The sequence below is a fragment of the Anaeromassilibacillus sp. 1001302B_160321_C8 genome (assembly GCF_015554745.1).
Taxonomy (GTDB): Bacteria; Bacillota; Clostridia; order Oscillospirales; family Acutalibacteraceae; genus Anaeromassilibacillus; species Anaeromassilibacillus stercoravium.
This window is the reverse complement of record NZ_JADNJD010000005.1, coordinates 38,305-153,647: the sequence shown is the minus strand read 5'-3', so window position 1 is coordinate 153,647 and position 115,343 is coordinate 38,305. Positions and strand designations below refer to the sequence as shown.

The 115,343-nt window shown below is 55.5% G+C and carries 92 protein-coding genes, 1 tRNA gene, 1 pseudogene and 1 CRISPR repeat array (1 of these 95 running past the window's edge); of the genes and pseudogenes, 27 read left to right on the top strand and 67 right to left on the bottom strand.

The genetic code is table 11. The features are described from left to right. The 3 genes from cysS to I2E77_RS05415 all read right to left on the bottom strand — a co-directional run. A protein-coding gene (cysS, locus tag I2E77_RS05425) for a cysteine--tRNA ligase (protein ID WP_087234247.1) crosses the window boundary here: on the bottom strand, nt 1-729 show its 5' portion. 681 nt of this gene lie to the left of the window's left edge; only the first 729 of its 1,410 coding nucleotides appear in the window; the start codon lies at nt 727-729; its stop codon lies off the left edge, out of view. A 128-nt stretch (nt 730-857) separates the two neighbouring features. Then, nucleotides 858-1,538, bottom strand: a complete 681-nt coding sequence (epsC, locus tag I2E77_RS05420) for a serine O-acetyltransferase EpsC (RefSeq protein ID WP_087234249.1) — start codon at nt 1,536-1,538, stop codon at nt 858-860. A gap of 476 nt (nt 1,539-2,014) precedes the next feature. Continuing rightward, nucleotides 2,015-3,097: a TasA family protein gene (locus I2E77_RS05415; protein WP_195450762.1), complete on the bottom strand. Its 1,083-nt coding sequence runs from the start codon at nt 3,095-3,097 to the stop codon at nt 2,015-2,017. Nucleotides 3,098-3,297: 200 nt separating this feature from the next. Here I2E77_RS05415 and I2E77_RS05410 point away from each other — a divergent pair, with 200 nt between their 5' ends. Further along, a complete protein-coding gene (locus I2E77_RS05410) occupies nt 3,298-3,642 on the top strand; it encodes a helix-turn-helix domain-containing protein (protein WP_195450761.1) in 345 nt (114 codons plus the stop codon). 45 nt (nt 3,643-3,687) lie between these two features. Here the strand turns inward: I2E77_RS05410 and pgsA are convergent, their stop codons facing one another. The 10 genes from pgsA to I2E77_RS05360 all read right to left on the bottom strand — a co-directional run bounded on the left by pgsA (nt 3,688) and on the right by I2E77_RS05360 (nt 19,305). Next, a complete protein-coding gene (pgsA, locus tag I2E77_RS05405) occupies nt 3,688-4,287 on the bottom strand; it encodes a CDP-diacylglycerol--glycerol-3-phosphate 3-phosphatidyltransferase (protein ID WP_087234255.1) in 600 nt (199 codons plus the stop codon). A 22-nt stretch (nt 4,288-4,309) separates the two neighbouring features. Further along, nucleotides 4,310-5,632: a 30S ribosomal protein S12 methylthiotransferase RimO gene (rimO, locus tag I2E77_RS05400; protein ID WP_191448829.1), complete on the bottom strand. Its 1,323-nt coding sequence runs from the start codon at nt 5,630-5,632 to the stop codon at nt 4,310-4,312. Between the two features lie 3 nt (nt 5,633-5,635). Further along, nucleotides 5,636-6,253: a regulatory protein RecX gene (locus tag I2E77_RS05395; protein ID WP_087234259.1), complete on the bottom strand. Its 618-nt coding sequence runs from the start codon at nt 6,251-6,253 to the stop codon at nt 5,636-5,638. 28 nt (nt 6,254-6,281) lie between these two features. Continuing rightward, nucleotides 6,282-7,445: a recombinase RecA gene (recA, locus tag I2E77_RS05390; RefSeq protein WP_195450760.1), complete on the bottom strand. Its 1,164-nt coding sequence runs from the start codon at nt 7,443-7,445 to the stop codon at nt 6,282-6,284. A 264-nt stretch (nt 7,446-7,709) separates the two neighbouring features. Beyond that, the gene (gene prmC, locus I2E77_RS05385; RefSeq protein WP_195450759.1) at nt 7,710-8,570 is read right to left on the bottom strand and encodes a peptide chain release factor N(5)-glutamine methyltransferase; all 861 of its coding nucleotides are present in this window, start codon (nt 8,568-8,570) and stop codon (nt 7,710-7,712) included. Then, the gene (locus I2E77_RS05380; protein WP_087234273.1) at nt 8,567-9,556 is read right to left on the bottom strand and encodes a DUF1385 domain-containing protein; all 990 of its coding nucleotides are present in this window, start codon (nt 9,554-9,556) and stop codon (nt 8,567-8,569) included. Before I2E77_RS05380 ends, prmC begins: the two co-directional genes overlap by 4 nt. A gap of 1 nt (nt 9,557) precedes the next feature. Further along, nucleotides 9,558-11,006 (bottom strand): sensor histidine kinase, encoded by a 1,449-nt coding sequence (locus I2E77_RS05375; protein WP_191448826.1) that lies wholly within the window; start codon nt 11,004-11,006, stop codon nt 9,558-9,560. A gap of 38 nt (nt 11,007-11,044) precedes the next feature. Then, nucleotides 11,045-11,749, bottom strand: a complete 705-nt coding sequence (locus I2E77_RS05370) for a response regulator transcription factor (RefSeq protein ID WP_087234277.1) — start codon at nt 11,747-11,749, stop codon at nt 11,045-11,047. Between the two features lie 102 nt (nt 11,750-11,851). Continuing rightward, nucleotides 11,852-13,222 (bottom strand): VCBS repeat-containing protein, encoded by a 1,371-nt coding sequence (locus I2E77_RS05365; protein WP_243252533.1) that lies wholly within the window; start codon nt 13,220-13,222, stop codon nt 11,852-11,854. Nucleotides 13,223-13,998: 776 nt separating this feature from the next. Further along, nucleotides 13,999-19,305 carry a glycoside hydrolase family 97 catalytic domain-containing protein gene (locus I2E77_RS05360; protein WP_195450758.1) on the bottom strand — a complete coding sequence of 1,769 codons (5,307 nt, stop codon included), beginning with the start codon at nt 19,303-19,305 and terminating at the stop codon, nt 13,999-14,001. 490 nt (nt 19,306-19,795) lie between these two features. Between I2E77_RS05360 and I2E77_RS05355 the strand changes: the two genes are divergently transcribed. Together I2E77_RS05355 and I2E77_RS05350 are read left to right on the top strand one after the other, a co-directional pair. After that, on the top strand, nt 19,796-20,815 hold the full coding sequence (locus tag I2E77_RS05355) for a reverse transcriptase family protein (protein ID WP_191363112.1): 1,020 nt from the start codon (nt 19,796-19,798) through the stop codon (nt 20,813-20,815). A gap of 415 nt (nt 20,816-21,230) precedes the next feature. After that, nucleotides 21,231-23,516, top strand: a complete 2,286-nt coding sequence (locus I2E77_RS05350) for a GH25 family lysozyme (protein WP_195450757.1) — start codon at nt 21,231-21,233, stop codon at nt 23,514-23,516. A 418-nt stretch (nt 23,517-23,934) separates the two neighbouring features. On the opposite strand, the gene I2E77_RS05345 is transcribed toward I2E77_RS05350, so the two are convergent. Both I2E77_RS05345 and I2E77_RS05340 read right to left on the bottom strand, forming a co-directional pair. Continuing rightward, nucleotides 23,935-29,445: a glycoside hydrolase family 3 C-terminal domain-containing protein gene (locus I2E77_RS05345; RefSeq protein ID WP_195450756.1), complete on the bottom strand. Its 5,511-nt coding sequence runs from the start codon at nt 29,443-29,445 to the stop codon at nt 23,935-23,937. Nucleotides 29,446-29,791: 346 nt separating this feature from the next. Beyond that, a complete protein-coding gene (locus I2E77_RS05340; RefSeq protein WP_195450755.1) occupies nt 29,792-31,531 on the bottom strand; it encodes a hypothetical protein in 1,740 nt (579 codons plus the stop codon). 286 nt (nt 31,532-31,817) lie between these two features. On the opposite strand from I2E77_RS05340, the gene I2E77_RS05335 reads away from it, so the two are divergent. The 5 genes from I2E77_RS05335 to I2E77_RS05315 all read left to right on the top strand — a co-directional run bounded on the left by I2E77_RS05335 (nt 31,818) and on the right by I2E77_RS05315 (nt 39,447). Then, entirely contained in the window at nt 31,818-33,605 is a 1,788-nt protein-coding gene (locus I2E77_RS05335; RefSeq protein WP_195450754.1) for a hypothetical protein, read from the top strand. Nucleotides 33,606-33,711: 106 nt separating this feature from the next. After that, nucleotides 33,712-34,413, top strand: a complete 702-nt coding sequence (locus tag I2E77_RS05330) for a substrate-binding domain-containing protein (protein ID WP_195450769.1) — start codon at nt 33,712-33,714, stop codon at nt 34,411-34,413. A gap of 113 nt (nt 34,414-34,526) precedes the next feature. Beyond that, nucleotides 34,527-35,507 (top strand): ROK family protein, encoded by a 981-nt coding sequence (locus I2E77_RS05325; RefSeq protein WP_195450753.1) that lies wholly within the window; start codon nt 34,527-34,529, stop codon nt 35,505-35,507. Next, entirely contained in the window at nt 35,504-36,151 is a 648-nt protein-coding gene (locus I2E77_RS05320; RefSeq protein ID WP_195450752.1) for a D-sedoheptulose-7-phosphate isomerase, read from the top strand. The genes I2E77_RS05325 and I2E77_RS05320 overlap by 4 nt, the downstream gene beginning before the upstream one ends. Before the next feature lie 212 nt (nt 36,152-36,363). Beyond that, nucleotides 36,364-37,684: direct repeats of the CRISPR family, unit length 33 nt; unit sequence GTCGCCACCCGCGAGGGTGGTGTGGATTGAAAT. A 113-nt stretch (nt 37,685-37,797) separates the two neighbouring features. Beyond that, a complete protein-coding gene (locus I2E77_RS05315) occupies nt 37,798-39,447 on the top strand; it encodes an FAD-dependent oxidoreductase (protein WP_087234293.1) in 1,650 nt (549 codons plus the stop codon). A 204-nt stretch (nt 39,448-39,651) separates the two neighbouring features. Here I2E77_RS05315 and I2E77_RS05310 read toward each other — a convergent pair whose 3' ends face one another. The 5 genes from I2E77_RS05310 to I2E77_RS05290 all read right to left on the bottom strand — a co-directional run bounded on the left by I2E77_RS05310 (nt 39,652) and on the right by I2E77_RS05290 (nt 42,737). After that, nucleotides 39,652-40,449 (bottom strand): CPBP family glutamic-type intramembrane protease, encoded by a 798-nt coding sequence (locus I2E77_RS05310; protein WP_195450751.1) that lies wholly within the window; start codon nt 40,447-40,449, stop codon nt 39,652-39,654. A 65-nt stretch (nt 40,450-40,514) separates the two neighbouring features. Continuing rightward, nucleotides 40,515-40,844, bottom strand: a complete 330-nt coding sequence (locus tag I2E77_RS05305; protein WP_087234297.1) for a hypothetical protein — start codon at nt 40,842-40,844, stop codon at nt 40,515-40,517. A 330-nt stretch (nt 40,845-41,174) separates the two neighbouring features. Beyond that, the gene (locus I2E77_RS05300) at nt 41,175-41,741 is read right to left on the bottom strand and encodes a VanZ family protein (protein WP_191395912.1); all 567 of its coding nucleotides are present in this window, start codon (nt 41,739-41,741) and stop codon (nt 41,175-41,177) included. A gap of 133 nt (nt 41,742-41,874) precedes the next feature. After that, a complete protein-coding gene (locus I2E77_RS05295; protein WP_191395913.1) occupies nt 41,875-42,390 on the bottom strand; it encodes an HAAS signaling domain-containing protein in 516 nt (171 codons plus the stop codon). Beyond that, nucleotides 42,387-42,737, bottom strand: a complete 351-nt coding sequence (locus I2E77_RS05290) for a PadR family transcriptional regulator (RefSeq protein WP_087234303.1) — start codon at nt 42,735-42,737, stop codon at nt 42,387-42,389. The genes I2E77_RS05295 and I2E77_RS05290 overlap by 4 nt, the downstream gene beginning before the upstream one ends. A 294-nt stretch (nt 42,738-43,031) precedes the next feature. On the opposite strand from I2E77_RS05290, the gene I2E77_RS05285 reads away from it, so the two are divergent. The 3 genes from I2E77_RS05285 to I2E77_RS05275 all read left to right on the top strand — a co-directional run bounded on the left by I2E77_RS05285 (nt 43,032) and on the right by I2E77_RS05275 (nt 45,861). Further along, entirely contained in the window at nt 43,032-43,754 is a 723-nt protein-coding gene (locus I2E77_RS05285; RefSeq protein WP_087234305.1) for a 16S rRNA (uracil(1498)-N(3))-methyltransferase, read from the top strand. Between the two features lie 17 nt (nt 43,755-43,771). Then, nucleotides 43,772-44,494 carry an elongation factor P 5-aminopentanone reductase gene (ymfI, locus tag I2E77_RS05280; RefSeq protein ID WP_195450750.1) on the top strand — a complete coding sequence of 241 codons (723 nt, stop codon included), beginning with the start codon at nt 43,772-43,774 and terminating at the stop codon, nt 44,492-44,494. 254 nt (nt 44,495-44,748) lie between these two features. Next, nucleotides 44,749-45,861, top strand: a complete 1,113-nt coding sequence (locus I2E77_RS05275) for a DUF3298 and DUF4163 domain-containing protein (RefSeq protein WP_191362957.1) — start codon at nt 44,749-44,751, stop codon at nt 45,859-45,861. 54 nt (nt 45,862-45,915) lie between these two features. Here I2E77_RS05275 and I2E77_RS05270 read toward each other — a convergent pair whose 3' ends face one another. From I2E77_RS05270 to I2E77_RS05190, 17 genes are all read right to left on the bottom strand, one after another. Continuing rightward, the gene (locus tag I2E77_RS05270; protein ID WP_087234311.1) at nt 45,916-47,298 is read right to left on the bottom strand and encodes a glycine--tRNA ligase; all 1,383 of its coding nucleotides are present in this window, start codon (nt 47,296-47,298) and stop codon (nt 45,916-45,918) included. Between the two features lie 63 nt (nt 47,299-47,361). Further along, the gene (locus tag I2E77_RS05265; RefSeq protein ID WP_087234313.1) at nt 47,362-47,784 is read right to left on the bottom strand and encodes a GtrA family protein; all 423 of its coding nucleotides are present in this window, start codon (nt 47,782-47,784) and stop codon (nt 47,362-47,364) included. A 245-nt stretch (nt 47,785-48,029) separates the two neighbouring features. After that, nucleotides 48,030-49,463, bottom strand: coding sequence for a S41 family peptidase (locus I2E77_RS05260; protein WP_191362956.1), 1,434 nt, complete (start codon nt 49,461-49,463; stop codon nt 48,030-48,032). A gap of 254 nt (nt 49,464-49,717) precedes the next feature. Beyond that, nucleotides 49,718-51,085, bottom strand: coding sequence for a murein hydrolase activator EnvC family protein (locus I2E77_RS05255; protein ID WP_191405403.1), 1,368 nt, complete (start codon nt 51,083-51,085; stop codon nt 49,718-49,720). 167 nt (nt 51,086-51,252) lie between these two features. Beyond that, nucleotides 51,253-52,509, bottom strand: coding sequence for a murein hydrolase activator EnvC family protein (locus I2E77_RS05250; protein ID WP_172749721.1), 1,257 nt, complete (start codon nt 52,507-52,509; stop codon nt 51,253-51,255). Continuing rightward, a complete protein-coding gene (gene ftsX, locus I2E77_RS05245; protein ID WP_191362954.1) occupies nt 52,499-53,455 on the bottom strand; it encodes a permease-like cell division protein FtsX in 957 nt (318 codons plus the stop codon). The genes I2E77_RS05250 and ftsX overlap by 11 nt, the downstream gene beginning before the upstream one ends. Continuing rightward, nucleotides 53,442-54,134, bottom strand: coding sequence for a cell division ATP-binding protein FtsE (gene ftsE / locus I2E77_RS05240; RefSeq protein WP_087234321.1), 693 nt, complete (start codon nt 54,132-54,134; stop codon nt 53,442-53,444). The genes ftsX and ftsE overlap by 14 nt, the downstream gene beginning before the upstream one ends. A 342-nt stretch (nt 54,135-54,476) precedes the next feature. Continuing rightward, nucleotides 54,477-55,562: a PucR family transcriptional regulator gene (locus I2E77_RS05235; RefSeq protein ID WP_087234323.1), complete on the bottom strand. Its 1,086-nt coding sequence runs from the start codon at nt 55,560-55,562 to the stop codon at nt 54,477-54,479. Between the two features lie 210 nt (nt 55,563-55,772). Next, nucleotides 55,773-56,885: an ABC transporter ATP-binding protein gene (locus I2E77_RS05230; RefSeq protein ID WP_191362953.1), complete on the bottom strand. Its 1,113-nt coding sequence runs from the start codon at nt 56,883-56,885 to the stop codon at nt 55,773-55,775. Between the two features lie 211 nt (nt 56,886-57,096). Further along, the gene (locus I2E77_RS05225) at nt 57,097-57,822 is read right to left on the bottom strand and encodes a pseudouridine synthase (RefSeq protein WP_191405402.1); all 726 of its coding nucleotides are present in this window, start codon (nt 57,820-57,822) and stop codon (nt 57,097-57,099) included. A 158-nt stretch (nt 57,823-57,980) separates the two neighbouring features. Next, a complete protein-coding gene (locus I2E77_RS05220) occupies nt 57,981-58,610 on the bottom strand; it encodes a DUF4830 domain-containing protein (RefSeq protein ID WP_195450749.1) in 630 nt (209 codons plus the stop codon). A gap of 227 nt (nt 58,611-58,837) precedes the next feature. Continuing rightward, nucleotides 58,838-59,377, bottom strand: a complete 540-nt coding sequence (locus I2E77_RS05215; RefSeq protein WP_195450748.1) for a hypothetical protein — start codon at nt 59,375-59,377, stop codon at nt 58,838-58,840. A gap of 66 nt (nt 59,378-59,443) precedes the next feature. Beyond that, entirely contained in the window at nt 59,444-59,977 is a 534-nt protein-coding gene (locus tag I2E77_RS05210) for a hypothetical protein (protein WP_087234333.1), read from the bottom strand. A 239-nt stretch (nt 59,978-60,216) separates the two neighbouring features. Continuing rightward, on the bottom strand, nt 60,217-62,283 hold the full coding sequence (locus tag I2E77_RS05205) for an elongation factor G (protein ID WP_195450747.1): 2,067 nt from the start codon (nt 62,281-62,283) through the stop codon (nt 60,217-60,219). A gap of 355 nt (nt 62,284-62,638) precedes the next feature. Continuing rightward, on the bottom strand, nt 62,639-63,577 hold the full coding sequence (gene fba, locus I2E77_RS05200; protein WP_087234337.1) for a class II fructose-1,6-bisphosphate aldolase: 939 nt from the start codon (nt 63,575-63,577) through the stop codon (nt 62,639-62,641). Between the two features lie 242 nt (nt 63,578-63,819). Further along, nucleotides 63,820-64,614, bottom strand: coding sequence for a DNA-3-methyladenine glycosylase family protein (locus tag I2E77_RS05195; protein WP_195450746.1), 795 nt, complete (start codon nt 64,612-64,614; stop codon nt 63,820-63,822). Then, nucleotides 64,615-65,391: an enhanced serine sensitivity protein SseB C-terminal domain-containing protein gene (locus I2E77_RS05190; protein WP_195450745.1), complete on the bottom strand. Its 777-nt coding sequence runs from the start codon at nt 65,389-65,391 to the stop codon at nt 64,615-64,617. Nucleotides 65,392-65,664: 273 nt separating this feature from the next. On the opposite strand from I2E77_RS05190, the gene I2E77_RS05185 reads away from it, so the two are divergent. Together I2E77_RS05185 and I2E77_RS05180 are read left to right on the top strand one after the other, a co-directional pair. Next, nucleotides 65,665-65,808 (top strand): hypothetical protein, encoded by a 144-nt coding sequence (locus I2E77_RS05185; RefSeq protein WP_191405863.1) that lies wholly within the window; start codon nt 65,665-65,667, stop codon nt 65,806-65,808. Between the two features lie 67 nt (nt 65,809-65,875). After that, nucleotides 65,876-67,291, top strand: coding sequence for a TrpB-like pyridoxal phosphate-dependent enzyme (locus tag I2E77_RS05180; RefSeq protein WP_191448751.1), 1,416 nt, complete (start codon nt 65,876-65,878; stop codon nt 67,289-67,291). A gap of 179 nt (nt 67,292-67,470) precedes the next feature. Here I2E77_RS05180 and brnQ read toward each other — a convergent pair whose 3' ends face one another. The 15 genes and pseudogenes from brnQ to I2E77_RS05105 all read right to left on the bottom strand — a co-directional run bounded on the left by brnQ (nt 67,471) and on the right by I2E77_RS05105 (nt 84,450). After that, nucleotides 67,471-68,859 carry a branched-chain amino acid transport system II carrier protein gene (brnQ, locus tag I2E77_RS05175; RefSeq protein WP_195450744.1) on the bottom strand — a complete coding sequence of 463 codons (1,389 nt, stop codon included), beginning with the start codon at nt 68,857-68,859 and terminating at the stop codon, nt 67,471-67,473. 196 nt (nt 68,860-69,055) lie between these two features. Next, complete coding sequence (locus I2E77_RS05170; RefSeq protein WP_195450743.1) at nt 69,056-69,661, bottom strand: hypothetical protein; 606 nt, start codon at nt 69,659-69,661, stop codon at nt 69,056-69,058. A gap of 188 nt (nt 69,662-69,849) precedes the next feature. Continuing rightward, the gene (locus I2E77_RS05165; RefSeq protein ID WP_087234001.1) at nt 69,850-70,275 is read right to left on the bottom strand and encodes a hypothetical protein; all 426 of its coding nucleotides are present in this window, start codon (nt 70,273-70,275) and stop codon (nt 69,850-69,852) included. Between the two features lie 238 nt (nt 70,276-70,513). Further along, entirely contained in the window at nt 70,514-71,023 is a 510-nt protein-coding gene (gene nrdG / locus I2E77_RS05160; protein ID WP_195450742.1) for an anaerobic ribonucleoside-triphosphate reductase activating protein, read from the bottom strand. Then, a pseudogene (nrdD, locus tag I2E77_RS05155) lies at nt 71,004-71,117 on the bottom strand (anaerobic ribonucleoside-triphosphate reductase); the annotation flags it as partial. The pseudogene nrdD and the gene nrdG, both read right to left, overlap by 20 nt. Nucleotides 71,118-71,226: 109 nt before the next feature. After that, nucleotides 71,227-73,527: an anaerobic ribonucleoside triphosphate reductase gene (locus I2E77_RS05150; RefSeq protein ID WP_442858919.1), complete on the bottom strand. Its 2,301-nt coding sequence runs from the start codon at nt 73,525-73,527 to the stop codon at nt 71,227-71,229. A gap of 448 nt (nt 73,528-73,975) precedes the next feature. Further along, complete coding sequence (locus I2E77_RS05145) at nt 73,976-74,587, bottom strand: pentapeptide repeat-containing protein (RefSeq protein WP_172749689.1); 612 nt, start codon at nt 74,585-74,587, stop codon at nt 73,976-73,978. Nucleotides 74,588-74,601: 14 nt separating this feature from the next. Continuing rightward, nucleotides 74,602-78,213: a hypothetical protein gene (locus I2E77_RS05140; RefSeq protein ID WP_195450740.1), complete on the bottom strand. Its 3,612-nt coding sequence runs from the start codon at nt 78,211-78,213 to the stop codon at nt 74,602-74,604. 16 nt (nt 78,214-78,229) lie between these two features. Further along, on the bottom strand, nt 78,230-79,000 hold the full coding sequence (rlmB, locus tag I2E77_RS05135) for a 23S rRNA (guanosine(2251)-2'-O)-methyltransferase RlmB (protein ID WP_195450768.1): 771 nt from the start codon (nt 78,998-79,000) through the stop codon (nt 78,230-78,232). 1,186 nt (nt 79,001-80,186) lie between these two features. Next, on the bottom strand, nt 80,187-80,417 hold the full coding sequence (locus I2E77_RS05130; protein ID WP_140400360.1) for a hypothetical protein: 231 nt from the start codon (nt 80,415-80,417) through the stop codon (nt 80,187-80,189). Nucleotides 80,418-80,502: 85 nt separating this feature from the next. Continuing rightward, complete coding sequence (locus I2E77_RS05125; protein WP_195450739.1) at nt 80,503-81,375, bottom strand: anti-sigma-V factor rsiV; 873 nt, start codon at nt 81,373-81,375, stop codon at nt 80,503-80,505. Nucleotides 81,376-81,473: 98 nt separating this feature from the next. After that, a complete protein-coding gene (locus I2E77_RS05120) occupies nt 81,474-81,965 on the bottom strand; it encodes a sigma-70 family RNA polymerase sigma factor (RefSeq protein WP_087233991.1) in 492 nt (163 codons plus the stop codon). Between the two features lie 256 nt (nt 81,966-82,221). Next, nucleotides 82,222-83,229: a GGGtGRT protein gene (locus I2E77_RS05115; protein ID WP_195450738.1), complete on the bottom strand. Its 1,008-nt coding sequence runs from the start codon at nt 83,227-83,229 to the stop codon at nt 82,222-82,224. Nucleotides 83,230-83,318: 89 nt separating this feature from the next. Continuing rightward, nucleotides 83,319-84,011: an iron-sulfur cluster assembly scaffold protein gene (locus I2E77_RS05110; RefSeq protein ID WP_087233987.1), complete on the bottom strand. Its 693-nt coding sequence runs from the start codon at nt 84,009-84,011 to the stop codon at nt 83,319-83,321. A gap of 235 nt (nt 84,012-84,246) precedes the next feature. Continuing rightward, complete coding sequence (locus I2E77_RS05105; RefSeq protein ID WP_087233985.1) at nt 84,247-84,450, bottom strand: helix-turn-helix domain-containing protein; 204 nt, start codon at nt 84,448-84,450, stop codon at nt 84,247-84,249. A gap of 115 nt (nt 84,451-84,565) precedes the next feature. On the opposite strand from I2E77_RS05105, the gene I2E77_RS05100 reads away from it, so the two are divergent. After that, a complete protein-coding gene (locus I2E77_RS05100) occupies nt 84,566-84,802 on the top strand; it encodes a helix-turn-helix transcriptional regulator (RefSeq protein ID WP_087233983.1) in 237 nt (78 codons plus the stop codon). Between the two features lie 131 nt (nt 84,803-84,933). Here I2E77_RS05100 and dnaJ read toward each other — a convergent pair whose 3' ends face one another. From dnaJ to I2E77_RS05065, 7 genes are all read right to left on the bottom strand, one after another. Next, nucleotides 84,934-86,091 carry a molecular chaperone DnaJ gene (gene dnaJ / locus I2E77_RS05095; RefSeq protein WP_191405867.1) on the bottom strand — a complete coding sequence of 386 codons (1,158 nt, stop codon included), beginning with the start codon at nt 86,089-86,091 and terminating at the stop codon, nt 84,934-84,936. 253 nt (nt 86,092-86,344) lie between these two features. Then, nucleotides 86,345-88,192 carry a molecular chaperone DnaK gene (dnaK, locus tag I2E77_RS05090; protein ID WP_195450737.1) on the bottom strand — a complete coding sequence of 616 codons (1,848 nt, stop codon included), beginning with the start codon at nt 88,190-88,192 and terminating at the stop codon, nt 86,345-86,347. Nucleotides 88,193-88,277: 85 nt separating this feature from the next. After that, entirely contained in the window at nt 88,278-88,874 is a 597-nt protein-coding gene (gene grpE / locus I2E77_RS05085) for a nucleotide exchange factor GrpE (protein ID WP_191448744.1), read from the bottom strand. Between the two features lie 51 nt (nt 88,875-88,925). Beyond that, nucleotides 88,926-89,957: a heat-inducible transcriptional repressor HrcA gene (gene hrcA, locus I2E77_RS05080; RefSeq protein WP_195450736.1), complete on the bottom strand. Its 1,032-nt coding sequence runs from the start codon at nt 89,955-89,957 to the stop codon at nt 88,926-88,928. A gap of 295 nt (nt 89,958-90,252) precedes the next feature. Beyond that, the gene (hemW, locus tag I2E77_RS05075) at nt 90,253-91,371 is read right to left on the bottom strand and encodes a radical SAM family heme chaperone HemW (RefSeq protein WP_195450735.1); all 1,119 of its coding nucleotides are present in this window, start codon (nt 91,369-91,371) and stop codon (nt 90,253-90,255) included. Then, complete coding sequence (gene lepA, locus I2E77_RS05070; protein ID WP_195450734.1) at nt 91,364-93,172, bottom strand: translation elongation factor 4; 1,809 nt, start codon at nt 93,170-93,172, stop codon at nt 91,364-91,366. The genes hemW and lepA overlap by 8 nt, the downstream gene beginning before the upstream one ends. 205 nt (nt 93,173-93,377) lie before the next feature. After that, nucleotides 93,378-93,878, bottom strand: coding sequence for an immunoglobulin-like domain-containing protein (locus tag I2E77_RS05065; RefSeq protein ID WP_195450733.1), 501 nt, complete (start codon nt 93,876-93,878; stop codon nt 93,378-93,380). Between the two features lie 231 nt (nt 93,879-94,109). On the opposite strand from I2E77_RS05065, the gene spoVAE reads away from it, so the two are divergent. Beyond that, nucleotides 94,110-94,466: a stage V sporulation protein AE gene (gene spoVAE, locus I2E77_RS05060; protein ID WP_087233967.1), complete on the top strand. Its 357-nt coding sequence runs from the start codon at nt 94,110-94,112 to the stop codon at nt 94,464-94,466. A 224-nt stretch (nt 94,467-94,690) separates the two neighbouring features. Here spoVAE and I2E77_RS05055 read toward each other — a convergent pair whose 3' ends face one another. Beyond that, on the bottom strand, nt 94,691-94,843 hold the full coding sequence (locus I2E77_RS05055; RefSeq protein WP_162838196.1) for a hypothetical protein: 153 nt from the start codon (nt 94,841-94,843) through the stop codon (nt 94,691-94,693). 209 nt (nt 94,844-95,052) lie between these two features. Next, a complete protein-coding gene (gene rpsT, locus I2E77_RS05050; protein ID WP_087233965.1) occupies nt 95,053-95,316 on the bottom strand; it encodes a 30S ribosomal protein S20 in 264 nt (87 codons plus the stop codon). A 119-nt stretch (nt 95,317-95,435) separates the two neighbouring features. Between rpsT and gpr the strand changes: the two genes are divergently transcribed. The 6 genes from gpr (at nt 95,436) to I2E77_RS05020 (ending at nt 99,953) form a co-directional block, all read left to right on the top strand. Then, nucleotides 95,436-96,251, top strand: coding sequence for a GPR endopeptidase (gpr, locus tag I2E77_RS05045; RefSeq protein ID WP_087233963.1), 816 nt, complete (start codon nt 95,436-95,438; stop codon nt 96,249-96,251). Nucleotides 96,252-96,436: 185 nt separating this feature from the next. Then, nucleotides 96,437-97,495: a stage II sporulation protein P gene (gene spoIIP, locus I2E77_RS05040; protein WP_237966664.1), complete on the top strand. Its 1,059-nt coding sequence runs from the start codon at nt 96,437-96,439 to the stop codon at nt 97,493-97,495. 24 nt (nt 97,496-97,519) lie between these two features. Continuing rightward, a complete protein-coding gene (locus tag I2E77_RS05035; RefSeq protein WP_172749687.1) occupies nt 97,520-97,690 on the top strand; it encodes a hypothetical protein in 171 nt (56 codons plus the stop codon). A gap of 216 nt (nt 97,691-97,906) precedes the next feature. Further along, on the top strand, nt 97,907-98,719 hold the full coding sequence (locus tag I2E77_RS14075; RefSeq protein ID WP_195450732.1) for a hypothetical protein: 813 nt from the start codon (nt 97,907-97,909) through the stop codon (nt 98,717-98,719). A 231-nt stretch (nt 98,720-98,950) separates the two neighbouring features. Further along, nucleotides 98,951-99,169: a helix-turn-helix domain-containing protein gene (locus I2E77_RS05025; protein WP_087233957.1), complete on the top strand. Its 219-nt coding sequence runs from the start codon at nt 98,951-98,953 to the stop codon at nt 99,167-99,169. Continuing rightward, a complete protein-coding gene (locus I2E77_RS05020; protein WP_191441760.1) occupies nt 99,162-99,953 on the top strand; it encodes an HAD family hydrolase in 792 nt (263 codons plus the stop codon). Before I2E77_RS05025 ends, I2E77_RS05020 begins: the two co-directional genes overlap by 8 nt. 167 nt (nt 99,954-100,120) lie before the next feature. On the opposite strand, the gene tadA is transcribed toward I2E77_RS05020, so the two are convergent. Both tadA and I2E77_RS05010 read right to left on the bottom strand, forming a co-directional pair. Then, nucleotides 100,121-100,582, bottom strand: coding sequence for a tRNA adenosine(34) deaminase TadA (gene tadA / locus I2E77_RS05015; RefSeq protein ID WP_195450731.1), 462 nt, complete (start codon nt 100,580-100,582; stop codon nt 100,121-100,123). A gap of 43 nt (nt 100,583-100,625) precedes the next feature. Further along, complete coding sequence (locus I2E77_RS05010; protein ID WP_195450730.1) at nt 100,626-101,672, bottom strand: CPBP family intramembrane glutamic endopeptidase; 1,047 nt, start codon at nt 101,670-101,672, stop codon at nt 100,626-100,628. A gap of 238 nt (nt 101,673-101,910) precedes the next feature. On the opposite strand from I2E77_RS05010, the gene I2E77_RS05005 reads away from it, so the two are divergent. After that, nucleotides 101,911-102,699: an HAD family hydrolase gene (locus I2E77_RS05005; protein WP_237966672.1), complete on the top strand. Its 789-nt coding sequence runs from the start codon at nt 101,911-101,913 to the stop codon at nt 102,697-102,699. A gap of 83 nt (nt 102,700-102,782) precedes the next feature. Here the strand turns inward: I2E77_RS05005 and I2E77_RS05000 are convergent, their stop codons facing one another. Then, the gene (locus I2E77_RS05000; protein ID WP_087233947.1) at nt 102,783-103,295 is read right to left on the bottom strand and encodes a ferritin; all 513 of its coding nucleotides are present in this window, start codon (nt 103,293-103,295) and stop codon (nt 102,783-102,785) included. A 264-nt stretch (nt 103,296-103,559) separates the two neighbouring features. On the opposite strand from I2E77_RS05000, the gene ytaF reads away from it, so the two are divergent. Next, the gene (ytaF, locus tag I2E77_RS04995; RefSeq protein WP_243252532.1) at nt 103,560-104,204 is read left to right on the top strand and encodes a sporulation membrane protein YtaF; all 645 of its coding nucleotides are present in this window, start codon (nt 103,560-103,562) and stop codon (nt 104,202-104,204) included. A 221-nt stretch (nt 104,205-104,425) separates the two neighbouring features. On the opposite strand, the gene I2E77_RS04990 is transcribed toward ytaF, so the two are convergent. From I2E77_RS04990 to ppdK, 3 genes are all read right to left on the bottom strand, one after another. Beyond that, nucleotides 104,426-104,500: transfer RNA gene (locus I2E77_RS04990), tRNA-Arg, on the bottom strand. A gap of 416 nt (nt 104,501-104,916) precedes the next feature. Continuing rightward, on the bottom strand, nt 104,917-105,150 hold the full coding sequence (locus I2E77_RS04985; protein WP_191441771.1) for a helix-turn-helix domain-containing protein: 234 nt from the start codon (nt 105,148-105,150) through the stop codon (nt 104,917-104,919). A gap of 325 nt (nt 105,151-105,475) precedes the next feature. Further along, nucleotides 105,476-108,103, bottom strand: a complete 2,628-nt coding sequence (gene ppdK, locus I2E77_RS04980) for a pyruvate, phosphate dikinase (RefSeq protein WP_191396064.1) — start codon at nt 108,101-108,103, stop codon at nt 105,476-105,478. A gap of 338 nt (nt 108,104-108,441) precedes the next feature. Here ppdK and I2E77_RS04975 point away from each other — a divergent pair, with 338 nt between their 5' ends. From I2E77_RS04975 to mfd, 4 genes are all read left to right on the top strand, one after another. Further along, on the top strand, nt 108,442-109,479 hold the full coding sequence (locus I2E77_RS04975; RefSeq protein WP_087233930.1) for a sugar phosphate nucleotidyltransferase: 1,038 nt from the start codon (nt 108,442-108,444) through the stop codon (nt 109,477-109,479). Nucleotides 109,480-109,533: 54 nt separating this feature from the next. Then, nucleotides 109,534-110,490 carry a ribose-phosphate diphosphokinase gene (locus tag I2E77_RS04970; RefSeq protein ID WP_087233928.1) on the top strand — a complete coding sequence of 319 codons (957 nt, stop codon included), beginning with the start codon at nt 109,534-109,536 and terminating at the stop codon, nt 110,488-110,490. A 309-nt stretch (nt 110,491-110,799) separates the two neighbouring features. Further along, nucleotides 110,800-111,414 carry an aminoacyl-tRNA hydrolase gene (gene pth, locus I2E77_RS04965; RefSeq protein ID WP_191405810.1) on the top strand — a complete coding sequence of 205 codons (615 nt, stop codon included), beginning with the start codon at nt 110,800-110,802 and terminating at the stop codon, nt 111,412-111,414. A 252-nt stretch (nt 111,415-111,666) separates the two neighbouring features. Then, complete coding sequence (gene mfd, locus I2E77_RS04960; RefSeq protein WP_195450728.1) at nt 111,667-115,158, top strand: transcription-repair coupling factor; 3,492 nt, start codon at nt 111,667-111,669, stop codon at nt 115,156-115,158. Nucleotides 115,159-115,343: the final 185 nt, after the last annotated feature.

Here is a 115,343-nt window from a genome sequence, read left to right as displayed (position 1 = left end):
GCATTCGCTCTGTGCGATCTCGTTTTCGTGGTGCGGGAAAATCAGGTCCTGCCCGCCGCAATGGATGTCAATGGTCTCTCCCAAATAGTGCTTTGCCATGGCGGAGCACTCAATGTGCCAACCCGGGCGGCCGTTACCCCACGGGGATACCCAGCTCGGCTCCCCCTCTTTGGCGGCCTTCCAAAGGGCGAAATCCATCGCGTCCTCTTTCTCTTCGCCCACGGCAATACGCGCGCCCGCCTCTAAGTCCTCCAGCGGCTGATGGGAAAGCTTTCCATAGCCTTCGTCCTTATGGGTGCGGAAGTAGACATCCCCATTGTCCGCCGCATACGCATAGCCCTTGTCGATCAGGGTCGCGACCATGCTGATGATTTCCTCGATGTTCTCCGTCGCCAGCGGATGGATCGTCGCCGGGCGGACATTCAAGCCCTCGGCGTCCGTCTTATACTCTTCAATATAACGCTGGGAGACGGTGAGGTAGTCGCTGTTCTCCTCATTCGCTTTGCGGATGATCTTATCGTCCACATCCGTAAAATTCTGCACATAGGTGACCTTCATCCCCCGGTACTCCATATAGCGGCGCAACACATCGAACACACAGATCGGCCGCGCATTGCCAATATGGATGTAATTGTACACCGTGGGGCCGCAGGCGTAAATTTTCACCTCTCCGGCTGTGATCGGCACAAACTCTTCCTTTTGGCGCGTCAGGGTATTATAGATTTTCATTGTCCTTGTTCCTCCCAGCTTTATTGTTCTGTGCGCTCCAGTACCCGTTATTATATGGGATTTTTCGGAAAAATACAAGACGCATCGTGTCTTTTCCGCGCATTGGACAGGGGCATTTTATCGAATGGCTATTGCGCACTCTTTTCGCGCTCCGGATGTTCCGAAGAACGGGCGCGCTCCTTTTCCAAAGCCTCCAAACGTGTCTGCAAATTCAGGCACTTGGCCTGCATCCGGCACAGCTCCTGCGAAACCGGGTCCGCCACATGCACCTGGTCGAGGCTGTTGGGCTTGACGCCGTTGATCCGCACCACGCGCGCGGGCACGCCGACCGCCGTGGCGTTGGCCGGGACCTCGTCCAGGACTACCGCGCCCGCGGCCACGCGGGCGTTGTCGCCCACTTTAAACGGCCCCAGCACCTTGGCGCCGGAACCCACCATCACATTGTTGCCTAAGGTTGGGTGGCGTTTTCCTTGTTCCTTACCGGTGCCGCCCAGCGTGACGTTCTGATACAGGGTGCAGTTATCCCCGATCTCGGTTGTCTCGCCGATCACGACGCCCATCCCGTGGTCGATAAACAGGCCCTTGCCGATGGTTGCGCCGGGGTGGATTTCGATCCCTGTCTTATGCCGGGCGCGCTGGCTGATCCAACGCGCGATAAATTTATGCCCATGCTGATAAAACCAGTGCGCTTTGCGGTAAGAGCGCACGGCTTTGAAGCCCGAATAGAGGAAATAGACCTCCCATCGGCTCCGCGCAGCCGGGTCCCGTTCCATAATGGAGTCCAACTCTGCTTTTAACTGGTCAAACATTGCTTCCCTTGTCACCTGCTTTCCAAAACAATAAAAAACCGCCCCCGTCCCCAAAGGGACGGAGGCGATTTTTAACCGCGGTTCCACTCCGTTTTCTATCTCGTTGCTGCCGGTAACGGCGGCTGCCGTGCGAGGATACTATCCTTTCCCCCCGCCTGCACTGCCGGTCTCTTTTCCGGCATCACGGACGCATTTCCCTCCGGCACCCGCCAAAAGCGCTCTCAGCCCATGGCGCTTTTTCTCTGTTGCAGGAAAATCCAAAGGTACTTCTTCCGCTCGCTGCATTTCAACCATACATATTCTGTACGTTTTATTATATGCCGCTGGGCGGAAAATGTAAAGAGAATGGGAAAGGAAACTTGAAAACGGTTTTCTTTGCAAAGAAAAGAGGTTTGAAACTTATAAGGTAACAGTTGACCCCACAATCCTAGGATTTACCTATTCATGCTACAGATTCAGAGAAATTTTGTTTCCCTTTATCCTCTGGGACTCACATCTATACGCAAACTCTTATAATCTGTTCCCTCAAAGCTAGCCGAATATGTGCCATCTCCATTATCGATAATCCCAAATGTCGGCGGTGCATAAGAACCAGCATACTTATATTTTACTCCATCATGGCTATAAGTTTCAAGGAATTGTTCAATCTGCTCCATAACCTCAGAACCGGTAGCCTGTGTTGTTCCTGCTGCAAAGGTCATCGGAATTGTCAAGCCGCTTTCCACGACTTCACCCGTTTCACCGATAGACACATCTACCAACGTCGCCGGAACATTCACGACGAATTCAGCCGGATCTTCACCGGTTTCATTATGAGGGTACGGGCCCAGGTCTGCCTGCTGCGCCGTAACTTCCAGAGCGCCGTGATAATGCTGGCCCTGGTATTTGTTGTCCGCCGTAGACGGCAGATACCCGCCGATGATGTATGTAACCTCTTCGTTAGCGCCGATGATATCGGTGGGATCGTAGCAGATCTTCTCGTTAGAGGTGGCCGTTTCCTTGTTGAGGTTGATGTTCTCCAAACGCGTCCAAGTATCTCCATCCTTCTTATAGACAAAAATCTTGAGCGCGTCTTCGAGCGTATTTTCACACGGCTTATCCTTGTACAGATCCTGGTCGATCTCATACTTGTTGTCACCATAGAGCACCGGCTCTGTGTCGTTGCCAGCCGTCGCATTCATGCCGAGATGAATATAGATCGGCAGGGTGCCCCGGTTCTCCACGCGGACCGGGCGGAAATAGATCGGCAGGTTATCCCCATAATTTTTCGGGTCCTGGTTGTTGTTTTCCAGATTGTTGACGTCGCCGGACTCCACCAGTTCCTTATCAAAATTATCAAGGAGCATCGGGCGGAGATTCTTAAACTTCATCGGCTTCGTGGTCGTAAAGTTTCCGTTCTCCGGGTCTGGATTTACTTCAATATCCAGAATACCAGCGGAAAAATTACCAGCCACTTTTTCCGTGTCGGTAAACCAGGCCATGGTTCCGCCTGCCAGCAGGCAGAAGACCAAAACCAAGGAGAGCGCCGACAGGACGATCCTCTTTTTATTGGCTTTCATGTTTTTTCCTCCTTTTTCTCGGATTATGGGGGCGCGGTAACCCATAAGTTTCTTCCGGATTATTTAAATGATACCGCAGGATTTTATGAGTGTCAAGAAAAATTCATAAGATTTCTTTCATTTAATTGTATAAAACCATAAAAATTTTATAATATTTATGAGCATGAACAAACAAAATTGCATATACAAAGGGGGAAACCATGTTAGGAGAAAGGCTCCAGGAACTTCGCAAGGATCACGGCCTTTCCCAGCAGGATTTAGCAGATAAACTCAACGTATCCATCCATACGATCTCTTCATATGAGCGAAACCGCAGCGCTCCGGATGACACAATGAAAATGGAAATCGCAAAACTATTCGATATATCGCTTGACTACCTGCTTGGTTTGGTGGATGAACCTTATTCGTTCCATAGGGCAGAAAACTGTATGCTTCTGCCCGCCGAATTTGAGGATGCAGAGAAAAAAGAGCTCCGCGAATACATCGCTTTCCTGCGATTTAAACGGGCTCGAAAGAAACAGAGGAAACAATCCCGAAAAACATAAAAGGCCACGGCATGCAACAAGTGCATCCGCGGCCTTTTGTTTTCCTTATTTCGAATTGCCGATTACCTTCCAATTCTGTTTTAAATAGATTCCTCCGGAGAGCACCGTAAAAAACACGGTAACCGCCATGAGCGCTTCCCCGATCCACAGGAAAACCATCCCGCCCGGTACGCCTCCCACCGAGAAAGCGGAAAGGGTTCCCGCAGCGATCAGCTCCTGTGCATACTGCATCGCCAAGATCAATGCGATGGCAATGATCTGGCTGACCGTCTTGACCTTTCCCCATTTGTTCGCCGCGATCACCACACCCTCGTCCGCGGCAACCAGCCGCAGGGAAGTCACCAGGAATTCACGCGCAATGATAATCAGCACCCACCAGGGGTTGATCAGCCCCAAGCTCACAAAACAAACCAGGGCGGAAATCACCAAGATCTTATCCGCCAATGGGTCCATGAATTTCCCGAAGTTGGTAATCAGGTTCCGGCTTCTGGCGATCTTTCCATCTAAGTGATCCGTATAGGACGCTGCAAGAAATAGGAGCAATGCGATCAAGCAGTTGTGCGGCAGCTCCTGCCACAGCAGGGCTCCAACGAAAAACGGCACCATCGCCATGCGCAATACCGTCAGTTTATTGGGCAAGTTCATATCGATACCTCCACGGGGCGCGCTATTCCGCTTCGCCCATCAGGTCGCAGTCCATACATGCGGTGATACGCACCCGCACAAACTGTCCCGGGGCAGGCACATCTGCGGCCGTGAAATAGACCCTGCCGTCAATCTCCGGTGCATCCGCATAGCTGCGGCCAAACCAGCACTGCGTCTCCTCATCGAAGCCTTCGGTGAGCACGTCAAACACCCTGCCAACCTGTGCCTCGCCCCAATCCTGCATAATCCCCATCTGGGTCTCCATCACACGGCCGGCGCGGCGGCGCTTCTCGTCCTCTTCGATCTGGTTCTCCATCTCGGCGGCGGGGGTATCCTCCTCCTGCGAATAGGCAAAGCAGCCCAGCCGCTCAAAGCGGATTTCTTTGATAAAATCACACAATTCCGCAAAGTCCTCCTCCGTCTCGCCGGGGAAGCCTGCGATCACGGTGGTGCGCAGGACCAGGCCGGGGATTCGCTCGCGCATCTTCCCGATCAGCGCCGTGAGCTTTTCGCGGTCCCCAAAGCGGCGCATGGCCCGGAGCACCGGCCCGCTGCAATGCTGAAGCGGGAGGTCGACGTATTTGACAATTTTTGGCTCCTGCGCGATCGTATCCATCAGTTCTTCCGTCATGAAGTCCGGATAGCAATACAGCAGTCGGATCCACTCCACGCCGTCCACGGAGCACAACTTATGTAATAACTCCGGCAGCATCCATTTCTTATATAGGTCGCGCCCGTAACGGGTGGTATCCTGCGCGATGACGATCAGTTCCTTTGTCCCGCTTTCCGCCAATGCCTTCGCTTCCTCCAGAATGCTCTCTATGGGACGGGAGCGGTACGGCCCGCGGATCAATGGGATCGCACAATAAGAACAGCGGTTGTCGCAGCCCTCCGCGATCTTGATATAGGAGGAGTAGAGCGGGGTCGAATGGACGCGCTCCCCGCACAGGGGCAGGAGCGTCTTTTCGGGGAACAGCTCCGGATGCTCGCCGCGCAGGGTGCGGTCCACCACTTCCACAATGTCGGCGTCCGCTCCAATCCCACAGACCGCATCGGCCTCGGGCAGCTCCTTGCGGATCTCCTGCTGATAGCGCTCCGCCATGCAGCCGGTGACCACGATCGCTTTGATTTGCCCGGCCGCCTTCTGCTTGCCGAGCTCTAAAATCTCCCCGATGGACTCCTTCTTGGCCGCCTCGATAAAGCCGCAGGTGTTCACAATCGCCACATCCGCACAGGAGGCGTCGTCCACCAATTCATATCCTGCCTTTTGCAGACGCGCCATCATCATCTCCGCGTCCACCCGGTTCTTTTCACAGCCGAGGCTGATCATTCCAACAGATGCCATTCTTCAATCCTCATTTTCGTAGTCGATATAGTCCCGCAGCGCTGTGCGGATGTCCTCGCCGCTGTAACCAAGCCGCTGCAGCGCAGCAAACACGCGGCGGCGCCCTTTTTCATCGGAAAGGGACCTCTGATATTTCCGTTCCAGCAGGAACCGGAGCGATTCCTCCGGCTCTGGGGCGAGCTCTTCCACAATTTCCTGGGCGAGCGCGCGGTCGATCCCCTTTTGCAAGAGCTCATATTCCGCACGGCGCGCCGCAAACCGCTTGCGCTGCAGCAGCTCTTCCGCCAAATTGCGCGCATATTGCGCGTCGTTGACCAGGCCGAGCTCTTCCATGCGCTCCGCAGCGCGTTCCGCTGCCTCGCGCCCCGCCGTCCGGGAAATCTTATCCGCCAGTTCCTTTTTGGAGTGGCTGCGGTGCTCCAACAGGTAGAGCGCCTTCTCCTGCGCGCGGTGTGCGTCGCTCCGCTGGATCAGCCGGTACAGCTCTTCGTCGTCGAGCTCCATCCCAATCCGCAGGCCGGATTGCAACAGGGTCTCCGAGTCTAACTTTGCGGCGAGCTCCCCATCCAGGAACAGGGCCGTCAGGCGTTTGCGCCGCGGCTCCAATGCGGTAACTAACAAAGCATTCCCATCCTTTTATGATTCATGTCTATTCGACGTCGTCGGCCTCTATGTCGATTTTCGCAGCCGCTGCGCGGGAGGCCGGTTTTGCCACCTCCGCCGCAGGCGCGGGGATCTCCAGCGGTTTCGCTGGGGAAGCGTTCGGCATGGGTACCGCCGACTTGGCATAGAGTTTCCCGACATTTGCGCGGACCTGCTGTTCGATTTCGTCCGCCAGTTCCTTATTGGTGGCGAACAGGTTTTTGACATTGTCGCGGCCTTGTCCAAGGCGCTCCTGCTTGTAGGAGAACCAGGCGCCGCTCTTCTGCACAATGTCGAGCTTGACCGCAAGGTCGAGCAGCTCGCCTTCGCGTGAAATGCCGCGGCCGTACATCACGTCGAACTCCGCCTCGCGGAACGGCGGCGCAATCTTATTTTTCACCACGCGCGCACGGGTGCGGGAGCCGACCTGTTCCGTGCCGTTTTTGAGCGTCTCGATGCGGCGGATATCGATGCGTACCGAGGAATAGAACTTCAATGCGCGGCCGCCGGGGGTGACCTCCGGGTTGCCGTACATCACGCCCACCTTTTCGCGGAGCTGGTTGATGAAGATCGCCACGCAGTTGGATTTGGAAATCGCACCCGCCAGCTTGCGCAGCGCCTGGCTCATCAGGCGCGCCTGCAGGCCGACGTGGGAATCGCCCATCTCGCCCTCGATCTCCGCGCGCGGCACCAGGGCCGCCACCGAGTCGACAACAATCACGTCGATGGCGCCCGAACGCACCAGCGCCTCCGTGATCTCCAACGCCTGTTCACCGGTATCCGGCTGGGAAACGAGCAAGCCGTCCACATCCACGCCCAGCGCGCGGGCGTACACCGGGTCGAGGGCGTGCTCTACATCGATGAACGCCGCGTTGCCGCCGTTCTTCTGCCCCTCTGCGATGCAATGCAGGGCCAGCGTGGTTTTGCCGGAACTCTCCGGGCCGTAGATCTCGACAATACGGCCGCGCGGCAGCCCGCCGATCCCGAGCGCCAGATCCAGGGAAAGCGAACCGGTGGGGATCGCCTCCACATGCATGGCCTCGTTCTGGCCCAGACGCATCACCGCGCCCTTGCCAAACTGCTTTTCGATCTGCGCCAGCGCTGTCTCCAGCGCCGCCTTTTTATCCATCGTTTTTCCCGCAGCCGCGCCGCGGCTTTTGTCCATGGCCATTTGATTCCCTCCGGTCTTTTGATTGGAAAAACGCCGGAAGAAGTTCCGGCGTCTCGAAGCGACAAGTCATAAAATAACTTGCATTATTATATCGTATTTTTGAAAGAAAAGCAATGGATGGAGGGCAATTTCGAACAAATATTTGCCTCCCTGCTTCTGTAAAATCCTGCATTCCATATTTTTCCCAGGCCAATGCCCTCTCGCCGGAAAGCGGCGGGCACAATCCAGCACGCCTGCGCGCCGCCAAGCCATCCATTTACAAACCTATGCCCGGACGCCAACGACCACGCGGTCCAACCCGTTAAAATCCTTGCGCACTTCGATTTCCCGCACACCCGCCTCTTGGAACAATTCCGTCACGGCCTGCGCCTGTTCTTCCCCGATCTCCACAGCGGCAACGCCGCCGGGCTTCAAACGCGGGACCCATAGCTGCGCAATCGCCCGGTAGAACACCAGCCCATCTTCCCCGCCGTCCAGGGCTGTGCGCGGTTCCTGCTGCACCTCTTTTTGTAGTCCCGCAATCACCCCCGCCTCCACGTAAGGGGGGTTCGACACCACAAGGTCCAGTCCGGAAAACGGTGCGGCCGATTCCGGCGACAAGACATCTAATCGGACCGGATGGACGGCCTTGCTTGCCAGCCGGCGGACATTGGCCTCCAAAAACCGGAAAGCATCCGCATAGAGCTCTGCGCAGGATATCTCTAACCCTGGGAGCAGGGATGCAAGCCCGATCGCCACTGCGCCGCTTCCGCCGCAGAGGTCGATCCCTTTCCAAGGCCCTTTCGCGCCGCTGCCCACACGGAGCCGTTCCGCCGCTGTATACACCAGCAACTCCGTCTCCTCGCGCGGCACCAGAACGCCTTCTCCCACGCAAAGCGTAAAATCCATGAACGGCCACTCGCCAAGGATGTACTGCAACGGCCGCCCCTGCGCCCGCATTTCACAAAGCTCCCAATATGCGGCCGCGTGCGCTTCTTCCGCCGGTTCCATCCCATGGATCATCAGCTTTTGGCGATCCATACCAAAGACCTTTTCAAACAGGCAGACAGCATCAAAGGCAGGGGTTTCAATCCCTGCCTTTTCTAAAAGCATCTTTCCCTTTTGATACGTTTGCCGCAGCGTCATGCCGTTTTCTCCTTTGGCTGCTTGGCCTGTAACGGGCATTGCAGATCCGTCCCGTCCTCCGGGATGACCGCCTTCATCGCCTCAATCGCCACTTCGATCATGCTGTCGTCCGGTTCCTTGACTGTCAGCCGTTGCATCCAGAGGCCGGGGGCCGAAATGATGCGCGTGGCAAGGTTGTCATAACGCCCACAGATACGGATAAGCTCATAGCCGATGCCCACCACCACCGGAATACAAAGCAATTTGACCAATGTGCGCAGGATGGGGTTTGTGAACGGGATGAAGAACCCGATGATGACCCCCAGCAGCAGCATGATAATCATAAAGCTCGTGCCGCAGCGCGGATGGAAGCGGCTGTGATGCCGCACGTTTTCAACGGTCAGCTCTTCTTCATTTTCATAGCAGAAAATGGTCTTATGTTCCGCGCCGTGATACTCAAACACGCGCTTAATCTCCGACATATGCGCTACAATGGCGATATACGCCACAAAAATACCGATGCGCATCGCGCCCTCAATGATGGAGCGCCATGCTTCAATCCCCGTTCCAAAGAGGTATTGCTCGCACACATTAAACAGCCAGGTCGGCAAAAAGAAAAACAGCACAATGGCCAAGAGCAGGCCCAGGACCGTGCCCACCGCCATAATGGCGTTCATCAGCTTATCGCCAAACACCCGCTCCATCCACTGGTCAAACTTGGAGGGTTCCCCCTCTTCCTCAGCCATCCCAGACTTCTCTGCGGAGATATTCAGCGCCTTAAAGCCTGTGGAAAGGGAATCGATAAAAGCCGCTATCCCGCGGAAAATCGGGAGCCGGAAAATTTTGTACTTCTTCCCCAGGCCGTCCGTCTCCAGGGTTTCAGAAGAAATGGTGCCATCCGGCATGCGCACAGAAATTTCGGTGCGCTTCGGCCCGCGCATCATGATGCCCTCGATCAGTGCCTGGCCGCCGATGGAAGTAATACGTTTTGTCTTTTCTCTAGCCATTCTATTCGGATATCCTTTCTGTGTCCTGCGCGGCGTCCGGCGCCTTTTCGAGGAATGCAGGGATCCGGATGGTCACCACAGTCCCCACATTCTCGTGGCTTTCAATTTCCAGGCTGCCGGAATGCAGCCGCATGATCTCGTCGGCGAGTGCCAGCCCAATCCCGGAACCCCGGACGGTCTGGTTCGCCTTATAAAACTTCTTTTTCACGTTGGGCAGGTGCTCCGGCGGGATACCGCAGCCGTTGTCGCTGATGGCGACCCGGATGTAGCCGTTCTCCTCGGAGGCAACCACGCTGATGGTCCCGCCCTCGCCTGTATATTTTAACGCATTGTCCAGGATATTGACAAATACCTGCCGCAAACGGTTGATGTCCCCCAAGACCGGGGAAAGCATCCGCGGCTCTTCATATAGCAGATACTTGTGTTCGGATTTTGCGCGCTCGCTGAACATATAGACCGCTTCGCCCAACTCGGCAAGAATGTCGATTTTGTCCATTGTCAGGGTCATGCGGCCGCTCTGCATACGCGAAAAGTCGAGCAGCTCCTCCACAATGCCGGACAGCCGTTCGGATTCCCGGATGATGACGCTCATGCCCTTGTCGAAGGTTTCGTCGTCCATACCGCCGCCCTGCATCGTCTCTGCCCAGCCCTTGATGGCAGTCAACGGCGTGCGCAGCTCGTGGGAGACGGAGGAGATGAAATCATTTTTCATCTTTTCCGCCGCGCCCAGCTCCACCGCCATGTCGTTGATGGTGTCGCACAGCTGGCCGATCTCATCGTCGTTGGATTTTTCAATGCGCGCTTTGAAATCGCCCTGTGCGATCCGCCGCGCGGTCGCGCCAATCTCCTTGATCGGCGTGAGGATGGACTTCATAAAATAGTAACTCGAAGTGGAAATAAAAAGCAGGATCACGACGCCCGCCAGGATCAGAATCCCTACCACCATACCGATCTGCTTATCCGCTTCCTCCAGCGAAACAACGTACCGGACGCCGCCCACCACGCTGCCGGCGTCGTTGTGGATCACCCGCGTGACAGCCATCACCTTTTCCCCGCTGGTCAAGCGCCCGGTCCATGTGCCATACCCATTCGCATCGGCCAATGCCTGCTGGTAATCCGGCATGGGCTGGCTTTGATCCGGCGCAAACCCAATGGACGTTGTGATGATATGCCCCTCGGAATTGAACACCATCAACTCCATGCTTTCCTTGTTGGGGAAATTCTCCACATAATTTCGCGCGGCCGTGAGGAAGTCCTGCGAAGAACGTTGCCCGTAATCGGAGAAAACATTGGTCAATTCCCCTGCGCGGCCGTTGATCGCCTGTTGAATCCCATAATAAATATAATTTTGTATGGCATACGAAAGGCTGAAAACCAGCGCGACGATCAAGATCAGTATAACACCAAGGCTGTTCAAAAGCCAGCGTTTTGTAATTCCCTTTACCACCATGCGGGTTTTCCTCCTTTCCTATGGATTCCTCTCTAAATTTATGCCTCCCATTTATAGCCGAGTCCCCAGACCGTCACGATATGCTTTGGGTTACTGGGTTCGTCCTCCACCTTCATGCGCAGGCGGCGTATATTGACGTCCACAATCTTCTCTTCTCCATAGTAGGCTTCCCCCCACACATGCTTCAAAATCGCGGAACGGTCCAGAGCGGTCCCCGGATTGGAGAAAAAGTATTCCATGATCTGAAACTCCACCTGCGTCAGCTCAATGGGCGCGCCGCGCTTCATCAAGGTGCGGTTGCGCAGGTTGAGCGCAAAATCCCCGGACCGGATCTCCTCTTTAAAATTGTTTTCATCGCGCATCTGCGCCAAAGCAACCCGGCGGTAGACCGCATCCACACGCGCCACCAATTCCGACGGGCTGAACGGCTTCGTCACATAGTCGTCCGCGCCCATCATCAGGCCGCTGACTTTGTCCATCTCCTGTGTCCGCGCGGTAAGCATGATAATCCCGATCGAGCCGCTCTGCTTGCGCAGCTCTTTGCAGACGGCCAGGCCGTCGTACTTTCCGGGCATCATGATGTCCAGGATGGCAACGTCAAAATCCTTGCCCTCCCGTTCATAGATTTCCAGCGCTTCCTCCCCATTGGAAGCCTCATATGGCTCGTATCCGGCACGTTTCAGATTAATCACAACAAATTCGCGGATGGCCTGTTCATCCTCTGCAACCAATACTTTTTTCACGGCAGTACACCCTTTCCTACTGAACTTTTAAACGTCCGTCCCACGCCCATTCCCCATGTGAACCTTGCTGGGACCTCTCTCAACAACTCCCATATTTTTATCTTATTCCTGACGGATCAGCTCAAATCCATTTTTGATATCATTGATTGTGAGGGACAGCGCATTATCCGGCGTGGGGATTGCTGCGGCAAACACCAAATTGTTGTTGTCCACAAGCTGGTAATACCCATCTGTCCCCTCCTGGCGTTCCCAACTGTCCTTTGTAAAGACATGTAGGCGCAGCAATGCCGCCCCCATCGCGCCGGAACCGGTGGTTTCATCCGCAACCACCCACTCATAGAAAGTCAGTGTCCGCGTGGAAGGGTCCATCTGTGTGCTGGCTTTCCCCCGCCACATGTCCGGCACTAGGAAGGAATACCCATCGGTGTAATCCATTACCATAGAAGCGCTTCGGACCAAGGTCCCTTCGCGCTCATCAAAGCGATGCCAATTCGTCAAATAATTTGTTTCATCCGGAGCGTTATCCGTCGTATAACCAGGCATCGGCGTCACAATGGGGATTTCAATAATCTTGCTATCCCCAATCGTCTGCGACACCGCATGTGTCCTACGCTGGGTATAGTTTGACGTCTGCGCATTGCTGTCATAGAAGGGGGATTGCAAGGTAGAAGTCTCCTTGTCCCAATACAGCATCTCGGTTACCAAGGTATCGGCGCTCTTTCGGCCATCCAATACAACGCCTTTCAAGTTCCCGGATTCACTGATGATTCCTGCCGTAGTGGAGGCATAGCTGGTTACGGTCGTATCCAGATTGGCGGAACCGATGATCTCCAACTGGTCGTCCCGGACCCGCAACAACCGGGCGATCGCAGGTTGGTCGCCGACCGTTACGCTCGCGGTAAATATTTCATCGCTGTGGTCATCGTCAAAATCCATAACCACCATTTCTGTGTACGACTGCTCCAGTTTGAGCTCGCACATTTTTCCGTTTTCATAATAGTACACGCAAATGGTCGTCGAGTTATTGAGGTTACTTCCCCAACCGATCACCGCCTCGTCGTGCCCATCGCCGTTTATATCGCCAAAACAGACTTTATCCACTGTAGTGGCCGGGTTATTAAAATCCCCAACCGCCTTCCAGCCATCTTCTGTTTTATGGATAAACATGACATTGATTCCAGCACTGTCGCCTTTTTTCTGATAGAATGCAATGGCATCTTCCTGCCCTGCGCTAACAAGGCTATGCATAATAATTGCAGAGCGGTATTCCCCCCTGCTGGGGTATTTTAAAGTAGGGTTTGCGCCCGCCGATTTTTCCAGTTCGTCGTGGATTTGTGCGCGCTCCCCCGTAGGACGCGGAGGGCGCATCAGCGACTGGGCGTCCAGAGCTGAAAGAGAACAGCCTGAAAAAAGCAGCGAAATGGCCAGTGCCACGGCGACCGCTGCGCACCATATGCGCAATTTATGAGACAACTCACCGCCCCCTTTTTCGATTAAACGCGAACCTTTCTATCGATCTTGCTTGGGAACGAATCCCTTGCCCACCCACGAATATATGGATGTTTATCACTAAATTTTGAAGGGTTTGTTAAAAATAGTTCTAAATTGTCCGTCTATATCTTTGTTATTATAGCATCTTCTACGCAAATTGAACAGTATCAAATCTGTAATTGAATGAGTCAAATGAAATACCGTCTTATTTTCCAGGAACCATTGTGCCAATTGCGTACACAAAAACACCCCTGGCCCTTTTTGAAAAGCGGAAAGCATCTTACAAATACAGCCTTTCCAAACCTTCCTCACACCGCTCTTATTCCGGCCATAGGCAGAAAGGCCCCGCCCCGGGATATCCCAGGACAGGGGCCTCTTTGTTCATAAGGAAAAAACTTTCCTTTTATTTTAGATTAGCCAATCGGACGCACAGCGTCATCCGCGCCTACGGCAGGCGCACAGCGTCATCCGCGCCTACGGCGGACGCACAGCGTCATCCGCGCCTACGGCGGACGCACAGCGTCATCCGCGCCTACGGCGTTCCCTACGGAAGCAAACTGTGAGGAGTTTGTTTTCCGCTCCACAGGGAAAGCCCTACAGAGGCAGTCGAAAAATTGTTTCATAAAGGCAAAACACACAGCTCCGCAGCACCACATGTGAGAAATAGAAGCATCAAATACAGAAGGACCCAATCCCGGGAGCTTCCAGGATTGGGTCCTTACTGTTTATTAGGGAAAAGCCTTCCCTTTTATTTTCGATTAGCCAATCGTTACCGTGCAATGCTTGACGGCGTTCTGGCCCGGCAGGGTGGTATAAACGCCCGTGCTCTGGCCCGGCGTGCCGATCGCATAGACTCTGTAATAGTAGTCGTTGCCGATCTTCGCCACGAACTGCGTCTTCAGCACATCGCCGTTGCCGACCGTGAAGCTCGGCGTCATGGCGTTGCCGTTGACAACCGTCATCTTGAAGCAATACGCCTGGCCATGCTTCAGCGTGAAGTTGACCGTCGTGTCGCTGCGGACATATGCGCTCACAGCCGATACATTCTGGCCTGCTGCCACAACACCGGAAGCGCCATATGCATTGCCAACGTTTGCGGACGTGCTGCCATTGCTGGAGCTGCCGGAGTTCGAACCACCGTTGCTCACTTCAACCAGGTTGGCCTTTGCCGCGCGCGCCTGTGCGACCGCGTTGTCCACAACCGCCTGGCCCTCTTCTGCGTCGAGAGTCTCGTCCGCCAGCAGGGTCTTCAGGTTTGCAATGGAAGCTGCAACCGCTGCATAGCTCGTCGCTGTGTAATCGGAAGCGTCCAGTGCTTCGAGCTCATTCAGGATTGCTTCCAGCTCGCTCTTATCTGCCTTCTTGCGCAGCGCCGCCATGGCCTCGGTCAGCGTCTGTGCCGCTTCGTTGATCGTCGCCTGCGCGTCGTCCTTCGTCAGCGCCTTTGCTGCATCCAATGCCGCCTGGAAAGCTTCCTGGCCGTCCGGCAGGTACTTGCCCTCTGCGATCTCCGCCGCTACTTCTTCCGCCTTCTCGATCAAGTCGTTCAGGCTGCTCAGGTCGGATGCACGCACCAAGCCCTCCGCTGCGTTCAGCAGGTCTTCATAGGCCTTCGTGACATCCGCTTCCAGCGGCTCGCCGTCTGCAATAACTTCCGCTGCCTGCGTCATTGCTTCTTCAAATGCCGCCCAGCTGTCGCTCGTGAAGTCGTCTTCCACCAGGCCGCTCAAAATGTTATACAGCTCTTCCAGCGCGCTCGCGTCACCCGCCTGGAAGTCCAGATAGTGGATGACGTTCAGCAGGTCATTCCAAGCCGCATCAATCTGCGCCTGGGTCGCCGTGTCGTCGTCCAATACCGCTGCCGCTGCCTCATAAGCCTCCATGAAGGCTTCCTTCGCTGCGGTGACCAGCGAATCGACGGTGCCGTCGTCCACATAGGTCTTCGCGTAGTTGTAAGTCTCTTCGAGGATGCGCTTATCGGTCACTTCGAATACGAAGTCCAGAACAACGCCGTCGCCTTCCATCGGAACCGTGTAAGTGTAGGAATCGCCGCTGATGAGCTCCGGCTCTGCGCCGTCGATGCTCACGGAGCGGAAGTTCTTGCCTTCCACGCGCGGTGCAAAGGTCAGTTCGACATTCGAACCGGTCGCAACATCCTTCATCTCGAGTTTGCCGAGCAGGTCTGCGATCTTCTGCGGTTCGCCGTCCACCGATAGGGTGACGTCCTTGTTGTTATAGGTTGCCGTGATCGTGTTGTCCTCTACCGGCGCCTCTACTACCGTGACGGTTGCCGTTGCCTTCAGATCCATCACATTCAATGCACCGTTCTCCAAAGTAATGGTGCCTTCCAGCGTGTAGGTATCCAGCGTATCGCCGTCGTAGTCGCCTGCTGCCCATGTGACAGGCAGCTCTGCCTCGGTGCCATCGAGCAAGGTCACCTTAACGGTGCTCGGCAGCTGCAGGTCTTCAAATGCAGTGCCCGCATAGACTTCGCCCAGCGCTACAGGCTCTACGTCTGTAATTGTGGTCTCGGTGCTCACAGCGAACGGGATCAGCTCGTCGTTATAGGTGAAGTCTTCGATTGTGATTTTGATGCTGTTGTTGTTACCAGCGCCGTTGCCGGTGTATACACCAAGCATGACGTTGTCCTGGCTCAGGAGCTGCGTGCAATCCTGCTCTGCAATCTGCACCCACTCTTGGCCGTCATAGCTATAATAGCCCTTGAAGATGTTGCCGTTTCTTTCCAGCTTCAAGTATGCATCTTCAGACGGATTGGTGTCCGCCACATAGGGCTCGCTATAGCCGTTCTGATAGCGCATAAACTCAAAGATATTGCCGCCAAAGCTGCTGTGGTATCTTCTCATGACAGAAGCAGCATTGTTGCTATCTGCAAATGCTGTCAATGCTACCGTCTGGTAAGCGGTATCCAAGCCGCCGCTCACCTTCACAGTGGCCGTGAAGTCTTCGTCCTTCATCGGGAAGAGCACCATGTTCTTCGGCCACGCGCTGCTATCCGTCTTTCCGTCGACATCGCCGGACAGCGAATTCTGGATCATGGACGTTTCGCTCGGGAAGGAGATATTCTCGCTGCTCTCGCGCTCGATGGTCCAGGTGTTGCGGTCCAGGGTATATTTCTCCATCTCAACCGTCACGGTGCAGGAATCCGATACGGAATCGTCCACCGGGGAGGTAGCTGTGATGACTGCCGTGCCGGGACGCAGAGCGGTGATATTGCCGCTATCGTCCACCGTCGCAACCGACGGGTCGCTGGATTCCCAAACCAGGCTGGGGATCAGCGGCTCTTCCGGCGTAATGGTCACATCCAACGTGGTGCTGGTATTGCGCTCCAGAGTCAATTCATGCTCTGCAAATTCGATGGTTTCTGCCGCGGAGGGCTTTTCTTTTGTGAAGATGACTGCGCAGCCGCCGCCGTCCTTCATCGGAACGGTGAGGGTGTCGTCCTTCGTGACCTTCTCGATTTCGAGCTTCAGGCCACGGTTGCTCGTGCCGTCATCCGCATAGACCATCGCATAATATTCGCCGTCGTCCAGGAAATCGAGCTTGAATTCTGCGTCGCGCGCTTCGTCAGTAATCGCGCAGGCATACCACTTGTCCCCGCTGCGGCGTGCCAATTCGGTAAACTCGCCCGGATAGCCGTCGATGAAATGCGTGTCGTCCCAAACAGACGGGAAGTCCTTATAGAAGGAGAGTGCCGGGCTGCTCTGATAATCTTCCACGCTGCTGGCCAAGCAGTGCATGCCGCTCGTAATCAAAACGGACAATGCTACCTGGAAGCCGGATGTGGTGGAGCCGCCTCTCGGATAGACCGTCTCCGTTACGTCGGCCGGGCCAACTGCATTACGGGTAAACGGCAAAATCGTGTACTGCTCTGCCCTCAGGTCGCCCATTTCCTGTCCATAGATGCCCTCGCGGGTCAGGATGCCCGGGTGGGTGCGGACTTCACCGGTCGGCTTGTTCGCGCCGTGGACATTCGTAACCAGGTGCAGTCTCTCACAGTCTGCATAGACGTCTTCCATCAGCTGGACACGTTCGTCGGTCTCGCGGTCAAAGAAGTCAACCTTGATGCCCTTGATGCCGAGCCCTGCCCAACGGTCCAAACGCTGTGCGCGTTTTTCCGCTGTATTCAAGTCGTCGACGTGTACCCATGCGATCAGGCCGACGCCCTTTTCGTTTGCATATTTAATGACATCTTCAATCCAACCGTACTCACCAAAGTAACGGGTACCGTCGCCCTGGTTCGAACGCGGCTGCCAGCCTTCGTCCATGATGAAGTACTTCCAGCCCATCTCGGATGCAAAGTCGATATATTTCTTGATCTGATCCGGATCGGACTGCATGCCTGCGCCGCCAACCAGCCAAGTCCAGGAGCAAACGCCCGGCTCTGCCCAGCTGTAATCGCCCTCTGCCGGATCGGGGCTGAGGTTTTCGGTCATGGTGTTCTCGTTGATGTCGCCCAAGGTGCCAACAACGGTAAAGCGCCACGGGAATGCAAACGTTCCCTCTACGGTCGGGTCCGTGCTCTGCAACGGCGTTGCGGAAACTTTCAGTTGCCCATCCTGCGCCACAACCATGGAACCCATGTATCCCGTCAGCAAAGCTTCCGAAATCATGCCGAACGTGCCGTCCGGGGTTTCATACAGCATCGGGATCGTCTGGTTGCCGCTGACCGACTCTGCCGTATATTTATAGAAATGCGACTCATAGGAATAAGCGCCGCTGCCATAGGCCATTGCCCAAACGTTGGACCCTGCGGGGAGCTTAAACGTCGTCGCTTCATCCTCGACCGCATAGGACTCGCCCTCCGGCCCATGGATGACATAGCGGAACGCCAAGCCATCGTCATATGCGCGAACTACAACGTCAAACTGCACGCCTTCCTTCATGAAGGTAATCGTGCGCTCTGTATAGTGGTTGCGGTACTCGGCCTTCTTATGGGAATTGACCGAATAGGTCTCGTCCACGGTCGTCGCATCGGAAACCGATACAAATTCCAAGCCCTCGGAGAAATCGCCAATCTCGGTCTTCATGCCCATTGCGCCGAAATCCAGGACGGGTTTTTCCTCGCGCAGGACGCTGTAGGAAAGGTTGCCATTGTCGCCCAGCATGAAGATGCCGCCGACTTCGCCGCTCGGGGAAGCGACCGACCACACTTTGCCTTCCACCTCGTCACCCACAATCAGGTCGATGGAAGCGCTCTTGGTGATGCCGTTCAATGTAACATCGCAGGTGATCGTTGCCAAGCCGTTTGCAACTGCGGTGATTTTTCCGCTGTCGTCAACCGTTGCAACCTGGTCGTCACTGCTGGTGTAAGAAATCTCTGCACTGGAAAGATCGGCAACGCTATCATCCACCAATGTGCCGGCCAAGCTGATGTTCGCCGTCTCACCAGCATCCAAAATCGTCTTATCCGCAGAAACAGTCACCTTATAAAGGTTCTGCTGTACAGTGGCGTCCAGAATCAATTTTGCATCCGCCCAAACGCTGTGGTCGGAACCGTTGCCGTCGCCAGCTTCTGTTGTAATCAGGATCAGCTGTTTTGCATCCGCCGGGATCTCCACATCCACATACTGCTGCGGATCGGATTCTGCGATGCGATCTACCGTAAACAGCACCTCGTCGTCCGCCTTAACGGTAAAGCCGCAGGTGCCGTTCGTTTTGGAATAGTTAACGCCTATGTAGGACTGGAAGCGCTGCACGCCGCGTCCTTCGATGTCGTAAACCAATTCCGAAGCTGCGTGTGCGCAGATACCCTTCTCATAGACCTTGGTGCCGCCGTCTTCCGTGCGCAGCTTCAAGGGCAAGTTTTCAAGGCCCTCATCAAGCATCAAACTGCCCCAGCCGACGGTCGCCTTCGCAGGCTGCATATCGCTGAGGTAACGAGTGATTGTCTCCTCTTCCCCGTCGTTTACCACGGAAACAGAGGCCTGGCTGCTGGGATTCAGAGCAACCATATTGGTCTGCGCCATTGCGGTTACGCCACTTGCCACCGCCATCTGAACGGCGAGTACCAGCGCAACAGCAGAGCGCCATGTTTTTCTTTTCAACTTAAGTCTCCTCCTTTTAATCAAAATAACTTCCCAAATGATTATGGTCTTCTTTAATGAGGCATCCGCTCGACTGGCGGATCCTTATTATGATCCTCCTTTCTTTTCCTTCACTAGAAACCATGTTGAAACCTAAAGTATTATAGCACTATGTTATGACTTTTTCTAGTACAATTTAAAAAATTTGTGGAAAAGTCCTTACATTCCTTTTGGTACGAAAGAATTTGTGATATGTTACAAAATTAGAATAGAATTTTGTAAAGAAATATGATACAGTATTCGTTAGGCGGGACAACAGCGCTTTCCGTGGCCATTGTCAGCACGGCTGGCCGGGGAGTCGCCGGCCAATAGGATATCTGGGCAGAAAGAGGCATGCGGGATTCGCCGTGTAATCGATACACTGCGTGTATTCCCACACGGCTGTGCCCGCATCCCTTCAGGTGTTTGATGTGTTGCCCCGCCGCACCTTTAAAAATCAGGAGGGAAGCGGATGATCCAGACACCCGAAGACTTTTGCCAATGGCTCCAGCCAGATGCTTCCATCCGTTCCGTGCAAAAAAGCTTGTATTGGCTTTTGTCCCTGCGGTCCGCCCGGAAAAAGCGGCGGGAATATCAAGTTTTCTGGCTGGCCAAGCGCGGCGGCGGTTACCGCCCGGTTGCGGCGCCCTCTCTTGGGCTTAAAAAGGTGCAACGCGGTATCCTTTCGCTGTTGTCTGTGGGGGAAGTCTCTCCCCATGCGACCGCTTATCAGCCGGGCTGCACGCTTTTGCGCAATGCGGCCCCGCATGTCGGGCAACCCTTCGTGGTCAAGCTCGACATCGCTAATTTCTTTGGGAGCATTCCTTTTCCAGCGGTCTATGCGGCCATCGACCGTGCCTTGTGCAGGAATCCAGAGATCCAATCATCCGCCAAGGCATCCTCTGCAAGGGAAGGAGCCACCGAAAGTTACAACGCGGCCCTGAGTTTTTTCTTTGCTACTCTCTGCACCCTCGACGGCGTTTTGCCGCAGGGCGCCCCCACCAGCCCGCTGTTGTCCAATCTAGTCTTTTTCCCTTTGGACTGCCGAATCGCTGCGTTTTGCGAGGGCCGTAAAATCCATTACACCCGGTACAGCGACGACCTGACCTTTTCGGGCGACTTTTCACCGGATACGCTGATCCGTTTTATACGGCGGCTTTTGTGCGAGCACGGATTCCTTCTTCATGAATCGAAAACCGTTATCGCCCGGCGGGGAAACCGGCAACAAGTGACCGGCATCCTCGTAAACGACCGCCCGCAGGCCGGGCGTAAATTCCGCAGGCGCATCCGGCAGGAACTCTATTATATTCAACGCTTCGGCCTATCCTCCCATCTGCTCCACGAAGGGCGGACGGGCGAGTCATGCGCCCCAGGGCCCTATCTTCACAGTTTGCTCGGCCGCATCCAATTTGTGCTGCAAGTGTGCCCATATGACCGGGAATTTCTGGGATACCGGGCATACATTTTGCAACAAATGAAACATTATACATAAATATGACGAAAATTAGGCGGCACGGGCCGCCTTTTTTTCTGTCCCTTTTACTTCCTCCCTAACGGCCTCTTCTATCCCCCTGCCTTCGTCGTACAAACGTTTCCGATCCTTCCAGGAATCCCCTGTTCTACGCCATTTTTCCTCTGTGTTTTTCTATTCTTTCCCATATTTGCATATCCCCTCTGTGTACTTGACATAATTCTGGAATTCCCATATAATCAAACACGAAAACCATGTAAAAATCCGCCGGATTTTGCATGAAGTTCCGTGCCGGATGCGGCCCGGCCAACCAGAAGAAAGGGGATATGCGATTGAACGAACCATTTAAAAAAACATGCAAACAGCTTTCATCTGTGCGGAGCGTTGTTCCGGCTGCGCGTGTTCGCGGCGTAGCCGCTTTAAAGGAGGAGCCCAATTGAAAAAAATACTCGCTTTGCTTTTGACGTTCTGTCTCACATTTTACTGTGGGGCTGCTGCTTTTGCGGAGGATGTTTCCGCTGTTGCGGCTACGTCTACAGGAACTTTTCAAATTGATAACACGTCCATTGCGATAAAAGTCGGGGAAAGCGCGGTGATTACCGCTTATGAAAATGGTTCCCCCACGATGAACGCCACATGGACCGTCAGCAATCCAAGCATTGCATCCGTCAGCAATGGTCTGGTGACAGGCCACCAGCTTGGTACAACGACCGTCACCGCCACGAACAGCGCGGGAGAAAGCGCAACCTGCTATGTACACGTTGTCTTAAAGGGGATTGATGTGTCCTCCTGGCAAGGAAATATTGATTGGGGAACGGTCAAAAACCAAGGGATCGACTTCGCAATTATCCGCACCGGATATGGGAAGACCGCCCCGGAAGTGCAGACCGACGCCTATTTTGCGCAGAATTACAGCGGCGCCACCGCAAATGGCATTAAAGTGGGGGTATACCACTTTAGCTATGCGGAAACCGTAGAAGACGCCCTTCAGGAGGCTGACTTCTGTTTGAGCATTTTGGATGGGCGTGAACTGGATTACCCCGTCTTTTACGACATCGAGGACACTGTCCACCGCACCATGGATACCAATTTGATGGCGGACATTGTGGAGGCGTTCTGCGGGAAAATAGAAGCGGCCGGTTATCGCACTGGCGTCTATAGTTCGGTCAACATCTTTAATTCCAACCTATCCAGCCCGCGCCTTGATAAGTATGACCGCTGGGTGGCAAGCTGGGGCAGGGATGTGGCCAACCTCGATAAAGCTTATACCATTTGGCAGTATGCATACGGCACCCTAGCGGGGATCAGTGGGAATGTGGACTTGAACTACTCCTTTAAGGACTATTCACAGGCTGGTACGCCTGTGGCCCCGTCCAACCCAACCACGCCTTCCATCTCGTGCGACACATCTTCTTATGCGTTTGGTTCCAACGATGTATACTATTATAAGGTAGTTACATCCAGTGCAACGCAGCCGACCGCGACCTCTTCCAACCCGTCGGCTGTTTCCGTTACATTTGGCAAGAAGGTGAGCGACGGGTATATTTTCCAAATCAATAACGTCGGTTCTGGCACAGCGACTATCACCACAACCACGGCGGAGGGCGCTTCGGTCAGCTTCCAGGCCACCGGCAATAAATCTGCAACACCGGCATTGACCTGTGACACATCGTCTTATACATTTAGTAATAATTCTGTATATTATTATAAAGTGTTTACAGACAGTATCGTGCAGCCAACCGCGACTTCTTCCAACCCTGCGGTTGTATCCGTGACGTTTGGAAAAAAGGTCTCGGGCGGGTATATCTTCCAGATCAACAACGTTGGTACGGGCACGGCGGTGATCACCACGACCACTGCGGACGGTGCTTCGGTCAGCTTCCAAGCGACCGGCAACAAGTCCATCGTTTCCTCTACGTTGACTTGCGACACCACTTCTCCCTATACATTTGGTAGTAATTCGACTTATTACTACAAAGTGTTTACAAACAGTACCACACAACCGACCGCCACATCTTCCAACCCTTCAGCTGTTTCCGTTACGTTTGGTAAGAGGGTGAGCGACGGGTACATCTTCCAGATCAACAATGTCGGCACGGGGACGGCGGTCATCACCACAACAACGGCCGATGGCGCTTCCGTCAGCTTCCAGGCAACGGGCACGCGGTCCACTTCAAGCGGTACGCCGCTGCGGTGTGACACCACCTCTCCTTATACATTTGGTAGCAATTCGGCATATTACTACAAAGTGTTCACCACCAGTGCAACGCAGCCGACTGCCACATCTTCCAACCCGTCCGCCGTTTCGGTCACCTTCGGCAAGAAGGTAAGCGACGGGTACATCTTCCAGATCAACAATGTCGGCACGGGAACGGCGGTGATTACGACGACGGTGGACGGTTCCTCCGTCAGCTTCCAGGCCACCGGCAATCGTTCTTCGTCGTCGGGGTCCACCCCCACCGGGAGCCTGACCTGTGACACCACGCATCCCTTTACCATCCGGCAGGGAAACATTTATACGTTCCTGTTTACACCGAATGGAAACGTTGGAACCCCACAGTTCACCACCGGCAACAGCAATGTTTTGATCACCGCCGGCCTGAAGCTGCGCAATGGTTCCTACCTGTTGACGGTCAAGGGCGTCGGCGCCGGCAGCACGGGCATCTATGCGACCATCCCCGGTCAAGCGCCGGTCAACTACTGCACGGTAAACGTCGAGTAATTCAAGACAACACATAAAAGGCCCCAACCCTGGGAATCTCCCCGGGGTTGGGGCCTTACTGTTATCGGGAAGAATCCTTCCCTTTTATTTTAGATTAGCCAATGGTTACCGTACAGTGCTTGATCGGACGCGCAGCGTCCTTCGCGGGCACACAGTGCCTTTCGCGGACCTCCGGTCTGGACACGCCTACGGCGGCAACCACGGAAGCAAACCGCAATTATGGCATGTTCCGCTCTATAGGGGAAGCCCTACAGAAGAAAGCGAAAAAATTCCTAAAGACAGGAAGCCATCGTTCTGCATTAGATATGAAAAAGGAAAGCACGAAATATAGAAAAGGGCCCCGCCTCGGGAAAACTCCCGGGCTGGGCCCTCGTTGTTTATAGGGAAAAATCTTTCCCTTTTATTTTACTATTTCCGATTAGCCAATCGTCACGGCACAGTGCTTCACTGCGTTCTGGCCCGGCAGGGTGGTGTAAACGCCCGTGCTCTGGCCCGGCGTGCCGATGGCATAGACTCTGTAGTAGGAATCGTTGCCAATCTTCGCCACAAACTGCGTCTTGAGCACATCGCCGTTGCCGACCGTAAAGCTCGGCGTCATGGCGTTGCCGTTCACGACCGTCATCTTGAAGCAGTATGCGCTGCCTCTCTTCAAGGTGAAGTTGACCGTCGTATCGGAAACCACATACGCATTCGCTGCCACGCTCTGGCTTGCAGATACAACGCCCGCTGCGCCGTATGCGTTGCCGACGTTGGCAGACGTGCTGCCCTTCGAACTCGTGGAGGTGCTCTTCTCGACCAGACCGTCGATGCTGTTCTCCAACGCCTCGACTGCGTCTGCAACCTCTTCCTCGGTCGCTTCTGCGTCGTTCAGGACTGCCTTCGCGGTGCTCAATGCGGCCTTCATCGTTGCCACGCTCTTCGTCGTGTACTTATTGGTATTGATTGCCTCGGCTTCCCCGATCAATGCTTCCAGAGCATCCTTATCCGGGATCAGGCGCAGGGCGGAGATCGCCGCTGCCAAATCTTCTGCTGCGGTATCCACCGCATCCTGCGTTGCGTTTGCATCTTCCAGCACGGTCTTTGCTTCGGCCAGGACGGTCTCAAAGCTCGTCCATGCGTCATTCTGGATGTACTGGCCGGCGTTTTCAACAATGCCGTCGCCCTTGAGGACCAGCGCTTCCAGCTCGGTGACGTCTGCGCGGTAGACCAAGCCATAGATGGCGTCATACAGCGCATCCACCGCTGCGGTGATGTCCGCTTCCAGGACTTCTTCATCGTCCAGCAGGTCTTCCGCCGCTGCATACGCTTCGTCCAGCGCTGCCAGGCTGTCCGGCGTGAACAGGTCGCGGTTGATGGACTCTGCGATCTCCATCGGGATTTCCAGCTGGCTCTTGTCGCCTGCGGCAAAGCTCAGATAATGCAGTGCGTCGATCAAGTTGCTCCATGCGGTGTTGATCTCGTCCTGCGTTGCGGTCTTCTTTGCTTCGACGTCCTTCGCCGCCTGCAAGGCTGCTTCGTACTTCTCTTTCACGGACGGTACAGCTTCCGCTGCTTCGTCCGCACGGCCTTCTGCAATCTCGATGGTCGTGCGTAGGATCTGCTTGTTCACCACGGTGAAGGAGAAATCCAGCGCTGTGTCACCGCTGCCCATCGTACCCTCATAGATGTAGGCCGTGGTATCGGTGTCTGCATCGAACACAACCGGTTCGCCGTTTACAGAGATTGCCGCAAATTCCTCGCCCTCTACGCGCGGGGTAAAGGTCAGCGTATAGGAAGCATCCTTTTCCATTGCTGTCTCATAGCGGCCGATCAGGTTTGCAATGGTCATGTCTTCGCCATCCACGGCCAGCTGTGCGCTGGTGGGATACGTAACAATCAGATCGCCCGGTTCTGCTGGCGTGTCGACAGCCGTAAATTCGAACCAGTTCAGGTTCAGGCCGCCGGTCGTCATCAAGACCTTAACCTTATATTTTCCCGCCTCGAGATACACGCGCGGGCCTTCTCTGGTCACCCAGTTCTGCCAGCCGCCGGTCCCGCCGGTGGTGAAGGATGCAAACGTCTCGCCCTTGATCTGCATCACGAACGTATACTGCCCAAGCGCATCCTGCCCACTGGAAATTCGGGCCGCAATGTCATAATAGCCGGATTTCTGGATCTCGATGTTATAGATGGCATATTCGCCCTTGTCGCAATAGCCCAGGTTGCGGCCGCCATCCTCATCCGATGTGTTTTCGGGCCGCATGGTCCCCGAAATGCTGGCATACTGATCCGCGGCCTTGATCCGGGTTGTTCCCGAACCGACTGGGATATACTCCGACTCCATGCTGGTGTCGAAGCGGAGATAATCAAATTTTGCCGTCAGATGGTCGCCGTCCACAGAGCCATCGGAGGCCAACAGGCCAACCTTTGGATCGGAATAGTTCCCAGAGGCCGAAGCCCCCAGATCATAATAGGTCTCGCCGTCCACGCTGATCGCACCGGTATAGGTGTTCCCGCGCTTGGAGAGCTTCAGATACATGACGTTGTCCGTCACCAAGTCGGCCAGATCCTTGCTGGCAACCAGCTGGCTGTGGGTCCCGTTGCTCTCCTGCGAGAGGAAGAAGTTCGCGCCGGGACGCTGGGCGCTGCTGCTCTCATTGTATTCCATGCGGAACGTGATGTAATTGTCCTCGTCCTGCATGACGATCATGCCGATCTCTTGATAAATCCGATGCGGTTTCTGGTCAAAGGTCACCTTGGTATAGGCGTCCCAGTTGCCGGCGGCCGGCTGCGTCACATAGTTGCACAGGTTGTCGTTCGTCTGGTACAGGTCGCCCACCTCTGTGGTGATGCACAGGGCGCCGTCCTCAAGCTTGAGGTTTTCCGGATTCGGGCGGTTGACGGTCCAGAAGCTTTGCAGCTCGGTACCATCGAATTCATCGCTCCGCGGCCCCTGCGAGAAGCGGACCGTATAGACAAACGCCTGATCCGGGGATTCGCAGCGGATGACGGCGACATGCGTATCGGGATCATAATCAACGGTATAGGTCACGCCTTCCGGCACGTCGGCTGTGATCTCCGGGATGGATGCCATATCCTCCAACAGGACGGAATAGTCCGTGAGGGTGGATTCAAACTCTAGGATGGACTCGCCATTGACCTGGATGTCATCCGCATACGCATAGGTCGGGTTCTCAAATACCGGCGGGAGCCCCGCTTCATCGGTAAAGATCACTTTATAGATGCGCTCTTCCATGCCCTCGTTGGCATAGATGACCGCAATGGGGTTCTCCTGGGTTGCCTGAACCACCTGGACCTTCACGCCGTCCGGCGCTTCCACGGCCACTTCAGGGATTTCCACGCCTTCGCTCAGCTTGGTGTAGACTTCATAGTCCAGCACCAGCGGATTGAAGATGCGGATGGCGCGTCCGCCGACCGTCAGGCTGCTGATCATCGGGTCGCCCGGCTCGCTCTTTTCGACGCTGAACCAATGCTCGCCCGGCTCATAGGGGCTTACATAGTCCAAATCATACATGCGTGCGAACGCTGGGGACTTGATCAGGCAGTTCAGCACATTGATCGCACTGCGCTGCACTTCGCCAAGGGTCAGCACACCGGCGTTGACCGCATTGACAATGGAATCCGCTTCGTCCGCCACAGGCATCGCAATGTCGTTCTGTGCGCGGACCATGGCGGCCTCCTGGCGGAGCAGGCCGTCCTCGTTTTCGTTGGCCCACCAGTCGGTCATGACCATGCCGTCAAAGCCCCACTCGTTGCGCAGGGTCGTGGTGCACAGGTCATAGTTGGAAGCGGCCCAAATGCCGTTGATCTTGTTGTAGGAGGTCATGATGGTACCGGTGTTTCCATCGCGCACCACAATTTCAAAGCCCTTGAGGTAAATTTCACGCAAGGCACGCTCCGAAACGCGGGAGTCGTTATTATTCCGGTTCTGCTCCTGGTTGTTGGCCGCAAAGTGCTTCGGTGTAACCACAGCGCCGCTCTTCTGCACGCCGCGGGTTGCCGCAGAAGCGATCACGCCGGTGAGCACGGGGTCTTCGGAGAAGTATTCAAAGTTGCGGCCGCAGAGCGGGTCGCGATGGATGTTGATGCCAGGCCCCAACATGCATTCCACATTGTTGAGAACCAGTTCCTGTCCGTGCAGGGTGTGCAGCTTTTCCACCAGCTCGGTGTTCCACGTGCAGGCCATCAGCGTGCCGATGGGCAGCGCCGTCGCCAGCTCGCCGTCGTCCATGCGGATACCGGACGGTCCGTCCGCACAGCAGCCGATCGGGATACCGAACGCCTTGAGGCTGTCCGTCAAGCCGCCAAACGCGGAAGCTGTGCCCGGGGTGACCTTCGGGCTGTTCATGCCCTCACCGCGGCACAGATAGGCGACATCCTCCAGCGGGAGCTGCGCCACAAATTCTTCCATGCTGATATCACCGTTATAGACATCCAGAAGCGTATAGCCCTGGTCGCCCGTCGGTTCGATCGTCTCCGGCAGGTTCGCCTGGATGCGCTCGTTGACGTCCACTGTGCGGGTGGGCACCGGCTCCATCTCCATGATGATGTTGCCCTCTGCATCTTCCGTTGCAGCCATGCGCTCAAACGCATGGTCCGGGTCCACCGCCATGACTTCTTGGAGCTGTTCAACCACGCGCAGCTCCGGCTCCGTATGGGTGTACACCACGTCGCAGTCGCGCACGGATGTGCCCACATAGACCGGATAATCGCCCGCTTCCAGTACATAGGCGGACTTATGGCCTGTCTTGCCTGCATCGTCATAGGAAGCCATATGGTCGATGTCATAGGAGATGGTCATCTCCTGGGAATCGCCTGGCTGCAGGAGACCGGTCTTTGCAAAGCCCGCCAGGGACTTCGCCGCCTTACCCAGCTCTCCCTGCGGCGCGCCGTAGTAGACCTGGACAACCTGCTTGCCCTTATAATCGCCCGTATTCGTTACGTTTACGGTGATTTCAATCTTGCCGTCCACTTCTTCCACGGAGGTGGTTTTCACGGTGAAGTCGGTATAGGTGAGGCCAAAACCGAAGGGATACAGCACCTTATCCGGCGCAAACGTCTCAAAGTAGCGGTATCCCACATAGATGTCCTCAACATAGTTGTTGTACTCATTATTGCCGAAGTTCCCGGCGGAAGGATAATCCTCATACGACGTAGCGATGGTATCGCTCAGCTTTCCGGAGGCCGGGACATCACCGCTGACAACGTCTGCGACCGCCTTGCCGCCTTCCATACCGCCGTGCCAAACGTACATCACGGACTCGACGCCGTACTCTTCCACCCAGCTCATGTCGATGATATTGCCGACATTCAACAGGACGGCCACATGGTCAAATTGGTTGGTGACCTTTTGGATCATGTCGCGTTCGTCGTCGGTCAGGAGGAAGCTTCCCTCCGTGTTGCTGGCGTCCTTGCTCTCGCCCGCAGTGCGGCCGAGCACGATGATCGCCTTATCGGATTTGGAAGCTGCGTCTGCAACCAGCTCTTCGGTCACGGGCATTTCCGCCTGGCTCCAGGGCTCGGTCCAATCCCCGATGCCCACCGGCGGGTTCTCCGCGACCCAGTCTTCATAGACTTTCGCCAGGTCCTCGTTGACATGGATCTTCGGATTTTTGCGGAAGCCATCGAGGATGTTTGTCACGTGATCGACGTTTACCTTGCCGCCGGAACCGGTGCCGCTCTTGAAATAGTTGATTTGAATGCGTCCGAACACCGAAACCGTTTCATATGGCTTCACCGGCAGGGTTTGGTCCTCGTTCTTCAGCAGGACCGCGCCCTCCGCAGCCGTCTGCCGGGATAGGTCGGCCAAACCGTCCACCGTTTTGGCCGAGGCCGTTGCAAACGGCAGGCAGGAGGTAATCATACATGCGCTGCACAAAATGGCCAGCGTCCGTCTCCATGGCTTTTGTCCGAAAGTTCTCTTTTTCATTCTTGCACTCCTCTCCACATGAAATTCTTTCCTATTCCAAAAAAGATCCCCTACCCTCCTTTCATCCGATAAATAACATTACCGGAATTCCTTATTTTTCCAATGTCTTCCGAAACTATTAAATCATTTTCATAAACAATTGTCAACTAGTTCATAATATTTATATAAAACAATTAATAACCAAATCTCTCAAAACACGAACGGGGAAAACAGGCCAACAACTGCACCATGGCCTGCGCGCCTCCCGACGCGTTCCATGCATCGCAAAAAAACAACCGGCTGCCACATGGTTCGTCATGTGACAGCCGGTTGTTTGGTGATATTTTTCAATGGAATCGAAATTCCGTTATACTCCCCCATCCGAAACGGCGGCGGAAATCCCCTGTGCATGGAGCCAATCCTCCCACTTCTGAAGATTGTCCTCGTCGGCCAAGAGCTGATACCGCAGCATGGGTTCCTCAAACGGCACGCCGCATACCTGCGCGCGCAGCGCATACTGCTTCAACAGCTTCCAAACCACCGGGCAATGCTCTTCCACCAAGCGTTCGGTCTCCGCATCCGCAAAAGAAGCCTCCTGGAACGCAGGGATGTCCTCCAGTTGGCAGGCCGTCTCCCAATCGGGCAGGTCGCAGGGGTATTGCCCCAATTGGCTGGTCATCCAACTGGCCAGCATCACTTCCACATCGGCGCCATCCTCCAGGGCGCGCTCCTCTGGGTAAGCGGGGTCTGCATCTTCCCACATGGGCAGCAATTCCTCCGACTGGAACCAGCGGTTGTAGACCTCTCCGCCGTCCTCCCCCAGCAGTTCCGCCAAGAGCGCCGCAGGCGAGAAGTCCTCCCCGCCCTTTTCCAAAACCGCACGCAGCACCGCGTCCTTCCCCCCAGATCGCTCTTCCGCGCGATCCTCCACCAGCTTGACCACCAGTGGCGCCTGGATATAATGCAGGAATTCCGTCCGTCCTGCGGATTCCGAAAGATCCGCCTCGTCCATGGGCGCAAATGAGAAAAGGGCCGGGTCCTTTATTTTGATCGTCAAATACCGGTTAAACAGGGAGTTGAACTGCCATTCAGGGCGGATATCCAGCACTTCCCGCTGTGCCTCCGGCAGCGCTCCCATGGAGGCGTTCTCATAATAGGTCGCCAATCCCTCGTAAAACCAGAGGTTTGGCGCGGCATGGAAGGTCTGTGTCGGGACCGCATGGTCGAAATAGGCGTGGAACATGCGATGGCTGAGCAATTCCCAGTCCCGCCGGTCCGCCGCGTCAAAGGTTGCGCATACACTGTGCACCCCCGCTCCGCCGATCACGTCCCCTTCCTCTGTTGGCAAGAGGATGATCTGATACGGCTGCTCCTCTGTGCCGAACCGCTCCGCATAGTAGGCGCGCAGGGTGGCGATGCCGGAGGCGACCTCCTGCGGGAATTGCCCCTCTTCCCCCGCGATCCCATAGACCGCCGCACCGCCGGTCTGCTCTGCGGGAAAGTATTGCGCAAAGTTCCCCATGGCAAAGGCGTCGTTGTTGAGGTTGTAGGCGTCCGCCCAGGTCACATCCTGAAGCTCTTCAAAGGGCAGGATGGCCGTCCAGCCCTCCCGCGCCTTGAGCGAGACACGCAGTGAGCGCACCACCGCCTCATCCTGCGGGAACCCGTCCTGATAGAATTCCATCGGCAGGAGCAGCGCTTGGCCGCCGTCGAACACACAGTATTCCTCCTGCACCATCCCCCTTTGGCCGTGCTTCCCGGATGCACCCAACGGCACCTGATAGACCAGCGAAACGTCGGCCCCACGCCCCAACTCAAATGTCAGGAAGTCCTCCGTCTGATGGGCCGGCAGGCTCACTCCATCCGCCCCCATGCACGATTGTACGGTCACATCCTTATCCCCTATATATAAGGAAACGGTTTTCCCTCGCGATAGGGGGGAATTATGTACTTCCAGCACAACCTCCAGCGTATTGGCCTTTACCTCCGGGGCCGATACCGTATAGTGGAGATCATACTTTGGATCTACCACGCAAACGGCCACGATTGCCGCCGCCAAGATTGCCAAAATGCCCCCAAGCGCAATCCATCTTCCTTGATGTTTCATAGTTCCTCCTCAACAGGGGGGCGTTCCCCTGTCCATTTGCTGTTTATAAGTGGATGATATGGGATATTTTATTAATTTTTATCTACTTCTTTCAAGTAAATTATCCATTTTCCCAAAGGAACCCCCCTGTATTCAAAAAATGTTCCCCTACTTTTTCCAAGGAGGTTGCTTGTATAATATTGATAAGAGGAATTTACCAATTCTTTCAAATGTGTACCGCTATCACGTGTTTTTTATCAAACTGCATAGATTTTTTGCGCGGCAACTTTTTGGAGGTGTAACTTTTATGAAAAAGAATCTTTTGATCGGCGGCTGCGCTGCATTGGTTTTGGTGGCGCTGTCCGCGTTTGGCCTGTGGCATACGCAGGGGGATGCATCCTATCATATGGACTCCGACCTTGCACAGTTCGGCGTTTCCTACACCGTGGAACCCACGGATATCGAGAGCAAGATTGTGAGTGTTTCCATAGAACTGACGCCGGACAAGCTTTCCCCCGACCGGATGTTTTATCTGGATATCGGCGAGGTGGAAGCGTCGGAGCCGGTTTGCACCGATGCGGACGGCACAGAAATCGCCCTGAACAATTTGGGAAGCGCCTGGGAGATCGGGCCTGTGTCGGAGGACTGCGAATCCGTCGTTTTCCAATACGACGTCAAGCTCGGGGAAAACGCCGGCGTGGATTTCCAGGTGGATGGCGACCTCTATGAGGATCTGTTGGCCTTCCAAGGGAAAAAGGTTCTGATGATGCCGCTGTTTGACTCCAACAACCTGACGCATATGGAAAAGTACATCAGCAGCGTTTCCTTCCAGCTTGCGGGGGGCTCCGACTGGAACGCCATCATCCCCTTTGCACCGGCGAACAGCTCGGAAAAATCCTTCCAGCTGGAACGCCCCACCTGGTACGACTATTACGACCTGATCAATTCCAGCTATTGCTTCGGCAGTTTTGAACCGCTAAACCTGTCCTCCGGCGGGGAAAACGCCGTATTCTACCTGGACAGCGCCATCCGGGAAAGCGCCGAGCTCAGCGACCTGAGTATGGTCATTTCCTTCTACAATTATTATACCGGCGTATTTGGCAGCAATCTGGACAAGCCGGTGGTCCTGCTCCGCACCAACGAGGACGGCGAGAGCATCATCCTCTCCGGCGTCGGCGGGCAAAGCGCGGCGATCTCCCTCTCGATGTACACGCCGGATGCATGCCAGACCATGTCCCGCACCCTATACCATGCCTTCTTCGACAGCAAGGTCCATGCGCGCAACCTGCATTACCAACCGAACGAATGGCTGTATCGCGGCCTGGGCGACCGGTATGTAAACGCCTCCGCAGAGGCGCTCCCCCAGGAGCTGAAGGACCTCTACGGCATCCAGGTGCAGGACGATCTCAATACCCGCTACATGAAATATCTGTTTATCTCCTTGAAAGACCCCGTCATGGCCTCCCTTTCCTCCGATATGGAGGGGTCCATGGCGGCCGGTCAGGAGGACTTCTATTTCAATGTGAAGGTTCCGCTGATTCTGGAGACCATCGAGAGCTTCACCAGCCAAAAGCAGGAAAACGCACTGCTCCACTACCTGATGGAGCAACCCCAGCGGCAGGATGTGAACATCTCCCGCCTGATGCAGGACCTGCTGGGCGACAACGAGGAGATGGTGCGCGCCTACTTCTCCGGGACCTCCTTTATCCCCAATTACTGGAACCTATCCGCACAGAACTGGAGCGCAGAAGACACGGTCAACCTTCTGGCCGGCTATGAAGATACCCTCTCCACCCTGTTCGATCAGCAGTATGTCCTTTACCCCTATGACCCGGTGTTCCTCATCAAGACCGACCGGTTGAACCAGGAGATCGAAGAGCGCGATCTGTCGTTCGCCACGCCGGAAGTGGAGCAGCTGGTCAAGGATTACTCCGAAACCCTGTACCTGCTCCTGATGCAGAACGCCCTGCGCGCCGACCTCTGCGGCATCGACGACCCGGGCGCGGCAGGCGTGAAAACCGAACTCAATTCCCAGGAAAACGGCCAGATCTGGGCTGATTATGTAGCCTCCGTCGGCATGGAGGAATTGGTTTGAGCTGACAAAACATCGCCATCCGATGTTTGCAGATAGTTACAAATGAAGCCCTCAAGTTTCCCCTTGGGGCACAATAACATGAAACGGAAAGGAGCGTGCATAACCTATCGGGAATGTATCCAGCATCTTTAAATACTATGCCGTTGCAGGCGGCGCTGAGGCCATCCTGCTGGCGGCAAACGGACCGGACGCGGTGACCGCCGCTCTGGAAGAAGCAGACGCCGCTGGCGTGAAGATCGTCTATGTTGACTCCGCGGCAGATTTCCCGGGTGTCCAGACCCTCGCAACCGACAACAAGGCCGCTGGCACCATCGCAGGCGAAGAAATGATTAAGGCTCTTGAGGCCAATGGCATCACCGAAGGCAAAATCGGCATTGTCAATGTAAACGCAGCAACCGCTTCCACTGTTGCGCGTGAAGAAGGCTTCCGCGCAGCATTCGAAGGCACGAATTTTGAACTCCTCGAAACCCAGTACGGCGACGGCGACGCGGCGAAGTCCAAGGATATCGCTGCAAACTACATCACGCAGGGCTGCGTGGGTATCTTCGGCGCGAACGAAGGCTCCACCGTCGGCACCGGAAATGCCATTCAGGAAGCTGGCCAGACCGTTATCGGCGTTGGCTTCGACAAGTCTGACACAATCCTCAACCTCATCAAGAACGGTTACATCCTCTGCACCATGGCGCAGAACCCGGACGTGATGGGCTATGAAGGCATCCAGAGCGCTGTTAAGGCACTGAAGGGCGAGGATGTCGGCGAAGAGTTCATCGACACCGGCGTTTCCGTCATCAACAAAGACACCCTTTAATTCTCTTCTTTACCCTATATATCTTCTTCTCTAATCCTCTTTTAACTTTCTTTAGAAGGCGGCTTCCGCAGGCGGAGGCCGCCTTTTGTTCCAATCCAAACAGGAGGGATGTTATGTTTGCCATTGGTGTGGATATCGGCGGCACGAAATGTGCCGTATGTCTCGGCCGGCCGTCGGAAAACCATGTAGAAATTGTCCACAAATGCCCCCCACATGCGACTGCCTCTGTCTCCCCACAGGAGATGGTTCGCCTATTAGCCGCAGATGTCCGTACATGCATCGCCCTTTCCCCGGAACGGCCAGTTGGGATCGGCATCAGCTGCGGCGGCCCGTTGGATAGCCGTACGGGACGCATCCTCTCCCCACCCAATCTGCCGGGCTGGGACGACCTGCCCATTGTGGACGAGCTCCAAGGGCGCACCGGGCTCCCCGCCTGGCTTTGCAACGACGCCAACGCCTGTGCGCTGGCGGAATGGCGATTCGGCGCTGGGCGCGGCTGCTCCAATCTGTTGTTCCTCACGTTTGGAACCGGCCTCGGCGCGGGATTGATCCTCAACGGGCGCCTCTATACGGGGGCTTGCGACATGGCGGGAGAACTCGGCCACATCCGCCTTGCGCAGTATGGCCCCGTCGGATACGGAAAAACGGGTTCCTTCGAGGGATTTTGCAGCGGCGGCGGGATCGCACAGTTGGCACGGTTGTTTGTAATGCAGGAGCTACAGCAGGGGAAAAAGCCTGCCTTGTGCCCAAGTATGGACCAATTGGGTTCCATCACGGCTGCGGACGTGGGCCGGGCTGCACAGGTTGGCGACCCGCTTGCCGTGTCCATCCTTCAGGCTGCCGGCGAGCAGCTCGGGAAGGGGCTTTCCATGGTGATCGATTTGCTAAACCCGGAACGCATTGTGATCGGAAGCATCTTCGCCCGCTGCCGGGAACAGCTTTGGCCCGCCGCTGCGCGTGTGATTGCAGCTGAGACGCTCCCCGCTGCGCGCGCCGCCTGTACGGTGGTCCCCTGCGCGCTTTCGGAATCGGTGGGGGATATTGCCGCGCTGACCGTCGCCCTCTATTACCAAGAAAAGGAGAACCGTCTATGAATACACGCACGCAACAAATCACCCAAGAATTCTATTCGCTTCATCCCGACTTGAGCTTCTTGCAGGAAGAACTTCTGAAAACCTTCCAACTGCTCTCCGACACGTTTCGTGCAGGCGGGAAATTGCTGATCTGCGGAAACGGCGGCAGCAGCGCCGACAGTGAACATATTGTTGGAGAGCTAATGAAGGGATTCCTGCTCAAGCGCCCGCTTTCGATTGGGAAAAAGGCGGCCTTTTCCGAATTATTTGGAGCGGAAGGTGCAGCGATCGCAGATGCTTTACAAGGGGCGCTCCCTACCATTTCCCTTTCAACGCATACCGCATTAAACACCGCTTTTGCGAATGATGTAGAGCCCAGCTTGATCTTTGCACAGCAGGTACTGGGGTATGCGCAGTGTGGGGACGTTCTCTTGGGAATCAGCACATCGGGCAATTCCAAAAACGTGTGCGCTGCCGCAATGACGGCCCGTGTCTGCGGGGCAAAAGTGATCGCCTTGACCGGCCAAGGCGGCGGCCAACTGGCCAAGCTGGCGGACCGGGCACTTATGGCGCCGGACACACGTACATTCCGTGTCCAAGAATATCACCTTGCCATCTACCACTACCTTTGCGCCGCGATCGAATCCGAACTCTTCGAACAGTGAGGAATCCGATTCAGGAATGTTCATAGAAAAGGGAATGTAGGTGCGAACCAGAAGCGCACAGAAATTTGCTGGCCGGTTCGCACCTATTTATGTCCAATCAACACACAAATTCTTCTTAAAATACCCGTACAGGCTGAACGAATCTTGTGTTTTATTGGATATTATGCTTTAATAGGAATAGAAAATGGATGAATTTCTCGTCCATTTTTGCTGTCGCCACCCGCGAGGGTGGTGTGGATTGAAATCGTCTAGCGGATGGACAGAATCTCCTACAGACGCGTCGCCACCCGCGAGGGTGGTGTGGATTGAAATTTAACACGCACGCACCCGAATTTAAGACAGTGACAGTCGCCACCCGCGAGGGTGGTGTGGATTGAAATCGAGGGGGTAGGGGATTGTGAAAAAGTTTCGGTGTCGCCACCCGCGAGGGTGGTGTGGATTGAAATTTGTCCTTGCTCACCACCATCTGCCAATGCTCCGGCGTCGCCACCCGCGAGGGTGGTGTGGATTGAAATCCGTCTCCGATTGTAACATATATAGAAGCACTTGAGTCGCCACCCGCGAGGGTGGTGTGGATTGAAATCACGCTTTTGATAGATTTATCGGTCGGCGACGACAGGTCGCCACCCGCGAGGGTGGTGTGGATTGAAATCTTCCAGGGTGCTTTCCAAGCCGCTGTACGTTTGTCGCCACCCGCGAGGGTGGTGTGGATTGAAATCAGATGAAGCTGACGGATGCACAATTTCTGGAAAACTGTCGCCACCCGCGAGGGTGGTGTGGATTGAAATTTTTCTCTCCCTGTGATTATATTATATAACTATAGTCGCCACCCGCGAGGGTGGTGTGGATTGAAATCCCAATCCACGGGATTCTATTTTTTCTACAGAATAAAGTCGCCACCCGCGAGGGTGGTGTGGATTGAAATTACGTCGGCGTTGGGGCACTCCCCAGTATTGGGGTCGCCACCCGCGAGGGTGGTGTGGATTGAAATTACAGAATAAAGATTTACCGTTGTAAGAACCTTGGTCGCCACCCGCGAGGGTGGTGTGGATTGAAATGGGATGGCGACTATGATTATATCTTAGCTTATTCGTCGCCACCCGCGAGGGTGGTGTGGATTGAAATAGGGCAACTGGCGATCTGCAGAAAGTCCAAAAGGGTCGCCACCCGCGAGGGTGGTGTGGATTGAAATTCCCGCCGCCGCCGCAGCGGTTTAACCCTTGACGGTCGCCACCCGCGAGGGTGGTGTGGATTGAAATTCCTGCTGGCCGCTATGGTGCGGCAGTTTGCATGTAGTCGCCACCCGCGAGGGTGGTGTGGATTGAAATCTTGATAAAGTGGTCGAGTCGATTCGGAAGCATAAGGTCGCCACCCGCGAGGGTGGTGTGGATTGAAATCAATTCCTTTTCGATCTGCTTCGCCGTCATGCCCGTCGCCACCCGCGAGGGTGGTGTGGGTTGAAATTGGATGCCGCTGCTGATTTCAACAAGGCGAAAGGATGTCGCCACCCGCGAGGGTGGTGTGGGTTGAAATTGGCAATGGCTTTTCTTTGTTCAGTCAGCCGTCTACTGTAACTTAGTCACATCCTTTTCGCAACTTTTGGTATTAAAATAGAGATATCATTACGAGCAGCAGGAGGTTTTAAAATGAAGATTTGTATTGTAGGCGGTGTGGCCGGCGGTGCAAGCGCCGCGACGCGTTTACGAAGACTAAGCGAAGATGCCGACATCGTGTTGTTCGAAAAGGGAGATTATATTTCCTACGCAAACTGTGGGCTTCCCTATTATATTGGCGGCGCCATCCAAGAAAAGGATGCCCTTCTGGTTACAAAACCGGATCTGCTCCGCAACCGCTTCCGCATAGACGTCCGGACCGAAAATGAAGTGCTTGCGATCCATCGTGCAGAGAAAGAGCTGCAAGTCAAAAATTTGCGGACCGGAGAGGTCTATACCGAATCTTATGATAAGTTGATCCTCTCCCCAGGGGCCGAACCGAAACGTCCGCCTTTGCCGGGGATCGATCTCGACGGTGTCTTTACCCTGCGCACCGTAACTGATATGGAACGGATCGATGCCTATCTAAAAGGCCGCTCCGCTTCACGCGCCGTTGTGGTCGGAGGGGGATTCATCGGTGTGGAGATGGCGGAAAACCTTCAGAGGCGCGGTCTGGATGTGACCATCGTTGAATTTGCAGACCAAGTGGTGGCCTCCCTCGATCCGGAAATGGCACAAATATTACATAGGCATTTGACAGAGCATGGCGTCTCTTTGCGGCTGAAAACTGGCCTGGCAGGAATCGCACAGGTGGATACCGGCCTGCAGGTGGAGTTATCGAACGGAAGCGCGATCGAAAGCGACCTCGTGCTTCTCTCGATCGGGGTTTCTCCGGAAAACAAGCTGGCAAAAGAGGCCGGATTGCATCTCGGCGTGGGCAACAGCATCGCTGTAAGCGCTTCCTACCAGACGTCCGACCCGGACATTTATGCAGTTGGGGACGCCATCGGCGTGACGCATCTGGTCAGCGGAAAGGAAACGCTGGTTCCGCTGGCAGGTCCGGCCAACAAACAGGGGCGGCTCGCTGCAGAAAATGCGTTGGGCGGCCATCAAGCTGCACAGCCGGTGCAGGGAAGCTCGGTGTTGAAAGCGTTTGATTTGACGGCTGCCTCGACAGGTCTAAACGAAAAGCAGGCCAAGGCGCTGGGCCTTCCCTATCGCAAGACCTATATCCATCCGCAGTCCCACGCTTCATACTATCCCGGCGCAACACCAATCTCTATGAAGATGTTGTTTGACGGCAACGGTGCCATTCTCGGTGCGCAGGCGATAGGATACGAGGGCGTAGAAAAGCGGATCGATGTGCTGGCAACCGCTATACGTCTCCATGGGACTGTCTACGACCTGGAAGAATTGGAGCTCTGCTATGCACCGCCGTTTTCTTCCGCCAAGGACCCGGTCAATATGCTGGGTTTTACCGCGGCTAATATCCTCAAGGGCGATATGCCCGTCTATTATGCGGAGGATATCCCGGGCCTCTCTCCCGAAGGCACCACTCGCCTGGATGTGAGCACCCCGGCGGAATTCGGTATGAGCACCATCCCCGGTTATCAAAACATCCCGCTGGACGAACTGCGCGGCCGCCTATCGGAACTGGATCCGAATAAGCCGGTCTATGTTACGTGCCGTGTGGGGCTTCGCGGCTACCTTGCTACGCGTATCCTAAAGCAACACGGCTTTGACGCCTATAATCTCAGCGGCGGCATGAAGACCTACCAGTTGGTCCGCGAAACGGAATCTTAAAGCTGAAATGGACTGAAAACACTTGGCGCTATACGAAAGGCCTCAAAAGAGTCCCTTGTTTTTCTCCTCTGTAAGCGGCTCTGACATTTTAAATTTATAGACAGACAAAAGGAAAAGGGCTGCATCGTTCGATGATGCAGCCCTTTTAGAATTTTTCCGCAAAAGCGGTTACCCGTGCGGGACGAACCGCTTAAAAGATAAAGATTATCCATCTTTCGTTTTAGATTTACGATGCATCGTAACAATTGCGATCGAAAAAAGAATCATTGCAATATTTGCAACAATTGTCCCCGCCCATGTCATCCTGGAAACAAACAAGGAGGACATGGCATTGAACATGGTATGAAATAGCACATACATAAACACATACCCTTTTCCTGCTATTTTATAGATTGCCCCTCTAAAAAAACTTAATGACATAACCTGTATATTGAACATCCAAAAGTCAATCAGCCCGTCACAGTGATTTGTTCCAGGAATAAAAAAGAGGGGGATATGCCAAAAAATCCAAATAACCCCAACGAAAATGGAGGAAACAAGGAACCCATATCTTTTATCCAGTCCGGGCTGCAATACATACATCCAGCCAGTTTCTTCCAGGCCGCCGATAAAGAAATTCCCAGGCAAAGAAAGGAAAAACATATAAAACGGAAGCATCTTATCTGTGCCTGCTGCTACTGCCATATGTATACCAAAATACAGTGCAACGCCTGCAACTACAACCAGATAGACAAAAACATTCGTTTTCCAATAAAAGACCGTTTTTATCCATTCCCGCAAACTTGCTACTTCGCCATTCTTTCTTAAAACGACAAATGAAGCAATCGCGGGAGACAAAATATAAATAGCAAAGGGGATATTCATTGCAAATTGTTGTAATGAGCCAACCAAGCCGTAAACTCTATATCCGAATTGGCCAAGCACAATCAACACGCTTGACACACCATAGGCAATACAAAAGGTCAAGGCAGTAAACGGTACGATCACTTTTTTGTCTGACACTTCCTATGCCACCTCACAAATCCATGCATTTGAGGAATAAATTTCTCGTTCAACCGCTTTTTGTTTTACGATTCATCGAGCGCATTCCTGATGGCGATATTCACGAGTTTGTAGATGCTCACGCCGTATTTCGCTTTCAGTTCCTCAAGCCCGGCGAGATTGCTCTCACGAATCAGAAGCGTATGCGTCACAGAAAAATCGTTGTCTGCCTTTTTATAGAGGGAAATCTTTTCGCTTTCGATCAAGTGCTCTAAAGAAGCATTTACTAAGTCGGTAATGGTGGCATCGTATACAGTGGAGAGTTGTTCCAAGCGTACATAGAGGCTGTCGTCTATTTCATAATTCCGCCGGTACTTCTTTTCGCGCTTATGAAACTTCTCGTCAAAATATCCCATATTTCCACTCTTTCATTGCTCAATACTCTTGTATCTAATTTTATAAGTATATAAAGCGTGGTTTAAGTGTATATAAAAACATATTAATATGGTATAATAGTCTTAATAAAAGATGTAAAAATATGTATAAGAAGTCTAGATGTCCGGAGCATTCGCAGGACTCCGCAAGCGGGAAATCGATTGTTTTCTTATTTCATTGTGCCTTTTCCACGTCCCTAACGGAGGATTCCATCATAAACAAAGGAAAAGGACCTGTTCAAAATGAACAGGTCCTTTTCCTTTCCCATCGAGCTGGTTCTCAACAAGCCTAGTTCCATCAAATCATTTGATTTATTTTCTAAGGGATGCAGGCAACTGAGCCCCCAACATATTTTGCCACCACTTTCTGGATTGCAGCGCTTTGTTCAGCAGGGCAAACAGGCCGTACCCCATGACAGCACCCAGCACGTTCATGATCACATCGTCGATGTCCGCGGAACGTCCGGTGAAATATTGCAGCACCTCGATCAACACCGTGATGCCGAGAGCCGCCAGAAGCGTTTTCCAACAGGCGCGCAAACGCGGAAAGACCATCGGCAACAGCAGGCCAAATGGGACGAACATCAGGATATTCAGCACCAACTGGCTGGCCATCCGTTCCATGCCCATCTCATAGGGATGGCGCAGCCATTCAAAGGGCGCCAGGTTTAAGAAATAATAGGGCGGCATGAAATTGATTCCACCGATCAGCAGGGTTGCGTCAAACACTAGAATGGAAAAACAAATCAGTGCATACACCGTCAGGTGGCGCAGGGCGGAAAGATGGAGTTTTCTCTTCCACAGGAAGAAGGGGAAATACAACAGGGCTCCCAACACCAGCGAAAAGGGAATGCCCGTGATCAGCACGCCAAGAAACATTGGGAATCTCCTCCTTTATATGTAATATCTGTATTATTTTAAATAGTACAGTTAAGAGTATTACATATTTCTCGCACCCTGTCAAGTGGTAAATCCATGCAAAAACAAGCGGCAGGATTCCTGCCGCTTGTTTTTACGATATGGAAGATTTCCTCTTTCTTCGATGCCAAAGATAAGCCCCCACAAAAAGTGCACACAGCAGAAGCGGAAGCAATATCCCGATCCACTGGATGGAACCTATGGCCAAACTCCCTGTGACAAAAACCGCGGTCGGCCCATCCGCCCCTCCGATGATAGCGACATCCTCTGGGAATGCTGGTCCGCCTGCAAAAAGTGCCGATAAAACGGCTGGAAGCAACACTTCGCCCAAAACCTTCAAGAGGGCAATTGCACCAAACAAAATCCCCGCGATCAGAAGGAACCAATCCAACGGCGTCCTTTGGGGAAGCAATTGACCGGCAAAATTCTCGTGGAACTCCGCGGCTACTTTGTCCGGAGTCCCCATATCTTTTATAATCTGCTCCTGCGTTTCACCCGCCTCCATACGCGCTGTAAAATCGCTCAGCAAATCGTTTTTGATCCGTTTTTTAATTTTGCGCGGCAGCCGCAAGTTTCGCATCACCGCGCGGATATAAGCTTCCTTTGTCATGTTTTCCCATCCTCCCCTTGTAAAAAATGGTTGGCTACCCTGTCAAATTTGCGCCAAAGCTCCAGCAGCTCTACAAGGGCCTCCTCCCCTTTCGGCGTACAGCGGTAATATTTTTTTGCAACGCTCTTGTCTTCGGGGATACTCCACTCCGAGACAACCAGGCCGTCGTCCTCCAGGCGGTATAAAATCGGGTATAGGGTCCCTTCCTTAATACGGAATAGGCCCCCGCTTTCCTGGTCAAGACGCTGCAAAAGCTGGTAGCCATAGGCGCGCCCCTGGCTCAAAAGCTTGAGGACAACGATTTCCAGCACGCCGCGTTTGAGCTGCCGTTCATACCTTGTATCCATGTCCCTTCTCCTATTTAAATTACTTAGTATTACTAAATATTATTATATATAAAATTCCGGATTTGTCAAGCCATTCTTTAAGAATCCCCCATCTGTACGTTGCTACCCGTTTACCGAATGTTCTATAACCTGCTGTGTGCGTTTAGAGGGGCGAACATCACATATGCCACTTTCCAACAATACGCCATCTTACCGTTACTAAGCGCAAATGGTCTATGATTTTTATGGCGGTAAACGACCTAGCAACCTCCTGATATGGTATAATAAAGCAATCAAACCATTGAGGTGACCATGATGCCAAGATTTTTTATCGATTATATTCCAGAGGAGCGCGCCATTCTGACCGGGCCCGACGCCCATCACATCGCCAAATCCCTGCGGATGCGGCCGGGCGAACCGCTCATCCTCTGCGACAGCATCGGCACGGATTACAACTGCGAAATCGAGCAGATCGACGGGGAAACCGTGACCGTAAAAGTGCTGAATTTCTGCCGGAGTGTCAGCGAACCCTCTGTCTTTGTCACGCTTTATCAGGCTTTTCCCAAAGCGGATAAAATGGATGCGGTCGTCCAGAAGTCCGTCGAATTGGGGGTATCGCGCATCGTCCCCATGCTGTCGGAGCGCTGCGTCTCCCGGCCGGACGAGAAGGCCGTCAAAAAGAAAGCCGACCGCTGGCAAAAGATCGCCGAGGAAGCGGCCAAGCAAAGCGGGCGCGGCGTGATTCCGCAGGTCTCCCCGTCCCTGCCCTTCCGCGCCGCCATCCAAGAAGCCGAAAAAGCGGGGGAAATCCTATTCTTTTATGAGGGGGGCGGCGAGCATATCTCTGCACTTGTTGGGCCGAAGACGCAGAAGCTCTCCCTCTTCATCGGCCCGGAGGGCGGATTTGCTGAGGCAGAGGTCCGTTTTGCCCAGGAGCACGGCGCAAAAATCGCAACGCTTGGCCCCCGCATTTTGCGCACGGAAACCGCCCCCATCGCAGCGTTGGCGGCGATCATGCTCGCCACGGATAATCTATAAGGAAAGGGGCACATACTATGAGGACAGCTCTTGTGACCGGCGCTTCGCGCGGGATCGGTGCAGCCATTGCGCTCGGGTTGGCTGCGGACGGCTACCGCATTGCCGTCAACTATCATAGCCGCGAGTCCGATGCCAAGGCGCTTTGCCGGGAATTGCAGCAAATTACCGGCCTTCCGCACATCCTTGTGCGCGCGGACGTCTCGGACCGCTCCCAGGTAGAATCCATGTTCCACACCATTGGTGAAGTGGATGTGCTTGTCAATAACGCAGGGATTGCACAGCAAAAGCTGTTCACCGACCTGACGGAGGCGGATTGGGACCGCATGTTTGATGTGGATGTCAAAGGCGTTTTCCATTGCTGCCAGTTGGCGCTCCCACATATGATCCATCAGAAGAGCGGGGCGATTGTGAATATCTCTTCGATGTGGGGGCAGGTGGGCGCATCCTGCGAAGTACATTATTCCGCCGCCAAAGCTGCTGTGATCGGCTTCACGAAGGCCCTTGCAAAGGAACTGGGGCCGTCCCACATCCGGGTCAATTGTATCGCTCCGGGCGTGATCGACACGGAGATGAACGCCCTGTTGGGCGCAGAGACCCTGGAAGCCCTACGGGAGGAAACGCCTCTGGAACTGCTCGGTTCCCCGACCCACATTGCGGACGCCGTCCGGTTTCTCGTCTCCGACCGCGCATCATTCATCACTGGCCAGGTCCTGGGCGTGAACGGTGGCATGGTTATTTAAAAGGAAAAGCGGCGTAGACGTATCAATAAAATGCATCAGCCTCTTTGAAAACGTCTCCGGACTGCTTTGCGCTCGAAAGCGTCCCTGAAAATATGCATATTTGTTATAGGCTTTTTCAAAGACATTACGGATTGAAACCCCAGCTTACAATTGTGTCATTTCTATTGCGATTTTTTGAAAATTCCTTATAATGAATGCAGACAACTTCTTTGAAACGATATGCATTTTTTCAAGAAACAAAAGGGAGAATTCCTATGAAATATATGTTGATACGCGTATGCGCAATGATGTTAGCGGTATGCCTCTGTTTGTCCACAGGCGGATGCACCAATCAGGAGGCTCCTTCTTCTGGTACCATCTCCTCTTCCCAGAGCTCCTCCTCCAATTCAGGCTCCCAACCTGATCTCGTTGGGTCTTCGCAGGCACCGCTTCCGGAGGCGCAACCGACAATATCCGCGCCAACGATCTCCATTGAGAACCAAACCGAGGGGAACATCCAGCGGAAAATCGTCACACCGCACTTCTCCGGATTTCCCGGTGCGGACGAGCTCAACGCAAAAATTGTGGCGGAGCAACAGGATGCCATGGCAGACCTGCAGGAAACCGCAGCGGGAAACGGCAGCGCGGGACAGGCGTCCACACTGTTCTACCAGAGTGTATTCGACTACCAGGACAGCGGGCTGCTATCGGTCTGGCTGACCAATGAAACCTACACCGGCGGCGCGCATGGGATGAGCTGGGTTAGTTCTTATAATGTAAACCCGGAGACCGGCGAATTCTACGAGTTCCGCGATCTCTTCCGGAATCCGGAAGAAGCGATCCCGGAAATCACGGATAAAATCCTTTCCCATTTGAAGAACATCTTAACGGATGAATCGCTCTATGAAACCGCATCAGAGGCCGTGCGGGCGTTGGATGGCAATTATTCGTACTACCTCGACGGCGAAAATCTGGTCGTCTATTTTCAGCCATACGACGTGGCCCCCTATGCCCTTGGGATCGTCCGTGTGCCGGTTGCCCTCTCTTCCCTGCCCGATATGACGGTGGCCCTCCGTGCGGCATCGGCGCGCAGGACTATCCGGGTAAATGGGCGGGACACCAGCTTGAACCGCAACATGATGATGGGTTCCGGAGGCGATACAGCAGTGCTCCTTCCCGTCCCAGAAACGGCGCGCCTCTGTGGGCTCCAAGCCACGGTAAAAAACCAAGCCTGCCAGATTGGTGGAAAGGAATACCCGGTCACCTACGCCAACGGGGGCGCTTTTATGACCTTATCGGATTTTCTCGCCATCGCGCCGGACGATTCCAACCATCTGGTTGCCTACGGATCGGACGACGTCCTGCGCATTTATACAGCCGAAACGTAACGTTTCTATAAAAGAAGAGGCCGGAACCGCATGGGTTCCGGCCTCTTCCGATTTTTAGAATTGGATCTTTTTCAAAATGTAATGCACCAGGTCGTCGATCTTCACACGCTCCTGCTCCATGCTGTCGCGGTCACGGACAGTAACGCAGCCGTCCGTCTCGCTGTCAAAGTCATAGGTGATGCAGTACGGCGTGCCGATCTCATCCTGCCGGCGATACCGCTTGCCAATGGAACCGGCGTCGTCGTAATCCACCATAAAGTGCTTGGTCAGGCGGTTGTAGACCTCCTGCGCCTTATCGTTCAGCTTTTTGGAGAGGGGCAACACAGCAGCCTTGAACGGCGCGAGCGCCGGATGCAGGTGCATGACCACGCGGGTGTCCTTCTTTTCTGCATCGACCACCTCTTCGTCGTATGCGTCGCAGAGGAAGGCCAAAGTCACACGGTCCGCGCCGAGGGACGGCTCCACCACATAGGGGATGTAGCGCTCGTTGGCCTCCTGGTCGAAATATTCCAGGCTCTTGCCGGAGTGCTCCTGATGCTGCTTGAGGTCGTAGTCCGTGCGGTCTGCAATGCCCCAGAGCTCGCCCCAGCCGAACGGGAACAGGTACTCGATGTCCGTGGTGGCTTTGGAATAGAAGGAAAGCTCCTCTTTGGCGTGGTCGCGCAGGCGCATGTTCTCCTCCGTCATGCCGAGGGACAACAGCCAGTCGCGGCAGAAGCCGCGCCAGTATTCGAACCATTCCAGATCGGTGCCCGGCTTGCAGAAGAATTCGCATTCCATCTGCTCAAATTCACGGATACGGAAGATAAAGTTGCCCGGCGTGATCTCATTGCGGAAGCTCTTTCCCACCTGGCATACGCCGAAGGGGACCTTTTTGCGCGTGGTGCGCTGGATGTTGTTGAAGTTTACGAAGATGCCCTGGGCGGTTTCCGGGCGGAGGTAGAGTTCATTTTTTGCATCCTCCGTCACACCCTGGAACGTCTTAAACATCAGGTTGAACTGACGGATGTCCGTAAAGTTAGAGGAACCGCAGTTCGGGCATTTGATGTCGTGCTCTTTGATGAAATCCATCATCTGCTGGTTGCTCCAGCCGTCCGCCGGCTCCCCGGTGAAATCCTCGATCAATTTATCGGCACGATGGCGCGTTTTGCAATCGCGGCAGTCCATCAGCGGGTCGGAGAAGCCGCCCACATGGCCGGAAGCCACCCAGACCTCCGGGTTCATCAGGATTGCGGCGTCCAAACCGACGTTGGTGGGGCTTTCCTGGACGAACTTCTTCCACCAAGCCCTTTTCACATTGTTCTTAAACTCCACACCGAGCGGGCCGTAATCCCAGGAATTGGATAGGCCACCGTAGATTTCAGAACCCGGGTAGACAAAGCCGCGGCTTTTGCAAAGCGCTACAATTTTTTCCATGGTCTTTTCCGTTGCTAACATGTAAAATCCTCCATTGGCCGGGGCGCTGGCTGCGCTCCGTTGATGATATTGGGGAAATGCGCTCTACTGCGGGCGTTTGAAAATAAACAGTTTGCTGAACACATAATTGAGAACAATTACAATGACATTCATGAGGACTTTTGCCAGCCAGTCGTTCCAGGTGAGAACGTCCACCAGCAGCCACATGCCTGCGGTATCCACCGCGAGGGAAAACAGGCGCGCACCCACAAAGGAGACCAGCTCCCGCAGCACCAACTTGGCCGCAAAACTTTTGCTTCGGAACACAAAGACCTTATTGGTGAGGAAGGCGAACGCGACGGAGAGCACCCACGCGAGCGTATTGGCCGTCAGCAACTGCCATTGCAGGACATCCCGCAGCAGCCCAAAGGAAAGGATATTGACCGCCGTGGTCAGGATGCCGAACAAAATGTACAGAAGCATCTCTGGGGCAGTCAAGAACCGCCAAATTTTTTTCAGCTTTTCCACATGAATCCCATCCTTTTCGTATGTTTATAGTTTATCATTCTATGCCCCGGCTTGCAAGGCAGATTTTTGCATCTATGATTTTCTTTTGGTTGCGCAGGGCCTCCGCTATGAGGATTCTGACATATTCCCCTGATTGGGATGAAAACCATTTGCAAATGCGGTTTCCTGATTACAAAATCGATAGGCGCGCCACAGAAAAGTACATCTGTAGCGCGCCTATCCACATATTTTTTCAAAAACTGCCTTTATCCTGCCGTGCTGCTGGACGTACTGCTTTCTTCCGTCGGCTGGGTCCCTTCCGAAGAGGCGGCGTCCTCACCGGTTGCCGAACCTTCCCCGGCCTCCTCCGGGATGGCGTCCGTCCCCTGCGCGCTCTGCGTCCCGGGGATTTCTGCAACTGCCGCCCCTTGGCGTACCAATGCGCTGACGGCGGCTTGCAGCTGCGCATCATCGGTATGGGCTAGTTCATCGCGCGCCAGCAAGTCCATCTGCTCCTCGGTCAAGGTGGCGGATATATCTGCGGCAATCCCTACGCCGTTGAACACGGTCCCTCCCGGCGTCAAATAATTCGCCACGGAAAGCGTAATCGCAGAACCGTCCGAAAGGGGGATGACCTCGTCCTTTGTGCCATATCCCGCCGTCGGTTGTCCGACAACCAGGCCCTTTTTGAATTCCTTTATATCCGCAGCAAAAATTTCTGCTGCGCCAAAGGTGGTCTCATTTGCAATGACGCTGATCGGAAGCGCAATCTCGTTGGATTTCGATGTATATTCCACCGTCGTCTGCCCATTCTTATCCTGCGTGGTCACCAGGTTGCCCGCCGGCAACAGGGTGTCCAGCATGGACGCCATCGCCTCCACGCTGCCACCGGAATTGTTCCGCAAGTCAATTACCAAACCCGCTACTTTCTGCTTATTGAGCGAGGAAAGGGCGGAATTGAATTGCTCGACGCTGCTGTCGTTGAATTCAGAGATTTTGATGTATCCCACATTCCCGTTGATCACGGACGAAGTAATGCTCTGCTTGGTGTATTCCGCCCTGGTAACGGTGATTTCCAGATACTCCCCCTGCGGTTCCGTCCCAGACGAGTCTGTGCCGTCCGCAACAGTATTCTCGCTCTCCGCGGCGGCTTCTGTAGGCTGGGCTGCGCGGTAAATCCCCAGGGTGACGGTCGTTCCGGCTGTCCCGTCCAGGCGGTTGAGCGCGTCGCCATACGTAATCCGGACAATCTCGCGGCCGTCCATCGAGACAATAGTATCGCCCTTTCGGATGCCGCTCTGCTCCGCGGGGGAATTCGGCATCACCTGGATGACTTCCATGTTGCCGTCCTCGTCCATGACTGTTTTAATCCCAACGCCGGTGTTTTTCCCCGCCGTGCCGGTCTGATAGGTCTTATACCGTTCCGCGGACATGTACTGGGCCTGTAAATCGCCCAACCCCGCAATATATCCCGCGCAAATGCCATCGGTCAACTGCGTTTCGTTAATCTCACCGACGTAGTCCTGCCGCGCCTTTTGGTCGATCTCACTGAGCTTTGTGTACATCGCCTGCCGCTCGTTGACGTCGGCCACCTTTTCATTGAAGCTGTTCATCGCGTATACGTATGTCAGGGATACGGTGACCGCCGCTGTGATCCCAGCAACAGCAACTGCCGCCCCCAGAGATATTTTCTTACCCATCACATATCATTCCTTACTATGCAGGTATTTCCATCTTTCCGCCCCGCATCCATATTCCAAGAACCCTTTCATCCCTGAAAAAGATTCCGGCGGAGCCTGTTCATGTGTCCCCGGCCTTTTTTACTATCATACCGGATTTCGTTTTCTTTTTATACGGCGAAATGTAAATTTTCTGTCAATCCTACCCGTTTTTGGCCCTTTCCAGCCATATATTGCCCGCTCCAACGGTCCCATCCGCTGTTAACCATTGCCGGTCAACCTGCGGAAAACCAATTGAATGGGTTCTGCCGGACGCCGTCGACGCGCACTTCAAAATGCAGATGCGGGCCTGTAGAATCGCCTGTACTGCCCACATAGGCGATGGTCTGGCCCCGTTCCACCTGCTGGCCCGTGCTCACTGCCAAGCTGCTGGCGTGTGCATATAGGGTGGAGTAGCCGCCGCCGTGGTCGATCATCACAAAGTTGCCATAGCTGTTGTCCCAGCCCGCTTTTACTACCTTTCCGCTGTTCGCCGCCACAATCGGCGCCCCATCAATGCTGTTTCCATTGGTGCGGTTGATGTCGATCGCCTTGTGGTCGCTGCTGTAGCCGCAGGAAATGTGGGTATATCCCGGCACTGGCCAAGTAAACTGCCCGCCCACGTATTCCAGAGGGGCGTCGTTCACAACCGGTGGCGCGGAGGATTCCTGCTCGGGTTCTTCCACCGGCTGTGTGGAACTTTCGCTTTCCTCTTGGTTTTGCTGCGCCTGTTCCTGCTGTTTCCGCTGCTCTTCCTCCTGCTGGCGTTTGAGCTCCTCCTGTTGGCGCTTCTGCTCCGCATAATAATCGGCCCACCACTGGTCGATCCGGTCGCCGGCCTCATTTTCTCTCCGGCGGATCTCCTCTTCCTCCATGGAGAGCGCGTCGCTCTCCGCCAGGATACCCTGTTCCTGGCTGGCAATGCCGTCCAAAACATTCTGCGCTTCGCTCTGCAACGCCCCCAATTCGGTGCGCTTTTGATCCAAGGTGCTCTTCGCTTCGGTGAGATCGGCCCGGTTCTGCTCAATCTCCGCTTTCTCCGCCGCAATCCCCTGCATCTCTTCCTTGAGGCCATTGATCAATGCGACGTCATGCTCCGTAATGCTGCGGAGCAAATAGGTCTTATTGGCCAGATCCATTACATTTTGGGAACTTAGGAGGATCTGTAGGGTACTGGCTTCCCCTGTCTTATAGATTGCGCACAAGCGCTTTTTCAATTCATCAAAGGTCGTATTGACTTCCTGCTGCTTGCCGGAAAGTTGTGCTGTCTTCTCCTGGATGCTGGTGTCCAGTGTTGAAACTTGCTGGTTTAAAACATTGATCTGGCTCTGGACATTCTGCATCTGGCTGTCCAGGGTTGCCTTATATTCCTGCTGCTTTGACTTATCCGCGCGCAGTTGGTCCAGCTTTGCTTTCGTCGCTTCCTGCTGTTGCTCCAATTTCTCACGCTGCTGCTCCAGCTCCTGCTGTTCCTGCTGGAGTGCATCCAGATCCCCCTCGGAAACGGCCGCGTCAGCGCACCGAAGCGACGTGGTAGAGGAGCACAGCACAGCTACCGCCGCCAGAACCGCGGCCACGCGCCGGATTTTTTTTGACTGCTTCATGGATTCCCTCCTTTGCACAACCCCTTTTATCCGATTTGAAACAGGCATGTCCCGCCGGAAATCCCATCCGCCGCAGGGCCTGCCACCCGCAAGCAACGACGGATCTGCGGACGCCGCTGCGGGCGCCCCTTCCCAAAAGGACATGCCTGTCTAAAATGCGCTTCTAATTAAGAGAACCAATTGAACGGGTTCTTCCGCACGCCGTTGACACGAATCTCAAAATGCAGATGCGGCCCCGTCGAATTCCCGGTGCTGCCAACATAGGCGATGGTCTGCCCGCGGCTCACGGTTTGCCCTTTGCTGACCGCCAGGCTGCTCGCATGGGCGTATAAGGTCGAATATCCACCGCCGTGGTCGATCATCACATAGTTGCCATAGCTGTAATGCCAGCCTGCCACAACCACTGTACCGCCGTTTGCCGCCACGATCGGCGCGCCGGAAATGCTCTTTCCGTTGGTCCGGTTGATGTCGATGGCCTTATGGCCGCTGCTGTAACCGCAGGAAATGTGCGTATAGCCCGGCACCGGCCAGGTGAACTGCCCGCCTACATAGCTCTCTGGCGCCGTGGTGTTGCTGCTTCCGCCGCTATTCCCACCGCTGCTTCCACTGTTCTGGGAGGCATAATAATCCGCCCACCATTGGTCGATTTCCGCGGCAGCCTGTGCCTCTTCCTGCTCAATCCTTCTCTGTTCCGCAGCAAGGCTGTCGCTCTCCGACTGCATCGACTGCTCGTTTGCGGTCAGCTCATCCAGCACGCGCTGGGCCTCGCTTTCCAACGTACCTAATTCGTTGCGCTTGTTATCGAGCTCCGTCTTCGCTGCGGCGACCTCTTGGCGGTTCTGCTCGATCTCCGCCTTTTCGTCTGCAATGGACTGCAACTCTTCTTTGAGCGTATTGATCAATTCTGTGTCATGCTCGGTGATTACCTGCAAGAGATGGGTCTTATTGGCAAGATCCATCACATTCTCGGAATTCAAAAGGATCTGTAAGTTGCTCGCTTCGCCCGTCTTATACAGGGCACAGAGGCGTTCCTTTAGCTGCTCATAGTTAAAGTCAATGTCGGCCTGCTTGTCGGCAATCTGCTCTGTTTTTTCCGTAATGTTTTGATCCAGTGTGGAAATTTGCTCGTTCAGCACCGTGATCTGGCTCTGGAGGTTTTCCATCTGCTGATCCAGTGTATTTTTGTATTCCAGCTGTTTTTCTTTATCCGCCTTCAAACTGGCCAGCTTCTGGTCGGTTGCCGCCTGCTGCTTGGCCAACTCCTGCTTCTGCTGCTGCAAGTCCTTTTGCTTCTGTTGCAGATCGGAAAGCTGGTCGGACGAGGCTGCATCCACATGCAGCTGGATCGCGCCCGGCGCGCAGAATACGGAAAACGCCAATACCAATGCCACAAACCCCTTGAGCCATCTCTTCTTACAGGCCACCTAAATCTCCTCCTTCTTTCTTCAGGTATTTACCGAGCGTAATCAGGCCGCCCAGGGCGCCAAACAAGGCGCCGGCCAACATAAAGATCAGAGTAATGCGCCAAGTGATGGGCCCGATGTCCACCGGCGAAAACAAGGGGATCGACGCAATGGAGGACACCAGCTTGTTATAGACGAGCACCAGCAACCCGCTGGCCACCCCGCCGGACAGGAGGCCGATAATCACGCCTTCCACGATAAAGGGGACCCGGACAAACCAGTTTGTCGCACCCACGGATTTCATAATGCTGATTTCCAACCGCCGTGAGAACATCGTCACACGGATCGTATTGGAAATGATAAACAGGGAAACAAGGCTCAAAATCAGGACAATCCAAAAGCCTACGGAGGTCACTAGGTTGTCCAAGCTGGTGAGCTGCTCCGCGATGTCGGAATAATCGATGATCTCGTCCACGCCATTGATCGCTTCAATCTGCGCCGCCGTCTCATCATACAGATTCAGGTCCTTCATCGAGATGCGGAACGCATCCGGCAGGAAATTTTCATCCCCCAAAAGGCCCTCCAATACGGTGCCGTCGTCGCCCAGCATATCCAACATATTTTGCACAGCGTCCTGCTTTGAGACAAATTCACATTCTTCAATATTGTCCAGCTGCTTGATCTCCTGCCCCACCCGGAGGCTGGTCAAGGTGGGCAGCCCTTCTTGAAGGTAGACCGTCGTGGAGTTGTTCCCCTCCAGCGACTTCATCGCCACATCCACATTCATGGAAAAGAGCACCGCCGCGCCCGTCAACAGCAGGCAGGAAACCAGCACGCCAACGGAGGCGAAACTCATGGTCCGGTTGCTCCAAATATTCTTAACGCCCTCTTTCAGCAAGTACCCCAAGCTGGAAAGCCGGGAACCGGACCGTTTCTTTTGGGTACGTACCGTTTTAATCTTGCGCATCTGGTTCCACCTCCATCGAAGCTGTATCGGCCACGATCCGGCCGTCATGAATCTCTACCACACGCTTATGGAAGTGCTTGACCAAAGAGTGCTCATGCGTCACCATGAGGATGGTGGTCCCCCTCCGGTTGATCTCGCTGAGCAGGTCGACAATTTCAAACGAGAGCGCCGGGTCGATATTCCCGGTGGGCTCGTCTGCGATGATGAGCTTCGGGTTGTTGACCAGCGCACGCGCAAGCCCAACACGCTGCTGCTCGCCGCCAGAGAGTTCGTTCGGGCGGCATTTCTGCTTATCCTGCAAATTTAGCAGGCTCAATATGTAGGGCACGCGCTTTTTGATTTCGCTCTGTGTGGCCCCGATCACATGCATAGCGAAGGCCACGTTTTCATAGACCGTCATGTTATCGATCAAACGGAAATCCTGGAAAACGATGCCCATCATGCGCCGGAGATACGGGATCTCCCGCTTTTTTAGGCTGGTAATATGGGTGCCGTTGACGATAATATCGCCCTCATTGGGCGTTTCCTCACACATAATCAATTTCAAGAACGTACTCTTTCCGGCGCCGGAAGAGCCTACGATAAATACAAACTCCCCGTCTGCAACGGTCAAATTCACATTTTGCAGTGCATGTGTCCCGTTGCTATATGTCTTGCTCACATTTTTAAATTCAATCATTTTCTCTCTCCCAAAGCCCTGCGGTGCATAAAAACCGCGCCAAGGGCGCAGATCCCCCTTGGACCATAAAAGACCGGTTATCAAAACGCCGTGCGGTTTTCAAAGCACACGATGGTTTCTATCTCGAAACGGGATGTTCCATCCCCGCGTAATTGCCATATCTGCCCAGCCGGTGCGGCTGTAAGCCGTTTCAACAGGCCGTTTTCTATACACAGAACAGCACCCACCGGCATGTTTACATAATACCAATGGGTGCTGCATTTATTGTTTTTAAAAAGAAATAATTTGTAATATTTTTGTAATTTTTTAAGCTTCCGACAACCTCCGGCAAAAATCCCTCTATTAGAACTTGACCGGATTCGAAGAAAGGTACTTTTTGACCATCAGCGCCACTTTAAAGACGATTGCGTCCTCGAACTCGCGCAGGTCCAAACCGGTGATCTTCTTGATCTTCTCCAAGCGGTACACCAGCGTATTGCGGTGTACAAACAGCTTACGGGATGTCTCCGAGACATTCAGGTTGTTCTCAAAGAAGCGCTGGATGGTAAACAACGTCTCGTGATCCAGGGACTCGATCGAGCCGCGCTTAAAGACCTCTTTGAGGAACATTTCGCACAGGGTCGTCGGCAACTGATAGATCAGACGCGCAATGCCCAGATTGTCATAGCTGACGATGGCGCGCTCCGTATCGAACACCTTGCCGACCTCCAAAGCAACCTGCGCCTCTTTAAAGGAACGGGCCAAATCCTTGATGCCAACTACAATGGTGCCGATGCCGACCACGCAATGCGTATAAAATTCGCTGGAGAGGGTATCCACAATGGAACCGGCCAGCTTTTCCAAGTCCTTCGGTTCAATGCCCGCCCGGATCTCCTTGACCAACGCAATGTCCGTCTCGTTGATGTTGATGATAAAATCCTTGCTCTTATCCGGGAAGAGGTTCTGGATCACATCGTAAGCGGAAATATCGGACTTGTTTGTAATCTTAATCAACATGCAGACCCGGCTGACGTCGGAATTAAAGCGCAGTTCCCGCGCTTTCAGATAAATATCGCCGGGAAGGATATTGTCCAAGATCACGTTTTTAATAAAGTTGCTGCGGTCATACTTTTCATCGTAGTATTGTTTGATGCTGCTCAAAGAGATGGCAAGCAGCGATGCATACCGGCTGGCTTCCGGGTCTGAACCGGAGACAAACACCGCATATTCCGGCCGCGGCCTGCTGCCAAAGGATTTGTAGGTGTAACCATTCACCACAAAGGTTCCCGGAGCTGCCAAGACATCGGCGGTAATGCTGTCGTTGACCTCGCCGATCCGCCCCAGCTCGCTGCAGGCAATAATGACGGACGTCTCGTCGATCACACCGATTGTGCGGTCAATAGCGTCCCTCATCTGGTGAATAACCCCTTGAAATAGTCTGTTTGACATGCTGCTCCCTCACTTTATCTATATTTGCTAATCTTGATGGTGGATTCTATAAAAAGGCTACATATATTTTACATAAAAGCAGCACACATTTCAACTATATATCACAAAATAAAAAATTTTTTTGTGGAAATTGCCGCGTAATTTACAATTTGTTCATATTTCAGAGGGCTATTTTTCTAGCTGAGCTTTCCCAAGCCACAGAAAGCCTGTTCAACGCCAAATCGTATGCTCTGTATCGCTGTCGAAAAGCTTTATTTTCTCCATATCAAAGGCGATTTGGATCGGTTCGCCGCTCTGCCGCATCGCATCTGCGTCAACCCCTGCTGTGATGGAATGTCCGCTGCACGTCAGATAGAGATAGGATTCCCCGCCAACGGACTCCATAACCTCGACTTCTGCATTTACAACGCCCTTTTCCATTTTTTCCACAAAGGCGGGATCGTCATGGACATCCTTCGGGCGCACCCCCAGGACAACGTTCTTGCCCACATAGCTCTTCAAAACGCCGGTTTCATCCCAGCCTTGCGGCATACGCACGGCACTCTTTCCGAACGTGAACGTATAATCCGAACCGTCCGCGCCCACCTTGACATTGAGGAAATTCATCGGAGGATTGCCAAGGAAGCCCGCCACAAACTGGTTGGCCGGGGACGCATAGAGTTCTTCCGGCGCACCTGCCTGCTGGATAAAGCCTTCCTTCATTACGGCAATCCGGTCCCCTAAAGCCACCGCTTCGGCTTGATCCTTCGTTGCATAAAGGATGGTGATCCCCAACCGCTTATGAAGTTCGCGAAGCTCCTTCCCCATTTGCGCGCGCAGTTTTTCGTCCAAATGGACAAATGGCTCATCCAAAAGGAGGACCTTATGCCCTTGCACCATGGCCCGGGCCAGCATTACCATCTGCTGTTGCATGGAAGTAAGCGCGCCCGGCTTCCGGTCCAGCAACGGATCGATTTGCAACAAGCCGGCAACCTCCTGCACATGCCGTTCCACCTCTGCCTCCGGCATCCGGTGCATTTTTAGGCGGAACGCTAAGTTCTCCTTGACCGTTAACTCCGGATAGAGAACGTGGTTCGGCAGGACCATCGCGATGTCCCGTTGCTGCGGAAAAAGCTGATTCACCACCACGCCGCCGATATAGATATCCCCTTCGGTTGGCGTTTCCAGGCCGGCAATGAGCCGAAACAAAGTGGACTTTCCGGAGCCTTCCGGACCCGCCACAACCAGGAATTCCCCTTCGGCCGCTTCCAATGTGCAATCCCGCACCGCTACCACTCCATTGTGGAACGTCTTACAAACATGCCTCAATGATATGTTCGCCATATTACAAATCCTCCAAAAAGCGAGTCTTTTCCTTGTATTCCGTCAAGAACCCTGTTTCCCTCTGCAACGATGAAAAACAAGCGTCCCGTCCCTATGTCAAAAAACGGGGCTAGTCCTTATCATATCAGATGCCCCCCTATTTGAACAGGCGATTTTTACCCAAAAATGCAACAACACCTTTATGAAAATCCGCTAAAAGACAAATGCTTTCTTAAAGCGCTACAGAATCTTTCGCACGAAAGATCTTGTCCCGTTCTTCCGGGCGGAGCGGACGCGCCTGCCCGGGGGCCAACGCAGGGTCCAGTTCCAGCGCGCCGATACGCAGGCGTTTGAGGTGCAACACGGTCTTTCCAACCGCGTGGAACATGCGCTTGACCTGATGGAACTTGCCCTCGCAGATCTGCACCTGCACCCGCGTAGCATCCAACAGCCGGAGCTCCGCGGGCAGGCATATGCGGTCGCTCAATTCCACCCCGGCGGCAAAGGCCCTGACGTCCTCCTGCGTGGCCGGAAGGTCCAGCTCCGCCTCATAAAGCTTATAGACGTGGCTCTTTGGCGCCAGCATCCGATGGGCGAAATCCCCGTCGTCCGTAATCAATAGCAGCCCTTCTGTATCGCGGTCCAACCGCCCTGCCGGGAAAAGACCACGGCGTTTCAACTCCGGGGGCAAAAGATCCAACACGGTCTCCTGGCGTGCGTCCCGCGCCGCCGAGAGCACCCCTGCGGGCTTATTCATCATAATATAGGAATACCGCTGGAAATGGAGCGCTTGTCCCCCCACGGTGATGACGTCTTGCTCCGGGTCCACCTTGCTGTCCGCTTGGCGCACCACCTGCCCATTGACGGTTACCACACCGCGCCGGATCAGCGCGCCGGATTCCTTCCGGCTCCCGATATTCTGCGAAGCCAATACCTTGTCCAACCGTTCCTTTGGCATGTTTTCACATCCATCCAAATTTGATTCCTCTATTATATCGGTTTTCCCCCGCGAATACAATCGTTCTTTCCGCAAAGAGCAAAATCCTCCCGCTGGCCAAACGCACGAACATGGCACGATGCCGCGAACGTTTTGCGGCATCGTGCTATGCCTTTTCCTCAGTCCGTCGGCCAGGCGTTCGCGGGGATCTCCGAAGAGGAGACAGGAGCTCCCTCGGACGAAACCGGCGCCTGGGACGAAACCGGGGCCCCGGAAGAGACCGCGCTCTCCGGAAGGGCGGAGCTCCCGGCAGAGGAAGCTGCGCCCGCATTCCCACTGCCCAGCGCGTCAAACGGGAGCATAAAACCGTCCAATTCCGTGGAACAGATATCGCCGCCGACCACGCGGTCCTCATAGACCAGCAGATTGGCATGGACCGGGGTTTCGGCTGGATAATTGGTCACCTCGTAAACCCATTGACGGCAGACCTTTCCCGCCAGCGGTTCCAAATCAAACCCCTGTTGCTTTTGCAGGGCATTGTATTGGAGGTACACCTCGTCAAATGGGTCTGGGATGGCCACATCCCGGATCTCCAAAGGTTCCGCCTCCACCTGCCAGCCGAACTGCGCTAAAAAGGCAACGCGCTCGTCGTTGTTGGATGCCACACAGCTGTACCCCTTGGCGTTTCCGGATTCCGCGGCAGCATTCCATTTCCCAAAGGCCAAAAATACCGTTACAGCCACCAAAATCACCGCCAGCGCAACAATCACCCACTTCTTCTTTCCCGCTTTTATGGAACATACAAACATAACGGATCCCTCCCCGCGGCGGCCGCCGCTTTTTCATCTCTAATGGATATGCGGCCGTGGGAAAAATCATGCCTTTTCTGCACAGGGAAGGCTGCAAAAAGAAAAGCACCCATCCCGGCAGTTTGCCGGAGCGGGTGCTCGGGGGAAGTTGAAGATCTAAGAAAGAAGATATTTGCAAGATTTCAAATCGATAGAAAACGATTTTAGCTTAATAAACACAGGGGATCTTATTCAACAATGTCGAACTGGAAGGTGATGTTGCCCCAATAGGTGCCGGTCACCGGGATGATCTTGGACGGGATGACTCTGTAGCGGTACTCGCCGTCCTCATCAAAGGACATCACTTCTTTATTGAGTTCGCTGACAAAGTGGGATGTACCGTCCTTATAGAAGCCCTGCACCTCATACGGCACATAGTTGTGGCCGCGATAGAGCGCGAAATCCGGGCAGTCATCCGGCATACCGGACTTGCGGGTGCTGGTAATCGAGAGCACAATCTTGCCGCCGTTCAAATTCGAGATGCCTTCCGCCTTGAACGTGGAGGTTGTGCCGCCCTTGACGAGCTGTACGCCCATCGGGATGGTGATGGTATAGGTCGGCTCCGCCACAGCGTCATATTCCAGTTCTACGCTGGCTTTGCCATTGATAAAGGAATCCTGATCGAAAATGACACTGCCGGGGTTTACGTCTTTTGCCGCTGCAAATGCGGAGGTCGTCATACCAGCCGCCATCATCGCTGCCAAGCAAAACGCCATTGCTTTTTTCATAATTTGTTCCTCCATTATTGTAGAAATCTCTATCTAAATGCCCCTGTAAAGGGATCAGAATAGACGTTAGCCAACCAGCAGCTTTGTTTTGACGTTCGCCCCATTCATCTGGGTATTGGTATCCAAAGAATAGGTACTGATTTTAATCGTCGCCTCATATTCACCTGCATCCAGCGCACGGGAAAGCGTCTCTTCCTGGATGGCCTTGCCTGGCGCTACCATCTTCGAAGTGTACAGTGTCTCGCCCGTCTCGTCCAAAACCAGCTCAAAAATAAAGTAGCAAGGGTTTTCTTCCGGGTTCAGGAGCAGGATCTTAACATCTTTCTCCCCAGCTGGCAGAGCGATGGACGCATAGCCCGGGATCTTGATCCCCTGCTCTTCGCCATTTGCGCTCGGCGGTGTGTTGCCATTCCAGTCCTGTGCCGCCTCGTCGAGATCGGGGGTGAACGTCTGCTCCTCGTTATACGGGGCATCCACCCATTCCTGGTAATGCATCCCTGCAAAAACGCCTGCACCCATCAAAAGCAACATACACAGGATACCAGCAGCGATCAGCACGCCCTTCTTCTGGGCGCTCCATGTTTTCTTGTTTTCTTCCATTTTTTAACAACCTTTCCCATCCGGCTTTGATAAGCCGTATCAATTCCCTACGAAATTTACCGATACATAGAATAGATGGGCAGCGTTAAAGGCATGTTTTCCCTTTGTTAAATCTAGGCAAAAAATAAAGCAACCGTTCCAGTCGAAATGGACTGGAACGGCTGCCGGTTCTCTTACATAAATTTTACAAAAACGTTCTGCTGGGAAAGGCGGCTTTTTCATGCCCCTGCTGGAAGCCTTTATTCGGCACCCGCCTTGGCCTGCTCGATCACCTTCTGGGCAACCTGGGCGGGCGCTTCTTCATAGCGGGTAAAATCGAAGGTATAGCTGCCGCGTCCCTGGGTAACCTGGCGGACAAATGTACAGAAGTCGTGCATCTCTGCCACCGGGACCTCTGCCTCAACCGTCTGCTTGCCGGGGCCAGCGGGCTCCATGCCCAACACACGGCCGCGGCGCTTATTGACTTCGCCCATGATGTCGCCCATGTTCGCGTCCGGAACCGTGGCGCGCAGGGTGCCAATGGGTTCCAACAGCACCGGGCTGGCCTGCGGCATACCTGCCTTGTACGCGAGGGAGGCCGCGGTCTTAAACGCCATTTCCGAGGAATCCACCGGGTGATACGAACCGTCATACAGCGTGGCGCGCAGGCCTACCACTGGGTAGCCGGCCAACGGGCCGTGCGCGATGCACTCCTGCAATCCCTTTTCGACCGCTGGGAAGTAGCCCTTCGGGACGGAGCCGCCTACAACGCGCTCGCCAAACTCCAGGCCCTCGCTGTCGCAGGGCTCGAACTCGATCCACACATCGCCGAACTGGCCGTGGCCGCCCGTCTGTTTCTTATGGCGTCCCTGGACCTGCACCTTCTTACGGATGGTCTCGCGGTACGGGACACGCGGCTGCTCCAGCGTGACCTCCACGCCGAACTTCGCTTTCAGCTTGGAAACGATGACGTCCAGATGCTGCTCGCCCAGGCCGCTGATGACCATCTGATGGGTCTCGGCATTGTTCTCAAATTTGATGACCGGGTCCTCTTCCATCAAACGGAACAGGCCCTGCGCCACCTTATCCTCTTCGCCCTTCTTCTTCGGCAGGATCGCCATGGAGAGCGTCGGGACCGGATAGGTAATTCCGTCCAAGGTGACCTTGCGCGTCGGGGAGCACAGCGTGTCGCCCGTGGAGACGTTGCCCAGTTTGAGCACAGCGCCGATGTCGCCCGCCGTGATGCAGCCCATCTCTTCCTGCTTTTTGCCGCGCATCATGACCGTCTTGCCGATGCGCTCCACGTTGCCCGTGCGCATATTGATGAGCTGGGCGTCCGTCGCAACCTTGCCGGAGATGGTCTTGATGAAGGACATCTTTCCAACAAAGGGGTCCGCGATGGTCTTGAAGACGATCGCCGCCGTTGCGCCGTCCGGGTTGACCGAAAGCTCGACCGGGTTCCCGTCGATGTCGGCTGCAATCTCGCCGCTCTTTTCCAAAGCGGACGGGGCCAGCCAGGTCAGGCCGTCCAGGAACTGCTCCATACCGCGCATCAGGAGCGCGTCGCCGCAGAACACCGGGCAGATCGCGCCGGATTTGACGCCCTTGCTGACGCCCACGATGACCTCTTCCGGCGTAAAAGGCTCGCCGGAGAAATATTTCTCAAACATCTCGTCGCTGGTCTCCGCAACAGCCTCATAGATTGCCGTGCGCAGGCCCTCCAAACGGTCGCCCATGGGCGGCATGGCCACTTCAACGGGCTTGCCGTTCGAGTAATCGTATGCCTTATATTCCAAAATATTGACATATATGTTTGCTTTGCCGTCTTCGATGTACGGGACAACCACCGGGCAAACCGAGGGGCCGAAGCTGGCCTTCAAGTCCTCGAACACGCGATAAAAACGCGCGCTCTCATCGCACAGGCCGTTGACAAAGAAAATCTTCGCCAAGCCGCGGGCGTCCGCCGCTGCAACTGCCTTTTCCGTGCCGACGTTCACGCCGTCCTTGCCGGAAACCGCGATCAGAACCGAATCCGCCGCGCGCACCGCTTCACACATGGCCCCCTCGAAGTCAAACAGTCCGGGAGCATCCAGCAGATTGATCTTATGATTTCTCCACTCCAGCGGGGCGATTGCCGCGCTGACGGTTGTTTTTCTCCTGATTTCCTCGGGGTCATAGTCGCATACCGTATTCCCCTCGCCGACCTTGCCAAAGCGGTCTGTGGCGCCGGAAAGGTAGAGCATGGCCTCCGCGATAGAGGTCTTGCCTGCTCCGCTATGCCCCGCAATTGCAATGTTCAGAATATCTTTTGCATTGTACAACTTCACCTTAAAAACTCCTTTCAGGGGTTGATTGGTACAACTTTACAATTGTTCAATCAAATTAATAACAATTATATCGTATTCTCACAAACATTACAAGCCAAAATGCAAAAATTAACGGAATCGAAATAGAAAGTTTTTCTGGAAAGTTATAAATTGCATGCAATTCTCTGTATAGTTTATACAAACTGGGTTCTCTTTTCTGGCCAAATGCGCGAAAATCGAGGGGTTCCCCCAAGAAAGGACGCAAATCGAATTCAAAATTTTGCCGTTCCGTCCTGCTGAAAATGCATAGAAAAAGCCGCCGCCCTTTCCAAAGTGGAAAAGGCGGCGGCAAACATTTCGATTGGAAGCGTTACAATTAGGCTTTGCCCTCGCAGCCGAGAACCGTCTTGATCTTATGCTCCACGAGGCCCTGGATGGCGTCGCGCGCAACCCCCAGATACTGGCGGGGATCGAAGTGGGACGGATTCTCCGCAAAATACTTGCGGACGGTTGCGGTCATCGCGAGGCGGAGGTCGGAGTCCACGTTGATCTTGCAGACTGCCTTGGCTGCCGCTTCACGCAGCATCTCTTCCGGGATGCCGATTGCGTCGGGCATCTGGCCGCCGTACTGGTTGACCATCTGCACAAACTCCGGGAGGACAGAGGAGGCGCCGTGCAGAACGATCGGGAAGCCCGGCAGGCGGTTGGAAACTTCCTCAAGGATATCAAGGCGCAGCTTCGGCTTCTGGCCGGGTTTGAACTTGTAAGCACCGTGGCTCGTGCCGATTGCAATGGCAAGGGAGTCCACGCCTGTCCGTGTTACAAAATCCTGTACCTCGTCCGGATCCGTGAACTGTGCTTTGTCGTCTTCTACCTTGACGTCGTCCTCAACGCCGGCAAGCTTGCCGAGCTCGGCCTCTACCGTGACGTTGTACTTGTGTGCATACTCGACCACTCTGCGGGCCTCTTCCACATTCTCCTCATAGGGCTTTGCGGAACCGTCAAACATGACGGAGGTGAAGCCGTCGTCGATGCAAGCCTTGCACATCTCAAAGGACGGGCCATGGTCCAAATGCAGGGCAACCGGAATATCCGGATTCTCTTTTACAGCGGCCTCGACCATCTTTACCAGATAGGCCGGGTGCGCATACTTGCGGGCGCTGGAAGAAACCTGCAGGATCACAGGGGCCTTCAGCTCCGCGCAGGCGCTCATAATGCCCTGGATGATTTCCATATCGTTAATATTGAACGCGCCGATCGCATAGCCGCCGTCGTATGCCTTTTTGAACATTTCCTTGGTATTTACCAATGCCATTGGAATCACTCCTATCTTTTAGATGCCCTTATTATACCGCATATTCCACAAAAAAGAAATACCTTTTGGCAAAAAAGCAAGCGGAGAAAGGGCGAGTTTGTAAGCCGCAGCGAATCTGCAAAAAATTGGCCGGACCCAACAAAACGTATCCTCCTTATGGAAAGCCATCGGACCAAAAACCGGGCACGGGGCGAAAACGCCCGTGCCCGGGATGGTTGTTTGAATTGGTCTTTTTGACGACGTTAAGCGCTCACGGATTGCCCGCCCGGCGGCGCCGTGCGGATATAATGGAACAGGTATTGCTGGGCAATGCCGGCATACGGGCCGAAGTCCTCCGGTTTCCTGCCGGGGAACCATTCCTTCATGGCGCGCTTCATCCACACATCCATTGGGAATGCTTCCAGCCGGTGCAGGCCATAGAGCAACGCGCAGTCCGCCACCTTGGGGCCCACGCCCACAATGGCCATCAGCTGCTCGCGCGCCTGTGCAAGGGGAGCGGCCCGCAGGGCTTCCAGATCGACTTCCCCGGAAGCCACCTTCCGCGCCGCGTCGAGTATGTACCGCGCGCGGAAGCCGCAGCGCAGGCACGCGAGGTCCTCTTCCTCCAGGCCGGCAAGACGTTCCGGCGATGGAAAACACCGGACCCCTTGCTCCATCTCCTCGCCAAAGGCTTCGCACAGCCGCGAAATGATCCCTTTGATCCGGGGGATGTTGTTGTTCTGGGAGATGATAAACGAACAAAGCGCCTCCCACGGGTCCTGCTGCAAAATCCGTATCCCGGGCGCAAAGGACGCAGCCTTTGCCAAAACCGGGCCGGACGCGGACAAGGCCTCCCGGATGGCCGCATAATCGCGGTCCAGGTCAAAATACGCGCGCCAGAAGGGATCGTCCATGGCCGCTTCCATATGGTCCTGCGAAACACACAGGGCCTTCCCCCCGGCGGTCCCCCGATAGGAGCCGTCCGGCTGGCGGTCCCAGCGGAAGCACTGCCCGCATTCCAGCGTCGCCCCCAAGTCAAAATCGCGCAGGGCGGTCATTTAATCTTCCAACTCCACGTCGATGCCCTTGCGGTAGAACGGCTTCTTGTCCTCGATGGCCTGTTTGCCAAATTTGCCGCTGGACGGCATCAGATCCAGGAATTCGCCCGCCTTCATCGCCTTATGGCAGGCATCGACCGTCGCTTTAAAGAGTTCCTGGTGGTTGACGCCCTGGGTCAGGCTCACGATCACCAGATGGTGCGGCTCATTCATGTTGGTCTTATAATTCGCCGTGAACAGCCATGCACTGAGCACCTCTGTGCGGGTCTTAAAATATTCGCACAGCGTCTGCACCAGCTCCTTCGGATACGGATCGGGCTTGGAGAGCACCACCATATCCGGGCTGATCGGCCGCTGCTGGAGCGGATTGGCGATTTGCTCCATCGTATTGGTGCGGATCACCAGGTTCTGGCTTGCCGGGTTGACCACAAAGCCCGCGATCTGCCCCTTCTGGCCCAGGACCAACGTGCGCAGCTCGGTAAAATCGAGCGTCATGGCGTCCTTTGTATCGGGCGCCCATTTCTTGAGTTCGTCCATGTCGGAGAACATTGCAAAGAAGCTCTCCCCTTTTGTGGTGGTCGCTGCACGGAACTTCACCTGGGTCTGCTGGTTCGGCTTGCCTTCTTCGGGACTCGGATCCAGCGTCACCGGGGTGATGTAGTGCATTTTCCGCATCTCTTCGATCAGTTCCAGTTCGTCTTTCCTTGTTTTATTTGTATCAAACTGCTTCAGTTTGCTGATAAACGCAGGATTTTGAACAGGTTGGTTAAGCTGCATAAATTGGTACCTCCTGAAAATTTGGTATTTGTATGATTATATCCCTATAACGCACATTTTGCAAGTAAAACACTTTCTTCTCCCTGTATTATTCACCACATGTCCCTAAAATCCAGCGGAAAATAAAAAATTTGTTTCTTACCCTTGACAAATGGCATTTCGATTTCTATAATGAAATCAACAAAAGAAACCGTTGAGTAAGGAGAGTACATAGGCAAAGCGCTCAAAAGAGAGCCGCAGGCGGTGCGATTGCGGCGGGCAGCGGCTTATGGAATGGGCTTACGAGGGCGGGGCGAACGGACAAAGACAGTCCCAGTAGCTGCCGACGGGAACTCCACCCGTTACCAAGGGAGCGCGTATGGAAGTATGCGGAACAAGCGGCGCGAAGGCGCAATCCGGGTGGTACCGCAGGAGTGAATGCTCTTGTCCCAGAAAATGGGGCAAGGGCTTTTTTGTTTATAAAAATCAAAAGGAGGAAATTCGCATGGCAAAGATTCCACACAGATTTAATTTAACAGAGGAACAGATGCCCACGCAATGGTACAACCTGCGTGCGGATATGAAAGAACAGCCCGACCCCATGTTGAACCCGGCAACCCTGGAGCCGGTCAAGACCCCAGAGCTCTATCCGATTTTCTGCGAAGAGCTGGCGGCGCAGGAGATGGACAGCACCACGCGGTACATCGACATCCCCGAACCGGTGCTCAATATCTATAAAGCCTACCGGCCCTCCCCGCTGAACCGCGCATACGATCTGGAAAAATATCTGGATACCCCGGCAAAGATCTACTTCAAATTTGAAGGGAACAACACCTCCGGCAGCCACAAGCTCAATTCGGCTGTCGCGCAGGCGTATTACGCCAAGATGCAGGGCATCACCAGCCTGACCACGGAGACCGGCGCTGGGCAGTGGGGCACCGCCCTCGCGGAGGCCTGCGGCTATTTCGGCATCCCGCTGACCGTGTTCATGGTAAAGGGTTCCTACAACCAGAAACCCTACCGCAAAGCCATCATGCAGACCTTTGGTGCGAATGTCATCCCAAGCCCGAGCGATACCACGAAGGTGGGCCGCGCCATCCTGGAAAATAACCCGGACACGACCGGCAGCCTGGGCTGCGCCATTGCCGAGGCCATTGAGCTTGCCACCTCGACGGAGGGCTGCCGCTATGTGCTCGGCTCCGTCCTGAACCAGGTTTTGCTGCACCAGTCCATCATCGGCTTGGAAGCGAAAAAAGCCATGGATATCCTCGGCGAATATCCCGACATCGTCATCGGCTGCGCCGGCGGCGGTTCCAACCTCGGCGGCCTGATCGCGCCCTTCATGCAGGATAAGCTCTTGGGCAAAAAGAACCCATATTTCATCGCGGTCGAACCCGCCTCCTGCCCGTCCCTGACGCGCGGCCTCTATGCATACGATTACTGCGACACCGGCAAGGTCACGCCGCTGGCGCGCATGTACACACTGGGCAGCGGCTTCATCCCGTCCCCGAACCACGCGGGCGGCCTGCGCTACCACGGCATGTCCCCGATCGTCTCCAAGCTCTACCACGACGGCTGGATCGACGAGGCCCGTTCCGTCGAGCAGACGAAGGTCTTCGAGGCTGCCATGCTGTTTGCGCGCGTGGAGACCATCCTGCCCGCGCCGGAATCCTCCCATGCGATCCGCGTGGCGATCGACGAAGCGCTCAAATGCAAGGAGACCGGCGAGGAAAAGACCATCCTGTTCGGCCTGACCGGGACCGGCTATTTCGACATGGCCGCCTACACCTCCTTCATGGAGAAGACCATGACCGACTACATCCCGACCGATGCGGACCTGCAGCCCGGCTTCGACTCCCTGCCGAAGATCCCCGGCCGTCCGGCGGAACCCGCCCGCGATCCCGCACCGGCACGCCGGTAATGGGAAACCGGCAACGAATTTGACATCTTCTTTCAACACCTGAAATCCAATCAAATACAAAGGGACCGGAATCCATGATTGTGGATTCCGGTCCCTTTTTCCACGCTTTTGTTTGCAAAGGCATCCTGTTGTGCGGCGGCATCTTCGCCGCGCCGCCCTATCCCATGCGGATAACATTTTTATACGGAAGTCTGGGAAGGCACAGCCTTTTCGCCGCCGGTTGGGTTCTTTTTCCCCCCGATATATCGGACCAGAAGGCCGATCAACAGCCCCACCAATGCGGGGCAGATCCAGCCAAAGCCCTGGCTGGCGAGCGGGATCCAGGTGTCCGCCAGCCTGACCACAGGGTCCAGATGCAGGGCAGTACGCACGCCTTCGGGCAGCGCCCGGAGAAAGTCAAAGGCCGCCGCTGCCGCTGTAAAGCCGGCCGTCCATTGCAGGACCACACGGTCGTTGTGGAACGCCTTCCCGCACAGCGTCAATAGGATCAACACAATCGCCAGTGGATAGAGGAACATCAGGACCGGCGTGGAGTAAGCGATAATTGCATCCAGGCCAACATTCGCGATCAGGAAGGATAGGATGCAGAACACCACTGCCCACACCCGGTAAGACGGCCCGCCCGGGAACATCCGCACGAACGTCTCCCCGCAGCTGGTAACCAGCCCGACCGCCGTCTTCAAACAGGCCACCGTAATCGTAGCCGCCAGGATGAAGGCCCCGGCCCCTCCGAAATAATGCTCTGCAATCTGTGCAAGCGCCTCCCCGCCGTTGCTTGCCACGTCAAACAACCCGCGGCTCTGTGCGCCCACAACCGTGACCAGCACATAGATCAGCGCCATCAGCAGCGAACTGAAAATCCCGGCATATACCGTACGTTTTGCCACTTGCCCCGGTTCCTTGACGCCCAGCCCGCGGATTGCCTCCACCACAACGATTCCAAACGCAAGCCCGGCCAGCGCATCCATGGTGTTATACCCTTCCAAAAGCCCTGTGGAAAACGCATGCGATGCATACGCGCCCGACGGGGCAATCTCTGCGAAGTTCCCCAGCGGGGAAACCAATGCGCGCACCACCAGGATTGCCAGGAAGAAGAGGAACAGTGGGTTCAGCACCTTCCCGATCCACGTCAGGATTTCCCCCGGCCTGAGCGAAAAGAACAGCACCACGCCGAAAAAGAGCAGGGAGAACACCGCCAGTCCCACGGTCTGCCCCGCTCCGGGCAGGACCCGTTCAATCCCGACCGTGTAGGAAACCGTCGCGCATCTGGGGATCGCAAAGAACGGCCCGATCGTAAGATAAAGAACGCAGGTAAAGAAAAGCCCGTACCGTTTCCCGACCCGGCTGCTCAATCCCAGAAGCCCATCCTCGCGGCTGACTCCAAGGGCGGCCACCCCCAAAAGCGGCAGCCCCACCCCGGTGATCAGGAAGCCAGCGGACGCCTGCCAAAGGTTCCAGCCTGCCATTTGCCCCATGGAAACTGGAAAAATCAGATTGCCCGCCCCAAAGAACATGCCAAACAGCATACTCGCCACAACAAGAAGTTCTTTCAACGTCCGTTTCTCCATCGCACAATCCCCCAAAGATTTTCCTGACGATATGGTTGTTTTTTCCATTATACCGCGCTTTATCCGTCCGGTAAACCCCGCCCCTTGCCTCTTCGGGTGAATGGGCCAGCCGGTTGACGATGGCATAATCAGAAGGAACCGGAGTCCATTTTGTGGACTCCGGTTCCTTCTTTGTGGATTTTGGCTTTCTTCGGGATTATCCGCGCGATCCGTGGCAGATCCACCGGTGCGCTGTCCCGGTTTGCAGCTGGGAGGCGGCGCCACATGCTGCACATCGATAGGCATTGTAGGCGTCCATCGCTTCGCGGGCATCCTGCCCGTAAGCAAAATGGGAACAGGCCCTCTGTTCGCCATCGGTATGCCATGCTCCATATTCAATCTGAACCGAAGCGTACCCTGTCTTTTGGCAGGCGGGACATGCCGCGCCATTTGCAATTTCGATCTCCAGGACCTTTTCCCCATCGATGTACAAACCAGCACGTTCGCCCAACTGCCCAATCGCCTTGACCGCATAGACAGCCTCGCCATCGGAGAACCGCTGGACCGTTCCCGTCTGTGCCACCGCGCCGTTCCCGCTGGTATAGCCCGTACCCAGGCTGCCGTCCAGCTTTAAAGAGAACGCCGCAACAGACCCCTCCGGCAGCGCAACAACTGTGCCGGAAGGGACCGCCTTTCCATCCATCGCAAGCTCCGCCCTTCCAGCAGCCTGTGCGGGAACGGCTTCCGCCGCAAGAACGAGCGACAGGAGCATGGCGGATAAAATCGCACGGTTTGTCCTCCGTTTGAGTTGCATGTGAAGCATTGGATTCCCTCCCATCTCATGTGGTTCATTACAAAGGAAAATGATTTTTCCTAATTATAGGATAGCACACACTTTTTTGCGTTACAACCCTTTTTCTTAATGTGCATATTTTTCACAAACCACTCTGCCTGTAAAGCTACCATGCTGGCTTTTAGGCTTTCCGTGGGAATCCTTGCTGGAACCGTTTTCTAGTTCGGATAGGAAAACGGCTCCTCCGGCACATCCTCCAAGGAGTGGTAGAGCTCCGGAAACCACTGGCTCAAATCCACCGGGGTATAGTACGGCCGATTATCAAAAGTGATCGTATGGAAGCCGGTGATAAACACGCGGTGGACATTGCCGTTCTCCCTTGTGCGGAACCAAAACCGCCCAATGGTCCCATTGCCCAACGGCGGGAGCGACGGATAGCAGGGGAGCCGGTTCCAGCGCCCGGCAAATTCTTGGATGTCCTCCGGGTCCTCCGTCACCTTTTGCAAGTCCATGCGTGGGATGGAGGAGACCACCAGCCGGTCCACGGCGTCCCCTTGTATGGTGGTATTTCCCGTAAAGAACCAGATGCAAAAAATCCCCAACAAAAGTGCAGCAGCAAGCAAGAATTTTCTCCACTTCTTCATCCTGTCCACCTTCCTATTCGAACGCACCATAGAAAGTACCGCTCTTGCAGAGCAACCGCCGTCAAATCGTTCATTGCCTGAAAATCAACCGGCGTTTATCGCCTGTTCTTATTTTTATTTTAGCAGAAATTTCTCTAAACGTCCACCGTCTGTCATTCTTTTTCACCGCACAGAACCGAACGGCTACAAAAAGTGCCGCCCTTCGTTCCCACATTTGGGACCGCAAGGCGGCACTTTTCTATTCTTCGTCCAATTGCTCTACAACGACCCGCCCCTCTGCGCGGGTGCGGTTCAGGTCGATCACGCGCTGGTTGCTGCTCCCGCGGAAGTGGAGCGTCAAGTCGCGCTTGTCCTGCTCGTAGCGGCCGTCGATCAAAACGTCCGCCTGCTGCAACAGCGCGTCCGTGTCCGGGTTGTGCTGTTCCAGGAGCTGCTCATAGGTATATCCCGTATAAACGGTCACATCGAGGCTGCTTTCGTGGATTTTCCGGGCCAGCTCTGCCAACGGCGCGGGCTGGCAAAACGGCTCCCCCCCGCTGAAGGTCACCCCCTTGAGCAGCGGGTTTTGCCGCAGCTCCTTCAGGAGGCCGTCCGTATCCACCAGATAGCCGCCCTCGAAATCGTGCGTCTGGGGGTTGTGGCAGCCGGGGCAGTGGTGCGGGCATCCCTGCGTAAAGATCACATAGCGGATGCCCTTGCCGTCCACAATGGACTCCGGCACGACGCCACTAATTCTTAGAGAGGCCATGTTTTACACGGTCGTGCTCTTCCGCGCGCTTTGCATCGTTGAAACGGTCGATCGTGCCGACCAGATAACCGGTAATCCGGCGGATTCTCTCAAAGCCGACGCCCTCGCCGACCAAATTCGTTGTTGCATGGGTGGTTGCCATTGTTATCAAGCTCCTTTTTCGATTGATTTTATTTCTAGATATGTATGGATCATGGTTCTATTCAGGTTTTTCCCGCAAAGTGCGGCACGCCGGGATAGCGCTTGCGCAGCTCGTCGAGCTTTTCCACCGGGACGCCCTCGCCCTCATGCCGGCCGCAGCGCGGGCATACGTCGTCGATCACGCCGGTATAGCCGCAGACCGGGTCGCGGTCCACCGGATGGTTGACCGAGCCATAGCCGATGCCGGCTTCCTTCATGCAGCGGATAATCGACTCGAATGCGTCCACATTCTTGGCGGTGTCGCCGTCCAGCTCCACATAGCTGATGTGCCCCGCGTTGGTCAATGCATGATAGGGCGCCTCCAGCTGGATCTTGCGGTAGGCGTTGATCGGGTAATAGACCGGGATGTGGAAACTGTTGGTGTAATACTCGCGGTCGGTGATCCCGGGGATCACACCGTACTTTTTCTTGTCGATGCGGACAAAGCGGCCGGACAGCCCCTCCGCCGGCGTCGCCAAAAGCGTGAAGTTGAGCCCGCGCTTCTCGCTTTCGTCGTCCATGCGCTTGCGCATATAGCCGATGATCTCCAGCCCGAGCTTCTGGCTTTCTTCGCTCTCCCCGTGGTGCTTTCCGGTGAGCGCCTTGAGCGTCTCTGCCAGGCCGATAAAGCCGATGCTGAGGGTCCCGTGCTTGAGTACCTCGGCGATGTTGTCCTCCGGGCCCAGCTTGTCGGAATCGAGCCAGACCCCCTGGCCCATCAGGAAGGGATAGTTATAGACCTTTTTGCCGCACTGGATCTGGAAGCGGTGCAGCAGCTGGCGGATCACCAAGTCGATGCGCTTATCCAGCAGTTCATAGAAGCGCTTGATGTCCCCCTTTGCTTCGATCCCGATGCGCGGCAGGTTGATGGAGGTAAAGCTCAGGTTGCCGCGTCCGCAGGTGGTCTCATGCGTGCGGTCGTGTACATTGCCCATCACGCGGGTCCGGCAGCCCATGTACGAGATCTCGGTGTCGTAGTCGCCCTCCTTGTAGTACTGGAGGTTGAACGGCGCGTCGAGGAAGCTGAAATTCGGGAACAGGCGCTTGGCACTGACCTTGCACGCCAGTTGAAACAGGTCGTAATTCGGGTCTCCTTCGTTGTAATTCACGCCCTCTTTTACCTTGAAGATCTGCACGGGGAAAATCGGGGTTTCGCCGTCGCCCAGGCCGCGGTCCGTGGCGAGCAGCAGGTTCCGGATGACCATGCGCGCCTCGGGGGATGTATCGGTCCCGTAGTTCAACGAAGAAAACGGCACCTGCGCGCCTGCGCGGGAATGCATGGTGTTCAGATTGTGCACCAGGGCTTCCATCGCCTGATAGGTGGCGTCGTTTGTGCTGGTGGTCGCCGCCTCCACCGCATACCGGTGGGCGTCGCGGGCTTCCTCCTCGATGATCTCTTCAAAGCCGTTCTCCCGCTGGTGGCGCGGCAGATACGCCGCAACCGCCTCGCCGTACTCGCCGGCGTTGCCGAGCGTCACCGGGCCGGGCAGGTCCTTTTGAACCGTGGCCGCCAGCGCTTTCGCGTCGTCCATGGACATCGCCTTTGTGATGTGCAGGTATTTGGCCAGCTCGCGGTAATACGCCTTGCGGAAGGTCTTCGCCACGCCCGGCGCCATGGAATAATCAAAATTCGGGACGCTCTGGCCGCCGTGCATCTCATTCTGATTGGCCTGGATCGCGATGCAGGCCAGCGCCGCATAGCTGCGGATGTCGTTCGGCTCACGGAGGAAGCCGTGGCCCGTGCAAAAGCCGCCCTTAAACAGCTTGAGCAGGTCGATCTGGCAGCAGGTTTCCGTCAGCATATAGAAGTCTTCGTCGTGGATGTGGATGTCGCCGTTGATGTGCGCCGCTGCAATATCCTTTGGCAGCACATAGTTGTTGATAAAGTATTTCGATCCCTCGGAACCATATTTGAGCATGGTCCCCATCGCGGTGTCCGTGTCGATGTTTGCATTCTCGCGCTTGATGTCCACGTCGCGCGCATCCCGGAACGTCAGCTCCTTGTAGATGTCCATCAGGTCGCCCTCGGCCTGGCGGATCTTTGCGTGCTCCGCGCGGTACAGGATGTACGCCTTCGCGGTCTTCGCGTAGTCCTCCGCGATCAGCATTTCCTCCACCTTGTCCTGTACATCTTCTACCGTGGGGATCACGTCGTCTGCAAAAGCGCCGGCCACCCGCTTGGTCAGCTCGTCGAGCGCCGTGCCCGTCATCTCCTCCTCGGCGACGGCCACGTTTGCCTTAAAAATCGCGTTGCGGATCTTTTGGGCGTCGAATTCCACCACAACGCCGTTCCGTTTTTTGATTTGAATTGCCAAAGTCTCCATCCTCTCTTTTGCATCCCAGGGAAAGCCCTCCCGGGCAGCGCTCCAAAACGCCGGCCCCAACCGGCGGCTGCCCCGGCAAAAGCCCCTTTCCGGGCAAAACTCCTAGAAAAGGCCCTCCCGAACCGGCTCCCGCCAGCTCTACGCGGCTTTGCTTGCTTCTACAAGCTCCTCTTACCAGGATTGCATTTTACTACATATTGGGGTCAGTGTCAATATATAGTCTGACAAATACTAGATGTCGTATTTCCCCAAATTTCCTATCCAAAAAAGGCCCAAATCGCCGGAAACGCGCGGAAGAAGCCGTTCTTGCTCTCCGCGCGTCGATTCCATTCTGTATAATCCGTTCGCCAAACGCAACAAAAAATTTTTTATCTTTGGACACCGGTACCCCTTCGCCCAATTGCACGGCATCCTGCGAAGAAACCGTACGGCTCTTGCATCGTCTCTATCAACCGGATACGATGCATCCCAAGCTCTCCGCGAAGCGGACCGCTTGCTCCAGGTCGATTTTGGTCTCTTGGAACCGCATCTGCCGGACGTCCACGCCGTTGAACCTGGCGCCGCGCAGATCCGCCCCCTTCAGGGCGGCGTCCGCAAACACCGCGTGGGAACAGTCGCAGCCGCGCAGGTCCGCCTTTTCCAGGTTGGCCCCCTGGAAGAACGCATGCGCCAGGCAGACCCCCTGCAAATCCATGCGCCGCAGGTCGCAGCCGTCAAACACCGTATCCGAAAAATTCCCGCCGCGGATCGCAAAGCCCGTCAGATTGGCCCCGGCAAAACTGCTGCCGCTGCAATTGCAGCCCTCCATCTCCGCGCTGAACAGGCTGGCCCCATGGAAGGTACAGTTCTGAAACAGCGTGGCGTAATGCATGCTGCCGTGTAGCGAGGCAAAGGAAAAATTGCAGTTCAAAAAGGCGCAATCGCGGGTAATCAGGCCGCCCATCGAAGCGCCGTGGAAGCGGCAATTGACAAAGCGGATGCCGCGCAGTTCCAAATCGGTGAACGTTGCATCCCCCAGATCCTGCCCTTCATACTGTTTACAGGCAGCGTCGAATTCCATCCCAGGCCCCTCCATCAAGGCTTCCGCAGGCGCGGTACGATCAACACCGCCACCAGCCAGAACAGTTCAAACAACAGCAGCGCGGCGGTGCTGAGCTGTTTCAACCCGGAATAGCACGCCAGGAACGCCACCAGAAGGAACCCCAAGATCACCGCAACGGTCTGCAACGCAACTGCAACAGAGATGTTGCTGCGCTGCCGCACGCAGGCGGTCAGCATACGCATCATCGCGGTGGGGCGGCCCTTTGTCGCAAGCAGGGCGTCGGTGCGCTCGTCCGGCGCTTCAACCAGCTTCAAATATTCCTGTCCCAGGCGCTCCGGCAACACGCGGATCCCATGCTCGTCCAGGTCGAATACCTGCGCCAGCAGGCGCGGCGTAATATTCGGGTCGCAGGTGCGCACGATCAGGCTGATCCCGTTGTCCTCCATCCGGCGCAGCTCCGCCGCACGGCGGCGGTCCGAATTGTAAGAGAGGACGAACATAGCCACGAGATCCCCGCCGGAAGCCAGGTATACCACCTGCTTGCCCCCCAGCAGATATTTTTCTTCGTAGTCCCTCGAAGGCGGCTCGATGCCGTACCCCTTCATCAGGTCGCGGTTGCCGACCAAAATTCGCCGGCCCGAGACCCAGCCCACAACGCCCTTGTCGTCCTCATAGCTGAGGTTCTCGATCTTCGGCAGGATGTCGTGGTGGCTCTTGATAATCTGGTCAAATAGGTCGCTCAGGGGCCCCCCTGTGGCGCACATCAGCGCGGTGGCATCGACAATCGCGTCGTCGATGCGCTGGCCCCCAAACGTCTTGATCCCATTGAGGATCACCGTCCCCTTCGGGAACAGGTCCTTTGCATCGAGGATCACCGCATTCGCCGTGGAAAAATGCTCGACTGCGGGATAGCCGACCACCATGGCCCCGACGCGCGTCGCCAGCTTGCTCAGGCGGGCGAGGGGGAAATTGACGCTCAACATATTCATCATCGGCACGCTGATGCAGGTGGCGGCCGCGAATACGGTGATTGCGCCGATCACATCCTGGTTCAACACATAGTACACGATGCACAGCACCAGCGAAAGGATCGCTCCAAGCGGGGCGATGATGTGCGAACTCTGGTCGCTGGGATCGTTCTCATAGCTCAAGCTCAGGAAATGCTTGAGGAAATCCGTCTTGTTCTGGTAGGCGATGGCGGGCGTGTCCGCCACACAGCCCTTGGCCATTTGCAGCGCGGTGTTGTGGTCGTCGAAATACTGCACCGCGTATTTCGGGTCCGGCGACGCGACAAAGCGGAAATTGTGCCGGATGCGCTTGATGAGCGAGAACTTGCCCGCTGTGTTCAAAAACAGGGCGGCGGACGCCAAGACCGCATATGCGTGGACGCTGGACGAAGCCACGCTCTCCGGCGAGAAGAGCAGCGCCACGCTCTGGATCAGCGCCGCAACCGCCGCAACCGCGACCCCGCTGTCGGAATTGGCCTGCAACCGGGCCATGGATTTGATCCCGTTGAAGATGGTCACCCAGCAAAATACCGAGGCAATCCCCAAAAAGATCAGATTTAAAATCAAATACGTCTGCGTCGGCAGGGCGCCGCGGATCGCCCCCGGCAGCAGGCTGGTCATCTCTCCCAAAACGCCGAGCACCAGCAGCAACACGGTGATAATCCCCGTGACCGCCAGGCGCAGCGTCAGTTCCCGGAGGCTGGAACCCAGCTCGTGCGCAACCGAAGGCGCATCCGAGGGCTTTTGGTAATCGTCCAGCTCGTCCGGCTCCTCCGGCAGGTTGTCCTCCGGGTCGTTGTCCGGCTCTTCCTCGCCCATGATCGAGAATTTCTTCTTTTTCTTGGGTGGGGGCGGCGTCTCTTCTTCCGTCTCCGCCTCCGGCCCATCCGCATGGAGGAACGTATCGGCCGGTTGCCCCTCCTGATCCGTTGCCAGCGGCTCCCAAACCGGCAAGGTGGGCTCTTCCACGACGGGGGACTCCGCTTTCGAGACTTCCTCCTCTTTCGCCAGCTCCGCTGCGGCTTCCTCCACCTTTGGGAGCGGCGCGGTGTGCAGCTTTGCCGATGCCTTGGGATATGTTTTCGCCTCTTTTAAGATCACTTCCGCATAGTCGTGCAATTCCACCACGTGGACGGGCGTTACACCCGCCGGACGGTAATCGGCGCGGCGCACCTTCTCCCCCGTCTTTGGACGGAGCGGCTTCTCCTGCGGATATGTATCCGCCGGAGCGGATTCCTCTGCGCGCATCGGCGTCACAGAGGGCTGCACCTCCGGCTGGGTGGGGATTTCCGGCGGCGCCGCAGGCGCGGCGGGTTCGGTATGCACCGGCGTTTCCGGCGTCGAAACCGGCGCGGAGGGCATCTCCACCGGCTGCTTTGGCTCCTGCTTCGGCGCTTTCTTCGGTTTCGCCGGTGTCTTTGGCTCCGCAGGTTGTACCGGCTCTTTGGGCTCCATGGGCTGCACCGGCTCGATCGGGTTGGTGTCCTCGATCTGCGGAGGTACGGCGTACCCTCCCACTGCCGGGAATTCAAAGGTCTCCCCTTCCACCGGCAGATCCGGGGAAGTTCCCGCTTTTTCAGCACTCTTGCGCTGCACGGGCCGGGCAAAGCTTCCCATCGCCGGGAATTCAAACGTCTCGTCCCCCACCGGGAAGCCATCCAAGATGGGCGGCGTCTGCGTCTTTGGCTCCGAAGCCGGTTTTACCGGCTCTGCCTTCGCGGTTTCTTTTGGCGCCGGTTCCACCTTTTTTTCCGGCTCCGCCGCTTTTTTCGCCGCGGGCTGTTTAGAACCCGCCGCCTTCTCTGCGGGCTTCTCGGCTTGCGCAGGCTTTTGGGCCGCCTCCGGAGCGCGCTTGGGGAATTGAATCTCAATGGTGTTTTCATGCACCTTGAATGCGCCCGTCTGCCGGGCGGCTTCCTCCATACGCTGTTTGCGCTCCTGGTGCAGCGTTTCAAACCGGGCGGCGATCTCCTCGTCCATCTCCTCATCGGTCGAATCGAACAAGTAGGAGAAAATCGACCCCGTTTTATCCCCCACGGGCTTCGCCACCGGCCTGGCCTGTGCGGACGTCCGCTCCTTTGGCTCGTCCGCCTTTGCGCTGCCCGATTGCAGCGTTTTTTCGTACTGTTGTTTATATTCCTCCAAGGGCTTCAATTGCAGCCCATAGTAAATATCTTCTTCCTCGGACGGAAACACACCGGACTGCTTCTTCAGCCTGCGGCGCTCCTCTTTGATGCGCTTCTTCTCCGCGCGCCGCTCGGCCCAGCTCAATTTCCGGGGCTCTTCTTCCTCCGGCTGTTCCGATTCTGTCCACTGGATGGGGTCCGCCTTGGGCGCTTCCTTTGCCATGCGCTCCGTTTTGGGCGCGGCCACAGCCGGTTCCTCCACCTTTTTTCCCGGCTCGGGCTCCTTGCGCTCCACCGGACGGCGCACCGGCTCTTTTACCGGCTGCTGCGCAACGGGTTTGCCCGCCTGTTCCACAGGCGTGGCCTGGGCGCGCTCCGAAGCGGACTTCTGATCGGTAGTTGCAACAGAAAAGGTGATCTCCTCCCCCTGCTGCTCGCGCAACAGGCGGGCTTCCTGCAAAATTTCTTCCACGGAAAAGTCGTCGTGGGGCGTATTGGTCCTTTTATCCATTCCTCTTCCCCCTGTCTCACTTGGTCACAATTCCACTGCGCTGGCGCGCCACCTCATAACAGATCACACCGCACGCAACCGAGGCGTTCAGCGAGTTTATTTTTCCCTTCATGGGCAGGGATATGACAAAATCACAACTTTCTTTGACCAAACGGCTGACGCCGAATCCCTCCGAACCGATCACCAGCGCGGTCGGGCCTTTGTAATCCACCGAGCACCAGTTCTGCCCGTCCATATCCGCGGCGTAGGTCCAAACCCCGCGCTGCTTGAGTTCCTCCAACGTGGAGGCGATATTGGTCACGCGGACCACAGGCACATATTCGACCGCCCCTGCCGAGGCCTTGCCCACGGCATAGGTCAGCCCAACGGAACGGCGCTTGGGGATAATCACCCCATGGGCGCCCGCGCACTCCGCGGTCCGGAGGATGGCCCCGAGGTTGTGCGGGTCCTCCAGTTCATCCGCCACGATAAAAAACGGCGGCTCGCCGCGCTCCTGGGCCAGGGCGAAGAGATCGTCCAAAGAGGCATACGTATGCGCGGCGGCCAACGCCACCACGCCCTGATGTACGGCGTTCCCGCACAAATAATCCAGCTTTTTGGCATCCGCCTCCTTGACGGGAATGCCCTGCTTCTTTGCTTTGGCAATCAATGCGCCGATGCTTCCCGTATGCGCGCCTCGTGCTACATACAGGCTGTCGATCGGCCGGCCGCTGCGCAGCGCTTCTGTGACGGCGTTCCTGCCGGCGATCACGTCTTCCCCGCGGCGGCTCTGCTCTTCTTTATTCATAGACACATTTCCCTGCTTCCTGTATCGTAATCAAATGATAAAAATCCCGTGGCGCCCAAACCCTCCCCGACGGAACAACTTCTCGGGGAGGTTCGCGCCTAGTTTCCCTCTGTTTCTCGCGCAATGTCATATGGATTTTATTATACCATATAAAAAGGCCGGACGGCCTCTCCCTTGAACAGAAAACGCCTTGCGATTTCTGTATATGGTTCAATGCTCTCTCAGGCGTCGGAAGGCAGCAAGCCTTTGCGAAGCTGGCTTCCGCTTACGCCGTGAGGTTATCTAAAACATCCAGTCCGTCGAAAGCCTTAGGCCTCTTTCTGAAAGTTACCGAAACCTTCTGGCCGATGTTTCAATGTTCTCTCAGGCGTCGGAAGGCAGCGAGCTTTTGCGAAGCTGGCTTCCGCTTACGCCGTGAGGTTATCTAAAACATCCAGTCCGTCGAAAGCCTTAGGCCTCTTTCTGAAAGTTACCGAAACCCTCTGGCCGATGTTTCAATGTTCTCTCAGGCGTCGGAAGGCAGCAAGCTTTTGCGAAGCTGGCTTCCGCTTACGCCGTGAGGTTATCTAAAACATCCAGTCCGTCGAAAGCCTTAGGCCTCTTTCTGAAAGTTACCGAAACCTTCTGGCCGATGTTTCAATGTTCTCTCAGGCGTCGGAAGGCAGCGAGCTTTTGCGAAGCTGGCTTCCGCTTACGCCGTGAGGTTATTATAACATAAAATTTCCCATGTGAGGATAGGAAAATGCAGTTCTGATAAAGTTGCTTTCCGTATCCTTTCAGGCTGCTTTGCCTGCAAAACAGCACGCAAACAGAGCAGCAGCTAAATATAATATTATAAAGGATTAGCAAGCCAAAAACAACCGCAATCTTTTCCAACAAAATCTCTGTGGAAAAGTTTTGCATCCCGATTGCGGAAATGTGGAAAGCTTGCGCTTTTTTCCTTTTTCGATGGCAAAAACTTTACGCAAAGTTTTTACCGTTCCCTTTATCCGTTTACATAACTTTTTCTTTTTGCACCTTTTCAAAACTTTAAACAGCCTGTACCCGGCATTTCTCCACTGTTTCCACCGAGTTTTCAACATTCTCCACATCGTTTTCCACATGGTTTATGTAAACCTGTGGAATTACAAGCCGTATAAAACCCCCGTTTCACGCGCTATTCTCGCAAATAGTTTTTCAAAAAGAATTATAATGACAAAATCCCCATAGAAAGGGCGGTGGAAAACTCTGTGGAAATTGGTGAAAGTTGTGCAATATCTCCCCCAAAGAATCCCAGCGTTCCCAAAGTTTTTGGGAATTTCCTTCTTGATTCAATGCACTTTGGCCCCAGCAAAAAGGCCCCGGCCGCATCTTTTTTATCGCATCCATCAGAAATATTTCCAAAAATTTCTAGTTCCGTTAACCCCCTCAAATCCAAGCAAAAAAAGCCCTGCCCCGCGGATGCGCTACACATCCGCAGGGCAGGGCCCTCGATTGTCTTTTACTCCTTTCCTTGTGAAATGTTATACCAACGATTTCCCGACTACGAAATCCTGGATGCCCATGGACCCCGGGCCGATTTCGTATTCATCGAAGCTCACGACCACATTGCCGTCCTTGTCGATGTAGAACTTCTGGTCGTCGGCAATCCCCTGGAAGCCTTCGTCCGGCATTTCCGGCGTCGGCACAAAGTACGGCCACTTCTCCGGGTCCTCCGCCATACGCTGGTCGATGGTATCTTTGACGGCCTTGTCAGCGATCTGCTTATAGTCCGGCCCGAGGACGTCGGACAGCGTGAGGTCCTTGCCGGAAGCCAGGTCCAAATTGTAGAAAATTTGCTGCGTATAGGCGCTTGCCGCTGTTTCGGTCTTGTAAATCACAAAGGACAGCGCCTTTTCACTGGAACTCTTGATCTCATAGCGGATGTCCAAGATCACCGGCATCAATTGGGCCGGGTCCTGCCCCCGCGCGATGGCGTCCTCGCGGTTTTGCTTGGCCTCCTGGCGGGCTTCGGCAACAATCGCGTCGATTTTTTCCTGAATTTCATTGTTGACGCGCTTTTCCAACTCCGTGTTCCCTGTCTCAGCAATGGAGGGCTGGTTCACGGTGATCCACTCGGAGTCCGTCTCAATGGCATATTGGCGGAACGTCAACACCTTCGCCACATTGCCCAGCACCGGGACCTCCGCCATCGCATTGGCAAAGGTGGGGCTGATGTTCAAAAGCGCAACAAACAGGATGCATACAGCCGCTGCCGCCGACAGCGCTGGTTTATACCAGGCCAGTCTCCGGCGGGCCGTAGCCCTTGTAAAAGCCTGATCCACGACATTCGGAAGCTTCTCCGGAATGTCCATGGACTCATAAGTCCTTTTTGCCTCTTCAAAATTTCTCATCATAGATGTCCTCCCTAAAAATATATATCAAAAGTTTGTTTCCGCGGCGTTCCCGGGTTGCCGCGGGCAAGCTCAGAGCTATTGGATTGGCTAAAGCATCGTTACGTCGCCATCACCCCCTCCTGCAAATCTACCTTCAAGAGCTTGAGGGCTTTATATAAACGCGACTTCACCGTGCTGAGCGGATCGCCGGTGATGGACGCGATGTCTTCCAGCTTCATGTCTTCAAAAAAGCGCAGGATGACCACGGTGCGCAATTTGGGTTCCAACCTCTGGACGGCATTGTAAAGGTCCACATCCTGCGCGACGTCCCGGTCCTCCGCAGCGGAGAGGGGGGATTCCGCATATTCGTCGAGCGAAACCACCTTTTTCCCGCGCAGGTAGTTGAGGCCCTCATTGACCAAAATCCGATAGAACCACGTTTTCATATATGCGGGATTGCGGAGCGTATGCAGCTTTTCAATCCCTTTGACAATGGCGTCCTGCACCACGTCGAGTGCGGCGTCGCTGTTCTTTGTATAGCTATAGGCCAACCGGTAAAAGGCCTGTTGGTTTTGGGTGATATATTCCCGAAAAGCCTGTGTGGTTGCCACAGTTCATCCCACCAATCTGTTCTGTATTTCGTTTTCTGTCTATTAGACGGCCTCGCGTTTCAAAAAGTTTGCGGGAAAACGAAAAAGCCCCCGAGAAAGCGGGACGCTAGAAGGCGGCAAAGCCGCCTTCCCGGGCGCTTTTGCGCCCGGAACCGGCGCGGCATCGCGCGCCGGTCAGCGTCCCGCGATCCACGGGAGCTGTAAGGTTCTTATTGGCTCGAATCAGACTGCCGGAACCGGCGATATCCTGTTCCGATTATTTGCAAGCCTCGTACACAGCAACAGCGCATGCGACGGTCGCGCCGACCATCGGGTTGTTGCCCATGCCGATCAAGCCCATCATCTCGACGTGCGCCGGGACGGAGGAAGAGCCTGCGAACTGTGCGTCGCCGTGCATACGGCCCATGGAGTCGGTCAGGCCATAGGAAGCCGGGCCAGCCGCCATGTTGTCCGGGTGCAGGGTACGGCCCGTGCCGCCGCCGGAAGCAACGGAGAAGTACGGGCGGTTGTTCTCGATGGCCCACTTCTTATACGTGCCGGCAACCAGATGCTGGAAGCGGGTCGGGTTGGTGGAGTTACCAGTGATGGAGACGTCCACGCCCTCGTGCTTCATGATCGCAACGCCCTCGAGGACGTCGTTTGCGCCGTAGCACTTAACCGCTGCGCGCTCGCCTTCGGAGAATGCCTTCTCTTCGACAATCTTCAGCTCGTCGTTGAAGAAGTCGTAATCGGTCTTCACATAGGTGAAGCCGTTGATTCTGGAGATGATGTAGGCAGCGTCCTTGCCCAGGCCGTTCAGGATGATGCGGAGCGGCTCTTTGCGGGCGCGGTTCGCTGTCTTGGCAATGCCGATTGCGCCTTCTGCGGCAGCGAAGGACTCGTGGCCTGCGAGGAACGCAAAGCACTTGGTCTCGTCGCGGAGCAGACGGGCGCCCAGGTTGCCGTGGCCCAGGCCGACCTTGCGGTTCTCCGCAACGGAACCCGGAACACAGAACGCCTGCAGGCCAATGCCGATGGACTCGGCAGCGTCCGCAGCGGAATTGCAGCCCTTCTTCAGAGCGACTGCGCAGCCCAGGGTATATGCCCAGCTGGCGTTCTCAAACGCGATGGGCTGTACACCCTTGACAATTTTATCTACATCGATTCCCTTGCTCAGGCAAAGGTCGCGCGCTTCCTCGAGGCTGGCAAGGCCATACTCGGCAAGGCACTTTTCGATTTTGGGCATTCTTCTTTCTTTACCTTCAAACTTGACATCGTTAGCCATGTAAGTTGTCCTCCTTTATTCTGCTTTCTCGGCTGCCTCCCCGATTGGGAGACGCCTGACTTGGAATGTTCGGTATGATCCCTGCCGAATTATTCTTCACGCGGGTCGATGTACTTTGCCGCGCCGTCGAAGCGGCCATACTGGCCAATGTTCTGCTCGTAAGCAGTCTTCGGGTCCACACCGTGGCGGATATCTTCCATCATCTTGCCAAGTTTGACAAACTGATAGCCGATGACTTCGTTGTTTTCATCCAGAGCGGTCTTGAGGACGTAGCCCTCGGCCATCTCCATGTAGCGGACGCCCTTTGCACCGGTGCTGAACATGGTGCCAACCTGGGAACGCAGGCCCTTGCCCAAGTCTTCCAGGCTTGCGCCGATCGGCAGGCCACCCTCGGAGAACGCGGTCTGGCTGCGGCCATAGGCCAGCTGCTTAAAGATTTCGCGCATTGCAACGTTGATTGCGTCGCAAACGAGGTCGGTGTTCAAGCACTCCAGAAGGGTCTTGCCCGGGAGGATTTCTGCGGCCATAGCAGCGGAATGCGTCATGCCGGAGCAGCCCAGGGTCTCCACCAGAGCCTCCTGCACAATGCCGTCCTTCACGTTCAGGGTCAGCTTGCAAGCGCCCTGCTGCGGTGCGCACCAGCCCACACCATGGGACAGGCCGGAGATGTCTTTGATCTCATAGGCTTTTACCCACTTGCCCTCCTCCGGGATGGGCGCGGGACCGTGATGGGGACCTTTGGTTACAGGACACATGTTTTCCACTTCATGGGAATAATTCATATCGGTACTCCTTTCGGTTTCAAGTTTCCTTGGTTTAACCACCATACATGATGATTATAGGCTATTTTCCGAATTTTCGCAAGGGTTTGTCCGGGCAAAATTGCAGGAAATCCCAGCGGAATTCCCTTGGTTCCCCAGGATGCGCGCGGGGCGGTAGGGTTCCACCCTTGCGGAGCCTTTGGAGAAAGGCCCTTTCGTTTGCTGGCAAAAAACAACTTTCTTTTAGAAGAACAATTTAGTCATCTACAAAAACAAATAGATCGTTCGGAGTACACTCCAACAATTGGCAAAGCGCCTCAATATTTTGGTATTGAATCGATTTGGTCTGATTATTAATCATCCTATTAAAATTCTGATAACTCATGCCCAACTGTTTATAAAGCCAATAACGAGTATGTCCACTTTTCTCAAGCAATTCTAAAGCGTTTAATTTAATCATATATTATCTCTCCAATATCTAATCTTTTTATTAGATATTAGTGGATAATATCCGTTTACATATAGACTAATACATTATATAATGTATTAGTCTATATTTGAGGAGGCCACATATTATGGAATTAAAGGATTCCCTCCGTCAACTGCGCGAACAACACCACTGGAAACAGACGGAACTTGCCCGTATCCTTGGGATTAAACGTTCCACCTATACATATTATGAAACAGGGAAAACCGAACCGCCCCTTTCCAGGCTCCTGTTGCTTAGCAAAATCTACAACGTCTCCCTGGATACCTTGGTTGGGCGCGACCAGGAAGATGGCGAAGGCCCTGCACCAAGCGAGGATGCTTGATGCAGGGCCTTTTGGGGAGAATCCGCCCTCCTTGCGCCGTTTCAGCACATATAGCGGCCATTCCGCCGCATATTATGTCAATTTTTTCACACAGCAAAAGCGGGACAGGATTTTGCATCCTGCCCCGTTTTTTAAGATTGTTTTTTCTCGTCAAACATCTCTTTGATCTTATCGAAGAACCCCTTGCGCTTCTGGTAATTTTTCTCCTCGGCGCAGCTGTCAAACTCCTGCAAAAGCTGCTTCTGCTTCTGGGAGAGGTTCTTCGGGACCTCGATCGTCATCCGGACGTACTGGTCGCCGCGGCCCCTGCCGTTGATATGCGGGATGCCCTTGCCCTTGAGCTTGAACACATCCCCCGGCTGGGTGCCCTCGCGCACCTGGTAGCTCACGCGGCCGTCGATGGTCGGCACCGTGACCTCTGCGCCGAGTGCTGCCTGCGAGAAAGTGATTGGCATCTCGCACCAAACGTCGTCGCCGCGGCGCTCAAAGATCGGGTGCGGCCGCACGTTGACATAGACGTGCAGGTCGCCGCTGGGCCCGCCGTTTGCGCCCGCGTTGCCCTGGCCGGAAACGTTGAGCATCTGGTCGTTGTCCACGCCCGCGGGGATGTTGATCTCGATGGTCTTTTGCTTGCGCACACGGCCGCTGCCGTTGCACGTATGGCACGGCGAATCGATCACACGGCCGGAACCACCACAGCGGTCGCACGTGCGGGCGGTCTGCACCATGCCGAACGGCGTGCGCTGGTTAATGCGCACCTGGCCGGTGCCGCCGCACTGTGAACACGTGGACGGGCTGGTCCCTTTCGCGGCCCCCGAACCGCCGCAGTCCGGGCACGTTTCAATCTTATTAAAGGAAATCGTCTTCCGGCAACCCTTAGCCGCCTCTTCAAAGCTGATGTTGACAACACCCTCCGTATCGCTGCCGCGGCGCGGTGCGTTTGGATTGGCACGGCGCGTACCGCCGCCGCCAAAGCCGCCGAAGAAGCTGTTGAAAATGTCCCCCAGGTCGATGTCGCCGGTGAAGGGGCTTCCGCCGCCTGCGCCGCCGCCAAAGTTGGGGTCCACCCCGGCATGGCCGAACTGGTCGTACCGGGCCCTTTTATCTTTATCCGAGAGCACCTCGTACGCCTCGTTGACTTCCTTAAACTTTGCCTCCGCCTCTTTATCCCCCGGGTTGAGGTCCGGGTGGTACTTTTTCGCCAATTTGCGGTAGGCTTTTTTAATTTCGTCTTCGGTGGCGTTCTTCGGCACACCCATCACTTCATAAAAATCCCTTTTATCGGCCACACCAATCACTCCTACAAAAGCGCATCGCAACCGGGAACAAGCCCTACCGCCGCCCCTGCTTTGCGCCAACTCTCAATTTCTGCGCGGCAATGCCGCGTCCTCTATCCTATCAGGTTTTTCGCCTGTTGTAAATCACTTTATAAAAAATCGAGATGCGCCATTTTACGGGCTAAAGCTGTTGCAGGTACATCCCGTACCCACAACAGCCTCCACCTCGCACAGAACGCCGTGCCGCCGCACGGCGCCCCGATTTTTATTTGTTATTGTTGTTGTCGTCTACGTCCTTGTACTCGGCGTCATAGACCGGGTTGCCGTTTGCATCCTGCGCCGGTGCGCCTGCACCGCCCGCCGGCTGGCCGCCCTGCGGAGCTGCTGCCTTATACAGCTTCTCGGATACCGCATACAGCGCCTTCTGCAGCTCTTCCATCTGGCTCTTGATGGATGCCGTGTCGTTGCCGGAGATCGCCTGCTTCAAAGCATTGGACTTTGCCTCCAGGTCGGTCTTATCGGAAGCGTCCATCTTGTCGCCGCTGTCCTTGATGAGCTTTTCGACCGAGTAGCAGAGGTTCTCCGCCTCGTTCTTCGTATCGACCTCTTCACGGCGCTTCTTATCCTCGGCCGCATACTTCTCTGCGTCCTTGACGGCCTTGTCGATGTCTTCCTTGCTCATGTTGGAGCTGGAGGAAATCGTGATGTGCTGTTCCTTGCCGGTTGCAAGGTCCTTTGCGGAGACGTTTACGATGCCGTTCGCATCGATATCGAACGTAACCTCGATCTGGGGGATGCCGCGCGGCGCGGGTGCGATGCCGTCCAGCTTGAACAGGCCGAGCTGCTTGTTGTCGCGGGCAAATTCACGTTCGCCCTGCAGGACGTTGACCTCTACCTGCGTCTGGCCGTCCGCAGCCGTGGAGAAGATCTGGCTCTTCTTGGTCGGGATGGTGGTGTTGCGCTCGATGACCTTGGTCATCACGCCGCCCATGGTTTCAACGCCCAGGGACAGCGGCGTAACGTCCAGCAGCAGCAGGCCTTCGACCTCGCCGCCGAGCACACCGGCCTGCAATGCCGCGCCGATGGCGACGCATTCATCCGGGTTGATGCCCTTGAAGGGCTCCTTGCCGGTCAACTTCTTGACTTCTTCCTGGACAGCCGGGATTCTGGAAGAACCGCCGACGAGCAGGACCTTGCTGATCTGGCTGAACTGCAAGCCAGCGTCCTGCATGGCCTGGCGAACCGGGCCGATGGTCTTTTCGACGAGGTCTGCGGTCAGCTCGTTGAACTTTGCGCGGGTCAGGGTCATGTCGAGGTGCTTCGGGCCGGTGGCGTCCGCCGTGATGAACGGCAGGTTGATCTGGCTGGACGTCATGCCGGACAGCTCGATCTTTGCCTTTTCTGCGGCTTCCTTCAGTCTCTGCATGGCCATCTTGTCGCCGGAGAGGTCGATGCCGTTCTCCTGCTTGAAGGAGGTAACCATCCAATCGATGATGCGCTTATCGAAGTCGTCGCCGCCCAAGCGGTTGTTGCCAGCGGTTGCAAGCACTTCCTGCACGCCGTCGCCCATCTCGATGATGGAGACATCGAACGTGCCGCCGCCGAGGTCATACACCATGATCTTCTGCTCTTCGCCCTTGTCGATGCCATAGGACAGAGCCGCGGCCGTCGGCTCGTTGATGATACGCTTTACATCCAGGCCCGCGATCTTGCCGGCGTCCTTGGTCGCCTGGCGCTGTGCGTCGGTGAAGTATGCCGGGACGGTGATGACTGCGGAGGTGACCGTCTCGCCCAGATAGGCTTCTGCGTCCGCCTTCAGCTTTTGCAGGATCATTGCGGAAATCTCCTGCGGGGTGTAGCTCTTATCGTCAATCGTTACTTTATAATTGGAACCCATCTCTCTCTTGATGGAAGAAATGGTGCGGTCCGGGTTGGTGATGGCCTGGCGCTTTGCCACCTGGCCCACCATACGCTCGCCGGTCTTGGAGAACGCGACCACGGACGGCGTTGTGCGCGCGCCTTCTGCGTTTGGAATTACAACCGGCTCGCCGCCTTCAATCACGGCTACACAGGAATTCGTTGTACCAAGGTCAATACCAATTGTCTTGCTCATAATCTATACCTCCAGTTTTCATTCTGCTTTTTCAGTTGAATCTATATATTAGATATTAGAAAGGGGATTGCGGGACAGTGGACGGTTAGTTTGCAACGACCACCGTTGCATGCCGGACGACTTTGTCGCCGATCTTGTATCCCTTTTGATAAACCTGCGCAACCACGTTTTCGGCTGCGTTTTCGTCGTCAATATGGGATACGGCGTTGTGCAGTTCCGGGTTGAACGCCTCCCCTGCGGCGCCCATCTCGGACACGCCCAGCTTTTCCAGCGCTTTTTTCAGCTGCGTCTGGACCATTTCCACGCCCTTGCGCAGGTCTTCGACACTGCACTCCTGCTGCTCCAGCGCGCGCTCCAGATTGTCTGCCACCGGCAGGAACTCGAGCACTGCGGCCGCTGTCGCATCGGAATAAATCGCTGCTTTCTCGCGCTCCGTGCGCTTGCGGTAGTTGTCATACTCCGCTGCGGTGCGCAAGAGCTGGTCTTTCTGTTTTTTCAGGGCCTCCTCTGCTTCTTCAAGCTTTTTCTGCATCGCTTCTTTCTCTGCCTTGGCCTTTTTCCCGCCAAAGCCTCCTTTATCCTTTTTTTCGGCCTTTTCCGTTTCCTGGGAAGCCTCCGGCTCCGCGTCGGTCTGCGGGTCTGTTCCGGCTTCTGTCTGCGGATTCTTTTCCTCCGTATTCAACTGTCCGGACCCTCCTTCGTTTTAAATTGCGCCATTGCGCTCTATCAAACTCTAAAAGTCATAGTCCATCAATTCGGTGAGCATCTTCCCAACCGCGTCGGAAAGATATTCCATATGGGCGATCACCTTCGCGTAATTCATGCGCATCGGGCCGATGATCGCCAACGCGCCGGCGTCCTTGCCGCCGACGGTGTAGCGGGAAATCACCACGCTGGAATCCTTGAGTTCCGGGCGGCCCGTCTCGTCGCCGATGAGCACCTTCACGTTTTTGCTGCGCTGCTCCAACAAGCGGTTCAACTCGTCCGCATGCGCCAGGAAATCCATCATCCGGCGCGCGGTCAGCGAGAGCTCCGGATAGAAGAGCAGGTTCGTCTGCCCTTCCATGCAGATTTCCGCCTGCATGGAATCCCGCGCCACGTCGAGCACCGCCATAAACGCGGACGACATCAGGATCGCCATCTCCCCCATCGAGGCCGCCATGTTCTGGATAAAGGCGGGCGTCACTTCCGAAACCGGCATCCCTGCCAATTTCTCGTTGAACACCCGGAAGAACACCCGCAAGATCTCCTGCGACAGGTCAAAGTCGCAGTGGAACACGCGCGTCTTCATGGTCCCGGCGGAGGTCATCAGGATGACCATCGCGGTGCGGCGGCTGGTCTGCACGAATTGGATCGCGCGGATATTCGCCCCGCGGCCGCTCGGCGTTGTGGATACCGCCGCAAACCGGGTGGCGGCTGCCATCACCCTAGAAACACCGTCCAGCAATTTTTCCGGATCATAGGCGCTGGAGAGCAGCTGGCTGTCCAGATAGCGCTTTTCTTCACGGGTCACGGGCTTTTTCTTCATCAATGAATCGATGTACACCCGGTACCCCATTTGGGTGGGAACCCTGCCCGCCGATGTGTGCGGCTGGTCCAGAAGCCCCATCTCCGCCAAATCGCTCATTTCATTGCGCACGGTGGCGGAAGAGACTGCAAAGTCGAGGTTGTCACAAAGCGCCTTCGAGCCGACCGGCTCGCCGGTGGCGACATACAATTCGACGACCGCCGCCAGAATTTTTTTCTTGCGTTCGCTGAGTTCCAACCTTCCCACCTCTCTTGTTTGGATTCGGAGTTTAGCACTCTTTTATATCGAGTGCTAACTCTAGTTATTAATTTATCATTACTTTGCCCGGTTGTCAATAAGATAAATGTAAATTAATTATGAATCTGCAATGGAGAAACTTAGCAATTTGCCAAAAGGACGAATATGGCAACAAGGTTTCCCTTCCCTGAACCGGTCCTCGCGCCCACCGCCATGCTAATAAATAGAAAAAAGGCCGCACAGACCGGCCAAACCGCCAAATCTACACAACCTTTTGTATATTATTTTTCACTTATTACGTTTCGTATAAAATCTCCGCCAAAAGCGCATTGGAAACCAAAAATCCCTTCCGGGTAAACCGGAAACCCTCCGGCCAACACTCCGTCAGGCCAACGCGGGCATACCGCTGCGCCGCACGTTTCCATCGCTCCGGAATGGGCTCGCCAAAGCGGTCCCGGTAGCGCGCCTCCTGTAAGCCCTCTGCCAACCGGAGTGCCAACATCGCATATTCCTCCGGCCCACCGGCGGGAATCTCCGGGTCGGCGTCCTCCTCCGGCGCTTGCCCTGCCAAAAACGCGCGCAGGTCGCGCGCCTCATAGAAGCGCTTCCCGTTCAAAAAGGAATGCGCGGCCGGGCCAAGACCGAGATATTCCTCGCAGTGCCAATACTTCAAATTGTGCCGGCTCTCAAAGCCCGGCCGGGCAAAGTTGGAAATCTCATACTGCATCAGGCCGTGCCGCTCCAATTCCTCGCAGGCTGCTTCGTAGAGGGAACAGGTCTCGTCCTCGTCCGGCAATTGCAGCTGCTCCCTGCGCTGGTAAAAGGCCGTGCGCGGTTCGATCTTCAACAGATAGGCGGACACATGCGGCACCCCCAGTTCCGCGCAAAACGCTGCGGAACGCCGGGCGCTTTCCACCGTCTGCCCCTCGATGCCGAGCATCAAATCGAGCGAAATATTTTCGATCCCCGATTTGCGTGCCGCCGCCACCGCTTCGGCCGCCTGCGCCGCTGTATGGCGGCGGCCCAAGCGTTCCAACTCCCGGTCGTCCGCCGACTGCATCCCGATGGACAGGCGGTTGCCGCCCGCTGCCCGGAACCCCTGCAAAAAGCCCGTCAAATCCACGCCAGGGTTGACTTCCGCGGTGATCTCCGCGCCATCCAGTCCAAAGCAGGCCCTCGCCTGCCCGATGAGGCGCGCCACCCGTTCGCCGCCCAGCAGCCCGGGCGTCCCTCCGCCAAAATACAGGGTATCCGCCGGGCGTTTGATTTTATCCGAATTGTATTTTAATCTATCAATCATACAATCTGTATATAAATTAAGGGAATCCTCCGAGGCATGGACGGAATAGAAATCGCAATAGGGGCATTTTTTCTCGCAAAACGGCACATGCAGGTATAAACCGATCTTATTCATCCAGCTTCAGCACGCTCATAAACGCCTCCTGCGGCACCTCGACCGTGCCCAGCTGGCGCATGCGCTTCTTGCCTTCCTTCTGCTTTTCCAGCAGCTTCTTCTTTCGGGTGATGTCGCCGCCGTAGCACTTCGCCAGAACATCCTTGCGCAGCGCTTTGACGGTTTCGCGCGCGATGATCCGGCCGCCCACGCACGCCTGGATCGGCACCTCGAAGAGCTGGCGCGGGATCTTCTCGCGCAGCTTTTCCGCCATCTTGCGGGCGCGCGGGTACGCCTTGTCCGCGTGGATGATAAACGAGAGCGCGTCCACGACCTCACCGTTGAGCATGATGTCCAGCTTGACCAGGTTGCTCTTCTGGTAGCCCGCCAGCTCATAATCGAAGCTGGCATAACCGCGGGTGCGCGATTTCAGCGCATCGAAAAAGTCGTAGATGATCTCATTGAGCGGCAGCTCATAATGGATATCGACGCGGTCCGTGTCGATGTAATTCATATCCTTAAATACGCCGCGGCGCTCCTGGCAAAGGTCCATAATATTGCCCACATATTCCTTTGGGGTGTAGATATGGGCGTTCGTAATGGGTTCTTCGGCCTGCGCGATCAGCGACGGGTCGGGATAGTTGGTCGGGTTGTCGATGGCGATCATCTCGCCGTCGGTCTTCGTGATATGGTAGACGACGCTCGGCGCGGTTGTGACGATGTCCAAATTGTATTCGCGCTCCAGGCGCTCCTGGATGATCTCCATATGCAAAAGCCCCAGGAAGCCGCAGCGGAAACCGAAGCCCAATGCGACGGAGGTCTCCGGCTCAAAGGAGAGTGCCGCATCGTTGAGCTGCAATTTCTCCAGCGCGTCCCGCAGGTCCGGGTATTTCGCGCCGTCCGCGGGGTAGATGCCGCAGAACACCATGGGCTGTACCGCGCGGTAGCCCGGCAGCGGCTCCTTCGCGGGGTTGTCCACGCGCGTGATCGTATCGCCGACCCGCGCTTCGCGGACCGCCTTGATCGACGCCGCGATATAACCGACCTCGCCCGCCCGCAGGCAGTTCATCGGCTCAAAGCTGGTGGCGCGCATATAGCCGCATTCCACCACGGTAAATTCGCTCCCCACGCTCATCATCCGGATCGTATCGCCCGGATGGACGGTCCCGTCCTTGATGCGCACATGGGCGATGACGCCCTTATAGGCGTCGTAGTAGGAATCAAAAATCAGCGCACGCAGGGGGGCGTCCTCATCGCCCTCCGGCGGCGGCACCTGCTTGACGATCTGCTCCATCACCGCGTCGATGTTGATGCCCATCTTGGCGGAAATGCAGGGGGCCTCGTCCGCCGGGATGCCGATCACGTCCTCGATCTCCTGCCGCACATGCTCCGGCTGGGCGCTCGGCAGGTCGATCTTGTTGATGACCGGCACGATCTCCAACCCTGCGTCCACGGCCAAATACGTGTTGGCCAATGTCTGCGCCTCGATGCCCTGGGAGGCGTCCACCACCAGCACCGCGCCCTCACATGCGGCGAGCGAGCGCGATACTTCATAGTTAAAGTCCACGTGGCCGGGCGTGTCGATCAGGTTGAACACATAATCTTGATCGTCCTTCGCGTGATAGACCAATGTCACCGCATGGGCCTTGATGGTAATGCCGCGCTCGCGCTCCAGGTCCATGTCGTCCAGGATCTGGTCTTCCATGTCGCGCAGCGCGACCGATTTCGTCTGTTCCAATATGCGGTCCGCCAGCGTGCTCTTGCCGTGGTCAATGTGGGCAATGATGCTGAAATTCCGGATCCGTTCGCGTGGTATTGCCAAATGAATCACCGTCTCTTATCTCAAAAAGTTCCATACAGCCTAACCCTGTGGAGAAAGCTATAAAATCGGCCATAATAATGTATTATACCACAGAATGGATTCCTCTTCCAGACTTATAAACCGGTGTTGCCGGAAAGCCGGTGTTTCTATCCTTTTAGGGCAGATCGAAACCGATTATTTGTAAAACAAACGGGAACGTTCCCCCTCAAACCTCCCCAAGATCAAACTCCGCATAGTACGTCTCCCCATTAAACGTATTCCCATAACGGTAGTGGCCTTGCGTGAGTGCTTCCTTCCCATAATAATTGACCGGGTGGATGCGGTGCTCGCTCTGGGAGTGCGGGGCCGAGAGGATCCCGATGTCGTGCCACGCCGTATCCGGGAGATATTCGAGCATCTCCCATTTGCCGTTGTCCGAGAGGCGCTCCAGCCAATACGCTTCCCCATAGCTGAATTCCTCGTCCGTTCCGTTGTGAATCTGAATGACGATCTCTTCCGGGGCAGCCGGAAGAGCGCCTTCCCCAACGGAGAGGGAAAATTCCCCGTCGTATGCGCCGGGGTCCTCGGAAGACGCCGGGTCCGACACGGAGGAAGACGGGTCCACATGGTGGGAAACCGTCTCCGGCCCTTCGATGGCGCTTGTTGTACAGCCCACAAGCGCCGCACAGATTCCCAACCATACCATTGTGCAAAGCATTCTTTTCATTTGGCATTCCTCCTTCTATTCAGAATACCGCCCGAGAAAAGAAATTTTTTCAAATTTTCCACCGAACCTTACCATTTTGTGGAGAACCAACCGCAAATTCGTTTTGCCCGCAAACGTGTACCCGGCCTGCAAACGGGCCCATTTCCCTTCCTCCTTTTGCCGGGCCACAATCCTCCCCCAAACTGTATAAAATGGCAGCCCTTTCCTCATACTAACCATGAGGTGAAACATATGGAATACGTTTGGGCATTTGTCGTCGGCGGAGCGATTTGCGTCGTCGGACAGCTGTTGATCGATTACACCAAACTGACGCCAGCCCGCATCCTGGTTTTATTTGTCACATTGGGCGTGGTGCTGGGCGCGCTCGGCATTTACGAACCGTTGGTGGAATTTGCAGGCGCGGGCGCAACCGTCCCATTGACGGGATTTGGCTATAATATGGCGAAAGGGACGCGGGAAGCCATCCAGGAGCAGGGGCTTCTGGGAGTGTTCACCGGCGGCGTAACAGCGGGCGCCGCAGGGATTGCCGCGGCGGTGTTCTTCGGCTATTTAGCCGCCATATTTTCAAAACCCGGAGATAAGAGCTAACCGGTACGTCCGGTACGGGAAGTTTGCCTACCGCGGCCTGCGTATCCTGCAGGGGCGCGTGATCGGCATGCTGCTTTACAAGCTGATGAAACACATCTATGAAAAGACGCGCCGCGACATCGAGCGTTGGCGCGAATTCCGGAAAAAGCGCAAAAATAAAACGGGCAGGTAATCCACCTGCCCGTATCCTTTCCCAATGAAGCCAGGAATGGATAGCCCGTCCCTTATTGAATCGAGCAATCCAGATAGTGCTCAAGCTCCTCTTCGTCCTTGCGCTTCTTTTCAAAAAAGAGGACGACGGCCACAGCTGCAGCAGCAACAGCCGCAAGAGCAGAAACGATCGTGATAAAAACAGCAAAATTATTTCCTTTTTTCAATGTGAGCACCTCCATTTGTAAATACAAGCCCGGCGGGACGAGGGGTTCCACCGCAGCGAGGGACTTGTTGATACAACCAAATTGTTATCTATATGATAACCGTTTTCCTACAAAAAGTCAAATGAAATTGCTTTTGGAAATGATTTCCCGTCAAAATGAGAAAAAGCAGAGCATATGCTCTGCTTTCAGCTTTTCCTCGCCTATTCGACTTATGCCTGTGCAGCATTCAGCTTGCGGACGAGAGCGGACTTCTTTCTCGCGGCAGCGTTCTTATGCAGGATGCCCTTTGCAGCCGCCTGATCGATCTTCTTCACCGCAACACGGACGGCCTCCGCCTTGTTCTCCGCACCGGTCTCCACCGCATGGTTCGCCTTCTTGATCTCCGTCTTCAGGCTGGAGTTGAATGCTTTATTGATAAGCGTCTTTGTAGCAGTCACCTTCACGCGCTTCTTAGCAGATTTAATATTCGGCATGGTTCCACCTCCTTTGGTGCTGTCATGTAGTTTTTATTCTACCATCAAGGTTCTAAAAAATCAAGCTTTTTCTCAAAAACCTGCACGGCTACCGAAAATTAAAAAAAGGAGAAATGTATATGGAATACCGCACCGACCTTGCGCTGGAATACACGGAGCCAACGAGCCAGCGCGTTGAGAAACGGAAAAACTGCACCATCACGCGCATCCGGGAAAACGGAGCGGACTACATCACGTTGGAAGTCCCGGCCATTTCCGACCACATCGACAGCGGGGACGAGCTGCTGCACCAGCTGCGGGATGAGCTTAGCGCCCTGCTCCCGGAAACGGGGCTGGTGCTCGTGGCGGGCCTCGGGAACCGGGCGATCACCCCGGACGCCCTGGGCCCACAGACCGCCGAGCAGGTATTGGCAACACGGCACATCCACGGGGAAATCGCACGCATCACCGGATTGGACGGCCTGCGCCCGGTGGCGGTGGTCAGCACCGGCGTGTTGGGATGCACCGGCGTAGAAACCAGGGAACTCCTGACCGCATTGGCGCGGGAATTCCGGCCCTCCGCGGTGATCGCGGTGGACGCCCTCGCCGCGCGCAGCCTGGGGCGCTTGGGGTGCACCATCCAGCTGAGCACCGGGGGGATTTCCCCCGGCTCCGGCGTCAACAACGCCCGGCCGCAGCTCAGCCGTGAGACATTGGGCGTGCCGGTCATCGGGATCGGCGTCCCGACCGTCGTGGACGCAGGCACGCTCGCCGCCGACCTATTGGGACGCGCCGCCCCCAAAGACAAGGTTTCGCCGCGCGGCGCAAGCATGGTCGTCACCCCGCGGGAAATCGACCTGCTCATCACCCGCGCCGCCCGCATGGTCGCCATGGCGATCAACACCGCGCTCAACCCCACCCTTTCCGTAGAGGAGTTTTCCATCCTCGCAAGCTGAGCGGGAAAAACCGCCTTTCGGCCATAGGGCTCGTCTGTCCCTTCCCTTTGCATTTGACATTTTTTCAAAGCATCCCCCGCAAGGTCTGGATTCCCATGGCCCTGCATACACATTAAGAAGCACGGCTATGGTTTTGCGCTTCAAAAGCTGTGGCAAATCGGTTGAATGGCGGGGGAATGCAAAATATGAGAAATTGGCGACAATATGGACTGATGTTTTGCTCTGCGGTGCTCGCCGCTGTAGCGGTGTTCTGTACGGCTGCCCGCCTGCCGGAACTGCACGCAGGCGATGCGGCGCTCGCAGCGGCGGGGTTCATCCTTCCGGGCGGCGCGGCGGAAGCATTTCGCACAGAGCTCTCCGAAGACGTTGCCGCCAGCGCTCCGGAATCCTCCTCACAGGCGCCGAGCTCCTCCAGCAAACCGGCCGCCAGCTCGTCCAGCAAGCCGGTCTCCTCCTCCGCGTCGTCGGGGACCGTCAGCGAAACGGTCACCGGGACAGTCCGGGAGATGAGCATCAGCAATTCCGGCATACAGTATGAGAATATGTGGGTCAAAAACACAAACCAATACCACGATATCGACATTGCTGCGGAATTGGCCAAGCAACCGGCGGTCAAAATGAAAAAGGACGGCACCAAACAGATTTTGATCTACCACACGCACACCACGGAAGCGTTTGCCGGTTCCTCCCGCACACAGGACAATTCCCAAAACGTGGTGGCGGTCGGGGAGGAAATCAAAAAGCAGCTCGAAGCCGCCGGGTTCGGCGTGGTACACGACACCACCTGCCACGACTACCCCAGCTACAATGGCTCTTATGACCGCTCCGGCGAAACCATCCAACGCAATCTGGAGAAATATCCCGACATCCAGGTCACCTTGGACGTCCACCGCGACGCCATGGGCACGCAGGACGGCATGCGCATCAAGCCGACCGCCCTGATCAATGGGAAAAAAGCCGCCCAGGTCATGATTATCTCCGGCTGCGACGACGACGGCACCCTGGGGTTCCCAAACTGGGAATACAACCTCCGCCTCGGCGTCCGCATCCAAAAAAGCCTCTCTGACCTCTATCCCGGTCTGGCGCGGCCGCTCAGTTTTTGCCCCAAAAAATACAACGAGCACATGACAAAGGGCTCCCTGCTGGTCGAGTTCGGCACGGAGGTGAACACCTTGGAGGAGGTCAAATACTCCGGCCAGCTCTTTGGGAAAGCGCTGGCGGAAACCCTGGAACAACTCACATAAGCCTTTGAAAGGATAGGACGTATCATGAAACGGAATACAAACGCGCGCATCTTTGCCGTATCGTTTTACACAACGCTCTGTGTGTTGGTCCTGGCGATCGGTATCTTAGAAGTGGACTACTACTCCCGTCAAACCGGATTTGGCGACGATCAGACCTTGATCCATGCGCTGACCGGATGGGATTTGCACCTCTAACCGGATTGTTCATAAAAAATTCACCTCTGGGCGCGGCTTCGCCGGGGTTGGTTTGGTTGCTTTCTGTTCGAAATATGCTATAATAACTTGTAACGTGTCGGATGCACGCGATCCGGCAAAATCCCCCATTCGAAGAGATTCGCCGTCCATTCCCACGGTGGGACCCTGCGGCCTTATGCCGCCGCGCCCTGCTGGTTATCTCAGGAGGTTTCAAATTTGAAAAAACATAACAGGGCTTTTTTGCTCGTTTTTACGATACTGTTTGGCATGGTTTCCACGTTTGGGACCGTTTCGTTTGCGACCGAAACACCTGTCGATCCGTCAACCAATACGCAGCAGCAGGTCATCGGCCGCACGCCGGTATCTGAACCGCCTGCTACCGACCCTGCAACACCAGTTACCGACCCCACTACCCCCACCGTAGACCCCACTGTGCCAACAGAAGATCCCACTGCGCCGGCCGTAGAACCCACCCCGGACCCCACCACACCTTCCTCGGAGACGCCTACCACCCCCACGGAGCCATCCACGCCCGAGCAGACAACGCCGCCCGTTACGGAGCCGCCGGCGACGACCCCTTCTTCGGAGCCACCGGCGCAGCCGGCACAGAACTCCGAGAATACGGATACGCAGCAGCCTTCGCAGACGCCGTCTACCACCAATCAAAACCGTCGTCCTACCACTTCCCGTGAAGATCCCGAAGAGGAAGAAGAGGAGGAATCCTCGTCAGAGACTCCTTCCGAGCCGGAGGAATCCTCCAGCTCCGTCTCCCTTCCCTCCGTCAGTGTGCCGGACGACAGCAGCCTGCTCCCCTCTTCCAGCATGGCCCCAACTTCCAACCGGACGCTCAATTGGATTGGCATCATTGCGTGGGTCTGCATCGGCCTGGGCGTGATTGTCGTGGTGATTGTCATCTTGAGCAACCGTAGGCCGCCGCGCGGCGGAAGCGGGCGCAAGCGTTACCGCAGGCCGAAACGCCGTAAAAAGCATTTATTGAATGATAAATATTATCGCAATTTAAAATATTAAACCGTTTGCAGGCCCCTATGATTGGCGTGGGGGCCTGTTTTTTCTATAAAAACATCGCTATACCAATCATTTTTCTATAAATTCTGGATAGAATTTTAAAATGCAATTTTACATTTCACACAACTCCGCTAATTATTCCAGTTTAATTCTATGTTCATTTAGCCACCGTTTGGTTGCATTTTCGTGTTTTTGGTACTACAAAATAGTAGCATAGAGTAAAGAGGTGGAACCATGTTTTTCCAACGCATCGAAGACTTGCGGATCGACCACGATAAAACGCAGCAGGAGATTGCGGACGTGTTGAGCTGTAAACGGGAGGTCTATCGCCGTTACGAAAAAGGCATCCGGGAAATCCCGGTCTGGGCGGTCCTCAAGCTTGCTACATATTACCACGTTTCAACCGATTATATTCTGGGATTAAGCGATCAAAAAGGAGGGGCATATGAGTAGGAAGGCAATCTTCTTTGATATTGACGGCACCCTGCTCTCCTCAAAGAATGAGCGGCACTTTTTTGTTCAACCTAGCACATGGAAGGCGCTTGAACAATTAAAGCAAAATGGGCACATTGTCGCCATTTCTTCTGGAAGGCCGGAGCGGTTTATTCATAAATATTTCCCAGGGATCTTCTCAAATTATGTTGCCATGAACGGGGCGCACGTTGTTGTGGATGGGAAAACCGTCTTCGAAGAATTCTTTTCCCCCACCGAGGTTCGGGAATTTATGCAGTATTTCGACCAGTATGGATGCTGGTACAATTTTGTTGGGAACAGCCGGGGATGGGCCCGCCATGTCCCACCGGAGCAGATCGAACCGCTGAACGAGAGCTACGGCATGCCCGGATACCTGCAAACCGAGTGGGAACCGGAGGACGTCCATGCCAGCATCATCGACTTTGTATTCCGGGACGATGCGCACTATGAGCAGTGCAAGCCCGCCTTTCAGGAACCGATGGTGCTCAACAAGCACCCGGGCAGTCTGGCGGCAGACCTCTCCTTCAAGGGCAAGGATAAATCCCGCGGGGTCAAGATGTTCCTGCAGCAGGCGGGCATCGCCCCGGAGGACGCTTATGCGATCGGCGACGGATACAACGACATCACCATGATGAAGGTGGTCGGGCATTCCATCGCGATGGGGAACGCTGTAGACGAGCTGAAGGAGGTCGCGGATTACGTCACTGCGGACATCCTCGACGACGGCCTTTACAAGGCTTTTGAACACTACGATTTACTTTGATAATCCCTTTGTTTGAACCTCAGGAAACAAAACGGGCCTCTTAAACCTTTCCGGGGGTTGCACAGGCCATGGAAGCCCTGCTACAGCAGGGCTTCCCACACACTTTTCAGACACCCACACAAAAAGGACGCCAGAAACGTTTGCAGCTGCGTTTCTGGCGTCCTTCTTTATAAGGATTCCGTTTTGGCCTCTTTTTGGCGCCGGGCGCGCAATTCTTTGAAAAAGGCGGTCAGCACCCCCGCGCATTCCTCCTCCAGCACGCCGCTGGTCACCCCCGGCGCATGGTTGTACGGAAGCGCAAACAGGTTGACAACCGACCCGCACGAACCGGCCTTCCGGTCCCTGGCGCCGAACACCAGCCGGGGGATGCGCGCATTGATGATCGCCCCAGCGCACATGGGGCAGGGTTCCAAGGTCACATAAAGCGTACATTGCCACAGCCGCCAGCCCCCCAAAGCGCGGCATGCGCCGTCGATGGCCTCCAGTTCCGCATGGCAAAGCGCATTTTTGCCAGTCTCCCGCCGGTTTCTCCCCCGTGCAATCACACGGTCTTGATAGACCACCACCGCGCCCACGGGAACCTCCCCCTCCGCGGCGGCCTCCCGTGCGAGCTCCAACGCCTCGCGCATAAACGCTTCATCCCTGTTTTCCAGAACAAGCCCTCCTTCAGGGTTATAAATACATCATCATCACACAGGACAACACGCAATAGCCGAACAGCACCAGCCCGCCCGGATTGACGATCAGCTTGATAAACTTTTGCCCGGCTGTCAGAAGGCTATTGGGCTTGTGCAGGTGAAAGAACCCCTTTCTGCGCAGGGCCAGGAATACAACCGAGGCAATCCCCAAAAGCACCCAGGCGGAAAAGGCGATCAGGTACACGGCGTTTGCCAGCACGTCGCCCTGGTACCATTGCAGCAGTGTAATGGCAGCCGAAAGGCCGTTGTTCAGGAAATGGATGACAATGGACACCCAGAGGTTTCCAGTCTTGACAACCACAAAGGCCAACGCCAGCCCACAGAAAAAAGCAAACGGCAGCTGGACCAGATTCCCGTGGAACATACCGAACAGGAACGCGGAACCAACAATGGCAAACCCATCCCCGAACCGGCGCAGTCCATGCAGAACGGCACCGCGGAACACCAGCTCTTCCACGAGCGCTGGGATCACTGCCAGCGAAATAACATACAATGCCTGGATGGACGGTTCACCCGTGAGCGGGGAGTCCGGCACGGTGCCGTTGTAGCCCGCCCATTCCAGGAAGTCCATCATCCAGTTAGCCGGGAAGTTGGCCAGCATACACACGCCCATCCCCAAAAAGACGCACGCCAGCGCCGTGCTGAACCGTGTCTTTTGGAATGGCAGCACCTGCTGCAGCGGCAGCCGTTTGACGGCCATATACAGGAGGGGCGGCAGTGCAAACGCCAAAAGATACGTCACCCCATTGACCAGATAATACAGCAGGGGCGTATACCCGCTAAACTGCAATTCCCCTTGCCAACGGTATCCGATCATGCGCAGGAAGCTGGTCTCCACGGACGGCAGCGCCGCCATCAGCAAAACCACCAACAGCAGCATCCAGCTCAAGCCGCTGGCCGTTTTTCCCAGACGGTGTTTCTCCTCACGCCTCTGCTCATAAAACGGGTCCATACCAACCTGCGGATAGGGCGTGTACATGGGATTTTGTTGCGGTACATATGGATGATCGTAATTGGCCAATTTCAGCCCCCCTTTTTAACAATACAGCCTATGTTTAAATAAAACGTATTATAGCACACTCGGAGCTATCCCGCAAGACGCGGGCCGGTTCCAATTCTTTTCATCAGGGCAAATATACCGCGCCTGTTTCAGGAACAGAAGGCGGCCTTGACCCGGCTCGCCATTCGATGGTACAATCGGAACGGCCGTTTTTAACCGGCCCCCACAGAACCACATGGAGGAAAGGTAGTTGATTCCCATGTACCAGGGCGCTGTATTTTTTGATGCGGACGGGACATTGATCGATGGGCCGTCCGGCATCATTGCCCCCACTGAAAAGACAAAAGAGGCCATCGTGCGTTTACGTGAACGAAACATTCTCACCGTGCTCGCCACCGGCCGTTCGAAATGTTATGTGCTCCCCAGCCTGCTCCTGTTTGACTGTTACATCACGGCAAACGGCGCGCGGTCCGAAGCAAATGGGACAGTGATCCACAACCAGGTCCTTGCGCCGGAGGCGCTGCGCACCCTCGTGGCATACCTCGATGCGGCGGGGATCAACTCCGTCCTAGAAGAACCCGACTATTGCTATTGCCGGGATCTCTCCGAGGAGTATTTCCAGGGGATGATGCAAAAATATGCGTTCCCCATCGACCGCTTCCTCCCCCTGCAATCGCTGGAGGGCCTGCGCATCAACAAGCTGATGGTCACCTACGACCGGATGGACAAGCGCGACCGCTTTATGCGCGACTTTGGCGACCGGTACGACATCACCGACCAGCCTGGCAACCAAGCCTGCGACGTCGGACAGCGCGGCGTCTCAAAGGGACTGGGCGTTCAGAAGGTCCTGGAGCATTTCCAAATTCCAAAAGAAAATGCCTATGCATTCGGGGACGCGGACAACGACTATGAAATGTTCCGCGCCGTCGGGACCGGCATCGCTATGGGCCGGCATACCCCCAAGCTGGGGCAGGTGTCCCGCATGGTCACAGGGACGGTCCAACAGGAAGGTATTGCTACAGCGCTGAAAGAATTGCATCTCATCTAACAGAAAGCGGCTGTCCGGTAGGGATAGCCGCTTTTTCCCATGACAAAAAGAAGCCCCTGGATTCCAGGGGCTTTTCAAACGCATTAAAGGACCAACGAAGGCGCTGCATAGGTGCGCGCCGCCAACTCCTGATCCAACAAATACAGGGATTTTGGATCACTGCCAAAGAGCTCCATCTTTTTCAGGAGGTCTTCCGCGTTCTTCTCTTCCTCGCCCTGCTCCTTGACAAACCAGTCGAGGAACTGCATGGTCCGGAAATCCTTGACCGAGTAGGCCGCGTCGTAGATGGCGTTGATCAAACCAGTGACATACCGCTCGTGCTGCAATCCTTTTTCAAGCACGGTCATATCCTTATCAAAATCCTGCTCCGGGCATTCAATGGCTTCCAGCGTAACCTTCTCGCTGTTGTTCTTCACATACTGCAAGAACAGCATGGCATGGTCGCGCTCTTCCTGCGCCTGAACCTGATACCAATTTGCAAACCCATCCAAGTTCCGGTCCGCAAAATAATTAGAAAACGCCAGATACAGGTAGGCCGAATAAAACTCTTTATTGATCTGTTGGTTTAATAGGTCCTTTACTTTTTCATTCAACATAAACCAATCACCTCCACCGCTATTATAGTACAACATAAATCCCTCTGCAAGGCAGAATCCCGCCGAATTTTGGGAGCGGAGTGGCCGGTCCGGGTCCCAGCGATTTCTCTGCCTGGCTTTTCTCTGGGAGGCCCCAGCGGTTCTCCGCTCTCAGCTTCACCAGGAAACGGTTGCGCGCAACGCGGGAAGCCTCCTGAAAAGCCTCCTATCACGTTTTTTCCCCTTCGGAATAGAATGGAGAAAAAGCCTGAAGGCGGTGATTGCTTGGACAATCCGGTATTTGCAATCCTTGAGCCGCTCGTGCTCGTCACCGCGCTCTCGGTGGACGCCTTTGTCGCCAGCTTTGCCTATGGGACCAATCAAATCAAAATTCCCTTCCGCTCCGTTGCGGTCATCAGTGGGATTTGCAGCGCCATCCTGGGTGTTTCGTTGTTTCTTGGTTCTCTGGTGCGTCCGTTCATGCCGGAGCATCTGGCCGGGGTGCTCTGTTTTTCCATCCTGTTTCTGCTCGGCATCGCCAAACTGTGCGACAGCGCCATCAAATCGTTGATCCGCCGCTCACAGGGAATCCACAAAAAGATTTCCTTCTCGGCCATGCATCTGCGCTTTATCCTGGATGTGTACGCCAACCCAGAGAACGCGGACAGCGATTGTTCCAAAAGCCTTTCCGCCGCGGAAGCCGCACCCCTGGCCATCGCGCTCTCCCTGGATGGTTTAGCGGTCGGGTTTGGCGCGGCCCTCTCGGAGGCCGCCCCCCTCCGCGCGGTTCTTTTCTCCTTAGTGGCGAATGTCATCGCCGTATGCGCAGGGAGCTTGACCGGCAACAAGGTTGCGGAAAAAATTCCTCTGGACCTCTCGTGGGTCAGCGGCCTTCTCCTGATAGTACTGGCCTTTTTAAAGCTTACATAGGCCAGCTGCGTCCGCCCTTTCGATCGACGAACCCTTCTCTCGAAAGGGTTTCCTACAAGGCGGGACCTCTTTTCCATTCGTAAAACCTAAAAGAGCCGCGCAGTGCATGCACTGTGCGGCCTTTTGGAAGGGGCAGTAAAAATCGATCTGTTCGGCGCGGATACGAAGTTTTCGGCAAAACAAAAGCCTGGAGCGCGAATTGGCTCCAGGCCCTGGCCGGATGGCACCCCCAGTAGGAATCGAACCTACAATTAGCCCTTAGGAGGGGCTCGTTATATCCATTTAACTATGGAGGCTTATGCATCTGTTTCTATATTATAGGGGCTTCCCGAAAACTTGTCAATATTTCCATTTCGTCTCCAGGCTGCCTCACGATTTCTTTTCCGCCTATAGTCCTCCCGCCAAGCTGGTCAACGGCTTCCTTTGATCCGGTCCCTTCCGGATGAATATGCGGATTCCTTCCATCGCCTATCTTACCAAAAAGAAACACGCCTCCCTCCACCCCTGGGAATACGCCTCTATGGGACGCTGCTCCAACCGGACGTCTTTCTCCATAGAACGCTCCCGTTGCCGGCCTAAAAAGGAAAAGGACTTTAGCCCCAGCTAAAGCCCTTCGGTTTTGGCGTCCCACTCTGGAAACCGTTCCATGTTGCTTACTTTCTTTTGGCAAGAAACCCTATTTCCCGGCAAGACACAAATGTGGCTTGGCTCCTTACTCCGTCTTCTCTGTATACTCTTTGGGAATCCCGCGATAATTCGTCAGCCCCAAAAGATAGTCCGTCGTTGTATGATGATATTTCGCCAGGCTGATGAGAACCTTTGTGGGAATGTCCCTCTGCCCGAGCTCATAATTGCTGTAAACCTGCTGCGAGCAATATAAAATCTGCGCCATTTCTGCCTGTGTCAGGTCCTTGTCTTCCCGTAAATCTCTGATACGTTGGTACATGCGATCACCTAACACCAGAATAACGCAGTCCTGTTTATTTATTCGTTCTTACCGCAAATTGCAGTATTGACGGATACCGCGTTATGCAGTAAAATGAAGAAAACCATCGAAAAAGGAAGTGTTCGCATGTGGCTTCTGTTGTGGCAAGCCATTTATTTCCTTGCAATCCCCTGCATTCTTTGCTATCAAGCGCTCAACTAAAAAGCACCTACGTTGGCAAAATCTGCCCGCACCATAAAAACCCACTGGACAGACAAAAGCCCCTTCCCGAAATCGGGAAGGGGCTTTCTGAACCGTGTGCTATCCTGTTAGCTAACTCGCTTTATTATGCTCTTTTCTCTTTCACAGCAGCCTGCGCCGCAGCCAGACGTGCGATCGGCACGCGGAACGGAGAGCAGGAGACATAGTCCAAACCAACCTTATGGCAGAACTCGACGGAAGTCGGGTCGCCGCCGTGCTCGCCGCAGATGCCCAGGTGCAGGGCTGCATTTGCTTCGCGGCCAGCCTTTGCGCTCATCTCTACGAGACGGCCAACGCCATCCACGTCGATGTGCACGAACGGATCGGACTCATAGATCTTGTTGTCATAGTAGGCATCGAGGAACTTGCCAGCGTCGTCACGGCTGAAGCCGAACGTCATCTGGGTCAAGTCGTTGGTGCCATAGCAGAAGAAGTCTGCGTCCGCAGCGATCTTGTCCGCGGTCAAAGCGGCGCGCGGGATCTCGATCATGGTGCCGACCTCATACTTCAGCTCGACGCCAGCGTCAGCGATGAGCTTGTCCGCCGTTGCAACGACGATCTTCTTCACGAAGTCGAACTCCTTGACCTCGCCTACCAGCGGGATCATGATCTGCGGGATGACGTTGACGCCCTTCTTCTGGACGTTGATTGCTGCGTTGATGACAGCGGTGGTCTGCATCTCTGCGATCTCCGGATAGGTGACCGTCAGACGGCAGCCGCGGTGGCCCATCATCGGGTTGAACTCGTGCAGGCTCTCGATGACCTCGTGAACCTTCTCAACCGTCACGTTCAGCTCCTTGGCGATCTCCGCGATGTCCTCTTCCTTGGTCGGGAGGAACTCATGGAGCGGCGGGTCCAGGAAGCGGATGGTGACCGGATAGCCGTTCATCTCTTCGAACAGAGCCTCGAAGTCGCCCTGCTGATACGGCATGATCTTGTCCAGCGCCTTCTTGCGGTCCTCGGTGTTGTCCGCAATGATCATCTCACGCATCGCCTTGATGCGGTCGCCCTCGAAGAACATGTGCTCGGTACGGCAGAGGCCGATGCCCTCTGCGCCGAACTCGCGAGCCTGGTGCGCGTCACGCGGGGTATCCGCATTGGTGCGAACCTTCAGCTTGCGATACTTGTCCGCCCAGCCCATGAACAGGCCGAAATCGCCCGCGATGGAAGCCGGAGCGGTCGGGATGGCTTCGCCGTAGATGTTGCCGGTGGAGCCGTCGATGGAGATATAGTCGCCCTCGTTGTAGGTCTTGCCGCCGAGGGTAAAGTTCTTTGCGTCATAGTCGACGTTGATTTCGCCGCAGCCGGAAACGCAGCAGGTACCCATGCCACGAGCAACAACCGCTGCGTGGGAGGTCATGCCGCCGCGGACGGTCAGGATGCCCTCAGCAACCTGCATGCCTTCGATGTCCTCCGGGGAGGTCTCGCGGCGGACCAGAACGACCTTCTCGCCCTTCTTGGCCCACTCTTTTGCGTCCTCAGCCGTGAAGACGATCTTGCCGCAAGCTGCGCCAGGGGAAGCCGCCAGGCCCTTGCCAACGACGGTCGCCTTCTTCAGGGCGTCCGCGTCGAACTGCGGATGCAGCAGAGCGTCGAGCTGCTGCGGCTCTACGCGCAGGACTGCCTCTTCCTCGTCGATCATGCCCTCGTGTACGAGGTCAACGGCGATCTTCAGGGCAGCGTTTGCGGTGCGCTTGCCGTTACGGGTCTGCAGCATGTAGAGCTTGCCATTCTCGATGGTGAACTCCATGTCCTGCATATCTTTATAGTGCTTCTCAAGACGGTCTGCGATCTCTGCAAACTGCTTGTACACTTCGGGCATATCCTGCTCCAGCTGGCTGATCGGGGACGGCGTACGGACGCCGGCCACAACGTCTTCGCCCTGTGCATTGATCAGGTACTCGCCAAAGAGCTTATGCTCGCCGGTTGCCGGGTTGCGGGTGAACGCAACGCCCGTGCCGGACTTATCGCCAGAGTTGCCGAAGACCATGGCCTGCACGTTGACAGCAGTGCCCCAGTCGTACGGGATCTCGTTCATGCGGCGATAGACGTTTGCGCGCGGGTTATCCCAGGAACGGAACACGGCCTTGACCGCTTCCATGAGCTGCACCTTCGGGTCGCTCGGGAAATCCTCGCCCTTGTTTTCCTTATAGAAGGCCTTGAAGCGCTTGACGAGGTCCTTCATGTCCTCGGTGTCCAGCTCGGTGTCCTGCTTGACGCCCTTCTCTTCCTTCTTCTGGTCGATGATCTTTTCGAATTCCGGCTTCGGCAGCTCCATAACAACGTCGCTGAACATCTGGATGAAGCGGCGATAGGAGTCGTATGCGAAACGCGGGTTGTTGGTGAACTTCGCAAGGCCCTCAACCACGACGTCGTTCAAGCCGAGGTTCAGGATGGTGTCCATCATGCCGGGCATGGAAGCGCGGGCGCCGGAACGGACGGAAACCAGCAGCGGGTTCTCCGGATCGGCAAACTTCTTGCCGCAAATCTCTTCCATCTTGCCGAGATACTCATAGATCTGGGCCTGGATCTCATCGTTGATCTTTCTGCCATCCTTATAATACTGGGTGCACGCCTCGGTGCTGATGGTGAAACCCTGCGGAACAGGCATCCCTGCTTTTGTCATTTCAGCAAGGTTTGCGCCCTTGCCGCCGAGCAGTTCACGCATGTCCTTGTTTCCTTCAGAGAAAAGGTAGACATACTTATGGCTCATGAACATATACCTCCTAAATAAAATAAATAACGAGCACAGGTCACACACATTCTCATTCTTGCTCTCCCCGTATTATATCAAAAAAGCCGCTGGATTACCAGTTCTTTTTCAATAAAACCCACCGAGATTTGTAAATTTTCCGGCGCAAAACCGAGGAAGTTCCACAAATCCGGCTGGAAACATGAATTAATGCTTGAAAAATTCCGTACATATGAGATAATAATAACAAGAGCCGGGTGTGCTTATAGCAAGCCAGGCGTTTTCGTGCTTGCGGCCGGATACAGGGAAGGCCCAAGCGCCAATGGAACTTTTAAAAGTTTATGCGGAGGATTTTGCCTATGCCAGAGCAGACCTGTGCCGTTATCCTCGCCGGCGGCGAGGGAAAGCGCATGAAATCAAACCACCCGAAGGTGTTGGCTTCCGTGCTGTTCAAACCCATGCTGCAATGGGTGATGGACGCCGCGGAGGGCGCGGGGGTAAAGGAACTGTGCGTGGTGACGGGACATAAGCACGAGCAGGTGGAAGCTTACCTGCAAGCGGCGCAAAAGCCCGGCGGCGCGAACCTGCACCATGTGTTGCAGGCGGAACAGCGCGGGACGGGGCACGCCGTGATGATGGCGGAGCCGTTTTTGCGCGCGCACAACGGCGGGAACACGCTTGTCCTCAACGGAGACGCGCCGTTTGTCAGCGCGGAGGTGCTCAAAACCGCCTTAGCAGCGCATGTGGGCCAGGGCAATGCCGTCACGGTGATCAGCGCGGAGCTGGACGATCCATCCGGCTACGGCCGCATCGTGCGCGACCCGGCGACGGGGCTCGTGCGCGCCATTGTGGAACAGAAGGACGCCGACGAAGCGACCCTTGCGGTGCGGGAGATCAACTCCGGGGCCTACTGGTTCCGCACGGACGACCTGCTCTCCATCTTAGGCTGCATCCGCAACGACAATGCACAGGGCGAGTATTATCTCACCGACGCAGTGCGCCTCTTGATCGAACAGAATAAGAACGCGGGAGCCTACATCGCATCCGATCCGGCGGCGGTGATGGGCGCGAACGACTGCGTGCAGCTGAACTCCCTGAACGAAATCGCCAGGGAGCGGGTTTTGCATGCCCAAATGCTGGCGGGCGTGGAGATCCCCTGCACGGACGGCGTCCTAATCGGCCCGGACGTCACCATTGGGCGTTCCACCCGCATTTTGCCAAACACCATCCTGCGTGGGAATACGGCGGTCGGGGCGGATTGCTCCATTGGGCCAAGCGTTGTTCTGACGGACTGTACGGTGGGCGATGGCGCGTCGCTGTGTTTCGCCTCCTGCGAACACACCAATATTTCATCCAGCCAGGCCGTTGCGCCTTTTACGGTGATTGGGACGCCTTGATGCCGGGGCATTCCAAAAGGGAAAGAGTCACACAAAATATAGGGGGAAGCAAAAATGAATTTTCATGGCAAGGACATCAAGATTTTTGCCGCAAGCGCAAACCAGCGCATGGCAAAGCAGATTTCGGAGTGCCTGGGATTGTCCATGGGCAAGAGCGAGGTCGGCACGTTCAGCGACGGGGAAATCTCGGTTTCGCTCTTTGAATCCGTGCGCGGCTCCGATTGCTTTATTGTGCAGTCCACCTGCGAACCGGTCAACAACAATCTCATGGAACTACTGATTATGATCGACGCCATGAAGCGCGCGTCCGCCGCCCGCATCACGGCTGTTATGCCCTACTTTGGCTATGCCCGTCAGGACCGCAAAGCCAAGGCCCGCGACCCGATCTCTGCAAAGCTCGTTGCAGACCTGCTCACCACGGCGGGCGCCGACCGCCTGCTGACCATGGACCTGCACGCAGCGCAGATTCAGGGCTTCTTCAACATCCCGGTTGACCATCTGCTGGGCGCGCCGCTGCTCTCCTCGTTCATGAAGGAGCGCGTGGGCGAAAACAGCGACGAATACGTTGTCGTTTCTCCCGACCTGGGTTCTGTCACCCGTGCGCGCAATTTCGCGGCCCGCATCGGATGCAGCCTGGCGATCGTGGACAAGCGCCGCCAGAAGGCCAACGTCTGCGAGGTTATGAACATCATCGGCAGCGTTGAGGGCAAAAAGGTCATCCTGGTCGACGACATGATCGACACCGCAGGCACCCTGTGCAACGCTGCGGCGGCCATCATGGAAAAGGGCGCGAAGGACGTCACCGCCTGCGCCACGCATGCGGTCCTCTCCGGCCCGGCGATCGACCGCATCCGCGACAGCGCGATCAAGGAGCTGGTGCTCCTGGATACCATCCCGCTGCCGGAAGAAAAGATGCTTCCGAAATTCACAGTCCTGCCCGTGGCCCCGCTCTTCGCGGAAGCCATCGAGCGCATCTATGAGGACAAGCCGGTCAGCCCGATGTTTGTATAACCGGGCGCGGTCTCTCTGACTGTTTTCCTTTGATTTTGTACACACGGGCGGGGTAGCGCAGCTATCCCGCCTGCTTCTTCTGTCCGGCAAAACCGACGGGTTCCGCAGGGATTCGCCGGTTTTCGCGCAGAAATCATATACCAAACGGGCGGATGGGCCACGCTTTCCGTTCCATCCGCCCGTTTTCGTGCGGCAAAGCGCCCGGCCGGTCCGGGTGCGCCCCCAGGGGCGGCCGCATCGGTTCACGAGGCATTCCAACGCCGGGCGCCCCTTAAAAACGTGCCGCCCGGCAGTAGAAAGGGAGTTTTTATGTTTCAGAAGTTCTTCAGACGGCCCGCGCCGGTCACCGGGCCTGTGGAATATCTGGTCGTCGGCCTGGGCAACCCGGGCAGCAAATACGACGGCACCCGGCACAACACGGGCTTTATGGCCATCGACCGGATTGCGGAAAAGGCCGGCGTCCAGATCGACCGCCTCAAATTCAAGGGGCTCTGCGCGCGCGCGGAGGTCGGCGGGAAAAGCGTCCTGCTGCTCAAGCCCTCCACCTTTATGAACCTCTCCGGGCAGAGCGTGCAGGAGGCCATGCAGTTTTATAAGCTCCCCGCGGAGAAGGTGATCGTCCTGTTCGACGACATCTCCCTGCCGGTGGGCCGGATGCGCATCCGCATGAAGGGCAGCGACGGCGGGCATAACGGCATGAAAAATATCATATATTTGAGCGGAAAAGATACCTTTCCCCGGATAAAGCTCGGGATTGGCGCAAAACCCAACCCCGGGTGGGATCTGGCGGATTGGGTGCTGAGCCGCTTTACGGAGCAGGAACAGAAGCAGCTCTCCGATGTATTCGACCATGCGGCCGAGGCCGTGGCCCTCATGGTCAACGGCAACAGTACGGAGGCGATGAACCGCTTCAACGGGGCTTGAGTTGCGCCGGTTCCCTGCCCCTATCTTCGTATACAATTTGGATTGTTTGTGTAAATTGATACATATAGTATATTTTATAACAGATGCTTCCGCGTGTTGCTGGCTGTCTTTGATAGGCTTTCAAGCAACGCCTCCCCACCGTTCATCCGCTTTTTGGCCTTACTTATGTTATCAAATATTTCCTATTTGTAGTTTTTTATTTCTGATTAACAGAACGTAATGCATTTGCATTGCGCACAGTATGGAGTCGATATGAAATTTCTTTGCAACACCTTAAACCGCTTAAAAGAATTTCAAACATTGGACAATGCCGTCCAAACCGGGCAGCTTCCCGCCGCGGTCAACGGCTTATCCGGCGTGCACAAGGCGGCCTTTATCTACACGCTCTGCGCCAACCAGCATCGCAAGGCGTTCATCCTTGCCGGGGACGAGAGCGAAGGGCAGCGCCTTTGCGACGACCTCTCCGCCATGGGGATGCACCCGCTGGTTGTCCCCATGCGTGATTTCACCTTCCGCGACGCGGAGGGCGCTTCCCATGAATACGAACATCAGCGCCTACAGGCCCTAGCGCGCATCCTGAACGGCGAGTGCGACGCGGTGATCGCCTGCCTGGACGCGACCCTGCAATATACGATCCCGCCGGAGGAGCTGCGTAAGCGCACCATCACGATCTCCGCCGGGCAGAGCATCCCCATGGAAGAGGTGGTCTCCGCGCTGGTCGCCTGCGGTTATGAGCGCGCTGCGCAGATCGACGGCACCGGGCAATTCTCCCAGCGCGGCGGCATCCTGGACATCTTCACGCCGGACGCCGCCAATCCCGTACGCCTGGAATACTGGGGCGACGAGATCGATACACTCTCCCTGTTTGACTTGGAGACGCAGCGCCGCACGGAATCCATCGAGAAGCTGACCCTCGCGCCCGCTGTGGAGGCGTTGGTCGACGACCCGCAGGCGCTCGCCAAAAAGATCGAAAAACTGGCCTCCTCCCTGCGCGGAAAGGCCGCGCCCAAGGCGAAGGAGATTTTGCGCGCACAGGCGGAAAAGCTGGAACAGGGCGTCCATCTCGGCTGTGCGGACAAATTCTTCGCCCTGCTGTATGGGCGCATCGCCACGCTGTTCGACTACCGGACGGACGACATGCTCCTGTTTGTCAGCGAGGGGACCAAAGTCAAGGACCGCGCCCGCAGCACCGCCTTCCAATGGGGCGAGGACCTCAAGGACTATTTGGAGGAGGGCACCCTCTGCCGGGGATTGGACACCTACAGCGCCGATTGGACCTATGCGGTAGGGCAATTTTCGCACGATACGGTCTATCTGGATACCTTTGCGCGCGGCAGTTATGATACGCCCATCCGCACGCTCATCGGCGTAACCGCGCGCCAGCTCTCTGTGTGGGGCGGCAGCACGCAGCTCCTGGAAGAGGACCTGCGGAACATGCTCCACAACAAGTGGTCCTGCGTGGTATTGGCCGGAAACGAACGGAGTGCGCGCACCGTTGCGGCGGACCTGCAAGCCGCCGGCCTGCCCGCGGACTACCTGGAAAACCCGCAGACCATCCAGCGCGGCACGGTCGTCGTGACCGCCGGCGCGCTCTCCGCCGGTATGGAAATTCCCGGCGCCTTTTTCGGCTTGATCACCCACGGCCGCCTGCTCACCACCAAGCAGCGCAAGCCCAAGCGCGCCAAAAATAGCCAGGAGATCTACAGCATCGCGGAATTGCAGCCGGGCGACTATATTGTACACGCTTCGCACGGCATCGGCGTGTTCGAGGGAATCCATAAAATCGACATGCACGGGGTTGTCAAGGATTACATCAAGCTCAAATACGCCAAGGGCGATACGCTCTATGTCCCGGTCACCCAGCTGGACATGGTCTCCAAATACATCGGGCCGCGCGAAGACGCCAACATCAAGCTGAACCGGCTGGGCGGCACCGAATGGCAAAAGACCAAGGCCCGCGTGCGCACCGCCGTGAAGGACATGGCGAAGGAGCTCATCAAGCTCTACGCCGACCGGATGCAGGCCAAGGGGCACGCTTTTTCCGAGGACAACGAATGGCAGCGCGACTTTGAATCCCATTTCGAATTCGACGAGACGGAGGACCAGCTCCGCTGCATCGATGAGATCAAAAACGATATGGAACGGGAAGCGCCCATGGACAGGCTGCTCTGCGGCGATGTGGGCTTCGGCAAGACGGAAGTCGCCCTGCGCGCCGCCTTCAAATGCGTGTGCGACTCCAAGCAGTGCGCGCTGCTGGTGCCCACCACGATCCTGGCCTGGCAGCACTACCAGACGGTGACGCGCCGGATGGAGGGCTTCCCGGTCCGCGTGGAACTGCTCTCCCGCTTCCGCACGCCGAAGCAACAGGAAGAAATTATCCGCAAGCTCAAGCGCGGGGAAATCGACATGATCGTGGGCACCCACCGCCTGGTCAGCAAAGACGTGAAATTCAAGGACCTCGGCCTGGTCATCATCGATGAGGAGCAGCGGTTCGGCGTGGCGCAGAAGGAAAAACTGAAGTCCCTCTGCAACAATGTGGACGTATTGACCCTGTCCGCAACGCCCATCCCCCGCACCTTAAATATGGCGTTGTCCGGCATCCGCGACATGAGCGTCATTGAAGAAGCGCCGCACGACCGCCATCCGGTGCAGACCTATGTGCTGGAACACGACAACGCGGTCATCAACGAGGCCATCCGCCGGGAACTGCGGCGCGGCGGCCAGGTCTACTACCTGCACAACGACGTGGCGTCCATCGAGCGCACCGCCGCGCGCATCCAGGCGCAGATTCCGGAGGCGCGCGTCGGGTTCGGCCACGGCAAGATGGCGGAGCACGAGCTCTCCGAGGTCTGGCGGAAGCTCCTGGAGCACGAAATCGATGTGCTGGTATGCACCACCATCATCGAAACCGGTGTGGACGTGCCGAACGCCAACACGCTCATCATCGAGAACGCGGACCGCATGGGCCTCTCGCAGCTGCACCAGCTCCGCGGGCGCGTGGGCCGTTCCGCACGGCGCGCCTATGCCTATTTGACGTTCACGCCGAACAAGGTGCTCTCCGAGATCTCCCAGAAGCGGCTGTCCGCAATCCGGGAATTCACCGAATTCGGGTCCGGGTTTAAGATTGCGATGCGCGACCTCGAGATCCGAGGCGCGGGGAACATTCTGGGCGGCGAACAGCATGGCCATATGGAGACCGTGGGCTACGACATGTACCTGCGCTTGCTCAGCGAGGCGATCAGCCGCGAGAAGGGCGAAGAAGTGCAGGAATACGGCCAGGAATGCCTGGTGGATATGCAGATTCAGGCGCACATCCCGGACAGATACATCGAGAATCTCAGCCAGCGGCTGGAAATTTACCGCCGCATTGCAGACATCCGCACCCGCGAGGACGCGCTGGACGTGACCGACGAACTGATCGACCGCTTCGGCGAGCCGCCGGAGAGCGTCAACGGCCTGATCGAAGTAGCGCTGCTGCGCAACCTGGCCTCCGGCCTGGGCATCAGCGAGGTCAAACAGCGCGACGACTGCCTGCTGCTGTATAAGCCGGGCTTCAGCCTGAAGAACCCAGCGGACATGGCGCAGATGGCGGCGCTGACCTCCACCCTCAAAAAGCGCGTGACGCTCAACGCAAGTGGGAAGCCATATATCAGCGTGAAGATCCTCCCCCCCATGACCCCGCTGGACGTGCTGGGCGAAACGCTGAACTTGATGGAGGACACGCGGAAAAGCGTAAAGAAATAAATCTTTATAGAAATTGTAACTCCCGGAGCAGGGTGTCGGATGTGCGCCTGTTCCGGGAGTTTTCTTTCTCATTTAAACTATTATTTGATTGATAATCCATAAAATCATCTCGTCAAATCCTCTAAATTACACACAACTATTTCTAATTTGCAAATCTACCATTTTTATTGACATATTTTTAATAA

Coding starts and splice junctions, on each gene's coding strand:
- I2E77_RS05220 (WP_195450749.1), bottom strand. CDS start 58,610: ATGTTTGTATGTTCCATAAAAGCGGGAAAGAAGAAGTGGGTGATTGTT.
- I2E77_RS05355 (WP_191363112.1), top strand. CDS start 19,796: ATGATCCAGACACCCGAAGACTTTTGCCAATGGCTCCAGCCAGATGCT.
- I2E77_RS05320 (WP_195450752.1), top strand. CDS start 35,504: ATGAATACACGCACGCAACAAATCACCCAAGAATTCTATTCGCTTCAT.
- I2E77_RS05170 (WP_195450743.1), bottom strand. CDS start 69,661: ATGCTTCACATGCAACTCAAACGGAGGACAAACCGTGCGATTTTATCC.
- I2E77_RS05340 (WP_195450755.1), bottom strand. CDS start 31,531: ATGAAACATCAAGGAAGATGGATTGCGCTTGGGGGCATTTTGGCAATC.
- I2E77_RS05260 (WP_191362956.1), bottom strand. CDS start 49,463: ATGGGTAAGAAAATATCTCTGGGGGCGGCAGTTGCTGTTGCTGGGATC.
- I2E77_RS05295 (WP_191395913.1), bottom strand. CDS start 42,390: ATGACAAAGGAAGCTTATATCCGCGCGGTGATGCGAAACTTGCGGCTG.
- gpr (WP_087233963.1), top strand. CDS start 95,436: ATGGAATACCGCACCGACCTTGCGCTGGAATACACGGAGCCAACGAGC.
- spoIIP (WP_237966664.1), top strand. CDS start 96,437: ATGAGAAATTGGCGACAATATGGACTGATGTTTTGCTCTGCGGTGCTC.
- I2E77_RS05140 (WP_195450740.1), bottom strand. CDS start 78,213: ATGGATAAAAGGACCAATACGCCCCACGACGACTTTTCCGTGGAAGAA.
- I2E77_RS04985 (WP_191441771.1), bottom strand. CDS start 105,150: ATGTACCAACGTATCAGAGATTTACGGGAAGACAAGGACCTGACACAG.
- I2E77_RS05325 (WP_195450753.1), top strand. CDS start 34,527: ATGTTTGCCATTGGTGTGGATATCGGCGGCACGAAATGTGCCGTATGT.
- I2E77_RS05165 (WP_087234001.1), bottom strand. CDS start 70,275: ATGAAGAAGTGGAGAAAATTCTTGCTTGCTGCTGCACTTTTGTTGGGG.
- rimO (WP_191448829.1), bottom strand. CDS start 5,632: ATGGCATCTGTTGGAATGATCAGCCTCGGCTGTGAAAAGAACCGGGTG.
- I2E77_RS05115 (WP_195450738.1), bottom strand. CDS start 83,229: ATGGCTAACGATGTCAAGTTTGAAGGTAAAGAAAGAAGAATGCCCAAA.
- recA (WP_195450760.1), bottom strand. CDS start 7,445: ATGGCCATGGACAAAAGCCGCGGCGCGGCTGCGGGAAAAACGATGGAT.
- fba (WP_087234337.1), bottom strand. CDS start 63,577: ATGGCATTGGTAAATACCAAGGAAATGTTCAAAAAGGCATACGACGGC.
- I2E77_RS05345 (WP_195450756.1), bottom strand. CDS start 29,445: ATGAAAAAGAGAACTTTCGGACAAAAGCCATGGAGACGGACGCTGGCC.
- ppdK (WP_191396064.1), bottom strand. CDS start 108,103: ATGAGCCATAAGTATGTCTACCTTTTCTCTGAAGGAAACAAGGACATG.
- I2E77_RS05335 (WP_195450754.1), top strand. CDS start 31,818: ATGAAAAAGAATCTTTTGATCGGCGGCTGCGCTGCATTGGTTTTGGTG.
- I2E77_RS05380 (WP_087234273.1), bottom strand. CDS start 9,556: ATGGCTAGAGAAAAGACAAAACGTATTACTTCCATCGGCGGCCAGGCA.
- I2E77_RS05290 (WP_087234303.1), bottom strand. CDS start 42,737: ATGGATACAAGGTATGAACGGCAGCTCAAACGCGGCGTGCTGGAAATC.
- I2E77_RS05235 (WP_087234323.1), bottom strand. CDS start 55,562: ATGTCAAACAGACTATTTCAAGGGGTTATTCACCAGATGAGGGACGCT.
- spoVAE (WP_087233967.1), top strand. CDS start 94,110: ATGGAATACGTTTGGGCATTTGTCGTCGGCGGAGCGATTTGCGTCGTC.
- I2E77_RS05215 (WP_195450748.1), bottom strand. CDS start 59,377: ATGAAAAAAGCAATGGCGTTTTGCTTGGCAGCGATGATGGCGGCTGGT.
- tadA (WP_195450731.1), bottom strand. CDS start 100,582: ATGCGCGAGGCGTTGGAGCTCGCACGGGAGGCCGCCGCGGAGGGGGAG.
- I2E77_RS05410 (WP_195450761.1), top strand. CDS start 3,298: ATGTTAGGAGAAAGGCTCCAGGAACTTCGCAAGGATCACGGCCTTTCC.
- I2E77_RS04975 (WP_087233930.1), top strand. CDS start 108,442: ATGCCAGAGCAGACCTGTGCCGTTATCCTCGCCGGCGGCGAGGGAAAG.
- I2E77_RS05255 (WP_191405403.1), bottom strand. CDS start 51,085: ATGAAGCAGTCAAAAAAAATCCGGCGCGTGGCCGCGGTTCTGGCGGCG.
- I2E77_RS05270 (WP_087234311.1), bottom strand. CDS start 47,298: ATGTTAGCAACGGAAAAGACCATGGAAAAAATTGTAGCGCTTTGCAAA.
- I2E77_RS05150 (WP_442858919.1), bottom strand. CDS start 73,527: ATGGAGACTTTGGCAATTCAAATCAAAAAACGGAACGGCGTTGTGGTG.
- I2E77_RS05190 (WP_195450745.1), bottom strand. CDS start 65,391: ATGCAGCTTAACCAACCTGTTCAAAATCCTGCGTTTATCAGCAAACTG.
- nrdG (WP_195450742.1), bottom strand. CDS start 71,023: ATGGCCTCTCTAAGAATTAGTGGCGTCGTGCCGGAGTCCATTGTGGAC.
- rpsT (WP_087233965.1), bottom strand. CDS start 95,316: ATGCCGAATATTAAATCTGCTAAGAAGCGCGTGAAGGTGACTGCTACA.
- I2E77_RS05300 (WP_191395912.1), bottom strand. CDS start 41,741: ATGTTTCTTGGCGTGCTGATCACGGGCATTCCCTTTTCGCTGGTGTTG.
- I2E77_RS05145 (WP_172749689.1), bottom strand. CDS start 74,587: ATGGAATTCGACGCTGCCTGTAAACAGTATGAAGGGCAGGATCTGGGG.
- I2E77_RS05020 (WP_191441760.1), top strand. CDS start 99,162: ATGAGTAGGAAGGCAATCTTCTTTGATATTGACGGCACCCTGCTCTCC.
- rlmB (WP_195450768.1), bottom strand. CDS start 79,000: ATGAATAAAGAAGAGCAGAGCCGCCGCGGGGAAGACGTGATCGCCGGC.
- prmC (WP_195450759.1), bottom strand. CDS start 8,570: ATGACGCTGCGGCAAACGTATCAAAAGGGAAAGATGCTTTTAGAAAAG.
- I2E77_RS05230 (WP_191362953.1), bottom strand. CDS start 56,885: ATGGCGAACATATCATTGAGGCATGTTTGTAAGACGTTCCACAATGGA.
- I2E77_RS05065 (WP_195450733.1), bottom strand. CDS start 93,878: ATGAAAAGAATGCTTTGCACAATGGTATGGTTGGGAATCTGTGCGGCG.
- dnaK (WP_195450737.1), bottom strand. CDS start 88,192: ATGAGCAAGACAATTGGTATTGACCTTGGTACAACGAATTCCTGTGTA.
- ymfI (WP_195450750.1), top strand. CDS start 43,772: ATGAGGACAGCTCTTGTGACCGGCGCTTCGCGCGGGATCGGTGCAGCC.
- I2E77_RS04970 (WP_087233928.1), top strand. CDS start 109,534: ATGAATTTTCATGGCAAGGACATCAAGATTTTTGCCGCAAGCGCAAAC.
- pgsA (WP_087234255.1), bottom strand. CDS start 4,287: ATGAACTTGCCCAATAAACTGACGGTATTGCGCATGGCGATGGTGCCG.
- I2E77_RS05105 (WP_087233985.1), bottom strand. CDS start 84,450: ATGATTAAATTAAACGCTTTAGAATTGCTTGAGAAAAGTGGACATACT.
- brnQ (WP_195450744.1), bottom strand. CDS start 68,859: ATGGAGAAACGGACGTTGAAAGAACTTCTTGTTGTGGCGAGTATGCTG.
- I2E77_RS05195 (WP_195450746.1), bottom strand. CDS start 64,614: ATGACCGCCCTGCGCGATTTTGACTTGGGGGCGACGCTGGAATGCGGG.
- I2E77_RS05035 (WP_172749687.1), top strand. CDS start 97,520: ATGAAACGGAATACAAACGCGCGCATCTTTGCCGTATCGTTTTACACA.
- pth (WP_191405810.1), top strand. CDS start 110,800: ATGTTTCAGAAGTTCTTCAGACGGCCCGCGCCGGTCACCGGGCCTGTG.
- hemW (WP_195450735.1), bottom strand. CDS start 91,371: ATGAATAAGATCGGTTTATACCTGCATGTGCCGTTTTGCGAGAAAAAA.
- ftsX (WP_191362954.1), bottom strand. CDS start 53,455: ATGCGCAAGATTAAAACGGTACGTACCCAAAAGAAACGGTCCGGTTCC.
- I2E77_RS05375 (WP_191448826.1), bottom strand. CDS start 11,006: ATGGTGGTAAAGGGAATTACAAAACGCTGGCTTTTGAACAGCCTTGGT.
- I2E77_RS05025 (WP_087233957.1), top strand. CDS start 98,951: ATGTTTTTCCAACGCATCGAAGACTTGCGGATCGACCACGATAAAACG.
- I2E77_RS05225 (WP_191405402.1), bottom strand. CDS start 57,822: ATGCCAAAGGAACGGTTGGACAAGGTATTGGCTTCGCAGAATATCGGG.
- I2E77_RS05415 (WP_195450762.1), bottom strand. CDS start 3,097: ATGAAAGCCAATAAAAAGAGGATCGTCCTGTCGGCGCTCTCCTTGGTT.
- epsC (WP_087234249.1), bottom strand. CDS start 1,538: ATGTTTGACCAGTTAAAAGCAGAGTTGGACTCCATTATGGAACGGGAC.
- I2E77_RS05125 (WP_195450739.1), bottom strand. CDS start 81,375: ATGATGAGAAATTTTGAAGAGGCAAAAAGGACTTATGAGTCCATGGAC.
- I2E77_RS05180 (WP_191448751.1), top strand. CDS start 65,876: ATGGCAAAGATTCCACACAGATTTAATTTAACAGAGGAACAGATGCCC.
- mfd (WP_195450728.1), top strand. CDS start 111,667: ATGAAATTTCTTTGCAACACCTTAAACCGCTTAAAAGAATTTCAAACA.
- I2E77_RS05315 (WP_087234293.1), top strand. CDS start 37,798: ATGAAGATTTGTATTGTAGGCGGTGTGGCCGGCGGTGCAAGCGCCGCG.
- I2E77_RS05185 (WP_191405863.1), top strand. CDS start 65,665: ATGGGCTTACGAGGGCGGGGCGAACGGACAAAGACAGTCCCAGTAGCT.
- I2E77_RS05000 (WP_087233947.1), bottom strand. CDS start 103,295: ATGTTGAATGAAAAAGTAAAGGACCTATTAAACCAACAGATCAATAAA.
- I2E77_RS05210 (WP_087234333.1), bottom strand. CDS start 59,977: ATGGAAGAAAACAAGAAAACATGGAGCGCCCAGAAGAAGGGCGTGCTG.
- I2E77_RS05305 (WP_087234297.1), bottom strand. CDS start 40,844: ATGGGATATTTTGACGAGAAGTTTCATAAGCGCGAAAAGAAGTACCGG.
- ftsE (WP_087234321.1), bottom strand. CDS start 54,134: ATGATTGAATTTAAAAATGTGAGCAAGACATATAGCAACGGGACACAT.
- I2E77_RS05110 (WP_087233987.1), bottom strand. CDS start 84,011: ATGAATTATTCCCATGAAGTGGAAAACATGTGTCCTGTAACCAAAGGT.
- I2E77_RS05005 (WP_237966672.1), top strand. CDS start 101,911: ATGTACCAGGGCGCTGTATTTTTTGATGCGGACGGGACATTGATCGAT.
- I2E77_RS05275 (WP_191362957.1), top strand. CDS start 44,749: ATGAAATATATGTTGATACGCGTATGCGCAATGATGTTAGCGGTATGC.
- I2E77_RS05285 (WP_087234305.1), top strand. CDS start 43,032: ATGCCAAGATTTTTTATCGATTATATTCCAGAGGAGCGCGCCATTCTG.
- I2E77_RS05100 (WP_087233983.1), top strand. CDS start 84,566: ATGGAATTAAAGGATTCCCTCCGTCAACTGCGCGAACAACACCACTGG.